This window comes from Vibrio sp. bablab_jr001 (genome assembly GCF_016464285.1).
Lineage (GTDB): Bacteria > Pseudomonadota > Gammaproteobacteria > Enterobacterales > Vibrionaceae > Vibrio > Vibrio fluvialis.
Genome location: NZ_JACDWZ010000082.1, coordinates 1 through 115,343 on the forward strand (window position 1 = coordinate 1; position 115,343 = coordinate 115,343).

General features: G+C 50.8%; 99 protein-coding genes. 54 read left to right on the plus strand and 45 right to left on the minus strand.

Translation table 11 applies throughout. The features are described 5' to 3' along the window. The 5 genes from tssI to JIG40_RS12835 form a co-directional block, all read left to right on the plus strand. Nucleotides 1-1,000, plus strand: a 1,000-nt coding sequence (tssI, locus tag JIG40_RS12815; RefSeq protein ID WP_199465433.1) for a type VI secretion system tip protein TssI/VgrG, incomplete at its 5' end; no start/stop codon positions are given. Next, complete coding sequence (locus JIG40_RS12820; RefSeq protein WP_061056030.1) at nucleotides 997-1,527, plus strand: DUF4123 domain-containing protein; 531 nt, start codon at nucleotides 997-999, stop codon at nucleotides 1,525-1,527. The genes tssI and JIG40_RS12820, both read left to right, overlap by 4 nt. Then, nucleotides 1,524-5,108: a LysM domain-containing protein gene (locus JIG40_RS12825; RefSeq protein WP_199465434.1), complete on the plus strand. Its 3,585-nt coding sequence runs from the start codon at nucleotides 1,524-1,526 to the stop codon at nucleotides 5,106-5,108. The genes JIG40_RS12820 and JIG40_RS12825 overlap by 4 nt, the downstream gene beginning before the upstream one ends. Nucleotides 5,109-5,110: 2 nt before the next feature. Next, nucleotides 5,111-6,112, plus strand: coding sequence for a sel1 repeat family protein (locus JIG40_RS12830; RefSeq protein ID WP_142610970.1), 1,002 nt, complete (start codon nucleotides 5,111-5,113; stop codon nucleotides 6,110-6,112). A 99-nt stretch (nucleotides 6,113-6,211) separates the two neighbouring features. Then, nucleotides 6,212-6,598: an MAPEG family protein gene (locus JIG40_RS12835; protein WP_024373929.1), complete on the plus strand. Its 387-nt coding sequence runs from the start codon at nucleotides 6,212-6,214 to the stop codon at nucleotides 6,596-6,598. On the opposite strand, the gene JIG40_RS12840 is transcribed toward JIG40_RS12835, so the two are convergent. Next, nucleotides 6,599-7,195, minus strand: a complete 597-nt coding sequence (locus JIG40_RS12840; protein WP_222761821.1) for an START domain-containing protein — start codon at nucleotides 7,193-7,195, stop codon at nucleotides 6,599-6,601. It abuts the gene before it with no gap. 251 nt (nucleotides 7,196-7,446) lie between these two features. After that, nucleotides 7,447-8,403, minus strand: coding sequence for an AEC family transporter (locus JIG40_RS12845; RefSeq protein WP_020329593.1), 957 nt, complete (start codon nucleotides 8,401-8,403; stop codon nucleotides 7,447-7,449). Between the two features lie 126 nt (nucleotides 8,404-8,529). Here JIG40_RS12845 and JIG40_RS12850 point away from each other — a divergent pair, with 126 nt between their 5' ends. The 3 genes from JIG40_RS12850 (at nucleotide 8,530) to JIG40_RS12860 (ending at nucleotide 11,670) form a co-directional block, all read left to right on the plus strand. Further along, on the plus strand, nucleotides 8,530-9,123 hold the full coding sequence (locus JIG40_RS12850) for a TetR/AcrR family transcriptional regulator (RefSeq protein WP_020329594.1): 594 nt from the start codon (nucleotides 8,530-8,532) through the stop codon (nucleotides 9,121-9,123). Between the two features lie 103 nt (nucleotides 9,124-9,226). Further along, nucleotides 9,227-10,084 (plus strand): alpha/beta fold hydrolase, encoded by an 858-nt coding sequence (locus JIG40_RS12855; RefSeq protein ID WP_199465435.1) that lies wholly within the window; start codon nucleotides 9,227-9,229, stop codon nucleotides 10,082-10,084. Nucleotides 10,085-10,281: 197 nt separating this feature from the next. Next, nucleotides 10,282-11,670 carry a DASS family sodium-coupled anion symporter gene (locus JIG40_RS12860; RefSeq protein ID WP_020329596.1) on the plus strand — a complete coding sequence of 463 codons (1,389 nt, stop codon included), beginning with the start codon at nucleotides 10,282-10,284 and terminating at the stop codon, nucleotides 11,668-11,670. Between the two features lie 38 nt (nucleotides 11,671-11,708). On the opposite strand, the gene JIG40_RS12865 is transcribed toward JIG40_RS12860, so the two are convergent. Beyond that, nucleotides 11,709-12,248, minus strand: a complete 540-nt coding sequence (locus JIG40_RS12865) for a GNAT family protein (protein WP_199465436.1) — start codon at nucleotides 12,246-12,248, stop codon at nucleotides 11,709-11,711. A gap of 230 nt (nucleotides 12,249-12,478) precedes the next feature. Here JIG40_RS12865 and JIG40_RS12870 point away from each other — a divergent pair, with 230 nt between their 5' ends. Beyond that, nucleotides 12,479-13,756: an HD domain-containing phosphohydrolase gene (locus JIG40_RS12870; RefSeq protein ID WP_199465437.1), complete on the plus strand. Its 1,278-nt coding sequence runs from the start codon at nucleotides 12,479-12,481 to the stop codon at nucleotides 13,754-13,756. Nucleotides 13,757-13,813: 57 nt separating this feature from the next. On the opposite strand, the gene JIG40_RS12875 is transcribed toward JIG40_RS12870, so the two are convergent. After that, on the minus strand, nucleotides 13,814-14,437 hold the full coding sequence (locus tag JIG40_RS12875) for a DUF2057 family protein (RefSeq protein ID WP_020329599.1): 624 nt from the start codon (nucleotides 14,435-14,437) through the stop codon (nucleotides 13,814-13,816). A gap of 451 nt (nucleotides 14,438-14,888) precedes the next feature. On the opposite strand from JIG40_RS12875, the gene JIG40_RS12880 reads away from it, so the two are divergent. The 8 genes from JIG40_RS12880 (at nucleotide 14,889) to JIG40_RS12915 (ending at nucleotide 25,360) form a co-directional block, all read left to right on the plus strand. Continuing rightward, the gene (locus JIG40_RS12880; RefSeq protein ID WP_199465438.1) at nucleotides 14,889-16,286 is read left to right on the plus strand and encodes a tryptophanase; all 1,398 of its coding nucleotides are present in this window, start codon (nucleotides 14,889-14,891) and stop codon (nucleotides 16,284-16,286) included. A 318-nt stretch (nucleotides 16,287-16,604) separates the two neighbouring features. Beyond that, a complete protein-coding gene (locus JIG40_RS12885; RefSeq protein ID WP_199465439.1) occupies nucleotides 16,605-19,154 on the plus strand; it encodes a glycosyl hydrolase family 18 protein in 2,550 nt (849 codons plus the stop codon). Between the two features lie 134 nt (nucleotides 19,155-19,288). Further along, nucleotides 19,289-19,660 carry a GntR family transcriptional regulator gene (locus JIG40_RS12890; protein WP_020329602.1) on the plus strand — a complete coding sequence of 124 codons (372 nt, stop codon included), beginning with the start codon at nucleotides 19,289-19,291 and terminating at the stop codon, nucleotides 19,658-19,660. Beyond that, nucleotides 19,657-20,520: an ABC transporter ATP-binding protein gene (locus JIG40_RS12895; RefSeq protein WP_199465440.1), complete on the plus strand. Its 864-nt coding sequence runs from the start codon at nucleotides 19,657-19,659 to the stop codon at nucleotides 20,518-20,520. The genes JIG40_RS12890 and JIG40_RS12895 overlap by 4 nt, the downstream gene beginning before the upstream one ends. Beyond that, nucleotides 20,520-21,374: a hypothetical protein gene (locus JIG40_RS12900; protein ID WP_020329604.1), complete on the plus strand. Its 855-nt coding sequence runs from the start codon at nucleotides 20,520-20,522 to the stop codon at nucleotides 21,372-21,374. Before JIG40_RS12895 ends, JIG40_RS12900 begins: the two co-directional genes overlap by 1 nt. 268 nt (nucleotides 21,375-21,642) lie before the next feature. Next, the gene (locus tag JIG40_RS12905) at nucleotides 21,643-23,529 is read left to right on the plus strand and encodes a methyl-accepting chemotaxis protein (RefSeq protein ID WP_199465441.1); all 1,887 of its coding nucleotides are present in this window, start codon (nucleotides 21,643-21,645) and stop codon (nucleotides 23,527-23,529) included. A gap of 253 nt (nucleotides 23,530-23,782) precedes the next feature. Beyond that, a complete protein-coding gene (locus JIG40_RS12910; RefSeq protein WP_020329606.1) occupies nucleotides 23,783-24,517 on the plus strand; it encodes an IclR family transcriptional regulator in 735 nt (244 codons plus the stop codon). 6 nt (nucleotides 24,518-24,523) lie between these two features. Further along, nucleotides 24,524-25,360, plus strand: coding sequence for an arginase family protein (locus JIG40_RS12915; RefSeq protein ID WP_199465442.1), 837 nt, complete (start codon nucleotides 24,524-24,526; stop codon nucleotides 25,358-25,360). A 46-nt stretch (nucleotides 25,361-25,406) separates the two neighbouring features. Here JIG40_RS12915 and fdhF read toward each other — a convergent pair whose 3' ends face one another. Continuing rightward, on the minus strand, nucleotides 25,407-29,537 hold the full coding sequence (fdhF, locus tag JIG40_RS12920; protein WP_199465443.1) for a formate dehydrogenase subunit alpha: 4,131 nt from the start codon (nucleotides 29,535-29,537) through the stop codon (nucleotides 25,407-25,409). A gap of 306 nt (nucleotides 29,538-29,843) precedes the next feature. Between fdhF and JIG40_RS12925 the strand changes: the two genes are divergently transcribed. Next, a complete protein-coding gene (locus JIG40_RS12925; RefSeq protein WP_199465444.1) occupies nucleotides 29,844-31,721 on the plus strand; it encodes a PhoX family phosphatase in 1,878 nt (625 codons plus the stop codon). A gap of 181 nt (nucleotides 31,722-31,902) precedes the next feature. Further along, the gene (locus JIG40_RS12930) at nucleotides 31,903-32,649 is read left to right on the plus strand and encodes a phosphatase PAP2 family protein (protein WP_199465445.1); all 747 of its coding nucleotides are present in this window, start codon (nucleotides 31,903-31,905) and stop codon (nucleotides 32,647-32,649) included. Between the two features lie 54 nt (nucleotides 32,650-32,703). On the opposite strand, the gene JIG40_RS12935 is transcribed toward JIG40_RS12930, so the two are convergent. The 3 genes from JIG40_RS12935 to JIG40_RS12945 all read right to left on the minus strand — a co-directional run bounded on the left by JIG40_RS12935 (nucleotide 32,704) and on the right by JIG40_RS12945 (nucleotide 35,709). Then, nucleotides 32,704-33,408 carry a hypothetical protein gene (locus tag JIG40_RS12935; protein ID WP_024375322.1) on the minus strand — a complete coding sequence of 235 codons (705 nt, stop codon included), beginning with the start codon at nucleotides 33,406-33,408 and terminating at the stop codon, nucleotides 32,704-32,706. Between the two features lie 96 nt (nucleotides 33,409-33,504). Beyond that, the gene (locus tag JIG40_RS12940; protein WP_199465446.1) at nucleotides 33,505-35,358 is read right to left on the minus strand and encodes an ABC transporter ATP-binding protein; all 1,854 of its coding nucleotides are present in this window, start codon (nucleotides 35,356-35,358) and stop codon (nucleotides 33,505-33,507) included. A 90-nt stretch (nucleotides 35,359-35,448) separates the two neighbouring features. Next, entirely contained in the window at nucleotides 35,449-35,709 is a 261-nt protein-coding gene (locus tag JIG40_RS12945) for a hypothetical protein (RefSeq protein WP_020329613.1), read from the minus strand. A 174-nt stretch (nucleotides 35,710-35,883) separates the two neighbouring features. Here JIG40_RS12945 and JIG40_RS12950 point away from each other — a divergent pair, with 174 nt between their 5' ends. Beyond that, nucleotides 35,884-36,852: an arginine deiminase-related protein gene (locus tag JIG40_RS12950; RefSeq protein ID WP_199465447.1), complete on the plus strand. Its 969-nt coding sequence runs from the start codon at nucleotides 35,884-35,886 to the stop codon at nucleotides 36,850-36,852. 51 nt (nucleotides 36,853-36,903) lie between these two features. Here the strand turns inward: JIG40_RS12950 and glgX are convergent, their stop codons facing one another. Then, nucleotides 36,904-38,898, minus strand: coding sequence for a glycogen debranching protein GlgX (glgX, locus tag JIG40_RS12955; RefSeq protein WP_199465448.1), 1,995 nt, complete (start codon nucleotides 38,896-38,898; stop codon nucleotides 36,904-36,906). 464 nt (nucleotides 38,899-39,362) lie between these two features. Between glgX and lamB the strand changes: the two genes are divergently transcribed. From lamB to JIG40_RS12970, 3 genes are all read left to right on the plus strand, one after another. Further along, a complete protein-coding gene (gene lamB / locus JIG40_RS12960; protein ID WP_047461663.1) occupies nucleotides 39,363-40,553 on the plus strand; it encodes a maltoporin LamB in 1,191 nt (396 codons plus the stop codon). 113 nt (nucleotides 40,554-40,666) lie between these two features. Continuing rightward, entirely contained in the window at nucleotides 40,667-41,509 is an 843-nt protein-coding gene (locus tag JIG40_RS12965) for a MalM family protein (protein ID WP_020329617.1), read from the plus strand. Between the two features lie 192 nt (nucleotides 41,510-41,701). Then, nucleotides 41,702-42,871 carry a tetratricopeptide repeat protein gene (locus tag JIG40_RS12970; protein WP_199465449.1) on the plus strand — a complete coding sequence of 390 codons (1,170 nt, stop codon included), beginning with the start codon at nucleotides 41,702-41,704 and terminating at the stop codon, nucleotides 42,869-42,871. 59 nt (nucleotides 42,872-42,930) lie between these two features. Here the strand turns inward: JIG40_RS12970 and sstT are convergent, their stop codons facing one another. The 6 genes from sstT to JIG40_RS13000 form a co-directional block, all read right to left on the minus strand. Then, a complete protein-coding gene (sstT, locus tag JIG40_RS12975; RefSeq protein WP_020329619.1) occupies nucleotides 42,931-44,148 on the minus strand; it encodes a serine/threonine transporter SstT in 1,218 nt (405 codons plus the stop codon). Nucleotides 44,149-44,383: 235 nt separating this feature from the next. Next, nucleotides 44,384-45,427, minus strand: a complete 1,044-nt coding sequence (gene rsgA, locus JIG40_RS12980) for a ribosome small subunit-dependent GTPase A (RefSeq protein ID WP_199465450.1) — start codon at nucleotides 45,425-45,427, stop codon at nucleotides 44,384-44,386. A 302-nt stretch (nucleotides 45,428-45,729) separates the two neighbouring features. After that, on the minus strand, nucleotides 45,730-46,170 hold the full coding sequence (locus JIG40_RS12985; protein ID WP_024375488.1) for a copper chaperone PCu(A)C: 441 nt from the start codon (nucleotides 46,168-46,170) through the stop codon (nucleotides 45,730-45,732). Nucleotides 46,171-46,174: 4 nt separating this feature from the next. Continuing rightward, nucleotides 46,175-46,771, minus strand: a complete 597-nt coding sequence (locus JIG40_RS12990) for an SCO family protein (RefSeq protein ID WP_199465451.1) — start codon at nucleotides 46,769-46,771, stop codon at nucleotides 46,175-46,177. Continuing rightward, the gene (locus tag JIG40_RS12995) at nucleotides 46,768-47,196 is read right to left on the minus strand and encodes a hypothetical protein (protein ID WP_158145918.1); all 429 of its coding nucleotides are present in this window, start codon (nucleotides 47,194-47,196) and stop codon (nucleotides 46,768-46,770) included. Before JIG40_RS12995 ends, JIG40_RS12990 begins: the two co-directional genes overlap by 4 nt. 208 nt (nucleotides 47,197-47,404) lie before the next feature. Continuing rightward, nucleotides 47,405-48,325, minus strand: coding sequence for a DUF368 domain-containing protein (locus tag JIG40_RS13000; RefSeq protein WP_024375491.1), 921 nt, complete (start codon nucleotides 48,323-48,325; stop codon nucleotides 47,405-47,407). Between the two features lie 584 nt (nucleotides 48,326-48,909). On the opposite strand from JIG40_RS13000, the gene gltS reads away from it, so the two are divergent. After that, nucleotides 48,910-50,136, plus strand: coding sequence for a sodium/glutamate symporter (gene gltS, locus JIG40_RS13005; protein ID WP_020329625.1), 1,227 nt, complete (start codon nucleotides 48,910-48,912; stop codon nucleotides 50,134-50,136). Nucleotides 50,137-50,188: 52 nt separating this feature from the next. Here the strand turns inward: gltS and JIG40_RS13010 are convergent, their stop codons facing one another. Next, nucleotides 50,189-50,836 carry a flagellar brake protein gene (locus tag JIG40_RS13010; RefSeq protein ID WP_020430156.1) on the minus strand — a complete coding sequence of 216 codons (648 nt, stop codon included), beginning with the start codon at nucleotides 50,834-50,836 and terminating at the stop codon, nucleotides 50,189-50,191. 235 nt (nucleotides 50,837-51,071) lie between these two features. Between JIG40_RS13010 and JIG40_RS13015 the strand changes: the two genes are divergently transcribed. Beyond that, nucleotides 51,072-51,356 carry a GNAT family N-acetyltransferase gene (locus tag JIG40_RS13015; RefSeq protein ID WP_154182861.1) on the plus strand — a complete coding sequence of 95 codons (285 nt, stop codon included), beginning with the start codon at nucleotides 51,072-51,074 and terminating at the stop codon, nucleotides 51,354-51,356. Here JIG40_RS13015 and JIG40_RS13020 read toward each other — a convergent pair. The 3 genes from JIG40_RS13020 to JIG40_RS13030 form a co-directional block, all read right to left on the minus strand. Next, a complete protein-coding gene (locus tag JIG40_RS13020; protein WP_020329628.1) occupies nucleotides 51,344-51,529 on the minus strand; it encodes a hypothetical protein in 186 nt (61 codons plus the stop codon). The genes JIG40_RS13015 and JIG40_RS13020 overlap by 13 nt on opposite strands. Before the next feature lie 69 nt (nucleotides 51,530-51,598). Continuing rightward, entirely contained in the window at nucleotides 51,599-52,090 is a 492-nt protein-coding gene (locus tag JIG40_RS13025; RefSeq protein WP_020329629.1) for a GNAT family N-acetyltransferase, read from the minus strand. 83 nt (nucleotides 52,091-52,173) lie between these two features. Next, a complete protein-coding gene (locus JIG40_RS13030; protein WP_199465452.1) occupies nucleotides 52,174-53,136 on the minus strand; it encodes an endonuclease/exonuclease/phosphatase family protein in 963 nt (320 codons plus the stop codon). Nucleotides 53,137-53,279: 143 nt separating this feature from the next. Between JIG40_RS13030 and JIG40_RS13035 the strand changes: the two genes are divergently transcribed. After that, nucleotides 53,280-54,455 (plus strand): MFS transporter, encoded by a 1,176-nt coding sequence (locus JIG40_RS13035; RefSeq protein ID WP_020329631.1) that lies wholly within the window; start codon nucleotides 53,280-53,282, stop codon nucleotides 54,453-54,455. 57 nt (nucleotides 54,456-54,512) lie between these two features. Here JIG40_RS13035 and JIG40_RS13040 read toward each other — a convergent pair whose 3' ends face one another. The 6 genes from JIG40_RS13040 to deoD all read right to left on the minus strand — a co-directional run bounded on the left by JIG40_RS13040 (nucleotide 54,513) and on the right by deoD (nucleotide 61,681). Beyond that, on the minus strand, nucleotides 54,513-55,643 hold the full coding sequence (locus tag JIG40_RS13040) for an HlyD family secretion protein (RefSeq protein ID WP_199465453.1): 1,131 nt from the start codon (nucleotides 55,641-55,643) through the stop codon (nucleotides 54,513-54,515). Further along, nucleotides 55,643-56,020 (minus strand): DUF3302 domain-containing protein, encoded by a 378-nt coding sequence (locus tag JIG40_RS13045; protein ID WP_020329633.1) that lies wholly within the window; start codon nucleotides 56,018-56,020, stop codon nucleotides 55,643-55,645. The genes JIG40_RS13040 and JIG40_RS13045 overlap by 1 nt, the downstream gene beginning before the upstream one ends. A 203-nt stretch (nucleotides 56,021-56,223) precedes the next feature. Continuing rightward, nucleotides 56,224-57,804, minus strand: coding sequence for a GGDEF domain-containing protein (locus JIG40_RS13050; RefSeq protein ID WP_199465454.1), 1,581 nt, complete (start codon nucleotides 57,802-57,804; stop codon nucleotides 56,224-56,226). After that, a complete protein-coding gene (locus tag JIG40_RS13055) occupies nucleotides 57,785-59,272 on the minus strand; it encodes a hypothetical protein (protein ID WP_024375442.1) in 1,488 nt (495 codons plus the stop codon). Before JIG40_RS13055 ends, JIG40_RS13050 begins: the two co-directional genes overlap by 20 nt. A 161-nt stretch (nucleotides 59,273-59,433) precedes the next feature. Next, a complete protein-coding gene (locus JIG40_RS13060; protein WP_158152429.1) occupies nucleotides 59,434-60,903 on the minus strand; it encodes a lactate dehydrogenase in 1,470 nt (489 codons plus the stop codon). Nucleotides 60,904-60,970: 67 nt separating this feature from the next. Then, entirely contained in the window at nucleotides 60,971-61,681 is a 711-nt protein-coding gene (gene deoD, locus JIG40_RS13065) for a purine-nucleoside phosphorylase (protein ID WP_020329637.1), read from the minus strand. 316 nt (nucleotides 61,682-61,997) lie between these two features. Between deoD and JIG40_RS13070 the strand changes: the two genes are divergently transcribed. From JIG40_RS13070 to JIG40_RS13085, 4 genes are read left to right on the plus strand one after another with little or no spacing between them, the layout of a single operon-like run. Next, nucleotides 61,998-62,951 (plus strand): DUF523 and DUF1722 domain-containing protein, encoded by a 954-nt coding sequence (locus JIG40_RS13070; protein WP_020329638.1) that lies wholly within the window; start codon nucleotides 61,998-62,000, stop codon nucleotides 62,949-62,951. Next, nucleotides 62,941-63,741 carry a MerR family transcriptional regulator gene (locus JIG40_RS13075; RefSeq protein ID WP_199465455.1) on the plus strand — a complete coding sequence of 267 codons (801 nt, stop codon included), beginning with the start codon at nucleotides 62,941-62,943 and terminating at the stop codon, nucleotides 63,739-63,741. The genes JIG40_RS13070 and JIG40_RS13075 overlap by 11 nt, the downstream gene beginning before the upstream one ends. A 9-nt stretch (nucleotides 63,742-63,750) precedes the next feature. Then, complete coding sequence (gene phrB, locus JIG40_RS13080; RefSeq protein WP_020329640.1) at nucleotides 63,751-65,178, plus strand: deoxyribodipyrimidine photo-lyase; 1,428 nt, start codon at nucleotides 63,751-63,753, stop codon at nucleotides 65,176-65,178. Next, complete coding sequence (locus tag JIG40_RS13085) at nucleotides 65,168-66,094, plus strand: L,D-transpeptidase family protein (protein WP_020329641.1); 927 nt, start codon at nucleotides 65,168-65,170, stop codon at nucleotides 66,092-66,094. The genes phrB and JIG40_RS13085 overlap by 11 nt, the downstream gene beginning before the upstream one ends. 67 nt (nucleotides 66,095-66,161) lie before the next feature. Here the strand turns inward: JIG40_RS13085 and JIG40_RS13090 are convergent, their stop codons facing one another. After that, nucleotides 66,162-66,431, minus strand: a complete 270-nt coding sequence (locus tag JIG40_RS13090; protein ID WP_154182849.1) for an Lpp/OprI family alanine-zipper lipoprotein — start codon at nucleotides 66,429-66,431, stop codon at nucleotides 66,162-66,164. A 314-nt stretch (nucleotides 66,432-66,745) separates the two neighbouring features. On the opposite strand from JIG40_RS13090, the gene JIG40_RS13095 reads away from it, so the two are divergent. Further along, nucleotides 66,746-68,086 (plus strand): DEAD/DEAH box helicase, encoded by a 1,341-nt coding sequence (locus tag JIG40_RS13095; protein WP_075989852.1) that lies wholly within the window; start codon nucleotides 66,746-66,748, stop codon nucleotides 68,084-68,086. Nucleotides 68,087-68,148: 62 nt separating this feature from the next. On the opposite strand, the gene JIG40_RS13100 is transcribed toward JIG40_RS13095, so the two are convergent. Beyond that, nucleotides 68,149-69,792 (minus strand): methyl-accepting chemotaxis protein, encoded by a 1,644-nt coding sequence (locus JIG40_RS13100; RefSeq protein ID WP_020329644.1) that lies wholly within the window; start codon nucleotides 69,790-69,792, stop codon nucleotides 68,149-68,151. A 379-nt stretch (nucleotides 69,793-70,171) separates the two neighbouring features. On the opposite strand from JIG40_RS13100, the gene JIG40_RS13105 reads away from it, so the two are divergent. From JIG40_RS13105 to pstB, 4 genes are all read left to right on the plus strand, one after another. Next, nucleotides 70,172-70,993, plus strand: a complete 822-nt coding sequence (locus JIG40_RS13105; RefSeq protein ID WP_020329646.1) for a phosphate ABC transporter substrate-binding protein — start codon at nucleotides 70,172-70,174, stop codon at nucleotides 70,991-70,993. A gap of 89 nt (nucleotides 70,994-71,082) precedes the next feature. After that, nucleotides 71,083-72,015 (plus strand): phosphate ABC transporter permease subunit PstC, encoded by a 933-nt coding sequence (pstC, locus tag JIG40_RS13110; RefSeq protein WP_024375556.1) that lies wholly within the window; start codon nucleotides 71,083-71,085, stop codon nucleotides 72,013-72,015. Nucleotides 72,016-72,020: 5 nt separating this feature from the next. Next, on the plus strand, nucleotides 72,021-72,884 hold the full coding sequence (gene pstA, locus JIG40_RS13115; RefSeq protein ID WP_020329648.1) for a phosphate ABC transporter permease PstA: 864 nt from the start codon (nucleotides 72,021-72,023) through the stop codon (nucleotides 72,882-72,884). A 36-nt stretch (nucleotides 72,885-72,920) separates the two neighbouring features. Beyond that, entirely contained in the window at nucleotides 72,921-73,670 is a 750-nt protein-coding gene (pstB, locus tag JIG40_RS13120; RefSeq protein WP_020329649.1) for a phosphate ABC transporter ATP-binding protein PstB, read from the plus strand. 50 nt (nucleotides 73,671-73,720) lie between these two features. Here pstB and JIG40_RS13125 read toward each other — a convergent pair whose 3' ends face one another. From JIG40_RS13125 to JIG40_RS13140, 4 genes are all read right to left on the minus strand, one after another. Then, a complete protein-coding gene (locus JIG40_RS13125; protein ID WP_038156739.1) occupies nucleotides 73,721-74,818 on the minus strand; it encodes a GGDEF domain-containing protein in 1,098 nt (365 codons plus the stop codon). Further along, nucleotides 74,815-75,282 carry a hypothetical protein gene (locus JIG40_RS13130; RefSeq protein WP_020329651.1) on the minus strand — a complete coding sequence of 156 codons (468 nt, stop codon included), beginning with the start codon at nucleotides 75,280-75,282 and terminating at the stop codon, nucleotides 74,815-74,817. The genes JIG40_RS13125 and JIG40_RS13130 overlap by 4 nt, the downstream gene beginning before the upstream one ends. Before the next feature lie 188 nt (nucleotides 75,283-75,470). Further along, a complete protein-coding gene (locus JIG40_RS13135) occupies nucleotides 75,471-76,850 on the minus strand; it encodes a YjiH family protein (RefSeq protein WP_024375561.1) in 1,380 nt (459 codons plus the stop codon). A gap of 377 nt (nucleotides 76,851-77,227) precedes the next feature. After that, on the minus strand, nucleotides 77,228-78,904 hold the full coding sequence (locus tag JIG40_RS13140; protein WP_020329653.1) for a SulP family inorganic anion transporter: 1,677 nt from the start codon (nucleotides 78,902-78,904) through the stop codon (nucleotides 77,228-77,230). Between the two features lie 319 nt (nucleotides 78,905-79,223). Here JIG40_RS13140 and JIG40_RS13145 point away from each other — a divergent pair, with 319 nt between their 5' ends. The 3 genes from JIG40_RS13145 (at nucleotide 79,224) to JIG40_RS13155 (ending at nucleotide 81,791) form a co-directional block, all read left to right on the plus strand. Beyond that, nucleotides 79,224-79,847: a hypothetical protein gene (locus JIG40_RS13145; protein ID WP_199465456.1), complete on the plus strand. Its 624-nt coding sequence runs from the start codon at nucleotides 79,224-79,226 to the stop codon at nucleotides 79,845-79,847. A gap of 154 nt (nucleotides 79,848-80,001) precedes the next feature. Then, nucleotides 80,002-80,301: an isoamylase early set domain-containing protein gene (locus tag JIG40_RS13150; RefSeq protein WP_020329655.1), complete on the plus strand. Its 300-nt coding sequence runs from the start codon at nucleotides 80,002-80,004 to the stop codon at nucleotides 80,299-80,301. Between the two features lie 176 nt (nucleotides 80,302-80,477). After that, a complete protein-coding gene (locus tag JIG40_RS13155) occupies nucleotides 80,478-81,791 on the plus strand; it encodes a peptidoglycan DD-metalloendopeptidase family protein (RefSeq protein WP_024375495.1) in 1,314 nt (437 codons plus the stop codon). Between the two features lie 30 nt (nucleotides 81,792-81,821). Here JIG40_RS13155 and JIG40_RS13160 read toward each other — a convergent pair whose 3' ends face one another. Beyond that, nucleotides 81,822-83,654, minus strand: coding sequence for an EAL domain-containing protein (locus JIG40_RS13160; protein ID WP_199465457.1), 1,833 nt, complete (start codon nucleotides 83,652-83,654; stop codon nucleotides 81,822-81,824). 212 nt (nucleotides 83,655-83,866) lie between these two features. Then, nucleotides 83,867-84,760 (minus strand): LysR family transcriptional regulator, encoded by an 894-nt coding sequence (locus JIG40_RS13165; RefSeq protein WP_020329658.1) that lies wholly within the window; start codon nucleotides 84,758-84,760, stop codon nucleotides 83,867-83,869. An 87-nt stretch (nucleotides 84,761-84,847) separates the two neighbouring features. On the opposite strand from JIG40_RS13165, the gene JIG40_RS13170 reads away from it, so the two are divergent. From JIG40_RS13170 to JIG40_RS22960, 3 genes are all read left to right on the plus strand, one after another. After that, nucleotides 84,848-86,053, plus strand: a complete 1,206-nt coding sequence (locus JIG40_RS13170) for a multidrug effflux MFS transporter (RefSeq protein WP_024375497.1) — start codon at nucleotides 84,848-84,850, stop codon at nucleotides 86,051-86,053. A 90-nt stretch (nucleotides 86,054-86,143) separates the two neighbouring features. Continuing rightward, nucleotides 86,144-86,494 (plus strand): hypothetical protein, encoded by a 351-nt coding sequence (locus tag JIG40_RS13175; RefSeq protein ID WP_020329660.1) that lies wholly within the window; start codon nucleotides 86,144-86,146, stop codon nucleotides 86,492-86,494. Between the two features lie 109 nt (nucleotides 86,495-86,603). Further along, a complete protein-coding gene (locus JIG40_RS22960; protein ID WP_020329661.1) occupies nucleotides 86,604-86,738 on the plus strand; it encodes a hypothetical protein in 135 nt (44 codons plus the stop codon). 67 nt (nucleotides 86,739-86,805) lie between these two features. Here the strand turns inward: JIG40_RS22960 and JIG40_RS13180 are convergent, their stop codons facing one another. The 4 genes from JIG40_RS13180 to hisC form a co-directional block, all read right to left on the minus strand. Then, nucleotides 86,806-87,420 (minus strand): glutaredoxin, encoded by a 615-nt coding sequence (locus tag JIG40_RS13180; RefSeq protein WP_020329662.1) that lies wholly within the window; start codon nucleotides 87,418-87,420, stop codon nucleotides 86,806-86,808. Nucleotides 87,421-87,462: 42 nt separating this feature from the next. Continuing rightward, a complete protein-coding gene (locus tag JIG40_RS13185; protein ID WP_158143571.1) occupies nucleotides 87,463-88,359 on the minus strand; it encodes a DMT family transporter in 897 nt (298 codons plus the stop codon). A 508-nt stretch (nucleotides 88,360-88,867) separates the two neighbouring features. Continuing rightward, nucleotides 88,868-89,641 (minus strand): ABC transporter substrate-binding protein, encoded by a 774-nt coding sequence (locus JIG40_RS13190; protein ID WP_024375022.1) that lies wholly within the window; start codon nucleotides 89,639-89,641, stop codon nucleotides 88,868-88,870. 23 nt (nucleotides 89,642-89,664) lie between these two features. Beyond that, nucleotides 89,665-90,738 (minus strand): histidinol-phosphate transaminase, encoded by a 1,074-nt coding sequence (gene hisC / locus JIG40_RS13195; RefSeq protein WP_199465458.1) that lies wholly within the window; start codon nucleotides 90,736-90,738, stop codon nucleotides 89,665-89,667. 183 nt (nucleotides 90,739-90,921) lie between these two features. Here hisC and JIG40_RS13200 point away from each other — a divergent pair, with 183 nt between their 5' ends. The 3 genes from JIG40_RS13200 (at nucleotide 90,922) to JIG40_RS13210 (ending at nucleotide 93,072) form a co-directional block, all read left to right on the plus strand. Further along, nucleotides 90,922-91,809 carry a LysR substrate-binding domain-containing protein gene (locus tag JIG40_RS13200; RefSeq protein WP_024375024.1) on the plus strand — a complete coding sequence of 296 codons (888 nt, stop codon included), beginning with the start codon at nucleotides 90,922-90,924 and terminating at the stop codon, nucleotides 91,807-91,809. An 88-nt stretch (nucleotides 91,810-91,897) separates the two neighbouring features. After that, on the plus strand, nucleotides 91,898-92,677 hold the full coding sequence (locus JIG40_RS13205) for a nitroreductase family protein (RefSeq protein WP_199465459.1): 780 nt from the start codon (nucleotides 91,898-91,900) through the stop codon (nucleotides 92,675-92,677). Between the two features lie 95 nt (nucleotides 92,678-92,772). Then, the gene (locus JIG40_RS13210) at nucleotides 92,773-93,072 is read left to right on the plus strand and encodes a DUF134 domain-containing protein (RefSeq protein WP_047461499.1); all 300 of its coding nucleotides are present in this window, start codon (nucleotides 92,773-92,775) and stop codon (nucleotides 93,070-93,072) included. Between the two features lie 53 nt (nucleotides 93,073-93,125). Here the strand turns inward: JIG40_RS13210 and JIG40_RS13215 are convergent, their stop codons facing one another. Together JIG40_RS13215 and JIG40_RS13220 are read right to left on the minus strand one after the other, a co-directional pair. Continuing rightward, nucleotides 93,126-93,725, minus strand: a complete 600-nt coding sequence (locus JIG40_RS13215; RefSeq protein WP_199465460.1) for an outer membrane beta-barrel protein — start codon at nucleotides 93,723-93,725, stop codon at nucleotides 93,126-93,128. 122 nt (nucleotides 93,726-93,847) lie between these two features. Further along, on the minus strand, nucleotides 93,848-94,744 hold the full coding sequence (locus JIG40_RS13220) for a LysR family transcriptional regulator (protein ID WP_075989843.1): 897 nt from the start codon (nucleotides 94,742-94,744) through the stop codon (nucleotides 93,848-93,850). Between the two features lie 134 nt (nucleotides 94,745-94,878). Between JIG40_RS13220 and JIG40_RS13225 the strand changes: the two genes are divergently transcribed. Both JIG40_RS13225 and JIG40_RS13230 read left to right on the plus strand, forming a co-directional pair. Beyond that, the gene (locus JIG40_RS13225; RefSeq protein ID WP_154182833.1) at nucleotides 94,879-95,688 is read left to right on the plus strand and encodes a class III extradiol ring-cleavage dioxygenase; all 810 of its coding nucleotides are present in this window, start codon (nucleotides 94,879-94,881) and stop codon (nucleotides 95,686-95,688) included. Nucleotides 95,689-95,836: 148 nt separating this feature from the next. Next, the gene (locus JIG40_RS13230; protein WP_199465461.1) at nucleotides 95,837-97,462 is read left to right on the plus strand and encodes a methyl-accepting chemotaxis protein; all 1,626 of its coding nucleotides are present in this window, start codon (nucleotides 95,837-95,839) and stop codon (nucleotides 97,460-97,462) included. An 89-nt stretch (nucleotides 97,463-97,551) separates the two neighbouring features. On the opposite strand, the gene JIG40_RS13235 is transcribed toward JIG40_RS13230, so the two are convergent. The 4 genes from JIG40_RS13235 to JIG40_RS13250 all read right to left on the minus strand — a co-directional run bounded on the left by JIG40_RS13235 (nucleotide 97,552) and on the right by JIG40_RS13250 (nucleotide 101,690). Further along, on the minus strand, nucleotides 97,552-98,175 hold the full coding sequence (locus JIG40_RS13235) for a triacylglycerol lipase (RefSeq protein ID WP_199465462.1): 624 nt from the start codon (nucleotides 98,173-98,175) through the stop codon (nucleotides 97,552-97,554). A 98-nt stretch (nucleotides 98,176-98,273) separates the two neighbouring features. Beyond that, complete coding sequence (locus JIG40_RS13240) at nucleotides 98,274-100,307, minus strand: VIT and VWA domain-containing protein (RefSeq protein ID WP_199465491.1); 2,034 nt, start codon at nucleotides 100,305-100,307, stop codon at nucleotides 98,274-98,276. A 162-nt stretch (nucleotides 100,308-100,469) separates the two neighbouring features. Beyond that, nucleotides 100,470-101,213, minus strand: coding sequence for a helix-turn-helix transcriptional regulator (locus JIG40_RS13245; protein ID WP_020329676.1), 744 nt, complete (start codon nucleotides 101,211-101,213; stop codon nucleotides 100,470-100,472). A 165-nt stretch (nucleotides 101,214-101,378) separates the two neighbouring features. Continuing rightward, a complete protein-coding gene (locus JIG40_RS13250) occupies nucleotides 101,379-101,690 on the minus strand; it encodes a hypothetical protein (RefSeq protein ID WP_032082112.1) in 312 nt (103 codons plus the stop codon). Between the two features lie 252 nt (nucleotides 101,691-101,942). On the opposite strand from JIG40_RS13250, the gene JIG40_RS13255 reads away from it, so the two are divergent. The 6 genes from JIG40_RS13255 to JIG40_RS13280 all read left to right on the plus strand — a co-directional run bounded on the left by JIG40_RS13255 (nucleotide 101,943) and on the right by JIG40_RS13280 (nucleotide 109,139). After that, nucleotides 101,943-104,042, plus strand: coding sequence for a TonB-dependent receptor (locus JIG40_RS13255; protein WP_061055994.1), 2,100 nt, complete (start codon nucleotides 101,943-101,945; stop codon nucleotides 104,040-104,042). A 184-nt stretch (nucleotides 104,043-104,226) separates the two neighbouring features. Continuing rightward, complete coding sequence (locus JIG40_RS13260; RefSeq protein WP_199465463.1) at nucleotides 104,227-105,126, plus strand: Fe(3+) dicitrate ABC transporter substrate-binding protein; 900 nt, start codon at nucleotides 104,227-104,229, stop codon at nucleotides 105,124-105,126. After that, the gene (locus JIG40_RS13265; protein WP_199465464.1) at nucleotides 105,126-106,127 is read left to right on the plus strand and encodes an iron chelate uptake ABC transporter family permease subunit; all 1,002 of its coding nucleotides are present in this window, start codon (nucleotides 105,126-105,128) and stop codon (nucleotides 106,125-106,127) included. The genes JIG40_RS13260 and JIG40_RS13265 overlap by 1 nt, the downstream gene beginning before the upstream one ends. Beyond that, nucleotides 106,124-107,086, plus strand: a complete 963-nt coding sequence (fecD, locus tag JIG40_RS13270; RefSeq protein WP_199465465.1) for a Fe(3+) dicitrate ABC transporter permease subunit FecD — start codon at nucleotides 106,124-106,126, stop codon at nucleotides 107,084-107,086. The genes JIG40_RS13265 and fecD overlap by 4 nt, the downstream gene beginning before the upstream one ends. Nucleotides 107,087-107,089: 3 nt before the next feature. Continuing rightward, nucleotides 107,090-107,857, plus strand: coding sequence for a Fe(3+) dicitrate ABC transporter ATP-binding protein FecE (fecE, locus tag JIG40_RS13275; RefSeq protein ID WP_020329683.1), 768 nt, complete (start codon nucleotides 107,090-107,092; stop codon nucleotides 107,855-107,857). 196 nt (nucleotides 107,858-108,053) lie between these two features. Beyond that, nucleotides 108,054-109,139, plus strand: coding sequence for a phosphotransferase (locus JIG40_RS13280; RefSeq protein WP_199465466.1), 1,086 nt, complete (start codon nucleotides 108,054-108,056; stop codon nucleotides 109,137-109,139). A 63-nt stretch (nucleotides 109,140-109,202) separates the two neighbouring features. On the opposite strand, the gene JIG40_RS13285 is transcribed toward JIG40_RS13280, so the two are convergent. Beyond that, nucleotides 109,203-110,132, minus strand: a complete 930-nt coding sequence (locus JIG40_RS13285; protein ID WP_199465467.1) for a LysR family transcriptional regulator — start codon at nucleotides 110,130-110,132, stop codon at nucleotides 109,203-109,205. A 118-nt stretch (nucleotides 110,133-110,250) separates the two neighbouring features. On the opposite strand from JIG40_RS13285, the gene JIG40_RS13290 reads away from it, so the two are divergent. Then, entirely contained in the window at nucleotides 110,251-111,009 is a 759-nt protein-coding gene (locus JIG40_RS13290; RefSeq protein WP_199465468.1) for an SDR family oxidoreductase, read from the plus strand. Between the two features lie 72 nt (nucleotides 111,010-111,081). Here the strand turns inward: JIG40_RS13290 and JIG40_RS13295 are convergent, their stop codons facing one another. After that, nucleotides 111,082-112,338 (minus strand): SGNH/GDSL hydrolase family protein, encoded by a 1,257-nt coding sequence (locus JIG40_RS13295; protein ID WP_199465469.1) that lies wholly within the window; start codon nucleotides 112,336-112,338, stop codon nucleotides 111,082-111,084. Nucleotides 112,339-113,073: 735 nt separating this feature from the next. Between JIG40_RS13295 and JIG40_RS13300 the strand changes: the two genes are divergently transcribed. Next, nucleotides 113,074-115,296, plus strand: coding sequence for a leukocidin family pore-forming toxin (locus JIG40_RS13300; RefSeq protein WP_199465470.1), 2,223 nt, complete (start codon nucleotides 113,074-113,076; stop codon nucleotides 115,294-115,296). Nucleotides 115,297-115,343: the final 47 nt, after the last annotated feature.

The following is a 115,343-nucleotide window of genomic DNA, read 5'->3' on the forward strand; positions in this document are numbered from 1 at the left end:
GCAAGCCAAACCTCAGGTTGATGGCCCGATGATTGCCACAGTCGTTGGCCCAGAAGGCGAAGAGATCTTCTGCGATGAACACGGCCGTGTAAAACTGCATTTTCCGTGGGATCGCTACTCCAACGGTGATGAGCACAGCTCCTGCTGGGTGCGCGTCTCGCAAGGTTGGGCGGGCAGCCAATACGGCATGATTGCCATTCCGCGCATCGGCCATGAAGTGATAGTGTCGTTTCTCAATGGTGACCCGGACCAGCCGATTGTCACCGGCCGTACCTATCACGCCACCAACACCGCGCCGTATACGTTGCCAGACAACAAAACTAAAACCGTGCTGCGCACCGAAACCCATCAGGGGCAGGGCTATAACGAACTCAGTTTTGAAGACCAAGCAGGCAGTGAGCAAATTTACCTGCACGCACAGAAAGACTTTGACGGCCTGATTGAAAACGACCACACCCGTGTGATTAAGCACGACAAACACCTCACGGTGGAGAACGATCGTTTTACTCAGATCAAAAACAATCAACATCTGACGGTGGGCGGCGAAAGCCGCACCAAAATCGCGTTAGATCAAAGCATTGAAATCGGTGGATCGCTGCATCAGAAAGTGGCCGATAAGACCATTTTTGACTCTGGTAACGAAGTACACCTCAAAGCAGGCAATAAGTTGGTCCTCGATGCGGGCAGTGAACTCACCATCAAAGCCGCAGGCAGCTTTATCAAAGTCGATGCTGGCGGCGTGCATGTGGTCGGTTCTGCAATCAACCTCAACTCTGGTGGCAGCGCAGGCAGCGGCTCGGGTTATGGTGGGCAAGCGGCTGAACTGCCTAGTGGCGTTGAAGCTCAAGCGGTGCCAGAGGAAATGCTATGTGCTCCAATGTCAGCGACGATGTCGAGTCTACTACCTGCTGTCGCTACATTGGACTTACCTGTAATAGAGCTTTGTCAAAAAAGAGCAGATGGAAGTTGTCCAAAGGCGAATTGCGAGTGTACTCAATGAATAGCGAAGAAAAGAACTATCTGCTTGTCGTCGATACACTTCGCGTGACTGACGCTAAAAAAATATGTGCTCAGGAAGAAAAAGAGTGGGAACCATTGTATTTAGGAACTGATTGGCAGCCGCAAATTTCGAATAGCCCTATATGGATCAAAGTAAACCCTCTGGATGAATTATGGCAGCGTTGGGAAAATGACCTAAATTGGGCAACTAGTGCAATTATCTTTGTTTATCAGAATGATAAAAACATTGAAGATGTGGTCAAGTCATTACAAAAAAATATTACAGCAAGAAGTGAGGATGGGCGTCTATTCCTCTACCGCTTTTATTCCCCCTATACATTATCTGTTGTCGCTAAATATGGAGATGAAGATGTTATCAATGCGACTTTAGGATTAACGGAAAGCGCATGTTTCTCCCCCTCTTTAAGTGATGAATATGTTTCTTCGATTGTCAGAAATACACATCGCGATCTGGGACAAAAACAACTTTCACTTCCTAGTGCACTTATTGAGGAATTATTACAATGAGCACACATCTTATCCAACCCGGCGATACGCTCTCTGTATTAGCCAAACGTTACAATACCGATGTTGCTACTTTACAGCGGTTGAATGCCCAGCAGATCAAAGATATTGATCTGATCTACAACGGTAATACTTTGGTTTTACCCGAAGTCTACGATGTGGCTAGTGGTGAGCGGGAGGCTAAGCAAATTTTATCGAATGAGCGGCTTACCCTCTCTGAATGCAGTGTTCCGCAATTTGTTGATGCTTTATATGTCCCCGAGCATCCAAACACCAGAAAACAGATGCTGATCCTGCTCACAGAGGAGGCAAAAAAGTATGTGCTTGAGGATAACAAGCGTTGTAAAGCTGCTTTACAAGGCGATAAAGAAACCGTTCTTAAACAGCTCACCAAACTGGGCGTGATGGATCAATTCAATAGCATCGCCCATGAAGCTTTTTTAAAGCATATTGATGAACAGAAAGCCAAGGATTATCGAGAAGCTTTGTTGGAACACATGGCCTTATCCCACTGTTACCAAAATAATGTCCTGCAATTTCCTTCAGAAAATGAGCGTATAGGGCTCAGTCGCATCATTGCACGCCAGCAACAGATTGAAAAACAATATGAAGAGACGTTGCGTGATATTGAACAACGCTCTCAAGGCTCAAGTTGGTTCATTGATGGTGAATACGCTACGTTAACTAAAGATGCGATTGCTGGTGCCGAAACTCACCGAGTTTCACAACTCAAAAAATTACAGAAGTCTCTGATAAAGCAGCTCGAAAAAAGCATTCAACGCTTTGAAAAAGAGGCGATGGATTTTGCTGCCAAAACAAGTCTTGAAGAGCAAGGTAAACATTACCAATTTTCTGATAAGCATGCCTATTACTCCTCAAACGTTGAGCTTAAAATTTATAACGCATTAGAAACTATCAAAAAAGAACGTAAAAAAATTGGGTTATGTGACGATATCGACCGTGCAGATTTAACCATTTCTACCGCGATACCCTCATTAAAAACCGCGTATGAAAGTTATCAGTATTGGCAAGGCACTGCGCATAAGGTTTTAAATCGTCTAAGGAATCAAACGCTAAGATGGGAACCTAGGGCCTTTTTCACTATTACCAAGAGTGATAACCGACTGCAGAATCCTGATTTTTATGCTGCGGTGTACCACCTGAATCAGACGGGAACAGTACTCAAAGAGCAGTGCTTAACGGAAGATGAGCTATTTAAAGGATGGGAGCGAGTAGAGCAAGTACGGATTGCGATCAAAGAACAACGTGCCAGTATTACTGATTTAAACAACCTTCTGGGGAGTATTAACAAACAGAGCCCGATTGCCAGTTCCATGGGATACTACTGTGTTTATGTGCTAAATTTGCTGTTACTGCAAGAAGTCGCGCTGCGAGTACAAGATTTTGCTGAACGGTTGGGCGAGAATGCGCAGTATGCTCAATACGTTAAAAGTTTATTGCGTTACGCGGAAGCGGCGCAGCAACGTTGTGAAAATCTTTTAACACTGGCCACTCAGAAGGCCAAAGCTCCCCATTGGGATTACCTGAAAAGAGACATTACCTTTATCGGTGATGTTCCAGTTTGGGATGATTCATCTCGCACGGTGTTAATTCATGAAACACAGTGGCAACCTCAAAACCTCAATAACCAGATTTTTGCCAATAGTGGTATTAATCAGCGAACCGTAGTGGAATGCGCCCTCTCTTCTGATCCAACGACGGCGCTTTATATCTTGTCTGATAGCCCAGTGCTTTCTGCTGATGTGGCTGAAAATAAAAAATGTACCTCGGTGATTTCGTTAAATCTGGCCACATCAGCTGCACGGGAGAAAGGCAAAATCACGGCAGGGCTCAAAAAGGCACTGGGCAGTGAATCGGTATTGAAAAGCCTCAAATTTGAGCAAACCGCAACTTGGGCTAACGTTGAAGACATTGTGTTTCCTTGGCAAACAAAACGTTTTGAAAATGAAATGTTTGGCATTAATACTGCTTACGAAACCAGCGGCGGCGTCCAGTTTGCTCGTTATGTTCATAGCGCTGAGGTGAAAGTTGATCATGAACTGATCAAAGCAGACTCCTCTACTCTGGTGAAAATCGATCTGAATGCCGGTTTTTCATTGGCCAGTGCTGAACGCGTCTTCACGATACGATTCCCTAATGCAGGAGCTTTGCCATTAGATATTCCCTATCGTGTCAGAGAGAGTAGCGAACAGCAAACCCAAAACATAGGCACAGCAGTATTGATGATTGAAGGCAAAGCTTATGGTGTATTAGGAGCAAGCCTTAAGTTGGGGACTCAACTGCATATTGGCAATATTGAAGAAACTCGCGAGGGGTTTGGAAAACGTCAAGTAAAGCCACTTGGCATCAAGGGGACGGTACCAAGTCGCGCCGATTACAGCTCTTACGCTGTATCATCCTTGGGGACTCGCGGCAGCAATGACAACGCGATTGGCGCAGGCATTAAAGCGGAAGCCTCTGCCTTTGCGGGGCTCGAAGCCGGCGGTATGTTGAGCTGCAAATACGATTGGACAAAAGATCAAAAATCGCCACCGCAAAACCTGTTTAAAGTCAGTCAAGATTTTAAAATGAGCCTAGGCATTGGCTATGAAGGTGTGCTGCAATGCACCTTCCAAAATGGCCGCTTTATTTTTATCACTGCGCTGGGAGCCAGTACTGGGCTGGGGATTGGCGGTAAGTTTGCCACCGAACTTAACCCAGCGGCTGCGAACGATTTTTTCGCCGCTTTACTCGCGGTGATGCAAAATTCAGGCTTCCAACGTTTTGAATTTTTCGATGAATCGGGTGAGGTTAATACCTTTGCCGCGTTTAACACAATATTGACTGTGGCGGCGGCTTTTGGCCTTACGGTTGGGCAAGTGATGATGTTACCCTTTAACATCATCACCAATATGGAAAAGCAAGCCAGCGATAAAGATAACGCTTATTTTGTGGCGAACTTTTTACTCTCGAAGGAGCATCAGCGAGAAAACCAACAGTGGATTGCCAATATGCCCGCAGAAACGTTAGCTAAGCTATTGTCGGTATTGGTCCATTATAATGATATTCCAGTATTTACCCTTTTTAAGGATACTTCGCTTGAGCGAGATAAAGCCGCCACCCGCAATGAAAATCAGCGTAAGGCGATCAACCAAATATTACTCTGGTTAGGAGGCGAAAAAGCCAATCAAAGTGGTATGCGCCGTTTTGAAAATGCGCTGCAGCGCATGGGGTTGGCTGATCCGACTCAATTAGATAAAACAGAGCAGTGGTCGCGTTACGCAAAAAATATCTTGATTTTACGTGATTTCTTTATCAAAGCCTTTTCTCAACCGTATGAAAATCCAAATGACCAAGATAAAGCCACATACATGAGATCACTAAATACTGATTATGCAGAGTTTAAAGATTACATGTTCTGGCTGACACAAAATAATTTAATTTTAGAAAAAAACACCTTGAGCTCAGAGCGCCGTGCCCGTTTAAGTACCGAATACACCGCACTGCCTGCCAGTGATAAGGCGCAGCTTGAACACTTAAAAGCTAGGGGCTACCGACTTGTTAACTGGTTACCAGAGAAATAAACATGAAAAAAATTATCGTTATTTGTTTAATGTTACTCCACAGCGCCGTTTGGGCGAATGCCCCTATCGAGCAGGGTATTCGTCTGTTCAATCAAAAAGAGTACCAACAAGCGCAGCAAATCTTTCAGCAGCAATCCGATGCGGGCAGTGCTTATGCAACGTTTTGGTTGGGAGTGACCCAGTACAAGAACCGCCAGCACTTTGAGGCGGGAGATACTTTTTTAAAAGCGGCGGAGATGGGCGACCCATGGGCGATGGGAGTTCTGGGGGATGTGAATCTTTATGCTAACAACCCTTGTAAGTTCCTTGGTTGGCCCTGTGATGAGAAATGGCTAACGAAAGCCAAGCAGGGATGGAAAGTACTGGCAGAAAATGGTAATGGCAAAGCTGAATTTGCTCATAGCTCTACAACCCGAGATTGGTGGGAATATATTCCATTTTATCGTCAGAGCCGATATCAAGAAATTGCCATTAGAGGAACTCGTAATGGGGGCTATCGATTCTTAGATCACAATATCTATTGGGATTCATTTGAAGACAAGCTACCGTATTTCAAGTTTGCCGCCAATCAAGGTTATGCACCAGCAATGGTTTCTCTTTATTACACTCAATTATACGATGGTAATGTTGAGGGGGCACTTAAGTGGATTAATGAGGCTATTCAACTTGGTTATCCTGCCGCAGCTCGAAGCTTATATTACGCTTATTCTCTAGGTGAAAAAGATGGTTCTGGAAAATTAATTATTCAAAAGAACGCTAAAAAAGCCTATTTTTATAACCGCGTTTCAGGAGCCTTAGGTGGCGAACAACAAGAAGACACTAGAATTACGCACAAGATGCGAGTCAAAGATGGTCGCCCTATGACAACTGAAAATGGTGAACCGGTGTTTGAAATTCTCGTTACTGAGCAAGAGCAAGCGGAAATGGATAAACAAGTGGCTGAATTTGTGAAAGACATTAAGCCTAATCTATTTTTGGATGAAACCTCGATTGATTTATTCTAATGCTTAAGCGCCCTTGCTTGAGTTCGGGTATTAGGGCGCTTTTTTCTTTCCTCTCTTTTCATCTACACTTATCTCCTCAATTGAGACTAAGGAAATCTTATGGTTACAGCGTTGTATGCCGTCATTTTGGCTGGTTTATTGATAGGGTTGGCGGTGCAGGTGATCAAGCAGCGTCGGCGCCATCAGGTGAAGTATATGGATGGGGGAGTGAATGCGTTGACTTTGGCGCGCAGTGCGCAGGGCAATGCCGCGGAGTACATTCCGATCACGTTGATTTTGATGGGCTTCGCAGAGTTCAACGGCGCGAATGTATGGTGGCTGCATGCGACTGGCATCGCTTTCATTCTCGGTCGTTTGCTGCATGCCAAAGCCATCTTAAACGATCAACTTAAAGGCCGCATAACCGGAATGAAACTGACTTTTAGCGTCATGATTATACTAATGGTGCTGAATCTGATTTATCTGCCGTACGGCAAACTGTTCTAATCACTCCTTTACATGAGGGTGCAGTTTATTCTGATAGTCAGGTAACTGCGCTCTCAATCCTTCAAAAGTATTGAAAGCACTCGACACCGACAATTTGTTCGCCAGCCAATTCGGTAACATGCCGCCCGGATCGGCAAAGGCGGTATAGTCGATATGCGTCATCCCATTGGTTAGCTTTTCTAGTGTCCAGGTGGCTTTCACGGCCTTGATTCGCACAAAACCTTCCTGCTCAGGATACTGATCTGACGCATCCTTGATGGTCAGTACCAACGCGCCTGCAAACTGCTTGAACTGCGAATAAGTCACCATATCCCTGTCTCTGGCTGGCCAAGGGGCCGCAAAGCGTGTGTAGACGATGTTTTCGTTGTCCGATATCTGTTTGAGCACACGGCTGGAGTCCACATTATCAATCCAGTTCGGAACATTGCTGCTGTCTTCCAGGAGTGTCATAAAGGCTGCGTACGTGGTGTTTACAAACATCTGCGCGCGAATCTCGACTAAACCGTCACGATGCTTGCGAGTTTGGATAGTGATGCCATCCTGGTTTTTAGCCATTTCCCAAGGAACTGGTTGAGCCGTTTCGGCCCAAGAGATCATCGGAAGTAGCAGTAAAAGAGCGCTCAGCCAATGTGCCAACATAAGGTTCCTTGTTTTGCGAAAGAGTATGAATTTCAGTCGGGTACGTCCAGCACCCTGACTAAGCGTAGAGCGAAATGAGGGCTTCCTGCAACTGCGCAGTTAATGCTAACGCCAAACAAGGACCTTGGTCATAACAAAAGCAGAGAAGTTCTCTTTAGATTGCGTTCTCCGCCGTACAGGGTGGTATGGGCGGAGAACAAAATCGTGCGTCAGATGAGCTGGAAGCTGGAGAGAATAAAGATGCCCAACGTGCACGAGAGCAGGGAAAATACGGTGGTCAACGCGATGATGTTGGCGGCCAACGTTGCATTCCCGCCCATCGCCCGAGCCATGACGTAACTTGCGGCTGCGGTTGGTGACGCACTCATCAGGAAAATCAGGCCTAAATCCATACCACGGAAACCATAGAGCAGTGCGGCGCCTGTGATCATCACGGGCGAGAGCACCAGTTTATAGGCGGTAGAGAACCAGGCTGAACTTTTGTCATCTTTGAGTGAACGCATATCGAGTGAACCACCAGTGCACAATAGCGCCAGTGGCAGAGTCATGTTGGCGAAGTAATGTCCGGCCTGAGTGACAATGTTGGGGATAGGCACGGCCAGAAAGTAGCACACCACACCGAGCATAATTGAAATGATCAACGGGTTTTTGGTCAGCGTTTTAACGATGAGTTTGCTCGCTTGCACCCCTGTGGTTTCACCTTTGGGTGTCAGAGCGATGACGGCTTGAATGTTATACAGCACCGTTGTCGAGGCAACATAAATAGCAGCCAGAGCCACACCCGCATCTGAATAAGTATTGGCGACATACGCGAGGCCAATAATAGCGGTATTGGCTCGAAAGCCACCTTGAATGATCACCCCTTGGTCGCGCGGGTCTCGAAAGGCGCGCTTGGTGGTAAAGGTGGTGAAGAGGAAAAACGAAAAGTTGGCCACCAAACCGAAGATGATCAGCGCGGCACTGGAAGAAAAGTCGTGCTTTGAACCCACAATACTGAGAAACAACATCGCAGGCAAAGTGACCTGAAATACCATACGGGATGCAACTTCAATAAAGTTTTCGTTGATCAGATTCATGCGTTTAAACATCACCCCCAAAACCAGCATGAGGCAAATGGGGCCAGTGATCGACGCCGAAAACTGCAGTTGCTCTAATATCCCTTCCATATCAATCCTTTGACCGTGGTCGCAATTTCACCATTCTTTCACAGATTTCTAAGAGCGAGAAATCAAATTTGCAAAATAGAACGAACGTGCTAAAAATAGAGCGTAATGCAATTATGGTGGCCAATAATGAGTAAAGGAAGAATCACTCGAGAGAATATATTGCAGACGGCATTTGAGCTGGCGAGCGCCAATGGCTTAGAGAGTCTGACGATCGGTGAGTTGGCGAAAGAATGCGGTATGTCCAAAAGCGGCCTGTTTGCACACTTCAATTCCAAAGAGAATCTGCAAATTGCCGTGTTGGAGTTTGCCAACCAGACGTTTATTAGTCGAGTGATCTCACCAGCCCGCGAACTTGATGACGGTGATATCGAGAGAAAACTGCGTCGGATTCTGGACAACTGGCTGGGCTGGAACCAATCGTTTCAGGGCAGTTGCATGTTTCTGGATGCGTGGAAAGAAGCGGTGCACACCGATTGTGCAATTCAGCAGACGCTGAAAGCGTCGATTTCGAGCTGGATTCATTATTTGCAGATTCAAATCCACAAAGGCATAGAGCAGGGACAATTTGTCGCTCATTTGAATGCTCAGCAAGCGAGCTATGAATTGTATGGGCTCTATCTGAGTGCGCATCTGTTTTATTCACTATATGGACAAGAACAGAGTTATCAACACTTTTGGCAGGGCGTGGATGCGCTGCTGGCGCGCTGGAAAAAGGCGTGAAGAATTTGGTTAACTCGCTTTACGTTTAGCGAGTTGGCTTGAACACAAAAAATTTTACCAATAAAAAGCACGAACGTTCGTTTTTGTGCTGAAGGATCGAATCATGAGTGAGAAGATTTATTTCAATACGTCCGGCAAGTTCAGCCTGCGCCGCAGCCTAGTTAACTGGACAACCCGTTTGCACCATACTCTGGCTCCGGCGCATGCTCGTAAAACGGCACGCAAGGTACTGCTAACTCCAGCGCGAATGACGGCGAAGAATCACCCGCCAAAAGGCATGATCAAAAGTCAGGTGGAGTCTGCGGAAGGTAAACTGAGCACTTACCGCTTAGGAGAAGGTCCGGTGTGGATCCTGACTCACGGTTGGTCCGGGTCGTCGAGCCAGTTTTTCCCGCTGATGGAGCATATTGCGGCGCAAGGTTTTACGGCGCTGGCTTACGATCATCCGGCGCACGGTGAAAGTGAAGGGGCATTTGGTCATGTGCCGGCATTTGTGCGTGGCCTGGAAGCGATTCTCGACAGTGAACCTGAGTTTGTCGGACTGATTGGCCACAGTATGGGGAATGTCACTGCGTTGGAATGTCGTCATGCCAAACTGGAACGTTGTCCGATGGTGCTTATTGCTCCTGTTCTGGATTATCTGGATAACTTATTTGGTACGGTAGCCCGTTCAGGATACTCCATGCGTCTGTTTGAAGAGGTCGTCAACGAAGTACAGGACGAGTATCGCTATCCTATTCATTCTATCCAGCCCTACCAGAGCCTTAAACAGCGTAAAGCGCCAACCATCATTGTCCATGATGAAAAAGACCGATTTGCTCGCTACGCTGAATCTGATAAGGCGGCGCAGGAAATAGAAAGTGTCACCTTGATTACTACTAAAAATCAAGGACATGGACGAATTATGAAAGGGAATGAAGTTAAAGTGGCATTTGAACAAATTGTTAAAAGTATTGATTAGCTCAATCGTTTGAATTGAAGCACGTATTTTTCCAAATTGTTAAAATTTATGGTGTTGGGATTTCTATTTATTTCAATGTGTTAAATTGTAAGTGATAGTTTTGATAGGCTTAACAATTTCGCAATAATTATTATCTCCTCGTTTGAATCTGTGTGATGATCGCGAGTGCCGATTGGCCTCCTTAAGGAAGAATAATAATGAATAGAAATGATAGTGTCCCTTTACCCCACAATACCCGAGAATGGTTTTTTAACCGCAACAGCCTGATCATCCTTGCCGATGTCGCGCTGTTTTTTATCCTTTTTAATACCCTGCCATTTGAGCCAAATGTCGTTTTAGGTATCAGCATGCTCGCGTTTATCGCTGTGCTGTGGTTGACCGAAGCACTGCACGTGACGGTAACCGCAATACTGGTGCCTATCATGGCCGTTTTGTTTGGCGTGTTTGATACGCAGGCCGCGCTCAATAATTTTGCTAACTCGATTATTTTCCTGTTCCTGGGAGGCTTCGCGCTTGCTGCCGCGATGCACCGTCAGGGGCTGGATAAAGTGATCGCTGACAAAGTCCTGATCATGGCTCGCGGCAAAATGAGTGTCGCGGTGTTCATGCTGTTTGGCGTCACTGCGGGTTTGTCTATGTGGATCAGCAACACAGCGACCGCGGCGATGATGCTGCCACTCGTGCTTGGTGTACTGAGCAAAGTCGATGACGACCGTGGTCACAGCACTTACGTTTTCGTGCTACTTGGCATTGCATACAGCGCCAGTATTGGTGGTATTGCGACCGTTGTGGGTAGCCCGCCAAACGCCATTGCAGCGGCAGAAGTGGGTCTGTCGTTTACGGATTGGATGAAGTTTGGTCTGCCTACCACAATCATCATGCTGCCGATGGCGATTCTGGTGTTGTATCTGGTTCTGAAACCAGACCTGAGCGGCCACTTTGAGCTCAACCGTCAGCCAGTTCTGTGGGACAAAGGTAAAGTGGTCACACTGGCGATTTTTGGTCTGACCGTGTTTCTGTGGATCTTCAGTAAACCCGTCAACGCAATGTTGGGCGGCTTTAAGAGTTTCGATACCATTATTGCGCTGGGCGCGATTGTCATGGTGAGCTTTGCGCGCGTGGTGCACTGGAAAGATATCGAGAAAACGGCGGACTGGGGCGTGCTGCTACTGTTCGGCGGCGGTATTTGTTTGAGTAACGTACTGAAACAGACGGGTACCAGTGTGTTTCTGGCCAATGAACTGAGTGCGATGATTGCCGACCTGGGCCTGCTGTTCATCGTGCTGGTGATTGCCGCATTCGTTGTTTTCCTGACGGAGTTTGCCAGTAACACCGCCAGTGCTGCGCTGCTCATTCCGGTCTTTGCCAGCGTGGCAGAAGCGTTTGGCGTATCGCCAGTACTGCTTTCTGTGTTGATTGCCGTTGCGGCTTCCTGTGCGTTCATGCTGCCAGTGGCGACTCCGCCGAATGCGATTGTGTTTGCAACGGGCCATATCAAGCAGAGCGAAATGATGCGTGTGGGGATGTTCCTCAACATTGCCTGTATTGCGTTGCTATCTGCTATTGCGATGTTCTTCTGGCAATAAGAAAAAGGCGGAGCTGGGCTCCGCTTTTTTTATGGATGCTATTCGGCGTTGGTGCGCGTCAGTCCAAACACCACATGATCAACGACGCGCCCGTTCAGATTCTCTGCCCGGGTAATTATCCCTTCCTGATTAAATCCAAGGCGCTTGGCAACTGCCTGACTCGCCAGATTACCGCTGGCGACAGCCAGTTCAACTTTCTCCAGTTGATAGGCGTTAAATGCAAGGTCAATCAAACGAGAAACGGCCCGGGTGACAATGCCTTTCCCCTGGTGTTCTTGTGACAGCCAATAACCAATACGGGCTTTCTGTAAATCGCGGTTGATCTCTTGCAGGCTGCAGTTTCCAACCAATTCCCCACGATAAAACATCGCGCAGACGACGACTTTGCCGTCGGCATAGTCGTGCAGCATATTCTGGATAAAAAGCTGGAAATCCTGCTCTGAGCGACAATAAGGCGGCCACGCCAACCATTGTGACAAATACGCCTGCTGTTTTGCGACTATTTGGGCATACAAAGGGGCAAACGATTCTTCAATGAGTGCCAGCTGTACGTCGTCATCGACCATTAGGGTAAACATTCTAACCACCTGATTTTGTCTGTTATTTGTCCGGCATGTTGCCGCGCAGAGTAGCATTTTGCGTGCGATGCTCAAAGTTTATTCGTACGTTATATTGAAATGAAACTTGTAGCACATGGTTTTCGTCACGTTATGTAGAAAAACCTCAAAAAAAATCAGGAATAAACTGCCTGTTTGTATTAATCTCGAGAAACATAATTATTCAAAAATTTTTAGTGTCAGTTAACAATATGGAATTGCATGCTGAAGACGTCAGCGTCGACTTGCGTCGGGTATTATTGGGCATCGCCCAAGCATTGGATGCGGTGGGGTTCGATGAACTTCATCATAGCCATCGGGTAGGTTATATGGCTTATCGGTGCGCTCGGTTAATGGGCTGGGATGAAGAACAAGCGCAATTGGCTTTTTCTACAGGCCTGGTGCATGACTGCGGCTCCACTCAGTCCTCGGCTTCAATGCCGTTGATCTTTCCCCTTCAAAGCGGCAGTTTTGCCCGTCATTGTGAAAAAGGCTACAAGCTGCTGCTGGAATGCGCGCCGCTTTCGTGTTTTGCCACACCGGTTCTTTATCACCATACGCCGTGGAGTGAGTTGCAACATTTACCTATCGCAGAAGCCGACAAGGAGCTGGCAACGCTCATCTGTCTGGTAAACCGTGTTGATCACCTCTATCGCCATCAACCCAAGGATAAGTTTGGTAACTTAAACGCCGAGGCCAAATTGTCCATCGCGCATCAACTGCAGCAGCATTCCGGTACGGTGTTTGAAGCGAACATGGTGCAACATATGACGGAGCTGGTGGATAACGATGATTTCTGGTTCTCGATGAACCCACGCCATATCGAGGCCAAGATGATGCATCTCGATTCGGTGCCTTTCTTTTCCAGCAATATCGGTCTGGATGAAACCATCGCCATTGCAGAGCTGTTTGCCAAAGTGGTCGACGCCAAAAGTACGTTTACTTTTCAACATTCGCTCAAAGTTGCGCAGCTCTCGAAGTACCTTGCTAAACAGCTCGCCTATTCACCCAAAATGCAGAAAATGCTTTATCTTGCTGGTCTGGTGCACGATATCGGCAAGTTGTGTACGCCGGATGTGGTGTTACACAAGCCCGGCAAGCTGACGGCGGAGGAGTACACCTGCATCAAACGTCATGCAACGGATACTCGCTTCATTCTGCAAGGCATAATTACTTCACCGCTGATTAACGAATGGGCATCAAATCACCACGAGCGTCTCGATGGCTCGGGTTATCCGCTGGGCAAAATCGCGCAAGAATTGGATCGGCCGAGCCGTATTGTTGCTCTTTCGGATGTGTTTCAGGCGCTGACGCAGTCGCGCCCTTATCGGGAAGGCATTACCTTGCAGCAGGCGCTACAGATTGTCGGGGAAATGGTTGACGCCAACCAGCTGGACCGGGAGATTTTTGATTGTCTGACTCAGCACGCCGATTACTGTTATCAGTTGTCGGTGGATGATGACATCGTGATGCAATCACAAGTGATGTAACCAACGATTCGGGCTCCTATTGGGAGCCCGAATCGTATCGAATAATGCGTGACCAGCTTATTGCTGATTCACATACTGTTTGAAGCGGGCTTTGGTTTGCGCGTCGGCTTTACCGTACCAGAAATGCAGCATCTCTTCGGCGGTGGTGTCGCTGGTGCTGCCGTTTGCTGATGTCGGTTTGACATACTGAGTGGTGATCGCTGCCGGGCCGCCAGTCATGTTGTATTCCAGCGTTTCTTGCTTGTAATCGCGGCCAATCTGCATGCCTTCTTTGATCAGGCGATCCTGCTTCATCTCAATGGCGGTACCTTGTTGATCTCGTAAAGTCCATTCCATCGATTTGATGCTGCGCTCGGCATCCGCAGCATTGCGAAACTCCGGCATGTCGAATGAAATGGATTGATCCGCGGCATTGAACTTGGCAATGACTACGTCGCTTTCTACACCAACACGGTCATTACCTTGAGTGAAATAAGGGTGGTAGCGAAACACGATTTGTTGCTGACCATCTTCCATTTCAACCTTTTTCGATGATGCAAAAAAGCCACCGGAAGTATTCGGTTTGCCACCATTGACGACCAAAAGATCAATAGTATCAGGCACGTCCAAAGTAACGGTCGCTGCAGCAGAAGCACTGAAAACAATAGCCAAAAAACATGATAAAGGTTTGATTACATTCATTAGTTTTATCCTTTTAACCGCTTGCGCGTAGTGTCATGAGAGGGTGCCGATTGTGGCTGAGAATTGCAAGTTTTCATGGTTACGGAGTCGTGAATTTCATCAAAACTTAACACGTCATTTCACTTACTGTGATGATGAAGATGTGAGCAGTCCAGCAAAGTATGAAAGAGACGCAAGCCAAACGCTAAACCGCTGCACTATAGTGATTTCATGACTCAGCAACCGGAGATGACGCAATGGACTTCAACGCAACGCACGACATTAAGTTAGTGTTGTCGTCTTGGTATAACCTCGATTACTGCTTGTCTCTGCTCAGCAAAACCTCCTCTCTCGCTTAAATTCCTCGCCCATCGAACGGGCTTTTTTCTTCTGCCGCTGTGACGGCATCCCAATCAATTGAACTTTGTCTGCGCGTTTATCTGCGCGGGCGAAGCGATAAAGGTATTTAAGCATGAAACGTATTCCTGAACCGTTCCGCATTAAGATGGTGGAACCGATTAAAATGACGACTCTGGCCGATCGCGAGCACGCACTACAAGAAGCGGGCTTCAACCCTTTTTTGCTGCGCAGTGAAGATGTTTATATCGATCTGCTGACCGACTCCGGTACTGGCGCCATGAGTGATAACCAGTGGGCGGGGTTGATGCTTGGTGACGAGTCCTACGCGGGCAGTCGCAACTATTACAACCTGTGTGCGGCGGTTGAACACTTCTTCGGTTACAACCTGACCGTTCCGGCGCATCAGGGACGCGGCGCTGAGCAAATTCTGTTTCCAGCCCTGATTGAACGCATGCGCCAGGTGCGCGGCGGCACCACGCCGGTCTTTATCTCCAACTACCACTTCGATACCACCGCTGGCCACATTGAGCTGAATGGCGGCAAAGCAGTCAACGTGGTGACGCAGGAAGCGTTTGATACCACCACGCCGTATGACTGGAAAGGTAACTTCGACCTCGACAAGCTGCAAACCACCATCGATCAGTATGGCGCCCACAACATCTGCGCCATCATCACCACGATCACGTGTAACAGCTCGGGCGGGCAGCCAGTGTCAATGGCGAACATGCGTGCGGTGTATGAGATCGCCGCTCATCACGATATTCCGGTGGTGATCGATTCGGCGCGCTATTGTGAGAACGCCTATTTCATTAAGCAACGTGAAGCGGGTTATGCGGATAAGCCGATCCTCGACATTATCCGCGAGATGTATCAGTACGGCGATATGCTGACGATGTCAGCCAAAAAAGACCCGATGGTGAATATTGGCGGGCTCTGCTGCATTCGCGACCATGAGGAGCTGTTCCAGGCGGTGCGTACACGTTGTGTGCCGATGGAAGGGTTTGTGACTTACGGTGGGATGGCCGGACGCGATATGGAAGCGCTGGCTCGTGGTCTGTACGAAGCGGCGAACGAGGATTTTCTGCATTATCGTATCAGTCAGGTCGCGTATCTGGGCGAACGCCTGCGTGAGGCAGGTATTCCGATTCAGTACCCAACGGGTGGTCATGCGGTCTTTGTTGATGCGGCGAAGATCCTGCCTCACATTCCGGCTGAGCAGTTCCCGGCGCAAGTGCTGTGTAACGAGCTCTACCTCGAAGCGGGCATTCGCGCGGTTGAGATTGGTTCGCTGTTGCTGGGGCGCGATCCGCAAACGGGTGAACAAAAGCCCGCTGAGCTCGAGCTGATGCGTCTGACCATTCCGCGCCGTGTCTACACCAACGATCACATGGACTACATTGCTGATGCGATTATTGAGCTCACCAAGCGAGCCTCAAGCTTTAAAGGGCTTGAATTTGCCTATGAGCCGCCAGTTTTGCGTCATTTTACCGCGAAATTTCGCCCGTTATAATTGATAGTTCTTACACTAATGCCCTCTTTTTAGAGGGCTTTTTTGTTTTTGGTATCTTGTAAAGAACTTCATTAGCTCAAAAAAATAATTTTGCCTTCCTGACTTTGTAAAGATTCTGAATTCTTGGCTTAGAGTAGAATTTGCTATGTAACACGGTGAATTTTCGCCACAAAATGCTCGTTGTGACTCGAAAAGCGTTTTAATTTTTTTTCAAAAAAATAAAGTCTCCCAAATACTGAAGCCGATGTTCTTCAAAGCCTTACTGAAGAGCAGCCAACTCATGTTGAGTACAATCTGCAAGGAACGAGAGAAATAGATATGAATCGTATTACTCTGTGCGCCGCAAGTATTGCGCTGGCTCTGTCTGGAACGGTCTTAGCGGCTCCGGCGGCACCAAGTATTGATGTCTACGGGTCGAACAATCTGCAATTTTCAAAAATTGAGCTCGCGATGGAAACCACCGCTGGCTACAACCAGATGGTGAAATACCACGACGAAGCACCAATCTCCATTACGTTTAACCAGTGGAGTGGTGAAACGGGCAACACTTACAAAATTTATTTCGACGGTCAGGAAGTGGCTTCCGGCCCGATTTCTGGCAGTCAGACGACGGCTAACTTCACTTACAGCAAAGGTGGTTTGTATACGCTGGAAGTGGCCGCATGTGACGACACTGGTTGTAGCAAAAGTGCACCCGCTGAGCTGACCCTCGCAGATACCGATGGTTCGCATCTCAAACCACTGACTATGAATGTGGATCCGAACAACAAAACTTACACCACCGATGCGAATACTGTGGTGGGGACCTATTTTGTTGAATGGGGCATTTATGGCCGTAACTACACCGTGGATAACCTTCCAGCGCAAAACTTAACGCACATTCTGTATGGATTTATCCCGATCTGTGGTCCGAACGAGTCGGTAAAATCAGTCGGTGGCAACAGCTACAATGCACTGATGACCGCATGTCAGGGCGTGCCGGATTATGAGGTAGTGATTCATGACCCTTGGGCTGCATATCAGAAAAGCTTCCCGCAGGCCGGTCATGAGTACAGCTCTCCGATCAAGGGCAACTACGCCATGATGATGGCACTGAAGCAGCGCTATCCGGATCTCAAGATCATTCCTTCTGTCGGTGGCTGGACGCTTTCTGACCCATTCTTTGATTTCACCACCAAAGCCAATCGTGACACGTTCGTTGCATCGGTGAAGCGTTTCCTCAAAACCTGGAAATTCTTTGATGGTGTAGACATTGACTGGGAATTTCCGGGCGGTGACGGCGCGGCGCCAAACCTTGGTGATCCAGTGAACGATGGCCCGGCTTACGTTGCTCTGATGCAAGAGCTGCGTGCCATGTTGAATGATCTGGAAGCGGAAACAGGTCGCACTTACGAGCTGACTTCTGCCATTGGTGTCGGCTACGACAAGATCGAAGACGTGAACTACGCCGATGCGGTGCAGTACATGGACTACATCTTTGCGATGACATATGACTTCTACGGCGGTTGGAATAACGTACTCGGTCACCAGACCGCGCTGAACTGTGGCACGTTCATGCGTCCGGGACAGTGTGATGGCACGGGCGTTGATGAAAATGGCGAACCCTACAAAGGCCCGGCCTATACCGCTGACCGTGGTATTCAGCTTTTGCTGGCTCAAGGTGTCCCAGCCAACAAACTGGTACTGGGTACGGCGATGTACGGCCGTGGCTGGGATGGTGTGATGCCGTCAAGTCTGACGGATCCAACCGATCCGATGACGGGGGTTGGCAATGGCAAACTGACCGGTTCGACGGCGCAAGGCGTATGGGAAGCGGGTGTCATTGACTACAAAGGCATTAAAGCCAACATGTTGGGCGCGGATAATACAGGTATCAATGGTTTTGAGTACGGCTACGATGCTCAGGCGGAAGCGCCTTGGGTATGGAACCGCACCTCTGGTCAGTTGATTACCTTTGATGATGACCGTTCAGTGAAAGCCAAAGGTGCGTATGCACGCAGCCTGGGCTTGGCTGGTCTGTTCTCGTGGGAAATCGATGCTGACAACGGCGACATTCTGAATGCGATGCATGAAGGGTTAGCTGGCGGAACTACTCCGCCTGCGAATCGTGCACCAACGGCCAATGCAGGCGCTGCTCAGACGGTGACAGGTCCGGTAAGCGTGACTCTGGATGGCAGCGCGTCGAAAGACAGCGACGGCACGATTGCCAGCTACCTGTGGGAGCAAACATCAGGTGCAGCGGTAACGCTGAGCAATGCCAATGCCGCTCAGGCAAGCTTTACTGCGCCGGAAGTGACCAGCGAACAAGCGCTGACCTTTAAGTTGACTGTGACGGATAACGAAGGTGCAAGTGCATCGGCCAATGTGACTGTGACTGTGAAACCGGCGGGCGGCAATGAGAACAACGCACCAGTGGCTGCGGTAAGCGCTCCGGCGCAGGTGAACGCAGGTGAAACGGTGGTGGTTGATGCTTCCGCTTCGAGTGATGCGGATCTCGACACTCTGACGTTCAACTGGAATATACCAGCAGGTCTGAACGCGACGGTAACCGGCAGCACAGTCACTTTCGTGGCGCCTGAGTACTCGCAAGATACCACGTTGAGCTTCACGGTGAGCGTGAGTGATGGCCAGGCGAGCGCTTCGGCCAGCACCAATGTCGTTGTTCTCAAAACCTCAAGCGGTGGTGAAACCTGTGACAACCTGTGGGATGCAAGCCAAACTTATGCATCACCGGGTACCATTGTTGCGTGGCAAGGACAACTGTGGTCAAACAAGTGGTACGTAAACCCTAACGAAGCATCACCTGATCAATCGGGTGAGTGGGGAGTGTGGCAACTGGTCGGCCCGGCAGACTGTTCAACCAACTGATTAAGTATGTCATTTGTTCTAAAGGCTTCGCTTCGGCGGGGCCTTTTTCTTTTCTGTGCGAAAAAGAGAGTTGCGAAAATTCGTTTTCAAGTTTAGTGTTATATACATGTATAACACCATATCGGTAATGTGCAGTGACAGAATGGCAGGACAACCAACCGATTTTTCGCCAACTGGCGGACAAGATCACCGAGCAGATTCTACAAGGTATCTGGCCTGAAGGTGAGCCGCTTCCATCGGTGAGAACCGTATCGGCCGACCTGAAAATCAATCATCTGACGGTGATGAAAGGTTATCAGTTGCTGGTGGATGAAGGCTTGGTAGAAAAGCGTCGTGGACAAGGCATGTATGTAGCCAGTGGCGCACTGAATCAATTGAAAACCCAGCAGCGACAACAATTTCTCGAGCAGCAGATTCCGCAAATAGCCGCGACGCTGACTCAGATAGACATGTCGCTGGAAGATTTTATGCAGCAGTTAAAACAATATATTGAGGACGAGCAATGAATCCGTATGTTGAAGTAAAACATGTGTCGAAGCAGTACTCGGCTTCACAAGGTGAAAGCGCCTTGCAAGATGTCAGTTTCACACTGAAATCGGGTCAGGTGCTGGGTTTGCTCGGCCATAATGGCGCGGGGAAATCGACCTTAATCAAAGCGTTGCTTGGCGCTCACCATTACCAAGGCGACATTCAGATTTTTGGTCTGGAACCGATCCATCAACGGGCAAAAGTGATGGAACATCTGGCCTACATCTCGGATGTGAATGTGCTGCCAGAATGGATGACCGTCAAACAGCTTCTTAAATACACGTCGGGGGTACATCCGGGATTTTCGCTAGACAAAGCGCACTCGGTGCTGGCCAAAACCGATATTCGTTTACACAGTAAGATCAAGGCGTTGTCTAAAGGGATGAAAGTTCAGTTGCATCTGGCTCTGGTGATTGCCACGGACACCAAAGTGCTGATTCTGGACGAACCGACGCTGGGGCTGGACCTGATTTATCGCGATACGTTTTATCGTCATCTGCTGGAATGGTTCCACGATGGCGAACGTGCGCTGATCATTGCCAGTCATGAAGTGTCGGAAATTGAACACCTATTGACGGATGTACTGATTCTGAAACAGGGCAAAGTGGTGTTGCAGGAGAGCATGGAACAGGTGGAGCAGGGGTACTTTGTGTTGGAAACGCCAACATCCATGACGCAGCAGATTGCGGCGCTCAACCCATTGTCGTCTCAGGTCGGACTTGGCACCACGAAGTGGCTGCTGAAAGCACAGTATCGCAATGCTGTCGAAGGGCTAGGCCATATTTACAGTGTAAAACTGGCAGAGCTGTTTTTGGCGCTGCAGAAGGAGAACGCATAATGCATGCTTCCGTCTACATGTTAGAAAAAGAGTGGATCGAACACAAAGCGGTGAGCCGCATTCCATTGTTCGTGCTGGTGTGTGTGCTGGTACTGTTTGCCGGTATTTTGAGCAATGGCAACGTTCAAAGTAATCTCTCGTTTGAAATGAGTTACAGCGGATTTGACAACATGGATCTGCAGTTTGTCGATGAATTCAGTTCGCTGATCGTCGTGCTGGCCGGCGCGCTGTCGATCATGTTGAGCACGTTGTACATTCCTAAAACGTTGCGTAAAGAGCGCCAGGAAGGCAGTTCAATGTTCTGGCGTAGTATGCCTGTCAGCAATCTGATGACGCACGGCGTGAAACTGACCTTTGGTTTGTTGGTGATACCGGTGATCTGTTCAGTGCTGGTTATCGCTTCGGATTTGATGTTCTGGCTGGTGAATCTGGCCACTGATGATGCCATTCCACTGCTGATGCACCAACGCTCACTGCTGTTTGTGCTGACTCACTGGCTGAACTATCTCGGACTGATGCTGTTGGTGGCGCTGGCGTTACTGCCGCTGGCCTGTATCACGCTGCTGATTTCACAGTTGGTGAATTCTCCTATTCTGGTGATGTTTATCGCTGTGTACGCACTGAAATGGCTCAGTCTGGGGCTGTTTGGCAGCGATGCGATCGGCGATTTCTTTCACCAGACACTGGCGTTGCCACTGAATATCCTGACCGATTCCAGTCTGTCACAGGTTGTCGCGCAGATCAGTGTGGCTAACGCGTTGATTTACATCGCGCTGGGCGTGGTAAGTTTTATTCTGAGCCTTAAATGTTATCAGACTGACGAAGTGTCCTGGCGCACTTTATTGCAGCGCTAAAACGCAGAGTAAAGATTCAGGAGGCTTCGGCCTCCTTTTTTCGCCCGTTTTTAATCAGCGATCTTTTGTCCTTCACAATTTGCACATGCAACCGAGCGCAAAGCACGGACAGAAATGGAATTAGCACTACACTTGTGACATGTACCAGCTGGTAAAAGTGATTTTCGTCGGGCAGTTCGCATTTATTTTGAGGCTAGAAATTATAATGCAGACGCCCTGAGGGCGGCTTCATCGTGAAGCAAAATTATAAAGACAATCAGGACAGGGTATGTTCAAAAATCTATCGTTAAAAAATAAGCTGGCCATTTCTGCCAGTGCTGCCATTGTGATCGGGGGAGTGCTGGTTGAAGCGCTATCATTCAATGCGTCTCTGGGACGTCTGGATATCGAGGTTGAACAACGCCTGCAAAGCGTGACCGCCTCTTACAATCAATATGTATCGGATTGGCTCGTGTCGAAACAGCGCGCGCTGACTTCTCTGACCTCGGAAGCCAAGCAGGACGCAATCGTCACGCACCTGAAACAGGTGAAGCACGCTGCGGCATTCGACAACGTGTTCCTTGCATACCCGGATGGCTCGCAGCAAAACGCCAACGGCGCGGTGTTGCCCCCGGACAACAACGATCCACGTAAGTGGGGCTGGTACATTAACGCTAAAGCCAATCCGGCCAAAGTGTTTATGGATAACCCAACCGTTGCCGCGGCTACCGGAGCTAATGTGGTTTCGCTCGGTAAAGCCGTGGACTTGTACGGCCAGCAGTTAGTGCTGGGGGCCGATGTGGAAATTACCGACATTCTCAATAACATGAAACAGGTGGTGCTGCCGGGCTCCGGTTACATGTTTATCGTCAACGACAAAGGGAATATCTTTACCCATTCCAACACCAAATTGCTCAATAAAAGTGTCTCTGAGTTGGGCATCAATTTCTCAGATATTAAGAATGCTCAGCGCTCAGGCAGTGACAGTCGTATCGAGATTGATGGTGACAAATATGTGCTGTTTGCCCGAGCGATTGAAGGTACTGCGCTGAGCACCGTGATTGTCATCAACTACCAGTCCCTGATTTCACCGCTGTTTGATGCGTTGTGGGGCCAACTGCTGGTCACCGCCCTGGTGGTGGTGCTGTGTACCATTCTGTTCAACCTGCTGTGTAATGTGTTGTTCCGTCCGCTGAAAAACGTTTCTGATGCACTGGAGCAGATCGCCAACGGTAGCGGCGATTTAACGCAGCGTATTGTGGTGGAAAACAACGACGAAGTCGGCAAACTGGCCGATAGTTTCAACACGTTTGTCGCCAGTTTGCAGCAGTTGATTGGCCACATTCGACATCAGTCAGAGCAGTTAAGTAATCAGGCGGAACATGGTGCGCAACGTGCGAACTTGTCGGCTTCCGAACTTGGCATGCAGCAGCAAGAGATTACCATGGTGGCCACGGCGGTAACTGAAATGGCATCCGCGACACAGGAAATCGCTTCACATGCAGAGCAAACGGCTCATGCCGCTCAGGACTCCTCAACCAGCACGAATAATGGCCGCACATTGGTTCTCAATACCAAAGCGTCAATCAACAATCTGGCGAATGAAGTGAGCCAGGCCAGCGATGTCATTTCTGTTCTGAACCAACACGCACAAGATATCTCTACGGTGCTGGCGACGATTCAGGGGATTGCGGAACAGACTAACCTGCTGGCGCTCAATGCGGCGATTGAAGCTGCGCGTGCCGGTGAGCAAGGCCGAGGTTTTGCGGTGGTGGCCGATGAAGTCCGTGTGTTGTCACAGCGCACGCATACCTCGACGGAAGAGATCAAAGCGACCATTGATACGCTGCAGGAAACCACCAAACGAGCAGTGGCATTGATGTCGAGCAGCTCCACATTGGCGGCAAACTCGGTGGAAGATGCCGATAAAGCGACGCATGCGCTGGAAGAAATTAACGCGGCGGTGGCGCTGATCAGCGATATGGCGACGCAAATTGCGACTGCGGCGGAAGAGCAAACCCATGTGACCAGCGAAATCACGCAAAACATCACTGCTATCAAAGATGTGACTGAGCAGTTGGTCGAAGGCGCGGATGACAGTTTGAATCAGTCTAATGAGCTGAAACAACAGGCGTCTGAGCTGAGCGCCAAAGTAGCCACGTTCAAACTCGCCTAACTGGGTGTGAGTCTGAAAAAAGCGATGCTTCGGCGTCGCTTTTTTGTTGGGATTTTCTGCATGTTATGCCGATAAAACCACCGCTTTCTGCATAACTCTTCAACGCTTTTTTCGCCAAAAAAATTCGTTCAATTTAGCCAATTTAAGTTGTTTTCTCACTTGGTGAGAATGCAATCCTTTAATTCGAATTAAATTCTCGATATATAAGAATTCAAGTTTGAGCTGAAACACGATAAAGGCTAAAAAAGCAGTCATGAGCGAAATAAAACAATCTGCGAATCAAGTTAACGAGAAATCACTGCAACTGCTGATGCAGGTCGCGGTGAATGACGAGCCGGTTTCGGCCAAAACATTAAGTGAGCAATTGCAGGTGCCACTGAGCAGTTTGTACCGACATCTCAAACTGCTGAAAGAGTGGAACCTGATTGAAGAGAGCCCGCATGACAAAACCTTGATCATCGGTTCTGCGGCCCTTCTTCTGATGCGCAGTTACGAAACCAGCCAGCACAACCTTGATGCGGTCGATGCGGTGTTAAGCCGATTGCAAAAGCAGACTGGTGAAATGGCGGCGTACATGGTGCCAGTCGGTTACCGCGCACTGTGTGTCAGCCAGAAAGAAAGTATGCAGGCGCTTCGATGCAGCTTCGTCCAGGGTCAAAGTCAACCCCTGCTTCGTGGCGCCTCATCCAAAGTTATGTTGGCGTATATGCCTGCGCAGCGTTGTGAAAAGATTCTGCGTTATTTCGGTGAAGATCACCGAATGGAAAAATGGCAAACCGAGCTGGAAAAAATACGCCGACACGGATATGCCGTGAGTACGTCTGAAATTGACCCCGGAGTGTCGGGGATCAGTGCTCCGGTGATGAAAGGGAGTAAGTTGATCGGTGCAATTTCGGTGATGGCTCCTGCCCATCGTGTCGAAACTCACAAACAACGGATCATTTTACATGTGTTGCAGGCCGCGCGAGCGTTGCCACCAGAAAGGTAATTCATCATGTTAAGTTTATTTAAACGCTACCGTCTGAACCGTACTGCGGTTCCACACATCTCTGCTTTTACGTTCATGACCGTGTGTGAACGTGTAAAACCGATGTCACGCGTAGAGTTTGAATTTGCTCAACAAAGTTTAGAATTCGCTTCCGACTGGCTGTATCAACAACAGTCCAATCCGAACTACGCCGATGCCGGGCATCTGGTGTTAGCGGATGCGTCGGATGTTCGTTATCAGGATATTCTGAGCCGTCATCTGGCTCTGAGTTCTGTGCCGGTTGTGCTGGCGAACTGCCATGAGCTTCTGCTCAACGTACTGCCTGTACTGGCGTTGGATAATGAGGAAATTGGCATTATTCATATCGGTCATGATTTCGAACTGAAACAGACCTTAGATCCACAAGTGGGCTCCGTTTACCATTTCGCCTTGTCGCGTTTTTCCAATGCGCGTTTGTTCTGCTTAGGGATCGATGCAGAGCGAGTGCCGAGCCAAATTTGGGAATACGCGGAAGATTTAGGGTGTGATTGGTTAACCGAGGAAGAGTGCAGTTTCCGTAATCGTAGTCAGCTTAAAAGCCAATTGAGCCACTACATTGAACACTGCGATCAACTGGTGCTCTCTGTGGATCTAGCCTCTTTAGTCCAAGGCAATGGCCTGGACGAACATAAAATTCTCGACAATCAGCTGGTGCTGCGCGCTATCCGCCAAGCGGTGATGTCCGGCAAAATGAAAATGATTCAGCTCGTCGGTGCCAAAGACAAACTGATCTACTCCAAACAGACCAAGGAGATTGTCGACGAGTTGTGTAGCCTGTCTGCCGAAGTCACTCAAACTTACTAAAGATTGAGTGCAGTAAAAGCCACCCGATTGGGTGGCTTTTACTTTTCTAAGACCTGAACGGTATCAATGTGGTGATCGGGGCTATTTTCTCCAGCCGCACTGCGGACACTTTAAACTCCGGAATTTTAGCGGTCGGATCGCGCGCCTCTGACGTCAGGCGGTTGGCGGGGGATTCCGCAAAGTGGAATGGCACGAACACCACACCCGCTTGCATGCGCTTGGTGACAAACGCAGGCGCTTCGATTTCACCGCGTCGTGAGCAGAGGCGAACCCGCTCGCTATTGTGGATCCCGAGCCGCTCTGCATCTTGCACACTGATCATGATGCGCGGTCCCGCGCGCTGATCCAGACCTTGGGTCTTGCGTGTCATGGTGCCGGTATGGAACTGCTCCAGCAGACGGCCGGTGGTCAAAATGAGCGGATAATCGTCATCCGGCAACTCTGCGGCGTATTCAAACGGGACTGCCACCATCTCGCCGCGACCGCGTTTAAAGCTGGTTTGGTGCAGAATACGCGTGCCATTCGGCGCTTGCTCATTGCACGGCCATTGCAGGCTACCTTCGCTGATACGCTGCCAATCCATACCGGCATATTGCGGCGTGACTGAGCAAATCTCCTGTTGGATCTGCTCAACATGTTGATAATGCCAGTTGCCGCCGAGCGCATTAGCAATATCTGTGGTGATGCGCCAGTCTTCGCGCGCCTCTCCCGGTGGCTTAATCGCGGGTGACAGTGCCTGCACGCGGCGTTCGGTGTTCGTGAAGTGGCCCTGCTTTTCTGCAAATGAGCAGGACGGCAGCACCACGTCCGCCAGCGCTGCGGTTTCCGACAGAAAAATGTCCTGCACCACGAGAAAATCGAGCGTGTTGAGTGCGTCGATGACGTGCGCCTGATGAGGATCGCTCAGCACCGGGTTTTCGCCCATCACATACAAACCGCGCAGTTGCTGGGTGGCCGCGGCATCAATCATCTCGGTCAGGGTTAACCCGGGCGTGTTGGGCAGATGATCGCACTGCCAAGCTTGCGCAAATTTGGCCTGCACCAGCGGGTTAGTGACTTTTTGATAGCCGGGGTAGTCGCCGGGCAGGGCGCCCATGTCACAGGCGCCTTGCACATTCGACTGACCACGCAGCGGGTTGATGCCGCCACCTTCCACGCCGATGTTGCCACACAGCATTTGCAGGTTGGCAATCGAACGCACATTGTCGTGTCCGGTGGTGTGCTGAGTGATGCCCATCGCGTAATAGACGGCGGTGACGCGCGCGGTACCAATCATCTCGGCGATTTTGACCACATCGGCCGCTTTCACGCCTGTGACCAGCTCAACTTTCTCGGGCAGGTAGCGGTCGGACATCACCTCCATAATCAGCTCATCAAAACCATCGACCCGTTGGCGGAGATAAGTTTCGTCATACCAGGCGTGAATGATGATCTGTTGCATGATGCCGTTGAGCAACATCACATCGGTACCGGGGCGCTGTGCCACATACAGTGTCGCGTGATCGGCCATCTCGATGCGTTTCGGGTCGGCGACAATCAGCCGCGCGCCGTGCTGAATGGCCTGCTTGAGATGCGACGCGATGATCGGGTGGGCGGCCGTGGTATCGGAGCCGATGATAAAAATGACATCGGAGTAGGCAATGCTGGCGATGTCGTTGGTCATGGCTCCGCTGCCAAGGGACGCCTCCAATCCTGTGACCGTGGAGGCATGGCACAACCGCGCACAATGATCGACGTTGTTGGTCCCCAACTCGCGGCGCATCAGTTTCTGAAACAGGTAGTTATCCTGATTGGTCGTCTTAGCCGAGGAGAAACCGCCCAGCGCATCACTGCCATGTACTTGTTTAATATGTTGAAAACGTTCGGCGATCAGGGCTATCGCTTCGTCCCAACGGGCGGGTTGCAATTCGCCATTGCGCCGGATTAACGGCTGAGTAAGGCGCTGTGGACTGTGAATGAAATCGAAACCAAAGCGGCCTTTGACGCACAACATGCCTTGATTGACGGGCGAGTCTTTATCGCCCTCGACGTAACGCACGCGGTTGGCTTTCTCGTCTACATACATCACTACCTTGCAGCCAACCCCGCAGTAGGTACAAACGGTTTTGACCGGCTTGAGCATTTCGACCCGAGCATGGGATTTGTCGCGTTTATCGACCAGAGCACCCGTCGGACACACCTGCACACACGCCCCGCACTGCACGCAGTTGGAGTCTCCCATCAGCTTGCCATCATGAAACATCGGCCGGCTTTGTGAGGCGGAAAAATGCAGTGCCCCGTGTACGGTTTCTTCCTGACATGTCTGCACACAGGCACCGCAGCTGATGCAGCGGTTGGCATCAAACACGATGAATTCGCTGCTCTTATCGACAGCAAAGCGCTGCTTATCGTCGCAATCCAGAGCAGATGCGCTGAGTTGATGTTCGGTGGCGTAGTCGCGTAAGCGGCAATCAGTATTCACCTGACAACCACACTCCAAACAGCGGTCAGCTTCCAGACGGGCCGCCAGTTCGCCGGGATCGATTTCCACTTCCGAGAAGTTTTTGCGTCGATACAAGCTGGGCAGATGGGGAAAGCTGATGCGCCGCCCCTTGGCTTCGAGACGATATTCACTGCGTTTGACGAGGCTGAGCGTGTCCGCTTTGCGGCTGGTAAAACGTGTGGCGGTTGGAGGACGCGGACCGAGCAGCAAGCGCTCTGTGATGGCATCGGCCGCGCGTTTGCCGTCGGCGATGGCTTCAATCGCGGTCGCCGGGCCGCGGCGAAAGTCGCCGATAGCGTAAATATTGTCAAAGTGATGCAGCGTGTACTCATCGACCTCGGCGGTGTGTTTGCGGGACAAGGGCACGGCATCAAGCTCCGCGCCAAACAGGCTGAGATCGGGAGTTTGCGATAAGGCTGAAATCACAGTATCAAACGACTGTTCACGAAACTCTCCGGTTGGTAAGGGCTGGCGACGTCCCGACTCATCCGGCTCGCCTTGCGTCATGGTTTCCAATCGAACCGCACGTACACGGCCTTGTGCATCGGCAAGGTTCTCGACCGGGCGGGTGAGAAAACAGAACTGCACACCTTCGTGTGCGGCGGCCTCAATTTCGTACTCTTCGGCTGGCATTTCATCGACAGTGCGACGGTAGATGAGCGTGACGTTTGCCCCAAGGCGCAGCGCCGTGCGGGCACAATCTATCGCGGTATTTCCGCCGCCGATCACCGCGACCTGCTTGCCAGTAGTGAGTGTGCGTTCGGTTGCCGCATCTTTGAGGTAGTCCACCCCGAGATAGCACCCCGACAGGTCACTGCCGGGATAGTGAGCGCTAACTGCCAAACCAGCACCGATGGCGACACATACCGCGTCATACTCTTGCTGGAGCTGTTTAAGAGTGAAATCCTGGCCCGTTTTCTGATTACACAGGATCTGAATGCCAGTCTGACATAGCAGGTCGATTTCCTGATCCAGTATCTGTTTGGGCAGGCGATATTCCGGAATGCCATATTGCAGCCAGCCGCCGGGTTTAGGCATGGCTTCAAATATCGTCACGGAAAAACCCGCCAGACGCAGATAGTAACCACACGCTAACCCGCCGGGTCCTGCACCTATTATCGCAATGTGTTTGCCATTACCGAGAGGAACGATGGGACGAAATGGCTGGGCTGCTCTGTCGACGTCTGCGGCGTGGCGTTTGAGCTGACGAATCGCCACGGGTTCATCCACCAGAGTGCGGCGACATTCGGTTTCGCAAAAAGCCGGACAAACACGGCCAATCGATGCGGGCAGCGGCAGGTGGCGTTTGATCACTTCCACTGCTTTGTGGTGATCGCCCTGCGCGATGTGATGGAGGTAGCTTTGAATATCAACGTGCGCCGGGCAGGCAATTTGGCACGGAGCCTCACAATCGGCATTGTGGTCGGAGAGCAGTCGCTTCAGCGCGGATTGGCGCGCCTGATACAGTGTGTCGCTGTGGGTATGAATCACCATTTGTGGCTGTAGCATGCGCTCACAGGCTCGCACGATACCGAGCTGTTCAACCTCGACCACACACAAATCGCAATGTTGCTTGTCAGCTTGGTGGCTGGTGGCACATAAATGTGGAACGTCGATGCGGATCGACTGAAGAAATTCAAACAGGCTTTGCCCGCTCTGATACGGATAGGCAACGCCATTGACGACCACTTGCATAGATACCTCTCTGGCACGGGTTAGGTGCAACTCGACTGGCTTTGTTATGCGAATGGCAAGTGTGAAGAATACCGCTGCGTGCTTTACCTTCGCAAAGTCTGCATAAAAATTGTGGTTATTAAGGAAGTATAAATAATGCTGGCCAGCATTCCAGCGACTGATCTCCCAAATCACTGAAACAATTGTCATCATTCAGCAACACAATCTTCACTTATCAGTCATTTAATGGCGCTAAGCTCCTGAGCCATCATCAATTTGCATTGATGCAACACACAATAAAAATTACGAAAGTAAAGGAGCAAGCTCATGTGGAACCGTGATGAGAAAGATTCACAGTTTAGCGAAATGATTGAAGCGCGTTTATCGCGTCGCCGCTTCCTGGCGGGTAGTGCCGCAGTCAGTGCTGGCGCATTTCTTACTTTAAACCCGGTCGCGAAAGCGGTCGCAGCGAAACCGCAATCTTCTCTGCTGAACTTTGAGCCGGTTCCTGCGTCAACGGCAGACATGGTTGTAGTACCAAAAGGCTATAAAGCCACACCACTGATGTCTTGGGGCGACCCGATTTTCGCTGACGCACCTGCATTTGACCAAAGCGGTAAACAAGATTCACGTGCGCAGGAGCGTCAGTTTGGTGATAACACCGACGGCATGAGCTTCTTCCCTATCAGTGACGATCGCGCGGTAATGGCGATCAACAACGAATACACCAACTACGAATACCTGTTCGACCACAAAGGTGATGCGATGACGGCTGACGACGTGCGTAAAGCACAGGCGGCGGTCGGTGTGACTGTGGTTGAAATTGTGCGCAAGAACGGCAAGTGGATGATTGATCGTGAAGGTCAGCGTAACCGCCGTATTACTGCCAATACGCCAATGGAAATCACAGGTCCTGCCGCAGGCAGCGAATGGCTGAAAACGAAGGCCGATCCAAAAGGTACACTGGCGCTGGGCACCTTCAACAACTGTTCAAACGGTCAGACGCCTTGGGGCACGTATCTGACCTGTGAAGAGAACTTTGATGATTTCTTCGGTGCGAACGAAGAGGGTTCTGTTACGGCGGACCAGAAGCGTTACGGTATCGAAGCGAAACCAAGTGATTACAAATGGCATCAGCACGATGAGCGTTTTGATGTGACGAAGAACCCGAATGAGCCAAACCGTTTTGGCTGGATCGTGGAAATCGACCCGCACAATCCGGATTCAACGCCAATGAAACGTACCGCACTGGGCCGTTTCAAACATGAAAACGCAGCGTTTACGCTCAACAGCGACGGCTATGCGGTTGTGTATCTGGGTGACGACGAGCGTGGTGAGCACCTGTACCGCTTCGTATCGAAAAACCGTTACCAGAAAGGCAACGATGCCGCTAACCGTAAGCTGCTGGAAGAGGGCACGCTGTATGTGGCGAAATTCGACATGCAGGACAAAGAGCTGAAAGGTCAGGGGCGCTGGATTGAACTGACATTCGGTAAGAACGGCCTGACGCCGGAAAATGGCTTCAAAAACCAGGCTGAAGTTCTGATTTTTGCGCGTCGCGCAGCCACTCACGTGGGAGCGACAACCATGGACCGTCCGGAATGGGTTGCTATCCACCCAGACAACAAACACGTGTTCTGTACGCTGACCAACAACAAGAACCGCGGCGTGAAAGAAGGCCAGCCAGTGGGTGGTCCGAACCCACGTGCGAAGAACAACTACGGCCAAATTCTGCGCTGGATGCCAGTGCATGGTGATCACACGGCTGAGATGTTTGCCTGGGATCTGTACCTGATTGCGGGTAACCCAACGTTGCATCACGGCGACCTGTACGCGGGCAGCGATAACATCAATGCCAACAATATGTTCAACAGCCCGGACGGTCTTGGCTTCGACAATGCCGGTCGTCTGTGGATTCTGACCGATGGTAACTACTCAAACAAAGGCGATTTCGCGGGTCAGGGCAACAACCAGATGCTGTGCGGCGACCCGATTACGGGTGAAGTGCAGCGCTTCCTGACAGGTCCTGTGGCGTGTGAAATCACTGGTCTGGCGTTCTCACCGGATCACAAAACCATGTTTGTGGGTGTGCAGCATCCGGGCGAAGAAGGTGCGCCTTCGCACTTCCCGGCGGGTGGCAGTACTAAGCCACGCTCTACGGTCATGATGATCACTCGCGAAGATGGCGGCGTGATCGGCGCATAATCTACCTTAACTCTCAGTCTTAACCTGTTCATCCCGGAAAGTTTCAAGCCACTTTCCGGGATGTTTTTTTAGGTATAAACCGCCGATTTTCAAACGGATTTGAAACCAAATTGACAGATGTTTGATAGATTTTTCCTTTGATTGGATTACACTGAGCCGCTCTGCGACGAGGTGAATGCCAATGCTTTTAAAACAACGACTCCATGATCAGAAATCCGGCTTAACGTTGCTGGTGTTATTTGTGTTGATTCTGGCGCCCATTTCGGCGGCGTGCATGAGGCTGGATTTCCTGCAACTGACCAATGAGAAGCTCGCTCAGGCGTTGTCTCTGCTGACCAATAGTGCCGGTAAAGAGGGCGTTGTCTTCACGTTAATCTTACTGCTGCTCTGGACGGGCTGGGGCGTGCGTGCCAGCAAAACGGAGTGGCTGAACAAAGCCATTCAACTCGGTGTTTTACTGGTGTTGGCGATGGGGCTGAAAACAGGCATCAAAGCGCTGACTGAAAGCCCACGTCCGTACACCGAAGCCATGACTCAGGCGCTGGTGCTGCCCTCGGCGGAGCATTTTTATAAGCTGGACACTGAACAAAAACTGGCTGTAATGAATGAGATAGCGGCCAGAGTGTCGCCAACCCGCCTGGCAAACTGGAAGAAGGAAATGGACTACTCATTTCCATCGGGCCATACCGTATTTGCCACTCTGTGCTTAGTGTTTTTCGGCGGTATTTTGCTTGAGCAACAGCGCCGTATCAGCGCGGCTGTGCTGCTGATGTGGAGCTGCAGTATCGGATTTTCTCGTCTGTGGCTGGGCATGCATCGTCCGGCGGACTTGCTTGGCGCGGCGTTGCTGGTCGGGCTGCTTTATATTCTGGTGCCGAGACGTTACGCTTTTAGCACTAAGCTGCTTAGCAGGGTTCAATCCCGCTAGAATGACGATAAAAAAATGGGCCTTTGCGGCCCATTTTTTTATGTCTCAAAGTTATCAGGCAATGAATGCGGAAATCACACCGATCAGGCCACCAAAGACGCCGCCCCAAACCACCAGCCAGCCCAGATGCTCTTTGATCATCTTCTGCACCATCTCTTTGACCAGTTTCGGCGTCAGTTCACTCAAACGCTGGTCGATGATGTTCTCGATGTTGCCCTGAATTTCGCTCATCATGGCCGGAGATTCCAACTGCTCTTTCAGGGCCGATTTGACGTTTTCGCTCTGGCTCATTTCAACCATCGCTTCCTGCATTTTTTCCACAAATGGCTGTTTGAGTGGTTGCAGTGCTTCGCTGCCGCCAAACATCGCCAGCATGCCGCCAAATGAAGAGTTGCTGATCACCTCAACTAATGAGTCAAAGGTCGGATTGAAGTCCACTTTGGCAATCACAGGTTCGAGGTTGAGGGTTTTATCGCCGGCCATTTCCTGATTGAGGAATCGGTCGATGTTCGCCTCGGTGAAAAACTGTTCCATCATCAGGGTTTTGATGGCCGCTTTGAAGGCTTCAAAGCGCGCCGGAATAACGCCTGAGCCGTACAGTCCCGGCACTTTTTCAAACAACATGTGAATGGCCAGCCAGTTGGTGATGGCGCCAGAGAAGGCAAACAGGCCTGCGTAATAGGCAAAGGTGTTGTCCAGCGTATAGCCGGCACCCAGCAACGCCAGGGCCGCTAAGTTGGTGATAAGACTCTTGTTCATAGCAAAAATAGATGATGTTGATTAATGACAATGAGCGGAATTTTAAGAGAAATTACGCCAAGGGAAAAGAGCCGGAGCAACGCTCCGGCTTGAGGATCAGGCAACATTTGCCTCGTTATCATCGTCACAGCCGATGAAACCACCGGTCTGGTGTGCCCACAGGTGCGCGTAGATACCGTTGTGATCGATCAGTTGCTGGTGGGTGCCTTGTTCGACGATTTGGCCTTTATCCAGCACAATGAGGCGATCCATGGCCGCGATAGTCGACAAGCGGTGTGCAATCGCAATCACCGTCTTGCCCTGCATCAACTCATTCAGGCTTTCCTGAATCGCTGCTTCGACTTCTGAGTCGAGCGCGGATGTGGCTTCATCCAACACCAGCAAAGGTGCGTCCTTCAGCAGTACGCGCGAAATCGCGATGCGCTGACGCTGGCCGCCGGAGAGTTTCACGCCGCGTTCACCCACCTGAGCGTCATAACCCACATTACCGAACGGATCAGTAAGATTTTCGATAAACTCATGGGCGTGTGCCTGTTGGGTTGCGCGCAGCAAATCGTCTTCTGATGCGGTTGGATTGCTGTAGAGAATATTGTCGCGAATCGAACGATGCAGCAGTGAGGTATCCTGCGTCACCATACCAATTTCACTGCGCAGCGAGTCCTGAGTCACTGCGGAGATATCCTGCCCATCGATACGGATGCTCCCGCTTTCTACATCGTGAAAGCGCAGCAGCAGGTTAACCAGCGTCGATTTACCGGCGCCCGAGCGGCCAACCACACCAACTTTCTCACCTGGTTTGATGGTTAGGTTGAGATGATCAATCACGCCTTTGTTTTCACCGTAATGGAAACTGACATCGTCGAACTCGATGCCACCTTGTGACACTTGCAGTGCTTTGGCGTTCGGCTTGTCCTGAATGGCGATCGGTTTAGACAGCATGTGCATACCATCGACCACCGTGCCCATGTTTTCAAACAGGCCACCCACTTCCCACATGATCCACTTCGACATCCCGTTGATGCGCAGCGCCAGACTGATGGCAATCGCAATCGCGCCAACGGTGATCGCGCTGGTCATCCACAGATAAATCGACATCGCTGCAATGGTGAACACCAAAATGTAGTTAGAGATTTCCACCCAGATATTAAACCCGGTCACCAGGCGCATTTGGCGGTAGACCGTATCGAGAAAACCTTCCATGCCCTCTTCCGCGTATTCGGTCTCACGGCGGCTGTGAGAGAACAGTTTAACCGTGGCGATGTTGGTGTAGCTGTCTACGATGCGTCCGGTCATCAGTGAGCGGGCATCGGCCTGCTCGGCCGATACCTTTTTCAGCTTGGGCACGAAGCGAATCTGAATCATGATGTAGGCCACCAGCCAAAGCAGCATCGGTATCATCAGTCGCCAGTCGGCTTGTGCCAACATGACCACCATGGCAGTGAAATACACCGCGACGTAGACAAACACATCGAGGGTTTTCATTACGGTTTCGCGTACCGACAGCGCGGTTTGCATCACTTTGGTGGCAATACGGCCAGCAAACTCATCCTGATAAAACGATAAACTCTGCTTGAGCAAATAGCGGTGCGCCAGCCAGCGGATTGACATCGGGTAGTTGCCGAGCATGGTTTGGTGGATAAGCAGCGAGTAAATCGAGACCAGAATCGGCATCCCGACCAACAGTAGCAGCGACAAGCCAATGAGTGTGTGGCGGTTCTCCTCCAGAAACGTCTCCGGATTGCTGGTTGACAGCCAGTCGACCAGCTGTCCCATAAAGCCAAACAGAGAGACTTCAATGATCGCGATGGTGGTGCTGAGCAGCGCCATCACCATCAGCGGCTTTTCGTAACCTTTTGTGTAATGACGGCAGAATGCCCACAGCGTATTTGGCGGACGCTGTGGCTCGTCCTGAGGGAAAGCCTGAGTAAAGCTTTCAAACTTTTTATACATGAAGAGTCCTTATCTGTGTCCCGTTCTTTGTACGAGTTATCGCCCAGCGATGTGCAGTCGCCAGAGCCGGGGATTGTGTACTCTCCAGCCTCATGGTTGAGTGATGGTGAAGAGCACGTCGCCCATCTCTGGTTTCATTACGACGTCTGGATTGTTATGTGTGAGTTGCAGCGAGCGGGCAAATAGCCAAACAAATATGCAACAGATTGTTCGGCCAAGTTCGGCCAGTATAACCTGAATTGATGAAAAGATGCGCATCAGGAATAACGGCGGGCGGCAGAACAGGAATATCCACTGCCCGCTTTGCTGTGCATCGATGGTGCTGGTGAATATTTCCAGAAAATGCGGCATAAAGTGCGCATATTCTGGCCTTGTTGTGAATGTGGTCAGTAAATATTTCTGCCAATTTTATAAATGTCAGTGAAAACAAAAATTCTGCGGCGCAACTATTCTCAAAATCAGTGATTTTTTGTTTAACAATATGCTTACAATTTGCCTATTCGAGTTAAGGAAACGAATCGTCAAATGTTAATGGAACAACAGCGAATTGAAGCCGAATGGCTCCGCTCTCACAGTGCAAATTGTGTGGTGATGGTGCCGCCGAAAGAGTTTAAATACAACGCCGAAACCGCCAAAGATAATGAGTTTCAGCATCAAATCGCACTCAGCGATGAACAGGTTCGGGCTCAGGCGATGCAAGAATACACCGACATGGTGGCGAACCTGCGTCGCGAAGGGGTTCAGGTCGTGGAGTTTGATTATCCACTGTCGGATGTCGAGACTCCGGATGCGGTGTTTCCCAACAACTGGTTCAGTACCACGGCGGATGGTAGATTCTTTACTTTTCCGATGGCGTGCGCAAACCGCCAGCAGGAAGTTAGGCCACAAGCGTTAATAGCGGCGCTGCAACAAGCGGGTCGCCAGGTGCGCCTGCGTGACAGTCTGGTTGAATATCAGGAGCAGCGTGCGTTTCTGGAAAGCACCGGCGTGATGGTCATGGATCATGTCAATGAAACGATTTATGCCGCGTTGTCACAACGTTGTGACCGCGAAGTGCTGGAAGATTATGCACAGCGCATCGGTTATTCACGCGTTGTGTCGTTTCAAACCGTTCTGCCTTCCGGCCAGCCGATTTATCACACTAACGTGATGATGGCGGTGGGGGAGAGCTTCTGTGTGATCTGCGACGAAGTGATCCCTGAGTTTGAACGTCGCTTTGTGGTGAAATCGCTGGCGAAAGACAAGCAAGTGATCTCGATTACGCTTGAGCAGATGAACCGCTTTTGTGGCAACATTCTTCAATTGGAAAATGCGTCAGGCGACAAGCTGATTGCGATGTCTCAGTCAGCGTATGACGCGTTTACGCCCAGCCAGCGTTTGCAGCTGTCCGGTCATGGCAAACTGCTGCCATTCAATGTGAAAACCATCGAAGATATCGGGGGCGGTAGTGTGCGCTGTATGTTGGGCGAAGTGTTTCTGCCTGCGCTCAAATAGCATCACTTGTCCTGACAATAAAAAACACCGCTGATGCGGTGTTTTTTATGCTTACGCTGTCCCTTTCAGATTGCGTGTCCGGCCTTTCTTCTTGGGCTGATAATGCATGATGGTCATCGAAACCGGCAACTGCAGCACTTCGCCTTCCGCATGCCCTGGTTGCACGTTACGCATATTGGTATCGCAAATGATGCGCCACTCCTGCCCCCGATCATTCGGCAGTTTAAAACGCGCTGGTGCATTGGTTTGGTTGATCAGATAGAGTAACTCCTGACCATCTTCACCGATGCCGATGTGTAGCGCGACTGAGCACAGACGGTTCCAGTCATCGTGTTCCATCAGACTGCCATCCACTCGGCGCCAGAAAATGCGGTTAAAGTTGCGTTCTTCACCGCTGAAAGCGCGAATAAACGGCACCATATAGGTTTGGCGCGCGGACACCATTTCCGATAACCAGTTTTTAAAATAGGTTTTGCGCTCAGACAAGCTCCAGTCTAACCAACTGATTTCGTTGTCCTGACAGTAAGCATTGTTGTTACCTTGCTGAGTATGTGAAAGCACATCCGCGGTGAGAATGTGCGGGATGCCGAATGCAAACAACAAGCTGGCCATGAAGTTGCGCTTTTGCCGTTCACGGATGGTGCGAACCACCATATTGTCCGTTTCACCTTCAACCCCGTAGTTGTCTGAACGGTTATCACCGTGCCCGTCGCGGTTCTGCTCACCGTTCGCTTCGTTGTGCTTGAGCTTGTACGACACCAGATCCTGCAAGGTAAACCCGTCATGATAGGTGATGTAGTTCACCGTCAGTTTGTATGGCCAGTTCGCCGCGCTGTAGAGATCGCGTGAACCCATCAGCCGGGTGGCAAATTCTTTCAGATATCCCTGATCGCCCCGCCAGAAGCTGCGGGTGATGTCGCGCAGTTTGTCGTTGGTTTCATTCCAGCCGAAGGGGAAATTCCCCACTTGATAGCCGTTCGGACCGATGTCCCAGGGCTCTGCAATCAGTTTGACCTGACGCAGAATCGGATCTTGTGCCACCGCTTTGAAAAAGGCGGCATCGCGGCTGAAATCGTCGCCATTACGGCCCAGTGTCGCGGCCAAATCAAAACGGAAGCCGTCGATATGATATTCGCTGACCCAGTAGCGTAATGTGTCCATCACCAGCGTAAGCGAGGGCTGATAGGAGAGGTCAAGCGTGTTGCCACAGCCGGTAAAGTTGGCAAAGTGCGGACCGTGCTGCAGGTAGTAGTGCGGATCCAGCGCCTTGAGGTTGAAAATTGGCCCATCTTCACCACCTTCGGCTGTGTGGTTATACACCACATCAAGAATGACTTCGATGCCCTGCTTATGCAGTTCACGAATGGTGGTTTTGAGTTCAGTCACGGCATCGTGCCGGGCATAGCGGGAATCCGGCGCCATGAACACATAAGGGTTGTAACCCCAGTAATTCACTTTACCCATTTCAAGCAGGTGTGGCTCATGCATGCAGGCGGCAATCGGCAACAGTTGCAGCGTATTGATGTTCTGCTCGCGGTAAAAGGTCAGCATCGGCTCGCTGATGAGGCCAAGATAGGTGCCTTGCAGCCCTTTCTCTACCTCCGGATTCTGTTTGGTCACGCCTTTGACGTGCGTTTCAAACAGCACCATTTCTTCGCGTGGTCGTTCGGGCTTCGGGGTATCCTGCCAGTCAAACTGGGTATCGATGACGACGCATTTGGCCAAATCAAAACTGCTGGCAGGCTTGAACGGAACTTCGTAGGTGAGGCTCTTGTCCAACGCCTTAGCATACGGGTCGGATAAGCACAGCAAGTCATCGCCGTGCTGGACGATGAAACCGTATTTTTGCCCTGCTTTTATGCCTTCGACATAAGTGTGCTGTATACTGGCGTATTCGCTTTCCAGCGGGTGAGTTTCATAGCTGCCGTCAGCGTGAAATAACGCCAACAGCAAATCCTTATTTGCCGGGGCATAAACCGCAAAATTGCATCCATTTGGATCAAGAGTTGCACCTAAAGGGTACGGGCGAGAGCAGGTCGTTTTCATCGTAAGCAGTCGTTTTTGTTATTGAGTTAGCAGTAACCACCGTTTTAAGTAAAAGGCTTTGCTGGTATTAGGTCAAGAGCCCTGTCACAAAATTTTCCATGTAATTTTCTTTCATTTTTATGACGTTATTTCGTTGAAATAGTGATCAATAATGCATTTTGTATTCCATGTCTCCGAAAGTGAGCAAGCTCCTCCCCCCAGATTACGTGATCAATGCTATAAAAACACCATGCGGTAAAAAATCTACGCCTTTCTCATCCCCCCTAAATATATCGGGGGCGGAGGAAGCCACCCCTATGCGCCTTTAGTAATCTTTTCATCAGTTGAAACGACTGGGGATTCGTCCCATCTTGCCTCTCTTTTTCGATGTGACCTCTTTTCTGCCTTTAGAGGGACCAGCAAAGGTGAGCTGAGAGATTAGAAGTAAAAATTTAAATAAGAAAAGACCCTAAATGGAGTTAACAATGAAAAAAGTAAGTGTAATTGCTGCCGCAGTTGCTGCTACTCTTGCAGCGGGCTCTGCATTCGCAGTGGACTTCAACGGTTACTTCCGCGCTGGTACTGGTATCAGTGGCAATGGTGAAGGTGACTACAAATTCATGGTAAACCGAATCGGTCGTCTAGGTAACGAAAACGACAACTACTACGAGTTCGGTTTTTCTCAAGAGCTGAAAACTGGCGAGCAAACCTGGAAAGTAGATTCCATGCTGGCGAAAGGTGACGACGGTAAATCTGGTTGGGAATCTGACAACGCAGTAAACGTCGCTCAGTTCAACGTTCAAGCTAAAGGCCTGTTCGCTTCAGACCCAGACGCGGTAATGTGGGCGGGTAAACGCTACTACCAACGTAAAGATATCCACATCACTGACTTTTACTTCCTGAACACTTCTGGTACTGGTGGTGGTATCGAAAACGTTTCTCTGGGCAACCAAAAGCTGTCTGTGGCGCTGATGCAAGATGGCGAAACGGATGCTTCAGCGGGCTACATCTTTGATGCGCGTCTGGCGAACATCCCACTGTGGAATAACGCTTCTCTGGAACTGGCTGTTGCGTACAACTTCGCAACAGAAAAAGATTCTCAGAATGAAGCCGCAGATGACGGCGTGATGACCAGTGCGATTCTGCACCAGGGTCTGAGCAACGGCTTCAACCAAACTGTATTCCAGGTTGGTACAGCGGGTTACGGTAACCAAGTAGCGAACTTCGGTTCTGGTGCATGGTATTCTCGTGGTACTTCTGAGTACAACGATGCAGTGGGTTACCGCCTAATCAACTGGGGTGTGGTTAAATTTGGCGAGAAATGGGAAATGGGTCACCAGGTTTCATTCCACCACGGTGAAGACATCTCTAACGGCGAAGGCACATCTGACATCTTTACTGCTGTAGTTCGTCCAATGTACAAATGGAATGACACCATGCGTACTATCGGTGAAGCTGGCTACTCTTACGGTGAAGAGAAGATCTCTGGAACCACAACTAAGACTGGCGGTAGCAAGTTTACTGTAGCTCAGGCATGGGCAATGGGTGACAGCTTCTGGTCTCGTCCTGAACTGCGCGTATACGGTTCATACATCACTGATGACGAAGGCACCACGTTCGGCGACAAAGGCGATTCAGACTTTGTTGTAGGTGTTCAAGTCGAAGCTTGGTGGTAATCTGCCACTAAGTCCTAGAAAAATTTAAGTCCATATTCAAATAGCCGACTTAGGTCGGCTATTTTTTTAAGGGTTTATGAGAGCCTTTAAAAAAATAAAAACAGGAGAAGAGTATGTATCTTCGAGCATTACTTTTGGGCGGATGTATCGCGCTGACAGGCTGCCAGTCAGCAACGGTGGTTGAACAACCACAATCAACCTCTGCGCAAGCATTCAGTGTAATCTCCCAGCTTCAAGCGACCAAAGTTAAATTCCCTAGTACCACCAAAATTTCGATCACTCCGTCGACTCAGTATCTGCGCAATGAACAGATTTCGAGCCCGGTTGCGGTATTCGAAATCCCGGCTAACCGCGGCCAGATGTCGCTGACGATCACCAGTGAAATTAAAGATTCGGTGTTTTTCCCACATGTGATGATCACCGACCAACAAGGCAAAGTCGTGGAAAGCTACGACGACTCAGTGTTTGAATACCGCAAGCCGCGCCTGAACTTGGGCAACCGTCTGGTTGCGGATCTGGATTTCTACCCGCCTCAGGGGTATCAGAATCTGTATGTGGTCGTCTACACCAAGGAGTCGGATCTCAAAGACGTGACTTACGTGGCGCATCCGGGACGTATTGACGCCGAAGCGCGTGGCAACTACATGCCAGAGCTGAAAGACATTGCGGTCCCACACAGTCTGACAGGAACGCTGGAACTGGATGTTGCGGGCCCGGGTCTGCTCGGTTTCACCCGCGTAGAATCGCCAGCCAACGCAACTTCCAGCGATCAGGCGAAGGCGCAGATCGTGGTGCAGCCTGATACTCAGGCGTACTACTTCTCGACCATCGAAAAGGCGGTGGAAGCGAACGATATCCCTAAAGCGCTGAGCCTGCTGGATGAAGCGAAAGCACTGGGTATTGAAGGTGCGCAAGAAGTGTTTGTCAAAGCGGTGAACCGCAAATCGGCGCAATAAACTCGATGAGTGCGCGGCCTGAAACGCGCGACTGACCACAATTCTCATTGCTATTTACTTTGCTAGTACCGCACTTCGTCTGGAGTGCGGTACTATTGTTTTTATCGGAACACACTGTAACGCCACGCTGGAATTAAGTTTTTGCTTCTCGCGCCGATACAGTACCAAAGACTGAGTTAAGAACATTATTAGATGAATACCATTGGGATTGCGATTGGCGCGACGGGCCTGTCACTGATATTGATATTTGTGTGGATGATTTCGCTGTCTATTCGCAAAAAGCGTCTGGAAGCGGAAAAGAAAGCCCGTGAGGAAGCCTATCGTAAAGCGCTGGAACGTCAGCGTGACGAGGAGCGCAAAGAACGTCTGTATAAGGCCGAATCTGGTCATGTTCCTACCATGTTGTATCTGGCGAAAGAAGCGGAACGCTCCAACTTGCGCGAAGCGCTGTTCTGGTATGAAAAGGCCGCACACAACGAAAACATCACCGGTATGTACGGTATTGTCCGCATTTGCCAGCGCATCCGTGATGACTACATCCTCAAAGAAAAAGCCAAGTTCTGGCAAAACTACATTCGTGGTCAGGAAGGTGATCTGGGCGCTAAATATGAAACCGGCCGAGCGCTGGTGCATGGCCGTGGCGTCGAAGTGGATGTGTCAAAAGGCATTGCCATGATTCAGGATGCGGCTGAAGATCAGTACATTGATGCGATTCTGTTTATGGGCGACTGGTGTGTGTCAAAAGACAACATTGCCCCTGCGCCGGGTGATTCCACCTACTGGTATTCCAAAGCAGCCAAGCTCAACAGCCTGGAAGGGATGATGAAACTCGGTATCAATTACATCAAAGGTATCGGCATTGCAGCAGACTTTCAGAAAGGGGTCTATTGGTTAGAGCGTGCCAGTGAAAAAGGGCACGCCGAAGCCATGTATCATGCTGGTCAAGCCTGGATTGATCGCGGCGCAAACGGCAATGCCATCGCTTATATCTGGCTGTTTCTGTCCGCCTTTTTTGGTTATGAGCTGGCGAAGTCGCTGCGCGATCAGGTGGGTGGCCGTATTGGTGTGGATTCGGTGGTTGGCCTGCAATCGCTGTCCAAACCACTGCAGAAGAAAATCAGCTCAGGTACGGTTAGCAAACATTCTATCATTCGTGCTCTGAACAAACTGTATAAACGCGGGATTCCGGTGCCGAAGAAAGGCGAAGCGATGGATGATGAGGGCATTGCGGACAATGTAAGTGACACGCTGCTTGATGAACTAGATGGTTCGCTGTTTGATGAAGCCTCCGCAGTGGAGACTCCCGCAGAAGAGAAGCCTTCAGCGCTGAACTTCTCTCAGACGTCGATGGATAAATTCTGAGAATCGCGACCATAAAAAAGCCCCGACTGGTCGGGGCTTTTTACTATCTGAGTAACAGATTATGCAGAAGGTTTGTGTTCTGACTGGCAAACGGCTGCCGTGAACACTACGTCTGTTGAGCTGTTCAGCGCAGTTTCTGCTGAGTCCTGAATCACGCCAATGATAAAGCCTACCGCAACAACCTGCATCGCCACATCGTTTGAGATACCGAACAGGCCACAAGCCAGTGGGATCAGCAGCAGTGACCCACCTGCAACGCCTGATGCGCCACAAGCCGAGACCGCAGCCACCACACTCAGTAGCAGCGCCGTCATCAGGTCAACTTCAATACCCATGGTGTGTACCGCAGCCAGAGTCAGTACTGTGATGGTAATTGCTGCACCAGCCATGTTGATGGTTGCGCCTAGTGGAATCGATACTGAGTAAGTATCTTCATCCAGTTTCAGCTTTTCACACAGTGCCATGTTCACAGGAATGTTGGCTGCACTTGAACGGGTAAAGAACGCGGTGACACCACTTTCACGCAGACATTGGAATACCAGCGGGTATGGGTTAGTGCGGGTTTTTACGTACACAATCAGCGGGTTTACCACCAGTGCGATGATCGCCATTGCGCCCAGCAGTACTGCCAGCAGCTGTGCATAGCCAGCCAGCGCGCCAAAACCAGTCGTTGCAAAGGTAGACGCCACCAGACCGAAGATACCAAATGGGGCCAGACGGATGATGAAGCGCACGATTTGCGACACGCCGTGGCTCAGATCTTCGAAAACCGCTTTGGTGGTTGCCGATGCATGGTGCAGTGCCAGACCCAGGCCGACAGCCCAAGCCAGAATGCCGATGTAGTTGGCTGACATCAGTGCGTTGACTGGGTTATCCACCAATTTGAACAGCAGTGTTTGCAGAACTTCCGTAATGCCTTGAGGAGGCGTTGCACCTTCCGCGCCAGCAACCAGTGTCAATGTGGTTGGGAACATGAAGCTCAGAACCACTGCTGTCAGTGCGGCGGTAAAAGTGCCGAAAAGGTATAGCACGACGATAGGACGCATGTAGGTGTGTTGGTTTTTCTTTTGGTTGGCGATAGATGCGGCAACCAGAATAAAGACCAGAATGGGTGCTACGGCTTTCAGAGCACCGACGAAAAGGCTTCCGAGTAGCCCTGCACTTTGCGCAGTATCCGGAGCGGCAACGGCCAGCACGACACCAAAAATGATACCTGCCAGAATTTGCAGCACGAGGTTACCACGAGCAAAACGGGCAAAAATGTTGTTGCTTTGCATAGTTATCCCTGCGATGAATATATGGTTTGATTTGTAGTTATTTCAGTGGATACCACTGAAGGTAGCCAATATTAACGTCACGGGATAATGTGTCTAGGATTAATTGATAGTTAGAACAAAAAATTACCAATTATGTTGAAATGCAACACATTTTAGGTTGTTTGTTAAGTATTTGTAGATATTTAGTTGAAAGCAGAGGGTGAAATTTCACCCTCTGTTGTGTGGTCATCAGGCTTTATGGTTGTTTGATGACGTTCTGTGCATTACGTACCATTTTGCTGAAGCGCCGATGTCTGGCGTGGCGTTCGGCGATGGTTTCACTGTTATATAGCTGTTCTGAAAGTAATTTTTGGTAGTTCTTCAATCGTCTCGCATCCAGCTCCCCGCTTTCTACGGCGCGATTCACCGCGCAACCTGGCTCCGATTGATGGCGACAATCACTGAAGCGACATTGCTGCGCCAGCGACTCCACATCAGCAAACGTTTGTGCAACACCGTGTTCACAATCGGCGATTTGCAGTTCACGCATTCCCGGTGTGTCGAGCAATAAAGCGCCGCTTGGCATCGGCAACAGGAAGCGAGCCGTCGTAGTATGACGTCCCTTACTGTCTTGCTCGCGAATGCCTCCGGTCTCTTGAACCTGCTCACCCATCAGTGTGTTGACCAACGTCGATTTCCCGACGCCGGACGAGCCCATCACCGCGATAGTGCGGCCTATTTTGCACCAGGAGTGCAGCACCTGACAGCTTTCATTATTGAGCGCGTTGATGGTTTCAACACTCAATAAGGGGCTGAGATCTTGCACCTGACGGCGTTTGTCTTCCGCATCATCGCACAGATCGGCTTTGGACAACACGATGACAGGTTCGACCTGAGCTTCTCGCGCCAGCGCCAGATAACGTTCGATGCGGCTGAGATTGAAGTCCTGATTGAGAGACGAAACGATGAAGACAGTATCGACGTTTGCCGCAATCAACTGCTCATAGGCGCGATTGCCTGCTGCTTTGCGGCTGAACAGAGATTGTCTATCCAATAGGCGCACAAACTGCTGGCTGTGATCGATAACAATCCAGTCTCCGACAGTCATCGCGGGTAATTTGGCGTGAATGTCGAGATGAAATTCTCCCTGTTCGCTCCAACAGACGTAGCCACTGCGATGGTGCGCAGCAACTCGGGCCAGAGCTTTGTGCTCCATGTCTTCTAAGCTAAGCTGTTGTTGAAATACAGGTCGCCACCCTAACTGTGGCAGTGAGAGAGAGTGTGTATCTGTTAAACTCATTGGTTTACCCCAGACATGCGTAATCACGCTGTCTTGAACGCATTAAAATATGGCTAGGGTCTAAATTGTGTGATGTGACCCCCGGTTGAGAACACCGGGCAATTCTAGGGAAGGAAAGGTGAAATTTTGGGTTATGCTTTCTTCACTGAATTTGCGCGGTGGTGAGTAAGTACAATCATAAAATCCTCCTGAGATTAGTTTTTTTGTTAATGCGGTTTCATAATAGCAGAAGAGGTGGATTTGCCCACCTCTTTTTGCCGGAACGAGTCACATTCGCCACTCGATATGTACAAACTGGGTGATCAGTGTTGCATGCCTTTCATGACCTTTTTCACTGGCGCTGTAAACGAGACTTGCTCGCCATCTTTAAACGTCAGTTGAACATCGATCTGTTTGCCTTCCTGAAAAGGCATTTTGAGATCAAACAGCATGATGTGGAAACTGCCAGGTTTCAGCTCCAGAGTGCCGTTGGCCGGAATAGTGAACGCCTCGACCTGACGCATCTTCATCACGTCACCCTCTTTGATAACGTCGTGCAGTTCAACTTTGCCTGCCGCTGGAGTGGAAGCTGCCACGATAAAGCGATCGTGGTCGCTGTTGTTCACCAGTTCAGCAAACACCGCGCTGGTCGGGGCATTGGGTGGCGTTGCGCGAGCATACGGATGATGGGCCATGATGTCCGTTTGGGCATAACTGAATGGACTGAGCATCAATCCTGCTAACCACAGAGCCTTCAATTTCATTTCACTATCCTTCTGATGAATTTATTGTTTTTTTAATCGCATCCACGATCGGTGCGGGGTTTTGGGTATGCGGTACTTTGGTGATCAAGGTACCGTCTGGCTTAAGAAAATAGAAATAGGAGCTATGGTCCAAGGTGTATTTCAGTTCTGAATTCGGTAATTCCGTTTTTCTGAAAATCACCCCGTAGCGGTGGGCCAGCGCAGTTGTTACGTCCAGCGGTGCGGACATACCTTCAATCATCGGATGAAAATAGTGGGCGTATGTGGCTGATGCCTCTGCGTTGTCGCGCTCAGGATCCAATGAAACAAACATCGGGCGCAGGTGGCTCAGCGTTTTTTCATCCAGTTCATTTAACGCCCCTGCCAGCATGGCGAGTGAGGTCGGGCAGACATCCGGGCAGCGGGTAAAACCAAAATAGATAATGCGAATGCGATTGTCTTTGGGATCGAAAATATTCACCGCTTTATTGTCGGATCCGAACAGAGTGACCGTCTGTGGGGCCTGTGAGGCAGAGAGTTGGTTTTGTGAATCCCAATACGTTTTCGCTCCAAATCCCAAGGCAAACGCCACCACCAAAATCAACGACCAATTCTTACTCATCTTTGCATCCTTATTGCGGGATAAACTGTTTTATTCCCATCCGTCAATGTTCCGACCCACGTCATGCTGTCGGTGGTGCAAACCGGCAACATCAAATCTGCGGCGTAATGCCCGTTGGCTGAGCGTTTCAGAACAAACTTCGCCTGTCCCATGTCCATCTCTAATCCTTCCAGCGTCAGCAGCAGTGTCTCGGCTTTGCTGTCTGGCCATTCAACATCAAGTGGAGTGGCAACCAATGGATGAGCCGTATCTTGTGCCAGCGTCATACTGACACCATCCTGCTCACACGCTTGGCTGGACAGGTGGCAGTAACTCTTCAGGGCTCTGGCTGGCGCTGGGTTCTGAAAATAGTGGACAATATCATTGGCGAAGAACCCCGCCAGTAAAGCGATAACCACAACAACAAATCGAACGACTCTGCGCATATTCCTTCCTGATAGCCTATCCGTTGCGTGAAATAAGGTAGCACTGCGACATTTCATGAGATGAGCAGGGGCTGCAGGCCGGCAACGGAGAAAGGGGAATGGTAGCATAGGTCACTTTAACTGACTGGAAAGGAAGGAGAAAACTGTGCTGGCAGTCAAGCAAACAAAAAAGGCGGCCAAAGCCACCTTTTGTTTGCGTTTTAGCGCGTTACACGTCGTGTGTCTGAGCGAATTTTTCTAACCCCAATACCAGCAGTATTGCACACAGCATCAGTACGATGGCGATACCAAGTTGTGCCGGTTGTGAGGTGATAGCCTCGAAATCAAGCGGGCTGAGGTTGTGTTGCAGCAGCGGAACCTGTTCTCCATGTGAGTTGGTACGCCAACTGACGGTCTCTTTCCATGGCCAGATCTTCGGCAGGGTACCCAGCATCAGTCCGGTCAGGAAGGAAAGCGTAATATCGCGGTAGTGCTTGAGCAACCAGGACAATACGTGCGAGAAACTCAGCAAACCAATCACACAGCCAAGCAGGAACAAGCTGAGAATGTCGACCTGAAGCGATTTCACCGCGCCCAGAACGGGTGTGTACATACCGATCAGCAGCAGAATGAAACTGCCCGAAATGCCAGGCAGAATCATGGCGCAGATGGCAATACCGCCCGCGATCAGCACATTGAGGCTGGTGAACTCCATTTCGAGTGGTTTCAAGACAGTGATGGAATAGGCAAAGGCCACTCCGACCAGAAGCAGCGCCCAGCGCGATAAGCTTTTCTGCTCTATCTGTTTGAGTACGTGATAAACCGAGACCAGTATCAGGCCAAAGAAGAACGACCAGATAGGAATCGGGTGGGTCACGAGCAACCAGGAAATCAGTTTTGCCAGCGTCAGAATGCTGGTGAAAATGCCGCCGAACAAAGCGATAAGAAACCAGCCGTTAATATGACGAAACGCTGCGGCAAACCCTTCTCGTTTCCACAAACGTAATAAGCTAGGGTTTACCCGACGGATACTTTCGAGCAGGGTATCGTAGACGCCGGTGATAAAAGCAATGGTACCGCCAGATACACCAGGGACGACATCCGCCGCGCCCATCGCCATGCCTTTCAAAAACGTACTAAAGTAATTCATTGAGAACCTTATTCGAACCAACTGAAGTGTGCAGTATAACCAAAAAATCCAGCCAAATCCGATCGATAAATGTGGATCCGTAAAAGTTTCATTCGCACCTTTATAAGCAATTACATGATTATGCAGTATGATCATTTTTTGCAAATTGCAATTATCAATTTGCAAAAAATAAGTCAGGGTTTTCTCAGGAACTGTGTTATTCAGCCCAAAAAAAGGACTTTTAAAGATGGCACGCTTAATGCATAATTCATTTCGACCCTTCTTAAAGCCGAGGGTCACCTAGCCAACTGACGTTGTTAGTGAATAGATTTTTGTTCACATCATACATAAGCCAATCGCGGTTTTGCGATTGGCTCTTTTTTTTCTGGTTAGGTATGATAGCACCACTCCACATCCTCAGTTCACTGACGAATACGGCTCAGTGAACCAGTTCTCACTTAAACATTGATACAGAGACGTGACGTTTTGTCACAACTAAGAGGTTTTCTATAACGACACCGGTATGGTCGTTTATTTGAGCGCCGCTGCTCGGCGGGGTCGCTCGTAACTCATTAAGGAAGATGAGTGTGAATATAAGAGGTTATATGAATCACATTATCTCCGTGGGTGCGCTGGAATCTTTCCTGATTGCCATCAGCGTGCTGTTTATCGGGCATTTCATCAATGCCAAGTTGCCAGTCCTGACAAAATTCAACATTCCTGAACCCATTGTGGGCGGTCTGCTGGTCGCTATTCTGATCACGATTTTGCATTTCAATGGGATTGATCTGGAATTCTCTCTGCCTTTACAAAACACCTTTATGCTGATGTTTTTCAGTACTGTGGGCTTGGCGGCAAACTACACTCAACTGGTCAAAGGTGGCGCCAAAGTCTTCCTGTTTCTTGCTGTCGCTTCCTTCTTTATCATCATTCAGAATGGCGTAGGCGTGACGCTCGCAACGGCGTTAGGGCTGGATCCCCTGATGGGGCTGATTGCGGGTTCAATTACGTTATCCGGTGGTCACGGCACGGGAGCTGCCTGGTCGCAGACCTTCAGCGAAACCTATGGCTTAAGCAATTCGCTGGAAATCGCGATGGCTTCGGCGACGTTTGGTTTGATCGTGGGTGGTTTGATTGGTAGCCCGGTGGCGAAAAAACTGATCGATAAGCACAACTTTGAATCTGAATATGGCCGAGGTACGCAAGCGCACAGCCGTTTCCCGGAGCTGGTGACCTACAACGAGTACGAAGAAGACAAAGTGACCTCTAAAAAGGTGATTGAAGTGTTGTTCGTCCTGCTGATTTGTGTGACAGGCGCGCAGTATCTGGAACGTTGGGTCGAAGCATTGAATATCCGTTGGTTGATGATTCCGGACTTTGTTTACGCACTGTTCATCGGTGTGTTTATTACCAACGTGCTGCAAGTGACCAAAGCTCATAAACTGGATACTGAAACGGTCGATATTCTTGGTACCGTGTCGTTGTCACTGTTTCTGGCCATGGCTTTGATGAGCCTTAAACTGTGGAACATTTTCGACTTGGCCATCCCTTTCCTGGTGATATTGGCCGTTCAATCGGCGGTGCTGGGGATATTTGCTTACTTCGTGACATTTAAGGTGATGGGCGCCAACTATGATGCGGCCGTGATCTCGGGCGGTCACTGTGGATTTGGCCTCGGTGCCACGCCTACGGCAGTCATGAATATGGGCTCGCTGGTCAACAGGTACGGACCTTCACCTCAAGCCTTTATGGTTGTTCCGATTGTCGGCGCATTCTTTATCGACATCGTGAATCTGATTATCCTGCAAGGCTACATCTCTTTTCTGGGATAAAGAAAAAGGCTCTGCAATGCAGAGCCTTTTTTAATGCTAAGGGCGATAAACCCTATTCAATATTAAGCGTCAGTTTGGTGCCATTGAACTTGAGCTGGCTCAGCAGATTCTTGGCGTTAGTACGGCCTTGCTCATTGAACTCAAGTCCGTACCGTGCGTAGTGCATGGAGCGCTGTAAGTTACAGATACGTCCGACCAACGGGGCAAACACTTTGGATCCACGCTTGTCGGCAAAGATTTCAATCGAAACCAGATCCCCGACTTGGTAGGAGCGGCCCAGTGGCGCGGTGATAAAACGGCAGCCGCTTTTCGACAGATCCCGCACTTCACATTCTGATTTACGTTCACTTTGATGCACCTTGCCCGACAGGTTCACTTCATAACGCGGTTCTTTGCGCAGCTGAGTGACTTGCATGGTGTTGGGAATCGAGAGCATCGCCAGCGCGACTGGCTCGTGCAGGATATGCAGCAACTGGCTGCGAAAATGCAGCATCGCGCCTTCACCACGCGGTGAAATCGCACGAACGTTAATCCAGAAGCCTTCCTGAAAGAAGTAGGCGAGATCATCACTGGAAATTTCAGGAATTTCTATCAGCAGGTAAGTGTCGGAATGGGTACCAATAAAAGGGGTCTTACAGATGAATTTGGTACCGACTGGCGTTGTGATGCTCAACGTCAGCTCACTGCCGTGTTCGACCATAGCCAGAGCATCGGTGCTATTAAGCGTGGAAACGGTTTTATGCCGTGAGTTCGATTTGGAACTTCCGGTCTCCGGTTGGGTAGCTACTGACTGTGAACGCATTGATCTCTCCGTATAACGTACTGCTTTATTTTTATTTTTCCTGCAGATTTAACGATTTTATGATTTGATACCGGGAGATTCAATTCAGTTCTGCCACAATTTATTTGAGTTAATTATCAAATTTGGAGCTTAGATGGAACATAAAGTGACACATGATGCACAAAACCACTGTTTTAAAGTGCATTTAGAAGGTGAGGAGTACGCGGTGGTGAAGTATCAGCAAGAAGACGACGTGCTGTATATTACCTCAACACGCGTGCCGGATAGCCTGCAAGGCAAAGGGTACGGAAAGGTGATGATGGAGGCAGTGTTACCGCTTATTGAGCAGCAAGGCCAGACGATTGTGCCAGTATGCAGCTATGTGGATCACTATCTGACCCGCAATGCTCAATGGCAGCATCTGCGTCACCGCGCTTGATTGCTGTTTGAATCGCTGTGCTCATCGGTTGCACTATCACTCGGATCTGGGGCGGATTTTTGCAGCTTTTCCGGGTGAGCGTGCAGCTCATCGATCAACTCGCGGTCACGCTGGGCAAAATAAATATTCTCAGCGGCCTGACCGCGTAAACGCATCATTTCGACAAAGTCCATGGGTTTGCCACTCCTTACGTTCACTGCTGTAAGTATAGTGACAAACCCCGGGAAGTGTCGTTGCCTCAATCAGGCTTTGATGCGCGCCATGTAATAGGTGCTGATAAACTCGCCTTCACGAAATACCGAGCATTTTGCTTCGCCTTCAATTTCAAACCCGAACTTCTTGTAACATGCGATAGCCGCTGCGTTATCACTGTTCACTTCGATTTGAATGCGTTTGATGTTAAGCCAGTTGTCGGCCAGATTGAGCACGGTTTCAATCAGTTGACTGCCAATGCCGTGACCGTGAAATTCGTCATGCACGCCAATACCAAAACTGGCGCAGTGGGCGGTGCGTTCACGTTGCGAAACCTGCATACCGATATTACCCACGACGCGGCCATCCACCTCAGCCACAAAACTGAATACGCCAGCGGGGATGGTTTCCAGTCGTTTCTGCCACATGGCTACTGATGGATGGGGTAATTGCAGCGTTTCTCGCTGTGCTTTCGGTTGAGAATAAATATCGCATAGTGCGCGTGCATCACTGACTTCTGTTGGCCGAATATGAATTTCCATGCTTTCCTTCTTTTTATCTGTTGTTTTTTAACCAATCTAACGAGTTACGCAAGAAATGAAAAGCACTTGGATGCATATAAATTTCAAATGCCGGATGATTTGGCGCACTGCAAGGTGATGGCGACCAGTGCGTGATCGCTGGCATACCGATCGGTCTCAAAGTGCGGATTGATCAGATGCTGATCTTCCACGTGAAAGTCACACACTAAAGCGACCGGATAATCGGCTTCACGGCTGAAATCGCTCGACAGCAAAATGTAGTCGAGTACCTGGCCGGAAGCGCCAGTGTAATGGGTCGGTTTACGTAGCTCGTCACGCGAGTGGCTAAACAGTTCCCAGCTGTCAAAAAGATGATACGGCATAAGCGGTGCGAAGCTATCTGGCTGGCGGAAACGATGGGTGGAACGCAAAGCGGAAAATTCAATGCTGCTCAGTACCTGATTGAAATCCCCCATCAACACCACCGGATGACGGCTTTGTTGCTTACGCTGTACGATCGCTTTGTGCAGTAGGTGTGCTTCTTGTCCGCGCTGTATTGTCGACTGCCAACGGCCGTACAATTCTTGCTGCCAGGCATTCATCAAGTCGTCACTTTGCGGCTCATTGAGCATCGGGCGCTGAGATTTGAAATGCACCACATACACATCGATATGACCCAGAGCCGGATGATGCACCGTTGCGCGAAGCGGTTTGCGGTGAAACTGAAAGTCCGGCTGTACGGCGTCCACCGCGACAACGTCGCTGAGTGGATAACGTGAGGCAATGCCAACAACCGGAGACGAGTAAATGTAGTCATCGCTGACCTGCGGCGTGTCAATGACTTCGAAGTATGGATAGCCCAGATCATGCATCTGCTCACGCAAGGCGTCGGCACTGAAAATCTCCTGGAAGCCAATCACATCAGCATTCAGCTCAATCAGTTTATGATTCAGCCAACGCTGTTTTTGCTGCCACTGTGTAGCCTCATAGATGTTGTTGAACTCATAGAAGGCATTAGGCGGAGCGAGATAGTTCAATAAGTTGGCGGTGGCAAAACGAACCTGCATACGAAACCTCGGAATTCAGCGTTATCACCTTATGGTGCCGTTGCGACGACACGCTGGAAAAGAAGGATGTGTTACAAAAGGTTACACCGGAGATAAGTTTGGGTAAACTGGCAATCCGATTGATAAGGATGATAATAATTCTCATGGAAGCGAAGACTTGGCGTACGCCACAAAACTTTCTGCTGATCATATCCATTATTGTGCCCATTGCGTTTTCCAGCTGGATGGCACTGCTCAACAATTTCGTGATCGAGAAAGCCAACTTTAACGGTGCCGATATCGGCCTGCTGCAAAGCGTGCGGGAGATCCCCGGCTTTTTGTCTTTTACGGCGGTGTTTGTGCTGCTGTTCATTCGTGAGCAACGTTTTTTGGTCTTGTCGCTGGGAATGCTGACAATTGGTACGGCGATTACTGGCCTGTTCCCGACACTGACCGGATTGTTGCTGACGACATTGTTGATGTCGACCGGCTTTCACTATTTCGAGACGCTGAAGCAGTCGCTGTCGCTGCAGTGGTTGAAGAAAGATGAAGCGCCGGAGATGCTCGGCAAGTTGATTTCAGTCGGTGCATTGGCGTCGCTGCTGACCTACGGCGCACTGTGGGTGATGTTGGAACAACTGCAACTGAGTTTTAAATGGGTGTATGGCATTACTGGTGGTGTGGCGTTTGCGCTGGTGGTCGTGATTGCTTTTGCGTTTCCGGAGTTTAAATCGGAAACCCCGCAAAATAAAAAGTTGGTGCTGCGCAAGCGATACTGGCTCTATTACGCGCTGACTTTCATGAGCGGCGCGCGCCGTCAGATTTTCACCGTGTTTGCGGGCTTTTTGATGGTGGAAAAATTTGGCTATACGGCTGCTGATATCACGTTGTTATTCCTGATCAACTACGTATTCAACTTCCTGTTTGCCAAACGTATCGGTCGTTTTATCGGTGTGGTCGGGGAGCGGAAAGCGCTGTTGTTTGAGTACACGGGACTGATTCTGGTGTTCGTCGGATATGGTCTGGTTACCGATGCGCACTGGGCCGCTGGGCTGTATGTGGTTGATCATCTGTTTTTTGCGCTGGCGTTGGCGGTGAAAACCTATTTTCAGAAGATCGCCGATCCGGCTGACATGGCATCTACCGCCGGTGTGGCTTTTACCATCAACCACATTGCCGCCGTCGTGATTCCGGTCAGCTTCGGGTTGTTGTGGCTGGTATCGCCGGCAGCGGTATTCTTTATTGGCGCCGGCATGGCGGGTGTTTCTTTTGTGCTGTCGCTGAACATTCCGCGTCAGCCGGAAGAGGGTAACGAAGTGCGTGTGCTGCGCTGGAGCTGACGTTCTCACGGATAAGAAAAAACCGCCGAAGTTCGGCGGTTTTTTTGTCAGTCCGGATTAATGATCCAGATAGAGGTAGTTTTGCCAGCTCTTCATACGAATCAACACTTTACGCATGATGGATACATGCTCAAAGGTATCGGAGTATACCGCCACTTCGGCATTGGTACCCAGTGGCAGGTTGAACTCACTCATGTTATCAGTGATGCGCAGTTTCACCAACACGCGGCCCTGAGTATTCAGCGCCTGAGTGCCAAGCAGTGAACCTCGTGCCTGAATCTGGCCTTCTGCAATCGCGGGAATGACTTCAACCACTTCACCTTTAAACACTCTGCCGGGCAGTGCGCGGAACAGAAATTCTGCTTCAAAACCCGGATGCAGGCGTTGCAGAGAGTTCTGGCGGAATGCACCTACGTAGTATTTCTCTTCGGTATGCACAAAGGTCATCACCGGAGCCAGAGGCAGCGGAACCGCCATCATACCCGGGCGCAGGGCCAGTTGGGTGACGTAGCCATCGGTCGGCGCGCGAACGACGGTCTCATCGAGATTAAACTGAGCTTGTGTCAATTCTGCACGGATACGCGCAACCGTGGTGTTCTCACCGTCGATCTGAGATTCAAATGCCAGTTTCGCTTCATTTTCCAAAGCCTGAGCGACTTCCAGTGCAGCCTGAGCGGATTTGTAAGCCTGACGAGTGGTATCGACCTGTTGCGCGGTAAATGCGCCGCGCTTGTAGCCTTTCTCGTAACGAGCGGCTTCGCGTTTGGCTTTATCGCGTTCAGCTTCGGCTTTTACTGTCGATGCCGTCGCTTGCTTGTATGCAGACTCCAGTCTCAGCACATCTTGCTCCGCTTCCGCCAGCGCCGCTTGCTTCTGAACGACTGCGGCTTCAAACGGCACTGGGTCGAGTTTGAACAGAATATCACCTTTATGCAGCGGTGTGTTCGGTTCGACATCGACTTCGATAACTTTACCACGCACGCTCGAAACGATAGGTGTGGTGTTATACACCTGCCCACCAATTGAGGTAAACGGATGGTTGTAGTTCATCAATAGGATCAGCGTACCGATCAGCACCACGCCGCCAAGCACCGCGGTCGGCACCGTCCATTTGTTGAGCGGAATTTTAAAGATTTTGAAAATCGCGATACAGATAGCGGTGTAGGTCAGAATGAGTAGTAAATCCATTAGTTGTGCTCCTCATTCTTTTCCGACGGTTGCGCGCTGGTTTTAGGCTGTTTGAGAGCCGCTACTTCGGCCTTGAGTGCCGCGATTTCGTCGATCAGTTCATCGACGCGGTGATGAATATCGTGTTGTTCTTCTTGTAGTTTGGCAAAACCCCAGCCGCGATCCGGGCGCCACAGCGTTGCCCAAATCCAGAGAAATGGCCACAGGACATGAAGCGTGAAAAGGCTGACCCAGCCCGCAACGTGAATCGCATCCTGATGCGGATGGTTGCGCTCTTTGGATATTTCATAAGGGATGTCGTGGATGACGATAATGCCGTAAAAAATAACCAAGGCAACGAAGATTAATACCCCGAGGGCAAAATAATCTAAAAACATGAAAGAGTCCTTGTAACCAAGTAAGAAAAGTGGGCGTAATCATGAGAGATAACACCTATTTATATTAAACAAGTTTTAGTGATTTAATCTGAATAAAATGACCAAATAACGTAAATAATGACGCTAATTTGGGCCATGCTTCACATCCAAGAGTGGGAATGCAAGTGGCGGCACTGCAACCTCGTGTCGCCAGAGTGGTGAGACTATTCTGTGCAGACTTGGTTCCGGCCATTTGCTTTGGCCCGGTAAAGTGCTTTGTCTGCGCGGTAAAACGTGCGTTGCGTATTCTCACCGTCACGATGCAAAGTAATGCCGATACTGACGGTCAGGCCGCGCTCGCCGAGAATCTCCGGCCAGTTAAACTGGTAGATGCGCTCGCGAAACGCTTCCGCATGTTTAGTGGCTTCTTCCAGTGTTGCGTTTTCCAGAATGACCAGAAACTCTTCACCACCAAAGCGGATGCAAGAGGTGCCTTGGAAATCGAAGTAGTTCGCGATTTCATTCGAGACATTGACGATGGCTTTGTCTCCCACCAAATGGCTCAGCTCATCATTGATGGATTTAAAATGGTCAATATCGACAACCAGAAATGCAAATGAAGCTTCGTTAAGCAGCAGGTCTTTGAGTTTTACTTCCAGCCAGCGTCGGTTGTGCAGCCGGGTCATCGGGTCGGTAAATACGTCCTGTTGCAGCTGTGCTACGGTGTTTTTCTGATTTTCCGTGGTCTCTTTGAGTTCGCGGTTTTCCAGCTCTGAGAGGATCAGTTTTAACTGTAATTCAAAGCGCGACAGACGACGCAGCTGAGTGGCGCCCAGCTCTCCAATCGGAATGTGTTTCATCAAATCGGATTCGATTTGAAAGCCCTTTTTCTCGTAGGTCAGCGCTTTTTGATACAAGCCCTGACGCTCGCATACATGACTGAACGCTTCATACAGGCGCTTTTCCAGAATCGGCGCAACCAACTTAGGCAGACGCTTCTCTGTTGACTCCAGAAGGAAAGTGGAGAAATGAGGCTTTTCCATCTCTACAAGGCAATATACTTTTTCAATCCGGATCATGTTCGACAGCCAAGTCGAATGCACGTTGCCCAAGGTGTACTGCACATTACTCAGCGTCGAGATGGCCTGCGCCAACTTGCCTTGCTCACGATACAGTTTTGCCTGATAAAGCAGAATTTGACCGCTCAGCGTTTTGTCGCTGACCAGAATACTCAGCTCTTCACACTCCTTGATCAGATCGTTGGCGGCCGTAAAACGGCGCAAGTACAGGTAGCACGCCAACATATAGAGTTTGTAGCGCAGACGTAGCGAGCGGCTGGAAATAGCGTGGTCGATGCTGTCGATTTTTTGGTAGTAACGTAGCGCTCGGTTATGGTCGCCATAGGCATCACACAGGTTGCCCATACCTAAAATCGCCAGTACATAGTCATCAATGAAACCATGTTCTACCGCGAGATTGGAGGCAGAAACATATTCGTTGAGAGCGGCGTTGTAATCGCCGTGCTCGACCAGACGATCACTTAAACTGTTTTTCAGCGATAGGATAAGCTCAATATGCTGACTACCTGACAACAACTTCAGTGCCGCACTGAGCTCGTCGATACTTTCTTGAAGGCGATTCATTTCGGCGTGGTATTCCGCGCTGAACGTCAGGCTGAGCGCCTTTTCTTCCGGCGTGGTCGCAATATGCTGGCGCACATGATTCCAGAAATTGATCGCCTCATCCCCTGAGACAGCAGTCGCATCCAGCCCGGCATCTTGAATCTTATTGAGTAGGACTTCCATACGACTCTTCCTGTAATGACATCTCTTCGAGCTGTTCGAGGGTAAACGGGAAACTGAGAATGCTGTGCAGCGTGACATTGGGCATCTCGCCGCTCAACTCTTTGCGCTGCCAAGGATAAATTTCGATCATGTTCAGCAAAGTCTGGTAAACCTGCTCTGCTGCCTCATCCTTCTCAGCCAGTAGTAAGCCAAGACGCTGGCTGCTGATCCGCGAGAGCAAATCGTTGTGCGCACACAACGAGTGAACCAGTTCTGTGCACACATCGAGAAAATGTGGGTCGCGGTGTTGAATCACAATCACCGAATGGCTGGAGTGTTGCAATTCGGCTTTGAACTCCATCATCTGTTCCCACCAATAGGTTTCGGACACCACGTTGGACAGATGTTTTTCCGGATCGTACTCGTGTTGGCTGCGCACCCGGTTAATCAGTTTGCGCGCCCGCTGCTCCATCTGTCGTTTCGAGGCGCGAGCTTTGTCGCGACCGACCAGAATCGTCTGCTCTCGCAGCATAGTGATGGAAAACTTGCGATATTTGCGAAAAGCTTCCAGTGCACTTTTAAAATCCCCGCTCTCTTCAGCCACTCTGGATTGCTGAAAGCAGATTTGAGACAGCAATTCACCGTTGTCAAACTTCTCTGCGGATACTTCAGCTGCATGCAGCAGCTCACTCGCTTTGTCGAGATTTTTGCGCAGCAGCTCCAGTCGCGCGCGGCTGATGTAAGAGTGCGCTTTCATCCACACTAGATCGTGTTTGACCGCCAGTTCGTGGGCGCGCTGGGTGGCGTCTTCAGCATCTGCCAAGCGTTCGAGACCCAGCAGCGCCAAGCCACGAAAATCCCACACTTCCGCTTGCCACGTGCGATCCGAATGGCCGCGTAGCACTTCTTCGGCACCATCCAGCACGGTGAGCATGTCGACGTATTGCTCCAGCAAGTACAGGTCCCAAGCCCACAGAATGCGCGCTTTGCCTTCCAGCCAGTGAATGCGGGTGTTGTTGGCGACTTTAACGGCGAGCTCGTGGGTTGATGCCGCAAGCTTGTATTCATTAGTAATGCGCCACACATTGCCCAGACCAATCAGACACTCGATGAGAATTTCGTTTTCATCGACCAAGGCGGCCTGTTCCAGGGCATTAATCCAGAATTGCTGAGCAGTATAGTATTTGGCTTGCCCCCAGAAATGCAGTGCATGCACGTGGAGAATTTCGGGCAAGTAGTCGTCAGTGTCGAGGCTGTTTTGGTAGGTGAATGCTTGTTTGATGGTTTTGAGGCCGCGGCGATAATCCATATTGCACCATAGGCAGCGCGACATGATGATCAGAGACTGCAGAATACCGTCTGAAAACCCGAGTTGCGTTGCTCGGCTCAGACATTGTTCCGCCACCGCCAGGACTTGCTGCGGTTCAGATTCTATGCGATGCCTGAGCTGGTCGATTTCGAGTTCGAGAAGGTACTGGCTTTTATCCAAACTGCATAATCCTTGGCGTTACGGTCCAAACGACAGACTCATTATATTGAGCTGCTAATTTTTCGCATCCATTACTGCAATAAATTGAGTTTATTTACAATTCGTCTAAGCATTTATTGACCTTAGTTCACATTTTAATGCTAGACAAATCGCCAAAACGTTTAGGATAAAAGTTCTTTCAGCGTCAGTGGGTGCTGAGTGACGCCCAGATTCTGAGCGGCGGTAAATCCTTGTTTATCTTGATAACAAAGGTTGTGCCAGGCGCGGAAAATATCCAGCAGCGGTTGTAGGCCACCCGGACGCAGTTTGCGTCGTGGTTCGTTGATGAACGACTCAAACAGCAACTGGAAACGTTGTTGGTAAAACTCTATCTGGCGAATGGAAGCCGATTGCAGCCACTGCTGCGGATCGGCGTTGCTTCCGGCGAGATAACAGATCCCCTTGTCGCCTTGATTCTGGCTGGCAATCGCCCAGCGGTCGCGCCACCATCCCATCAGCACAATGTCGATTTTGTTGAAATTCAGCTCCGAATTCCAGCCGCTGTCCTCTTCCACGTACATCAGATCCACGGTGTTGTTGCGGATACGCGGCAGACAAACGCTGAGCGCCGCAGAACGTAGTACCGGATCCTGAGGCATGAAAATCGAAACCCGTTTTTCGCTCTCACACATATCCAGTACATGCAGATAGTGGGCGTAGGAGGTATACGGTGGACGAATCAGCGCCCCTTTGGACGGATAATGGAACGAGGTGAGGTTGCCCATAGGGTCTTCCACATTACCTCGTGCCAGAATGGTTTGGTATTTCTGATCGATGCGCTTACGCAGTACAGGTGATAGCGGTGGAACGGGCAGATTGGCTTCGGCGGAGTGCTCACGCGAAACAAATCGCGCAGGGTAGTCGTAAGGATTGTGATCGGCACTCCCGGCTGGTTCTTCCTGCGCAGAGTAGTTCACGTGCTGACAAAGAATGTAGCCAGTGCGCGCATCGCCAGTTGCAATCCACAATACGCCGTTGTTGCTGCGAGGCTGGAGGGGCATATAACGGGAGGCAAACTGGAATGAATCCGCATGGTTCACCCAGCGGGCATCAATCATCGCCAGTTTACGTCGGCAGCGGCTGGCAATGTGATCCACGTGATCATAGAAGGTTTTCGGATTGATGCTGAGCTTGCGACAGATCTCGCGCACGGAGTAGCCCATAAAGAGCAGACCGAGCAAGGTCTCTTGAAAACTGAGCTTTTTATTGGCGCCGGACCATTTATCAACGAAAGTCGACTGGCACTGCTTACAGCGGTAGCGTTGACGATCGCCACTGTAACCAAAGGCATGGTAGAGATGTTTGTGCGTATGAACCGACAAGCCGAAGTTCGCGCAGTCGTTATTCCGACACGCAGGCAATCCCTCGCTGTGTAACTGACGCAGACGATGCAGTTCGTTTAACACTTCGCGGTTGTTAAGTAAGGGGGGGAAAGCTCCACATTCACGACAAACCATCGTTGGACGCTTGGGGTTCGCACGCTGCAAAACATAACGTTCTGCATCACTCAAGCCAAAGTTGTCACACGCCAATGTTTTACAAAAGTTGAGCTGTAAACCATCAGCATCCGCCGGTAATTGGTCGTTAGACACGATCGCCCCCTCGGGGTAATTCTGGCAACCGGGTCGGTGACCCGGCTGCGGATGTTGAGTCGTCAAATTAGATATTGATGGCGGTTTCCAGCGCCACTTGCATCATATCGTGGAATGATTTTTGACGATCTTCTGAGCTCAGTTTTTCGCCACGCAGAATGTGGTCAGAAACCGTCAGAATGGTCAGTGCACGTGCGCCAAGATCTGCGGCAACACCGTAGATGCCAGCGGCTTCCATATCCACACCCAGGATGCCCAGGTTCTTCATTTTTTCGAAGATTTCAGGTTCTGGTGTGTAGAACAGATCGGCGGAGAACACGTTGCCCACTTTTACGGGTACGTTGTGCGCGCGAGCTTGGTTAACGGCGGTTTCCAGCAGGTCGTAATCGGCAATCGCTGCGAAATCGTGGCCGCTGAAACGGATACGGTTTACTTTGGAATCGGTCGAAGCACCCATGCCGATCACAACGTCCATCAGTTTAACGTCGTCACGTACAGCACCACAGCTACCGATACGGATGATGTTTTTCACGCCGTATTCTGCAATCAGCTCGTGTACGTAGATGCTGCAAGATGGGATACCCATACCGTGGCCCATCACAGACACTTTTTTGCCTTTGTATGTGCCGGTGTAACCAAACATATTGCGAACGTCACATACCTGCTTTACGTCTTCCAGGTAAGTTTCAGCAATGAATTTAGCGCGTAGCGGGTCACCTGGCATCAGCACAGTATCAGCGAAATCACCAGGTTGTGCGTTAATGTGTGGGGTTGCCATCGTTTCTCTCCAAAGTAGGTCAGTCAAATGGGTTACCGAGATAAATTACGGTTTCTGTTGACTGATGAATCATCTGTTGCGGCAATACTAGCCAGTTACCCCAAGGATCCTTGAGAAGTTTGTCACAAAATGAGTCTAGTCGTGCTGGGTTGTGGTTATTGATAACTAAATGTGTTGAAAGTGGTAAGGCAATCGATTCGGGAAAACGTTTAGTTGGCCGCTGAAAATTGTTTGTACAAAAAATTAGTTTGTACAAGATTAATGGCTCGTGCTATATGTTATACAAAGTTTTCATTTGTATAAGTTGGAGGCGAGTATGGAATCAACAGCCATTCGTGTCGGAGTCAGCGCTTGTATTGTCGGTGAGAAAGTTCGCTTTGATGCCGGGCACAAACGGAGTCAGTTTGTGACAGAGGAGCTGGCACCGTACTTTGAGTTTGTCTCTGTGTGTCCGGAAGTGGAGATGGGGCTACCTGTGCCTCGTCCGACGATTCGCCTTGTTTCGAATGAAGAGCGCATTGCATTGGTGGAAACCAAAGACGCAAGCCGCGATCACACTGATACGCTGCTGGCGTTTTCCGAGGCAAAAGTCGCGCAGCTACAGCAGTTCAACCTGCGCGGCTATATCGTTTGCGCCAAGTCACCGACATGCGGAATGGAAAAAGTCAAAGTGTACAAAGAGCATGGCGCGGAAAAAGAGGGAGTCGGCTTATACACCCAAAAACTGCGCACGGCGATGCCTTGGTTACCCGTTGAAGAAGATGGGCGCTTGCATGATCCTGTGCTGCGCGAAAATTTCATTACTCGTGTGTTCTGTCTCGACGACTTCTACCGTACGCTGGGCGATGAACCGACGGCGCGCAAAGTGGTGGAGTTTCATACCCGCTACAAATTATCCTTGATGGCGCATCATCCGCTTTCTTATCAATCGCTCGGGCGTTTAGTCGCCAATGTCAGTCGCTACTCTGTGGAAGAGTTCATTACCGAGTATCGCTTGGGGCTGATGCAGGCGCTGACTTATCGCGCCAGCCGCAGAAATCACACCAATGTGCTGATGCATCTGCAAGGTTATTTCAAGCGTTCACTGAGCCGGGAACAAAAATCCGAACTGGCACAACTGATTCACGATTACCGACGTGGTACCTTGCCACTGCTGGCGCCGCTGACCTTAATCAAACACTATTTATCCATGTATCCCGATGCGTATCTGAGTAAGCAGCGCTATCTGGATCCTCATCCTCAGGAGTTGAAATTACGTTATGGCTTGTGAAGAGAAGTTGTATGCCATTCGCGAAGTGTCAGAAATCACCGGAGTGAAGCCGGTTACACTGCGCGCCTGGCAGCGACGTTACAACTTGGTTCAGCCGCAGCGCACGGCCAAAGGGCATCGCCTTTATACCGACCACGACATTCAGACCATTCGCCAGATCCAAAGCTGGCTGCTTAAAGGGGTGTCGATTGGTAAAGTGAGCCAACTGCTGCAAGGCAATGCGGCTGAGGTGGGCAACGAACCTGAACTGCACGCTGAATTGGAAGAGTGCGAAGCACTGCTCAGTGCGCTGGCACAACTCAACCGCGGCAAAGCCGAGAATGTAATTGGCACGGTGATGAAGGAGTACCCGCTCGACATCGTTGAACGTCAGTTTGTACTGCCAGTGATTGACGCATTAGAAAAAGTCAAAGGACCGCTGCGTTCGCTGCAGAAAGGGCTGCTCAACGGCATCATGCTAAGCAAACTCTCGACCATTCTTGAATCGGAAAATAAAGCGGCGCACAAGGGCAAATGTCTGGTTGTGAGTTTTGACCCATCTGGCAGCCTGCTGGCCTGGCTGTGGGCTGTCACGTGGGCTGAGCAGGGCTATAACGTTACATTGTTAGACGGCGTCGAAGACATGACGGGGCTGGCTGAACATGAATCATTGGCAGCCTACAACGCGGTGGCGCTGTTCTCACATCGCGGCTTAGCGGAAAACCAATGGCAGGCCAAGCAACGTTTGGCAGCGCAGTTTGGAGACCAGCTATTTTTGTCCGATGTACTGCAAACGCTGGCCAACGATTAGGAGCAGACAATGAAACTGGTGTGGTTACGCCGCGATCTGCGTGCGGTGGATAACGCGGCTCTCAATGAGGCACTGATCAGCGGCGAACCTGTGTGTGCGCTGTTTGTGGCTACGCCTCAGCAGTGGCAACAGCACGATCTGGCACCCATTCAGGCTGACTTGATTTATCGTCGCCTGTTTGCCCTGCAGGAAGAGTTGTCTGCGCTTAATGTGCCGTTGCTCTATCGTGAAGTGGCGACCTTTGCCGATTCGGTTGATGCGGTGCAGCAAGTGGCTGTGGCATCAGGTGCCAACCAAGTACTGGCAAACCGCGACTATGAGCTCAACGAGCAAAAGCGTGATGCGTTGGCAGCGGAACGTCTGCAGCAGCATGGCATCGACTGGCAGTCGTTTAATGACAAGTGCGTGATGGCGCCGGGCAGTGTGCTGAATAAACAGGGGGAATATTTCAAAGTGTTCACTCCGTTTAAACGCGCCTGGCTTACCCAGTTCACTCCGCCGGTTATTCGTGCCAGCCGCGCAGCGCCAGAGCACGCGCTGCCTGATGATCTGCAAGCTCTGGTCTGGAATGCCGCGCAGCCGTTTACACACCCTCGCATCAGCAGCGAATTGTGGCCAGTGGATTTTGACACTCTGCGCCGCCGCTTGCGCGCCTTTTGTCAGGAACAGCTGGACGACTATAAACAGCAGCGCGATTTTCCGGCCAAAGCGGGGACCAGTGCATTATCTCCGTATCTGGCGATCGGCGCGTTGTCACCACGGCAGTGTATTGCGCGCGTTTATGCTGAAACTGAGATGGGCGTTTTGTCGGAAGGTGCCCAAACCTGGCTGAGTGAGCTCATCTGGCGTGAGTTCTATCAACACTTGTTGGTGTTTGAACCAAAGCTGTCAAAGAGCAAAGACTTCCTTGAGTGGGGAGCGCGGCTTGAATGGTGGCAGGATGAGGCCAAATTCTCACGCTGGTGCGAAGGTAAAACCGGTTATCCGATTGTTGATGCAGCGATGCGCCAACTCAATCAAACAGGGTGGATGCATAACCGCCTGCGCATGATCGTGGCGAGTTTCCTCACCAAAGATCTGCATATCGACTGGCGCTGGGGTGAACGTTACTTTATGCAGCAACTGGTTGATGGCGACTATGCTGCCAACAATGGTGGCTGGCAGTGGTGTGCATCAACCGGTTGTGACGGTCAGCCCTATTTTCGTATTTTCAACCCGATTACTCAGGGCGAGAAATTCGATCCAAGCGGCAGCTTCATTCGTCAGTGGGTTCCGGAATTAGCCAATGTGCCTGAAGCGCACATTCATGCTCCGTGGAAATGGTCCGGTGTTAACTCTCTGTTATATCCGCAGCCGATAGTTGATCACAAAGCTGAAAGAGAAGTAACCTTACGCTTGTATAAAGAAGCGAAGGATAATGTAGAGCATGTTGCGTAAGTTATTGGTGATTGGGGCCCTTGCCGCCAGTTTTGCCTCCAATGTGTGGGCAGCCACTTATGACTTCCCGATGGAAGGCAGCAGCATGGTCGGCAATACGCAGTATCATGTGATTGAGAAAGGCGAAACGCTGTCTGACATCGCCAAACGTTACGATGTCGGCTTTCTGGCGTTGATGGCTGCCAATAAAGGCGTCGACCCGTTTTTACCTCAGGAAGGGTTTGTGCTGACGATCCCGTCACAAATAATCCTGCCGAAAGTGCCGTATGAAGGCATCGTTGTTAATCTGGCCGAGCTGCGGTTGTACTACTTTGAACCGCAAATCCATAAAGTGCATATTTTCCCTGTTGGGATTGGCCGTATTGGTCGTGACACGCCAGAGATGGAAACCATCATCAGCCAGAAACGGCCAAGCCCGACCTGGACGCCACCGCAATCGATTCGCAAAGAGTATCTCGCCAAAGGTATCGAACTGCCGGCTGTAGTGCCTGCGGGGCCTGATAACCCATTGGGTGAATACGCGTTGCGTTTGGGGTATGGCAATGGGGAATACCTGATTCACGGAACCAACAAAGATTTCGGTATCGGGATGCGTGTGAGCTCCGGCTGTATTCGTATGGATCCGAAAGACATTGAATGGCTGTTCCAACAGGTACAGCGCGGCGAAAAAGTGCGTATCATTGATGAACCGGTTAAAGTGGCGCTGGAGCCGGATCGCAGCGTATTTGTCGAAGCGCATGAGCCTCTGACCCGCAGCGATGGCAGTAAAAAAGATCTCGCGCTGCCGATTGAACTGAGCTGGTGGATGCAGGAGTTTAATAAATCGGATGCCAAAGCCCGAGCGGTGATTCTGGCCCAGAATGGGGTGCCCGTTGAAGTGGTCAGCCCGGATTTCTCGGCCACAGAAACAGACTGACTGGTTACGGTTTCTGAGCAAATAAAAAGAGTCTGCATTCGCAGACTCTTTTTTATTTCAACAAGATTTACTTGGTGTACGACTGAGCGATGTTGTCGATGCGCTCGTTTGCACGTGCTGCTTCTTCTTGAGCGGCCATTGCTGCATCAGAAGTTGCATTTAGCTTAGACATTACCGCGTTGTGGTCATTTTTCATCGCCGCAACTTGATCACTAAGTTGACTGACTTGATTGCTAAGTTCATCCAGTTTCATTGTGGTTGCTTCGTCTGGACCTGATGCACAGCCTGCCAGTAGAAGTACAGATGACGCTGCAGCTGCGATTAACATTTTGTTCATATTGAACTCCTTGTTTACATTTATCAAATTACGCCCTATACCTTTTTGTCCATATAGTGACGATTTAAAGTGTAGACACTATTTTAATCTTCGCCTACTTAAGCAAAGTCAAAATAATCCAAAATTTTATCCAGTAATCAATTAATTGAAGTTTACTCTCAAAGCTGAGAGCAGATCTGTCGTTACCAGATGTACATTCAACGCCGGGTAGCGATTATTTTGTGTGATCTCTATCTATTTGTGCACTATTCGCGCTATCATACTGCGTTTTTTATTTTGACCTTAGCCTTGCGGTATAAGGCGCTACAACAATATTGGAGAATCCTTTGCAGTTCAAAGAATTAGGTTTAGATAATCGCTTACTGAAGACTCTGGCACATTTTGATTTTAAGAAAGCGACCGAAATCCAGCAGCAGGCCATTCCTGTTGCCATGGCCGGAAAAGATCTTCTGGCTTCTTCAAAAACGGGTTCGGGTAAAACGCTAGCCTTTCTGCTGCCAATGCTTCACAAAGCATTGAAGACCAAAGCGTTGTCAGCTCGTGATCCGCGAGGTGTTATTCTGGTTCCGACCCGTGAACTGGCGAAACAGGTGTATGGTGAGCTGCGCTCGATGCTGGCTGGCCTGAGCTACACCGCGACCCTCATTACGGGTGGTGAGAACTTTAACGATCAGGTAAAAGCACTGCGTCGTGGCCCGAAATTCATCGTGGCAACACCGGGACGTCTGGCTGACCATCTGGAGCATCGTTCTCTGTTCCTGGAAGGTCTGGAAACTCTGATTCTGGACGAAGCAGACCGCATGCTGGATCTTGGTTTTGCGCCGCAATTGCGCCACATTCACAACGCCGCGAAACACCGTCGTCGTCAGACACTGATGTTCTCCGCGACGCTGGATCACGCACAAGTCAACGATATCGCGTATGAGATGCTCAACGATGCCAAGCACATCGCGGTCGGTGGTGCGAATGAGCAACACAAAGACATCACGCAACGTTTCTACCTGTGTGACCATTTGGATCATAAAGAAGCGCTACTGGAGCGTGTGCTGGATGATGCGGATTACCGTCAGGTGATCATCTTCACCGCTACCCGTGACGATACCGAACGTTTGACCAACAAACTGAACGAGAAAAAACTCAAAGCGGTGGCGCTGAGCGGTAACCTGAACCAGATGCAGCGTAATACCATCATGAGCCAGTTTGAGCGTGCGGTGTTTAAGATTCTGGTGACGACCGATGTGGCATCACGTGGTCTGGATATCGCCAACGTGACGCACGTGATTAACTTCGACATGCCAAAACACACCGAAGAGTATGTCCACCGTGTGGGCCGTACCGGTCGTGCGGGTAACAAAGGTGACGCCGTTTCTCTGGTTGGCCCGAAAGACTGGGACAGCTTTAAACGTGTGGAAGCCTACCTGAAGCAAGACATTAAATTTGATGTGCTGGACGGTTTGGAAGGCAAGTTCAAAGGTCTGAAAGTACGTCAGCCGGTGAACAAGGCTAAAGCGCAAAGTAGTAAAGCGAAACCGCAGGCGAAGAAGGTTGCGAAGAAACCGGTTAAACGCGATAAAGGTTTCTACGACCACGTGGCCGTGGGTGATTCCGTCTTCATTCCGAAGAAGAAAGTGGCGCCGAAAGTCGACGACGAGTAATACGGATAAAGAAAAGCCGCCAGTTGGCGGCTTTTTTGTGTCTGCTAAATGGAGGCAACGTTTTACACGCGGAAGTAGTTTAGCTGCTGCTTCTGCTGCTCTGCCAACTGTGACAGCTCCTGAGCGGCTGCGGCAGATTGAGTAATGCCGGTGACGTTCTGGCTCACCAGTTCATAGATGTTACCCAGATTGCGGTTGATGTCAGAGGTCACCTGATTCTGCTCTTCCGAAGCCGAGGCAACTTGCGTATTCACCGCGCTCAACTCGGCAATCGACTGGTTGATTTCCATCAGCGCCCCGCTGACCTTGCCCGCCAACGCTTGGTTATCCTGCAGCATTTTCAGGCTGGAGGTCATGCTGTCGTTCGCTACACCGGATTTGTCCTGCAGCTCTTCAATGATAGCCTGGATCTCTTTGGTTGAATCCTGCGTACGCGCTGCCAGCATGCGTACTTCGTCGGCGACCACCGCAAATCCGCGGCCACTTTCGCCTGCGCGAGCCGCTTCAATGGCGGCGTTCAGGGCCAGCAGGTTGGTCTGCTCGGAAATGCCCTGAATCACTTCAATGACTTTCCCGATGCGTTCCGATTGCTCTTTCAGGCTGGTGACCACATGGGCTGCATCGCTCAGTTTATCGGTCATCAAGGCGTTGGCGCGGTTGCTTTGCTCAAACATCGTCAGGCTGTTTTGTGCGAGTTGGTTGGCGTGCTGGGCTGCACTGTCGGCGCGTGTCGCGTTATCCGTGACGGTGCCTGCGGCAATTTCCAGCTGGTTAACTGCGGAAGCAACTTGTTCGACTTCCTGCTTTTCCTGATCTGAATTGACGCTCGACTGAGTCATCACTGCCGCCAGTTCGGTCGAGGCTGACGCGACATCCACACTGATGCGAATCAGGGCATCCACGGTTTTGCGCAGTTGAGAAACGGTGGCGTTTACATCACGCGCCAGTTCGGTAATCTCGTTGTTTCCCTCTTCCTCAGCCTGAATTTGCAGGTTACCGTGAGCGACTTCACGCACGGTCTGCTGCAATTTACGGATTGGCGTGACGATGATGCCCGCCAGTAGCCAACTGCTGGCCGCTGCCAAAAGTAACACGACAATCAGCCCCATCAACGACATATCCATCACGCTGTGGTTGTGCGCTTCATTAGCGTGAATATCGTCCAGAGCGATATTGTTCAGTTTGTCGGACAGCGCCTGAATCGCTTTCACCATGTCACGGCCGGCGTCACGGTAGACATCGGTGGCGCGCTCGTATTCGGCTTCAAACGAGGCCGAGGTTTGCTGCTGATTGTGCTTGGTGTTTAACAGCGGAATCATGGTGTTGACTGAGTAATCGACGTAGCGCTCCATCGCGCGGCGCAGTTCGGCAATCTCTGCTGTCATGCCGGGTACGCGAGCCAGTGAATCGAGATGTTTCAGGTTTTCGCTCTGACGTTGCTGTAGAACAGAAGGTAGTACTTTGACCTCTTCTGGCTGGAACAGACTATAGATAGCGCTGATGCGCATGGCGTAGGTGTTGTCGATGATCTCGGTAAGTTCATCTTTGTGGTTGATTAGGGTTTCCGTGGATTGTGACATCTGGCGGAACGCGTCTTTGAGTGTGGATGTGCTGTAGCTGATCCCTGAAATCAGCAATAGCATGGTGATAAACACCGGTACTACAACCTGCAGTTTGATGGACAAACCGCTCAGCAACTGGCGCATGGTGATCCTCTTCTGAAATAAATTGGGAATAATTATCTTTTTTATAAGTAGGTTGAAGATAATATCCGCTAACTGTCAGATTTCAATCGGATTTTTATCTGACTTATTCTTTTCAGTTCTAGCGGTATGACTTGAAATAAAATCAATGCTTTTCATGTAGTTGAAAAGGGTGATTTATCACTATGACGCTGGTGATCTTGAGTTAGTTCAACAACTTGAAGAAAAAAATCTACGAACCAGAGAATTTTCTCCTGCTGCAAATATTTCAACCTGTCATCGACTTTTCAATTAACTGAAACACAACTGTCATATTCGAGGCCTAAAGTGACCCTCGTTCAAGTGAAACACAACGGCAATAAAGCCACTTAAGGAAATTGTGATGAAAAAGACAGTAATCGGTGCAATCGCTCTTCTAGGCGCTCTGGCAGTTAACCCAGTTTCAGCAAAAGAAACCATCTCTGCAGTGGGTTCTAGCAGTGTTACTCCACTGATGGAAGTTTTCTCTGAAACATACATGAAGAAAAATTCGGAAGTGTTTATTGAAGTTCAAGGTCCTGGTTCTTCTGCAGGTATCAAAGCGGCGAAAAACGGCAGCGCAGATATCGGCATGTCTTCTCGTGGTCTGAAAGACTCTGAGAAAGAATCGAACTTGGTTGAAGAAGTTATCGCTCGTGACGGCATCGCAGTTGTTGTACACCCAAGCAACAAAGTTAAGGGTCTGACAGCTGAACAAGTCTCAGAAATCTACAAAGGCGAAATCACTAACTGGAAACAAGTCGGTGGTGAAGACAAGCCAATCGTTGCGATCACTCGCGACACTGCATCAGGTACTCGTGGTGCATTTGAAGAAATCATGGAACTGAAAAAGAAAATTTCTGGTAAAGAAGTATCAGCAATCTCTCAACGCGCTCAAGTTGCTAACGGTAACGGCGGTCTGAAAACTATGGTTGCTTCTAACCCATACTCAATCGGCTACATCTCTCTGGGTACTGTAGACGGTTCAGTTCACGCTCTGTCAGTAGATGGCACTGATGCAACTGTAGACAACGTGAAGAACGGCTCTTACAAAGTAGCACGTCCGTTCCTGGTTCTTTACAAGAAAGGCAAACCATCGGCTGAAACTCAGAAGTTCCTGGATTGGATGCTGTCTGAAGAAGCGCAAAAGATCGTTGCTTCTCACCACTACATCTCTGTGAACTAAGAAACAAAATTTAATAAGTTTGCTCAGCCCGCTTGATTAGGGCTGAGCGTTTTCAATCCACCTCGACTCGTTCGACAAGTGAGATGAACATGACCATCGCGACCAATAGTGACAAGCTTATGAACGGTGCAAAGACGCAAGTATCAAAGCGCGGTTTACGCGCTAAAAAGCGTATCGACTGGAAAGAGCGTCTCTTTCACGGTTTGTTTTTAACCAGTGCAGTAATCGGTATTGTTTCCTTAGCCGTTATTGCCTATTTCATCATTCGGGAAAGTATTCCGGCATTCCAAGAAGCGGGTGTTGTGGGTATTGTCCTCGGCCAGGATTGGCTGCCACCGGCATTGTACGGTGTGGCGACGATGATCGTCGCTTCTGTCGTTTCGACCTTTGGTGCGGTTATCGTAGGCGTGCCGATTGGCGTGCTCACTGCCATTTTCATTGCTGAAATTGCGCCAAAACGCGTTGCCGATGTGATTCGCCCTGCGGTGGAACTGTTGGCGGGTATTCCTTCAGTGGTCTATGGCTTCTTTGGCCTGGTCATCATTGTGCCACTGATTCAAAACATCTTTCAGGTTCCGGCGGGTAACACCATTCTCGCAGGGATCATCGTACTGGGTGTGATGATTCTGCCGACGGTGATTACCGTATCGGAAACCTCGATTCGCGCGGTACCAAAAACCTACAAAGAAGGTTCACTGGCGCTCGGCGCTTCAAACATTTACACCATTTTCAAATTGCTCGTTCCTGCGGCTCGCTCCGGTATTATGACGGGTGTGATTCTGGGTATTGGTCGTGCATTGGGCGAAACCATGGCCATCATCATGGTGATGGGGAACGCGCCAGCGATGCCTCAGGGCATTCTGGACTCAGCGCGTACGCTGACCGCGAACATCGCGATCGAAATGTCGTACGCCAGCGGTGTGCACGCAAATGCGTTGTACGCGACCGGTGTGGTGCTTCTGGTGTTCATCATGATGTTGAACGCGGCACTGCTGTACCTGAACCGTGAGAAAGCGAGGTAATCACCATGGATCGCGCAAAACTAAAACAAGTTCGTGAATTTAAAGACAACGTGCTGCGTAGCTTCATCTGGCTGGCGGCAGCGCTGACGGTCGGTTTCCTGTTCTGGATCATCTGGTACATCCTGTCGAATGGCCTGCAGCACGTAGACTGGCATTTCATTTCGGATAACTACACACGTACTGGCGATGAGCACGGTATCTTCCCGATGATCATCTCGACCATCTACATGGTTATCGCATCGATTGCGGTGGCAGCGCCACTCGGCATCATGACCGCGATTTACCTGACCGAATATGCCAAAGTCGGCAGCCGACTGGTGAAAGTGATTCGCTTCTGTACTGAATCGCTGGCGGGTATTCCGTCGATCATCTTTGGTCTGTTTGGTATGACATTCTTCGTGGCGATTCTGGGCTTTGGCTTCTCGATTCTGTCGGGCGCGCTGACCCTGAGTATTCTGATTCTGCCGGTGATTATCCGTACCACAGAAGAAGCGCTGATGGCTGTGCCACAAACTTACCGCGAAGGCTCTTACGGCCTTGGCGCATCAAAAATCTACACTATCTGGCGTCTGATTTTGCCAAGCGCAATGCCAGGTATTATGACTTCAGTCATTCTCAGTATCGGTCGTGTGATCGGTGAATCGGCTCCGGTCTTTTTGACCGCGGGTATGGTAGCGCGTATTCCTGACTCCCTGATGGATTCAGGCCGTACGCTTACCGTGCACCTGTACAAGCTGACCACTGAGCTGTTCACTATCGAAGAGTGGAATCAGGCATACGGTACGGCTACCGTCCTGATCGTCGTCGTGTTGCTCATCAACATGATTACCAAATTGATCGCCAAGCGATTCAATACGGCGACTTACTAAACCAACACGACTGACAGATTTTACGAGATTAAGACAATGAACAAATTTAGCATTGAAAACCTGAACCTGTTTTACGGTGAAAACCAAGCCCTGAAATCCATCAACCTGCCGATTCCTACGCGTCAGGTGACGGCGCTGATCGGCCCGTCTGGCTGTGGTAAATCGACGTTGTTGCGCTGCTTGAACCGCATGAACGATTTGATTGAAGGCGTAAAAATTACCGGCAAACTGACCATGGATGGGGAAGATGTGTATGGCAACGTGGACGTTGCAGACCTGCGCATCAAAGTTGGCATGGTATTCCAAAAGCCGAACCCATTCCCGATGAGTATCTATGAGAACGTGGCTTACGGCCTGCGCGCTCAGGGCGTGAAAGACAAGAAACACATTGATGAAGTGGTTGAGCGTTCACTGCGCAGTGCCGCGCTGTGGGACGAGGTGAAAGATCGCCTGAAGTCACACGCGTTCGGTTTGTCGGGTGGTCAGCAGCAACGTCTGTGTATCGCGCGCACCATCGCGATGGAACCGGATGTCATCCTGATGGATGAACCGACGTCTGCACTTGACCCGATTGCGACCCACAAAATTGAAGAGCTGATGGAAGAGCTGAAGAAGAACTACACGATCGTTATCGTGACGCACTCCATGCAACAGGCTCGCCGAATTTCAGACCGCACTGCTTTCTTCCTGATGGGAGAACTGGTGGAGCACAATGATACCCAGATCATTTTCAACGAACCGAAAGACGACCGTACACGTGGTTACGTAAATGGTGACTTCGGTTAAGCGAGAAGGACCTCATTATAACTATAAAGCGATGGTAACTTTGCCCCTCTCTATGAGGGGCTTTTTTGTTGGAACTTCATCTGGTACATGTTCTTGTCGGCGATGTGCACCAGTTGGTTAATGTCGATGGCGTCGTAAGGGTAGCGGCTGACGCCGATACTGGTGCTGAGCGGGTAGGGAGCGTTACTCGGCAGCACAAAAGCCGCTTCAAAGCACTCTGCAATCAGCGTCTGGATTCCCGCCAGATCATCGGGGTCGACGCTGTCGAGAATGATGGCAAACTCGTCGCCGCCCATACGAAATACCCAGTAATCGAACGTCGGAATATGCGCCAAACGATGCGCGACCTGACGTAACACGGAATCCCCTGCCTGATGGCCAAGTGTGTCGTTGATGGCTTTAAAGCCGTTCAGGTCAAGCAGCAACAACGAGAACGACTGTTGCGCGGTATAGCGCTTAAGAGCATCAAACATCGCCAGACGGTTAGAAAGTCCGGTTAATGGATCAGTCAGCGCCAGCAGTTTGTGAAAACGCGCTTCGGCGTGCAGTATGTAACTCACCAAGCCTATGCACGAAAACAGCACAAACATCAGCACAAACTGAATTTGCGTCAGGGTGTATGCCTGCTGCTTCTGGTGTAGATAAATCGGGCTCTGAATCTTAAAGTTTTCGTTGATGTAGCTGATGATGCGCTGATAGAGATCCTGCGACTTATTCAGAAAACGTTCCATGGATGGCTTGTCGTGAGCCGCCATCAGCAATGGTTCGAGCAGTTTGAAGTCTTCAAATGCACTTTTAAAAAACGGATAAGTCCCTTCCAGCCCCATAAAGCCCTCGGCTTCACGGCTATTCAGAATTACATCAAAGCGGCTCCAGGTCAGCTCGTATTTGAGCCACACATGCTCCATTTTCTTCTTGGAGTTGAGTGCGTAAGGCGTCTCGGCCATCATTTCCGTGAACTCTTTGGTCAGCTGAAACAGAAACCACGTGGCCTGATTCTGACGGTCAGTATAGGAGCGCGCCAACTCGCGCGTGCTGTTGAGCGTGTAGAGGTTGGCCACCACGAGCACAGCAGAGACGAGGATCAGTAATGTCTTGGCACGATGCACCAGGGGATGGAGCATCTTGTTTTGTATCGGCTTAATCATCGCGTGTGAATCTGTATCTCTTTAATCTGCCAGACCATTAATGTGTAGTGCATAGGTTCATCAATTTCAGGGTGCGTGGTCAGGTCATACACCAGCCAGAAGGGGCCTTTATCACGCACTCGCATGGGCTTACCATCCATAAAATACGCCACGATGGGCTGATATTGGCGCAAGTCTGCCATCTCAATCTTGGCAACATAATCATTCAACGCAATCAAAGAGACGGACGTGGCGTGACTAATCTTGAGGTAATCGAGTAAATCAGTGATGGTAAACCCGGTGTAGGTGTGGGGTTCGGGCAGCCAGGGCAGCTTAGTGGTAAACGCGTTTACCGGCAGCACAGTTTGCAACTGATCAAGGCTCAGCGTCTGTGATGCTTGTTCCCCTACTTTTATGGTCAAATCTGCAGCAACGGCGTGCAGGCTAAACAGCAGCAACCAGATAATAGACAAGCGTCTCACCATAAGGATGTTCCTCTGCAGGTGATGAATTATTCATTATTGTTGTGTTTCTTTGTGCAGTATAAGGCGAGAGTTTGAGCAATGAAACGAATTATTGATTAAATGATTAGTTTAAGTGGCTGGTTAGGATGACTTAGATATAAAAAAGGCTCCCAGTCAGGAGCCTTTCATTGATAGCGGTAATAACTGATTTAGAAAATCAGGTGCGCAACACCCACAATCACAGGCAGTGTGATCAGAGTACGCAGAATGAAAATGATGAACAGTTCCAGAATGTTAACCGGAATACGGCTACCCAGCATCAGTGCACCCACTTCAGACATGTAAATCAGCTGAGTAACAGACATCGCAGCGATAACAAAGCGTGTCATTTCGTTGTCGATAGATGCTGCCAGAATGGCTGGAATAAACATATCCGCAAAGCCGACAACCATAGTTTGTGACGCTTGTACTGCTTCTGGTACGCCCAACAGTTCCAGGTAAGGAACGAACGGCTGACCCAATACAGAGAATACTGGAGTGTATTCCGCGATAACCAGCGCCATGGTACCCAGGCCCATAACCACAGGCAGCACGCCGAACACCATGTCTACCGCATTACGTACGCCTTCACCGAATACCGCTTTCAGGCAGTTTACTTTGCTCGCCTTGTTTAGCGCCAGTTCCATACCCCAAGAGAATGAGGTGTGACCTTCTGGTACCGCATCTTGATCCGGGTTTGGTTTGCTACCGTCGATGTAGGTGTCTTTTTTCAAGCTCAGTGGTGGCAGGCGAGGAATGATGATCGCTGCAACAAAGCCCGCCAGACAGATGGCTGCGTAGAACGGCAGGAACAGGTGTTCCAGCTCAACCTGAGCAATAACAACCAAGCTGAACGTGATAGATACTGCAGAGAATGTGGTTCCCACGACAGCCGCTTCACGTTGCGTGTAAAATTTTTCTTCGTACTGCTTACTGGTCAGCAGGATACCCACGCTGCCATCACCCAGCCATGATGCCACACAGTCGATTGCGCTGCGGCCCGGCAGGTTAAACAGCGGACGCATTACTTTGCTCAGCAGCGCACCCATCAGCTCCAGCAGACCGAAGTTCAGCAGCAGTGGCAGCAGCAGACCAGCAAAAATGAAAACAGAGAACAGGGTTGGTAGCAGGCCTTCCAGGACCAGACCACCCGTGTTTTCTTCCCAAATCGCTTTAGGGCCGATTTGGAAGAAAGTCATGATCACTGCTGCACCACCGATCACACGTACACACAGCCAAACCCAGCTTGGGTTGAACAGACTGTTCAGGAACGCGCTTTGGGTAATGAATGCCGGTTTGAAAACTTTAGTCAAAACGGAGGCAACCGACATAAAAGCGATGATGGTTGTAACGATAGCAACCAGACTGTCACCAAACAGAGCCTGAATGGATTTAGCCAGAATGGCGACTGGAATAGTCAGCGAACCGTCGTAACTGATCGGTGCCATAAACAGGAATACCCCGATCAGTGAAGGGATCAGGAACATCCAAAGGTTGCCGGAAGAGCGGGTCTCTACCGGTGATTCTAAGGTTTGAGCGTTATCTTGCATTACTTCTCTCGTGTTACCACTAGTCAATTAAATCCAAATCCCTGGCATATTAATTCACTAAACATCCGTATTTACTCATGCGTGCAAGAATATCCATTTTTTAATGCGTCTGCAATACTATTCATTAAAAAGGGCTAAATATTCATTCCATTGCACTGCGAGATGTGCAAATCATAGTGATTTGTTTTGCCATTGTTACACTGGTTAATTATTTGTTTAAAACGCTTTGTGTATTTTGTGTGATCCTGGGCACAGACTTAAAGGGTTTTATGAAGCAAGGGGACAGGAGAGGTCGATTTATCGACAAGAAGGACAGAAAAAAGCCCTTAAGTTGTGAACTTAAGGGCTGCGATTATCTATGGATATTTAGTGAAAAGTTATGAGGTCTGGGGCGTTGCCGCGTGGCGGCTCTCTACCTCGGCCAGGCTGTCACTTAATGCAGCATCAAACTCTTCGTAGAAATGGTATTCACCGACCAGTTGCACAATGCCTGCTCGGCGCAGTTTCTGGGTAACACGAGGATTTGCGCCGGAAATCAGCACCTTAACATTCTTCTTATGGAAGCTTTCGATGATCTCTTCCAGAGCTTGCAGGCCAGTGATATCCATAAATGGTACCCATTTCAAACGGATGATCAGGATTTCAGGTGTTTCCTGAATACTGCTCATCACGCGTTCAAAGGTTTCTGCGGCCGCAAAGAAGAAAGGGCCTTCCAGCGCATAAACGGCAATTTCACGGGGTAACTGTGAAATATTGTGGCTTTGCAGCTCACGACCAAGCTCGTGTGAGGTGTTGGCTTTTACTTCGACACTCGATGCCATGCGTTTTACAAAGTGCAGTGTGGCGATGATGACCCCGATATTGACCGCTACCACAAGGTCAGCAAATACGGTCAAACCAAAGGTGAGCAGCAGGATCACGACGTCAGCTTTTGGTGCGCGTTTTACCAGCTTAATAAAGTGGGGCGCTTCACTCATGTTCCACGCCACCACGAACAAGATAGCGCTCAGGGTCGCTAGCGGAATGTTGACGGCCAGTGGCGCTAATGCCAGTAGAATGATGATGAGCGTCGCCGCATGCACGATACCGGCAATCGGGCTGGTACCGCCGTTACGAATGTTGGTGGCGGTGCGAGCAATGGCGCCCGTAGCGGCGATGCCACCAAACAGTGGCGCGACGATGTTGGCCAGGCCCTGACCAACCAGCTCTTGATTGGAATTGTGCTTGGTACCCGCCATACCATCGGCGACGACGGCAGACAGCAGGGATTCAATCGCGCCCAACATGGCAATCGCGAAGGCAGGGCCAATCAACTGAATCATCTGTGAGAAAGTCACCTCAGGAATCGACAGCTCTGGTAAACCTTGTGGAATCCCGCCAAAGGCAGAACCGATGGTGCGAACGCCGTCAAAACCAATAATAAATTGCAGTGAAGTTACGACGACCAGCGCGAGCAGCGGCCCGGGAATTTTATTCAGTTTGGGAATTTTCGGCCCGCCAATCACTAAGGCCAGTGAAAACAGCGCCAGCAGAGTGGTAGTGAGATCAAACTGCGGAAAAGCATGGAAAATGGCGATAAGCTTCTGGTGAAAATGTTCACCGTGAATGGCCGGCAGACCAAAAAACTCCTGCCACTGGCCGACCCAAATGATCACGCCGATACCACTGGTAAAGCCGACAATCACCGGATCAGGAATGTAGCGGATGATGCTGCCCAGTTTGGCAACACCGAGGATCAGCAGAATTACCCCGGCCATCATGGTCGCGATTTGCAGCCCGGCGACACCATATTGCGCGACGATACCTGCCAGAATGACAATGAAGGCGCCAGTCGGGCCGGCAATCTGAACGCGTGAGCCGCCAAACAGCGACACAATGATACCGGCGATAATGGCGGTGTAGATTCCCTGCTCTGGTTTGACGCCCGATGCAATAGCAAATGCCATCGCCAGCGGTAGCGCAACCACCCCAACTATCAATCCTGCACTGATGTTTGTGACCCACTGTTTGGGCTTAAGTAAGCCCGCCTTATAGGATTCATAGATGGCAAACATAAACGATCACCTTATTAAAAATAGGGAAATGAAAACGTGGTGGATTCTACGCTCATTTTTGTCCCTGTAAAGTGGGAGCCATATCACTAATTTGGTGACTGAAACATGGCAATTCATCAAGGGTAATTATCTTAAATATCAGTTGATTAACCTGGTTTCATCGAATCGATAACCGATACGTTACCCTTGTTATGATTTGTTTATCAGAATCTGGTGCGGAAAAATCTGGGGTGGTACACATTCTGCCAAACCTGAGGCTGCATCTGGTTCGGATTCGGGTATAGTGCGGGCCATTTAGAGTTGTTGTAACGGAAAGAACATGAAAAAACGCTGGCTACCCATTCCTCTGATTTTACTCACTCCGATCGTGTTGCTGGTACTGGTGATTGCTGCCGGGGTATACCGTTTCTCGCTGTCAGATGAAGAGATCCTGGCGAAATTTCCGGTTCAGTCAGCGCAAGCCGATGCGATTGTTGAGCAGCTGTTTGGGTTAAAAGTGACGACTCCTCTGACCATCCCGGTGCCAGAAGCCGCCAGTTTTGCGCTGATCGACCGCTGGGACGATCAACACCGCTGGGTGATGGGCAATTACGATTCCGGTAGCGAGCGCGGACAAGTGTTGCTGGACACTCACACTTTGTTGGCGCTGCAAGGGCAGGAGAAGCGTTATGGCTACGCTGGCATCATTCGCGTATCGAATCAGGGCTCCGGTGTCATGAACTATCTGGCGTTGTTCCAGTATGATGAACTGCGCTTGCGTATGGTGATGGTCGACAGCCAGTGGTTGGGAGATCGCGTGGAGATACAATCCGTTACGCAAAACAACGCTCAGCTTAACGTTTCTCTGCTCACACGCGGCGAGAATGAGGCGTTTGCAAATCCACCCACAAAATTTGTGTCTATAATGTTTTTGATATCGCAGAAATATCAGTTAATTCGATAATAATTTTGCACTTGCTGGAGCGGCTTGGACGCGTCGGAATGGCTGTTTGTCATTGACACGCTGTTAATCAGAATGTGGTTCTTTATTGAGCATGTGCACCAGGTTTTCTATAATCTGCCGAGCTGAATGATTCATACGAAAACGGAGTTTTACCATGATTAATAAGCGTTTCTTTAAAACCAAAGATGAAGTAGAAGTGACATTTGAACTGGAGGTGCCCCAAGAGGCATCCAAGGTTGAAATTGTCGCCGATTTTTTAGATTGGCAACCGGAAGCCATGACGAAAGTCGCCAAATCCGGCACCTTCAAATTCAAAACCCGCCTGCCAAAAGATGGTGAATTTCAGTTCCGCTATTTGCTGGATGCTGAGCAATGGGTCAATGATGCCCACGCTGATCAGTACATTCCCAATGGGTTTGGTGAAGACAATTGTCTGGTTAAGACCTATCAGTGAGCGTAAGCATGGAAAAGCACTAAATCTCCATATAAGTGCTTGCTTATGCAGCAAATCTGATAAAAACAAAGGCACTTTGGTGCCTTTTTTAATGGTTCTTTGACACTTCACAGGTGACAATTTGGTAAGAAAGTCTTACTCTTTGGGCTCTTTTAACATTATCCACAGGTTAGATTGTGCTACCCAAGTCTCTATATTTGCGATTTTCTGAGCTTTCAAAACGTAAGAAAGTCTCAGTTGTAGGTGTATCCCTACTGGTAGTGGCAGCTATCTCATCCTCAATCAGCAATCCGTCTTACCCACGAAAAATCGAATTGTCGATTCCTGAATCGCAAATCGTGGAGTCGATTCTGTCGGAAACGGCCGAACCACGACGCTCGTATCCGGATTATGAGTATGAGATTAAATCTGGCGATAATCTGAGCACAATCTTCAATCAGTTGGGCTTTAGCTACCAAGAGCTGATGAAGATAATGGAAACCGATTTAAACTATCTCGCGTTAGATACCCTAAAACCGGGCAACATTCTTCGTTTTTGGCGAGGTCAGGATGGACACTCTCTGGCCAAAATGGAGTTGGAATTCAGCCTGGTAGAACGCGCGGTGTATGCTCGAACTGACGATGGCAGTTTTGAGTTCAAGGATGTAAAAATCCCGGGTAAGTGGAAAGAGTATCCGCTGATTGGTGAGATTCAGGGCAGTTTCTCTCAGTCTGCGAACCAACTCGGGTTAGGAAGCTCAGATATCGATCAGATCGTTTCGCTGCTGAAAGATAAAATTAATTTCGTGCGCGATATTCGTGCCGGCGATCGTTTTGAAGTGGTGCTGTCGCGTCAGTTCGTCGGTGAAAAGATGACCGGCAACAGTGAAATTCAGGCGATTAAGATTTTCAGTCGTAGCAACGAAGTCACGGCTTACTTGTACAAAGATGGCCAGTATTACGACAAAAATGGTGAAAGCCTGCAACGTGCCTTCCAGCGTTATCCAACCACGCAGAAGTGGCGTATGTCTTCGGGCTTTGACCCTAACCGTCATCACCCTGTGACTGGACGCATTGCGCCACACAACGGGACGGATTTTGCTGCGCCGATTGGTACTCCGGTCGTGTCGACGGGTGATGGTGTGGTTGTGATGACCCGTAACCACCCTTATGCGGGGAATTACGTGGTGATTCAGCACGGCAGTACTTACATGACTCGCTATCTGCACCTGAGCAAGATTCTGGTGCGTAAAGGTCAGAAAGTATCACGTGGTCAGCGCATCGGTTTGTCCGGCGCAACAGGTCGCGTGACCGGGCCGCATATTCACTATGAGTTGATTGTGCGCGGTCGTCCGGTCGATGCGATGAAAGCCAACATTCCGATGGCCAATTCGGTGCCGAAGAAAGAGATGGCCAGTTTTGTCTCTCGCCGCAACGAACTGGATAAAATGCTGGCTCATCAGGAGAGTTTGCTGGCGTCAAACAGCTCACCTGACAATCCGGAAAGTTAAACGAAAAGGCCCTGCTGAGCAGGGCCTTTTTTATGCCTGTTTGGGGCTCTGCAGTGAACGCCATTGCTGAACAATTTTGGTCGGGACTTCCGGTTTGGCAAAATAGTAGCCCTGAATTTGATCGCACCCCATCACATACAGTTTGTTGAGCGCCTCCTGATCTTCCACCCCTTCTGCAATCAGGTCGACATTGAGCTGCTTCGCCAATTGTACAATCAACCACACTACACGCTCAGCCGTTTCATTACACAGCATGTTACGAATGAATGTTGCGTCTATCTTGATGCAATCGATCGGGTAGCTGTGAATGTAGTTCAGACTCGAATAGCCGGTACCGAAGTCATCCAGTGCCACCGTAAAGCCCAGTTCGCGCAGTTTATCGAGGATGTATTTCACTTCATTGGTCTGCGACAGCAACACAGTTTCGGTCAGCTCAATGGTGAATTCACGCGGTTCAAAATGGTAGCGTGTGATGGTTGCCATCAAGTGGTTGAGGTAACGGGTAGAGTTCGCCAGTTCATGTGCAGAGCAGTTGAGACCGAGCTTCACTTTGTAGCCAAACTGGCGTTCAAGTTCCGCTTTTGCCTGGCAGGCCAACTCAACAATCTTTTCACCCAGTTCAATGATCAAACCGGATTGCTCCGCCGCTTCGATAAACTCCATCGGCGAGACAAAACCTAAGGTCGCACTATTCCAGCGCGAGAGCACTTCAAAGTAATTCCACTCTTTCTGGCAGCGGCGCACGATAGGCTGCACCACAACATAGATTTCAGAATCAGCCACCGAGAGCTTATCCAGCTCGCTGCGTAGTGCGTTGATGACCTGAGTGCGGCGATGATACTGGCTGCTCAGGTGGGTATCGTAGCAACGAATGTGACTGTTGTTGCTCTGCTTACAATCTTTGAGCGCCAGACTGGCATTGAGGATCAACTGATCCGCGGAAATGGGGTCGTGCGATTTCTTGGCAATACCGATACTCAGGCTGACCTTGATGCGGTGTGACGGGTCAAAGTAGCCCTGATCCAGTTTGTCGAGAATGCTGCGACAGATGCTGAGTGGGTCGTTGGAAAACGTAATGAAAGCAAACTCGTCACCTGCGATACGAAAGGTCAGATTCTCATCGCGTACACATTGCAAAATAGCATTGGCAACAAACTTGATGATTTGGTCGCCAATGTAGTGACCATATAAATCATTGATTGATTTAAAGTTATCGATGTCGAGATAGGCCAGAGTGAACGGCTCACTACTGGTTTCTACCAGACGTTCCAACTTGTCGGACAGATAGTTGCGGTTCATCAGATTGGTGAGGTTATCGTGGGAAACCTCGTAGCTGAGCTGATTGACCAGGCTTTCTGAACGTTCGGAGAGCCATTTGTTTCTCAGGCTGTGAACAATGATCCGCGCCAGAATGCGGTGATATTCCACCACCACACTTTCATCACGCACCGGAGTGGTGAAGGTGGAGATCAATATTCCTAGCACTTCACCGCTTTTACTGCGCAGAGGGATACCGAGATAGGCTTCGATGCCATGATCATGCAGAAAGTCATCGTAGGGGAACGTTTTGCTAACTTGGGAAGAAAACAGGCAGTATTCCTGCTTTGATTTGGACACTTGCTCGCAAGGCGTGCCCTTCATTTGATAGCACACATTGTCAACCAGTTGTTGTTCAGCTGCGTACGAAATACTGTGAGCTTTGTAGTGTGACTTATCCAGTTCGATGATACAGGTACAAAATGAGCCCAAATGGGTGTGCAGGGTATACGTTACCCTGTCTAACAAAGCCTTACCATCCAACAGTATCAGCTCAGAAATCGTATCCAGACTAACTGCATCTCTAGCCAGTGATGTTGTAGTCATAATTCAGTACTCACGTTGTTTAATAATGTAGAGAACTAAGTTATTGATCTCTTGATATGCGCTTAGACACTATGGTTGAGATTGACACTTTTTTCCACCAGAATGGCGTACGACTTTAGATGTATATTCTAGAAAAATAATGTTGATCAAGAGGTTAACTTGCAGGTTAACATTGGTACTTTTTTGTTCATTCTCATGTGAAATGAGCGTGGTTACATTTCTCCATCCTGCGATTGAGCCAGTTTCTCTTTGAGGAAATTCAGGAACAGATGCGTGCGCGTGTGCTGGTAATCGAGTTTCGGGTAGTAGGCAAACACCGTCGCCTGATCGATAGTGACGTCCGGCAGAATTCGCACCAGAGTTCCTTGTCTGAGATCTTCTTTCAACATCACATGGTTAGACACCACGATTCCCATGCCGCATTTCCCGGCGTAGAACAGTGCTTCCGGGTTCGTGGTGGCGAAGTTACCAGACAGCGTCAGGCGCTTATTGTTGTTGGTTTTGACCTCGCGGCTGGTTTGCTCACCCCAACACAACACATTGTGGCGAGTCAGATCGTGCAAACTGGTCGGCGTGCCGTGGCGCTGCAGGTATTGTGGCGAGGCATAGAAGCCAGCTTTGTGCACAAACAGCGGAGTGGCTTTGAAACTGAGTGAATTGAGCTGGTCGATTTCACGGCTGATGAACAGGTCGAGATGCAGTTCAGGCAACTGGCCTGGTGTGGTGGTGGTGAGCTGAATTCGAATGTCCGGATAACGCTGGAGAAACTCATCGACATACTGCATCAGGAATTTCGAACCTACCGCAAGTGTCGCACCGATCTTGAGCAGCCCGGCTGGATTCTGGTTAAGTGAACGCGTCTCGTCGACCACAGACTGCCAGCTTTCCAGTTGCGCTTTGGCTCTTTCATAAAACAGAACGCCCGCTTCTGTTTGGGTGACGGAGCGAGTTGTGCGTTTCAATAACTGCACACCGATGCGCTCTTCCAGCCAGTGAATTCGCTTGCTGACCGCCGAGCTGGTGGTATTGAGCTTTCGTGCTGCGCCGTTGAAGCTGCCTTCTTCGACTACTCGAATGTATGTTTTTGCACTTTGTAGCCAGTCCATTCCTTCTCCTGTTTGTTCCACTTTGGAACTAATTCATTTCCTGAAAGCGACATTATCAAGCATAGGTTACCAATATACACTGCGCGTATGAACAGAGAAGCACAAGATTCCTTTAAAAAAACGCCAATGCTGTTAGCGATGATGATCATCGCCACCGGCCAGGTCGGTGTTGCCATTTATCTGCCGTCGCTCCCCATGATCAGCCAGGATTTGCAGGTTGATCAGGCCAGTGTCCAGATGCTGGTCACCTTATTCCTGCTGGGTTTTGGTGGTTCACAACTCTTTTACGGCGCATTGTCTGATGCGGTAGGGAGACGTCCGACTTTTATTCTGGGTCAGGGCATTTACCTGCTGGGCACCATATTATGCGTTGCGTTTTCCGACAGCTTCAGTTCGCTGGAAATGGGGCGCCTGCTTCAGGGCTTAGGTGCGGGGAGTGCGTCCGTGTTGGGGCGCAGTGTGCTGCGAGACAGTTACGATGGCCACCATCTGACCAAAGCGATGTCATACATCGCCATTACCGCGTCGATCATGCCGATCGTTGCCCCGGTTGTGGGCGGCTGGATGACCTATCATTTCAGCTGGCAGGCGGTGTTCATTTTTGTCATGGTGTACATCAGTGCCATTTTTACCCTGGGTTACTTTATTCTGCCGGAAACCCTGCCCTATGCGAAAAAGCGCTTTGAACCGTCCAAAGTGGCGAAGAATTACTGGGCGCTGCTGCGCAACTGGCAAGTGCTGAGCAGTGCGAGCTATAACTGGATCAGCTATCTCTCCAGTCTGGTTACGTTGTCTGTGTTGCCATTTCTGCTGCAAAAGCAGCTGGGCATGACGGCCGCAGAATACGGTAGCATTATGATTATTCCGTCAGCAGGTTTGCTGGTGGGAAGCGTACTGGTGAATATTTTTCATCGCCGTTTTTCCAGCCGTCAGTTGCTAGGTACGGCGATCGGCATCATGATTTTTGCGGGCGTCTGGCTGCTTATTACGCCGTTTAATGTGTTCAATTTGGTGTGGGCGTTTACCTGGTTAACGGTCGCGCAAGGCATTTCCTTCCCGCTCTCTACCACGCTGTTACTGGCACCGCATAAGACTCAGGCCGGGTCGGTGTCGGCGCTGTCGGGTTCCATTCAGATGTTGATTGCCGGGCTGCTGGGTGGCTTTTTGGTTGAACACTGCGTGACGCAGCAGTCGTCGCTCGGCTGGTTCTATCTGGCAACCAGCTCCAGCATGCTATTCGTACTGATGCTGTCGGTTTCCCAACCAGAAACCTCGACTCAGCCGTCTACCTGATCCCTTCTGCACTGATGATCATGACGTTACGCTAGTGCAGTCGGTGCAGGTTGTGGGTATAATCCGCCGCTGCTACTAAGAGGAATGATCATGCAACAGAACGAATTTGAAGCGTTAGTAAAACAGCTGTGTGCACAAGCGAGCCTACCCCAAGCGTTGGATATTCTGCGCGCCAGTGAAGATGCTGATGTCGCGGAAGCCGCTCAGTCGCTGACCGGACAGTTTGCTCTCGCCGATGTGGAAGGGGAGCAGCGTATTTATCATGTCACTGTGCAAGAAGACGAGCAGGGTGTTGAGCAAGAGTACGTTGAGCACATCATGAACGAAGGTGACGATGTGGTGAAATTTGTCGCGTGGTTCTTCGATATGATGTTCGACGTGAAAGTGAAAGACACCTATCAGGCTGCGGGCAAAACTTACAAACAGCCAAAACGTAGCTAATCTGAAAATAAATTACGTAAAAATGTGACGCATGTCTTGTTATATCCGATTTTGGTGTTATATTAACTACAAAAGGTAGTTAAAAAACAACCAAATGTAGGAGAGAGTCATGGGTAACGATTTAGGTGCTGCGTACGTCGGTCAAATCATCGCGAAACAGATGATGCATGAAGCGTTTTATGGCAAGGCCCAGCCTAAGAAAAAATCTTTCATCAAAACCATGTGGAAGAAAATGACGAAGTAATTCGCCTCAAAGAATTAAAAAAGGCCTCAAGAATGTTCTTGGGGCCTTTTGCTTTTCTGAAACTAAATTACAGAACTTTGCCAGTTAATTCGACAACATTGCCTTGCTTGGCCTTGTGAGGGTTGGCTGCCAACCAGGTCTCCAATGCATCACACCCCCCGATGTATTGGCCATCCAGCCATATCTGCGGCACGGTTACCGGTGTTTTCTCGCCGATGATGGCTTTCACTTCTGGGATCATGCGATACAGGGCTGCGCTGTCTTTGATGACATCCCGGTAGTCGTAATCGATACCCGCCGACTGCAGTAAGTTTTTCGCTTTGGTGCAGTAGGGGCAACTCGCTTTGCCAAAGACAATATTGCCGGTGAGCGTGTCTCTGGGTGTCCATGCCTGAATCACGGACTGCACAAGCATGCCACGGTTAAGTGCTTCACCCTGACTGACCACTTTGCCCTCTACGATAACAATCGGTGCGTGCCAAGCTCCGTAACGCAAAGGCTCCCACCAATGGCTCAGCCAATCTTTGACTTCCAGCTCAATCGGAATACCCGCCAGTTCGTTGCTGAAGGTATCATTGAGTATGTCTTTGGTGAGCGTACATTCGCCACAGGGAATGTTGACCTTAAACGGCCCAAACTGCCCGGCCCAGCGGTATAGGGTGACTTTAATCGGCGTTGCCATCATTGTTCCTCGGAATCACTTTCTTACAGCATAGGAAAGGTTTTACGCCGCTTTTATTTCACGTGCCGTCTTTTTTGTTTCCCAATGGGTAATAAACGCGACCGATGCGATGATGATCGCCGCGCCGAGCCACAAACGCCCCGGTGGAACCCAGCCAAACACCATCCAACCTGCCAAGACGTTCAAGGGCAGTTTGGCGTGGTCGAACGGCTGAACAAAAGAAGCGTCAGCCAGTGAATAGGCTTTAACAATGGCCCATTGCGCCAGCGCTGTCATGACACCTGCAGCGAGCAGTAGCAGCCAAATTTGTGTGCTTTGCGGTGTCTGCCATTCCGGAATGGCGAGTAGCAGGTTGAATGGCGTGATCAGTAGCAGCAGGTAAACCACCATGGTGGACGGTGAATCTTGTGCCGAAAGGTGTTTGACCATCAACGAGTAGCTGGCCCAGAACAGCGCAGCTCCAACGGGTAATAGCGCCGCCCAACTGAAATCGTCAGCCCACGGTTCAAGAATGATCATCGCACCGATGAATCCGGCCAGCGTGGCACACCAGCGAGCCGTTCCGACCCGCTCTTTGAGAATCAGACCGGAACCGAGTGTCGCAAACAGCGGAGATGTCATCAGCAATGCGATACCTTGCCAGATAGGCACAGGATACGCGAGAGCCCAAAGCCACAACTGAATCCCAATCACGGCCAGCAGGACACGCAGGACGTGCCATTTAAAATGGGCGGTGCGCAGTGAACGGCGAATACCGAGCGAGCGCAAATAAGGCAGAATCACAACGATAGCGACCGCGTACTGAATAAACGCGACTGTGGTGGAGGCCAGGCCAAAATGAATACTGGCAATTTGTGTCACGCTGTTGACCAGCGCAAACGCAAGGCCAGCGGTCAGCATCCAGAATGCACCCTTTGCAGGGGAATGACGGTTCGACATAAAGTTATCAAAATGTGGGAAAGAGTGACGGCATCATACGCGCGAATGGTTATGAAACCAATGACTCATCTTTGTTGAGATAATTCGAAAAAATTGACGATGCTCAAATCATGCGCAATAGAAAGCGACTAGTATCTTTGCCCAGACGCTGTTGCAACGGCGCAAAAAAAAAGACCTCCCAGAGGGAGGTCAAAGAACATGAAGTGACCAGTGATTTCTGCCATATCACTGAAAAGAAGCACAAACGCTGCCTGCATTTGTAATTTATATAATGCAGGCAGCGTGCCAACTTTTTCAGTTTAATAAAATCAATGAGTTATATCTACTCTCCGTTTCCGCACAATTATTTTTCTATCTTTAAGATGCTTCGACTTGGGGCAGTCTGCTGTGATCTGGTGCATAAAATAAAAAAAGCCACGCGGCATGGCGTGGCTAAGACTTGGAGTTAAGCTCAATGCGGCTCGGGTGAAGGTTCAACCGACCTTCACCCTGCGACATGGATGCGGACTTACAGGTTTTCACCGTAGATATCAAAGCTGAAATATTTCGCTGCGATTTTGTCGTAAGTACCATTGGCTCGAATGGTTTCAATCGCCTGATTGAATTTGGCGGCCAGTTCCTGATCCTGTTTACGCAGTGCCAGTGCGGTGCCTTCACCAATGTAGGCTTTATCGGTCACCGCTTCACCCTTGAATTCGAAATCTTGGCCATCGGCTTTATCCAGGAAAGCGAGTGAGAGCTGATCCGCGTTACCAAACGTGGCGTCCAGACGACCGTTTTGCATGTCGATGTACACTTCATCCTGACCGGTATAGCGTTTGATCTCAGCCACTGAACCAAATTTGTCGGTCACGTAGCGGTCGTGAATGGTGCCTTGCTGCACGCCAATCACTTTGCCGGTCAGGCCTGCTTTATCTAACGTGAAGGTCGCGTCCTTACGGGTCACGAAACGCGCTGGCGTTTGGTAGTATTTGTTGGTGAACAGCACTTTCTTTTTACGATCGTCGGTGATGCGCATTGAAGCCATGATCACGTCAGATTTACGGGCCAACAGGCTAGGGATCAGTGCATCCCAGCTCTGAGCGACCCAGGTACAATCGAGTTTGGCTTCTTTACATAACGCATCGGCGATTTCGATATCAAAGCCAACCGGTTCACCAGCGCTGTTTTTGTAGTTGAACGGTGGATAGGTAAAGTCGGACGCCAGACGGACTTCTTTAGCAGAAACCGCAGCGCAGAACAGAGTGGCGACACACGCCATACCAACAGCAAATTTTTTCATGGTCAAATTCCTTTTCTGTACATCTATGATTGCGACGGGTAACGACGGAGCACTTCTACCACTTCTTGCATGCTCGTTAGGCTACCGATAGTGATACGCACGCAGTCTCTCAGCGCAGGATCATGACTTTGATTACGAGTCACAATACCGTGCTTAAGCAGATACGCAAACAGATCTTCACCTGTGCGCGCGCGCAGTAACACGAAATTGGTGGAGGAAGGGTAAATCTTGGCGATGAAGTCCAGAGTGTGAAGTTCACCGATAAACCATTCGCGGGTATCAATCAGTTGCTGAGTCACCCGGCGAACCTTATCCAACCCTTGTTCAGACAAAGCTTGCAGCACGATGGTCGCGCTGGAATCCGGCATCGGATAAGGCGGGATCAGTTTGGCAACGTACTCCATCACGCTGGCATCGGCGATGATAAAACCGCAGCGCACCGCCGCCAGACCAAAGGCTTTGGACAGGGTACGAATCACAACCAGATTCGGATAAGTGGCAATCAGTGAAGCCACGCTCTGATTGAGTTCAAATTCAATGTAGGCTTCGTCGACCACCACTAAAGCGTCATGGCGGGTACCTTCAAGCACTTTGATGATCGCCTCGCGGGCCAGCGGGTTACCGGTCGGGTTGTTCGGTGAACAGAGGAAGACCAGATTGGCGTCTTTGGCGGCGGCAATCACCCCTTGAGTATCAAGTGAAAAATCATCACCCAGCAGCGGCACATGCAAAGTATCAATGGCCAGAGCGTCTGCACAGAATTCGTACATTGCATAGGTTGGTGAGCAGACGACGATTTTGTCTTTGCCTGGCTGACAGAAGGTGCGGATCAGCAGATCAATCGCTTCATCCGCGCCGCGCACGGCCATAACGGGCGTGTCGACCTGGCAATAACGTTGGTAAGCACTGGCGACGTCGTGGGGCAGAAAATCCGGATAGCGGTTGTAACTCTGCTCGTGAGCTCCGTAGTGAATCGCGCTTTCGAGTTCGTTGGCGTTAAGCCACACGCGACCGGAACCACCGATACGGCGTGCAGATTGATAAGGTATTAATTTTTTTATGGCCTCTGGTGCCAGTGTCGATGCAATGGAAGACATATGTGACCTCGTTCTGCTGTTATTTAGTCGCAGTAAATGATTTTTTATGCTGATAATTGCACTTGGTGTGCGTTTATTTTCAATTTCATCAGCAGTGGATTTATTCAAACAAAAAGAGTTTGTAAAAAGAATCGAAATAAACACATACTAGCCATGATAAAAAATCATAGCTTGTGGGCCACTATGCATCTTCCATCGACCAAAACACTGCAGGCGTTTCTTGCCACCGCAGAACATCTCAATTTTACCCGCGCTGCTGACGCGCTGAACCTGACGCAGGGGGCGATCAGCCGCCAGATTCTGGCGTTAGAAGATCTGTTGGGTGTTAAGTTGTTTTTCCGTCATGCGCGCGGATTGTCGCTGACTCAACAAGGGGTGAAGTTTGTGCCGCATGCCGAAGATGTGCTGCGCCGTCTGCGCATGGCCATCGATGATGTTTCCAGCACGCCGTCGACCATTAAACTCAACGCACCGAGCTGTGTCACCTCTTGGTTGCTGCCGCGGCTGATGGCGTTTCAGGATGCACATCCGGATATCGACGTCGAACTGACCTCAACCATCAAACACCATCCTGACCCTAACTTTGACCTGTTCGATGCGGTGATCAGCTATGGCAAAACGCCTAAGCTGCCATCGGTGATGAGTCATCTGTTGTTTGAAGAGCGCCTGACGCCGATTTGCCGACCTGAGCTGCTGCAGACTTATGGTGGAGAACTGTCAGTGAAACAACTGACTCAATTTACCTGGCTGCATGCCAATACCGAGCAGAGTGACTGGAAGCTGTGGCTGACCCATCACGGTGAACGCGGGTTGGCCAGCAAACTCAATCAGCATTTTTCTACCCTGGATCAGGCGATGAATGCGGCGCAGCAAGGTTTTGGCATTGCTGTCGGCGACGTCACGCTGGCGGAGCAGGACTTGGCGATGAAGCGGCTGATGATGCCTTTTGACGACACGGTGCTCTCCGGCCACAGCTACTATTTCCTGTTCCCGAAACAGAGCGATAACCCGATGCTGGACAGATTGCAGAACTGGCTGGTCTCCGGCTATAAAGCGCAAACCAACCTGTAATTCATGGAACTGTGAGCACGCAGCTTGTGCCAGTGCGAGCCGGGGTGGATACTGGCCGCTTATTGTTTGAATTATCAAGGTACTACACATGGATGTTTTACAGGCTCTGCATGCCCACCGTTCTATTCGCCGTTATCACCCGGATGCCATCGCTCCAGAGCTGCTGGAGGAGATTCTTCAAGCCGGTATTCGCGCGTCTTCTTCTGGCAACATGCAGTCTTATTCCATCATCGTCACTCAGGATAAAGCGCTGTGCGACGCCTTGTATACTCCGCACATGGAACAGAACATGGTGGTGGACGCGCCAGTATTGCTGACCTTCTGCGCGGACTTTCGCCGCATGCGCAAATGGCTCGAACTGAGTGATGCGCCACTGAATTTCGACAACTTCATGAGTTTTATGATTGGAGCGATTGATGCGACGCTGGTGTCGCAAAACGTCGCACTGGCCGCAGAAGCGAAAGGGTTGGGGCTGTGTTATATGGGTTCGACGCTGGCCAATTGCGATAAAATTGGCGAAATTCTCAAATTGCCGCAAGGTGTGGTGCCTGTGGTCGGTTACTCGCTGGGTTATCCGGCAGAGCAGCCGGACGTGCGTGATCGCTTGCCGCTCAGTGGTTTGGTGCATCATGAGGTGTATCACGATCACAGTGACGAAGAGATTGAAGCCATCTACCGCGAACGCGAGCAGGCCGGGTGGGCGCGCTATATGTCCTATCCTGAACTGCGCGCCATGATTGAGCAGTCGGATGTGAACAATCTGGCCCAGATTTACACTCAACTGAAATACACCCGTGAGTCCCATTTAGAGTTTTCGCAAACCGTGCTGAACTATCTGCATCAACAGGGTTTTATGAATCACGAATAGTGCCAGCGGCGGCGTACACCTGCGCCGCCGTTGCGTTTCCGGCAGATTTCGCCACAATAAGGCAACTTTACCTCAACGGCATGCAAGGAACCTTCATGGCCCGGCCTAAAATCCCTCGACAAATTTGTGGTACACCCGCGCAAAGCTGCTTTAAACCCAATGGTATTCCGATGTCGCAACTGGACAAAATCACGTTGCAGGCTGATGAATTTGAGGCGCTGCGTCTGGTGGACTATCAAGGCATGCAGCAGCAGGTAGCGGCGGTGGAAATGGGCGTGTCCCGCCAGACGCTGGCGAATTTAGTCAAAGCTGCGCGGCGCAAAGTGTCCGATTGCCTGCTGCACGGTAAAGCGTTGGTGATGGCGGACAGTCGTGCGGAGAGTGACGCTGAATAGCCATGCCGAGTTTGCAATGCTCGGCATGACTGAGAAGAGGTTGTTTGTCGGCGCTAAAAGTTGAACACCATATTGAGGTTGATGTTGGACTCATCCACATCCACCTTGTAGCCACTATCCTCAAACTTGTCGTTATAGGTCTTCAGCCATTCCAGCTGAATTTCTGCCTGCGGAACCAACATAAACGACGCGCCCAAACCATACGCCATATCAGTGCTGCTCGCACTGTAATCCAGCACCGTTACTTTTTGGTTGCCAAACCCCATCAGAGCGTACGTTTCGAAGAACGGCGTCAGCGGCAGAATAAACTTGGTAAATGCGCCGTAGTAATAATCAACCGACACACGTTGCCCCTGATAATCGCCTTCAGACGCATTGCCATAGCCACGCAGCTCAAAAGCCACGTTGGGCGTGACACGCAGACCTAACATTACGCCTGCCAGACTGTTGTTATCGACATTAAAGGAAAGGCGGCTGCCGCTACTGTTTTCAATCGTGGCATCGACATTGGCGAAGTTAAAGCTCATGCCGACATAGGGATGCCCATACATCATATTCGGCGAACCCATTGGCGCCATACCGTAAGCCAGGGCGATATTAGGCAGGAGCAGAGCGGTGCCAGCGGCGAATTTTACGATGTCAGACTTTCTCATAAGAGGCGTTCATTGCTAGAAGTGTTGTCCAGTTATAATCCCTGAACTCGCTGATTTCAAATAATTCCAACCAATTGCACTGCAACGGTTGGAGCGAAGTAACTCTGCTGTCCGTGACACAGCTAGCGGTCCCAGTAAGGGACATCACCAAAGTAGCTGGAGAGAAAATCGATAAAGTGACGCACCTTCGAGGCGAGAAACTCACGATGGCTGTACAGCGCATACAGCCCCAGCGGCTCTAATGAAAATGATGACAACACCTCTAGCTCCCCGCGTTTGATCGCTGCGCCAGTAAGGAACGTGGGCTGAATGGCGTAGCCGCGACCCAGAATGGCAGCATTGACGATCACATCGCCGTTGTTACTGGAAAAATCACTGGCAAAGTCATGAATGGAGACGTGTTTGGGCCAGTCGCGAAACCAAGCGCGCGGATCGGAATAGGTAAAACGCAAATAGTTGAGTTTGCTCAGCGCTTCAAACTGGGTTGGTTTGCCATGCCGCTGCCAGTAGTGCGGCGCGGCGCAGATCGACAAATGAATCGGGGTAATTTTTTTGGCGACCAGTGCCGAATCTTTCAGGTGACCGATGCGCAGCGCAATGTCGACCCCTTCATCGAGCAAATCCACTTTCCGGTCCGTGAGCAGCAATTCAACCTTTACGTCGGGATAGCTGTCCTGAAACAGGGCGACAGGTTTGGATAAATGGTGCACACCAAACGACATCGGTGCGCTGACGCGCAGCGTACCCGACACCTGACTCTGCAAGTTCGACAGCGCATTTTCCATGTCGTCGATATCTTGCAACACCTGCTGGCAGCGCTCGAAATAGGCCTGACCCGCCTCGGTGAGGTTGACCCGACGCGTGGTACGATTGAGCAGCCGTACTTTCAGTGTTTCTTCAAGCTGCGCGACGTATTTGCTCACCAGTTGCGGCGACAAATCCAGCCGTTCGGCGGCTTTGACAAAGTTGCCTTCGCTCACCACGGTCGTAAAGGCACGCATGGCGCTGATCTTATCCATAATTAGCAACGCTCTGTTGATAATGACGCAATGATAACGGGTTTTATCATAGTTTAGTGGATAGGTATATTGTCTGCATAGCGATAAGCCAGTGACGACACTGGCGATTGAAACAGCTTTCTGGAGATATTGCCATGATGAACCAAACACAACGCATGCCTGCCCTGTTCTTATCCCACGGTTCGCCGATGATGGCGATAGAACATTCAGAAACGACCGAGTTCTTTCAACAACTGGGGGCGAAATTGCCGAAACCGAAAGCGATCGTGATCTTTTCCGCGCACTTTGACCGCCGCGGTCCGGTGGTGATCACCAGTGGGCATACGTTGGGCACGATTCACGACTTTTACGGCTTTCCGCAACCGTTATACGACATCGAATACCCGGCCCAAGGTGCTCCGGAATTGGCGTTAAAAGCGGAGAAAATGCTCAAAGATGCGGGTATTACGGTTAAGTTAGATAAAGATCAAGGACTGGATCACGGCGCTTGGATCCCGATGCTGTATCTGTATCCGAATATTGATGTGCCGATCATTCAGGTGTCGATCAACAGCGCGATGGACGCGGTCGCGCACTTTGAAATTGGCCGCTGGTTACGTCCTTTGCGTGAAGAAGGCGTGTTGTTTGTCGGTTCGGGTGGCATCAGCCATAACCTGCGGGAGATCTTCTCGCCGATGCCGGATCCCAATCGCGTCAGCAAGGTGAACCAGTTCACCAACTGGGTCAGCGAGCAACTGGCGCGGGGTAATGTCGATGCTTTGCTGGATTATCTCGATCAGGGGCCGCACGCTCGTTTCAATCACCCGACGCCGGATCATTATCTGCCACTGCCAAGTGTGCTGGGTACCAGCTATGAGGACGAAATTGGGCAAGTGCTGCACCGCGCCATCGACCTGGAAATCCTCGCCTTGGATGCCTACGGTTTTGGTATGGCCGCTGCGTAATTAGGCCATTGTTTATAACGCCCGCGACTTAAAATCGCGGGCGTTATTGTTTTTATCTATTAATCAAATAGGGAAAAGCAGCCTGCCTTGCTACCTTGCGTTGGGTAAAGTGGCGCATGGACTCACCAACCGGACGGGCTATCTTTTCATGCGTTCACTTTCTATCACTCGCCTCGTGCGCGCCAATGCCATATTGGCTATGGCCGCGATTATTGCACTGAGCTTTTATCTGATTGTTACCTTAACCCGTGTGCAACAGCAATTCGGGATGGTGGTCGATCGTAATGTTCAACTGCTGACCACCATTTCCGATATGCGTTATTACACGGTGACTTACCGACGTTTTGCCTTGGATTACGGTCTCACCACCGACAGTCAGGAGCATCAGGCGATTCAACGTACAATCGAATTCAACGATGAGGCGGTTGCCAACACGTTGCAGCGGATGAAATCGCTGGCAGATAGCGCTGAGATTCAGTCTGCGGTATTTGATTTTGAGCACCGCATTGAAGAATATCGCGCGATGCAGCGCCATTATCTGACCCTGATTGATGCAGGGCAGATTGATGCGGCGCGTCGCGAGATGCTCGGACCGATGCTCGCGCCGTTCAACACCATTGTTGAGCGTCTGACCGAGTTTCAGCATAACTTACAGCAGGAAGCGATTCGTCTGAAAGATGACAAGCAGGCGGAGATCGAACGTGCCATTCAGTGGACGGTCGCATCCGCCGTGGTGGTGGTATTGCTGCTGCTCGCGAGTGGTTATCTTACGGCTCGCCGTGTACTGCTGCCACTCAATCGTCTCAAAGCACATATGTCGGTTGTGGGGCAGGGGAATCTGCAGACGCCACTGGCCGTCAAAGAGTTTAAGCAAGATGAGTTTGGTCAGGCGGCACAAGCCTTTATGCAGATGCAGAACAATCTGACCCAGTTGATCCTGACGGTGAAAGAGAGTGTGCACTCCTTGGATCTTGCCTCTGAAGAACTGGCCGCCAAAGTGGCGCGCACACAGCAAAGTGTCGACGCGCAGAAGCTGGAAATCGGTCAGATTGTGGGGGCCTCCCGTGAGCTGGTGGACAACACCCAGCACATCGATGCGGTGACCGAACAAGCGTCGCAGAAAAGCGCACAGGCCAAACAACAAGCGCAAATTGGCGAGCAGAGCATCGTCAGTTCGATTGCGCGCACTCAGACTATGTCGCAACTGATTGGCGATACCGGGCAGGTCATCGATGCGCTGTATCAGCGCAGCTCCGACATCGGCTTGATTTCGGATGTCATCAGCAACATCACCAAACAGACCAACCTGCTGGCGCTCAATGCCGCGATTGAGGCAGCACGCGCCGGAGAGGCAGGGCGCGGTTTTGCGGTGGTGGCGGATCAGGTCCGAGAGTTGGCGCAGCAAACCCAAAGCAGCATTGATGAAATTGGCGGCATCATCAACAACCTGCAAACACAGGCGTCCAGTGCCCAAGGGATGATGGCGCAATGCCAGTCTCAAATTGGCGAGAATCTGCAGCAGGTCGAAGAGGCGGGCGAGGCGTATCACCACATTGTGCATGCGTCAGAAGCCATTGCAGAAATGGACAGCCGGATTGCCGCATTAGCACAGTCTCAGCAAGAGTTGTCGAGCCATGTTCGCGACAGCATTGATGCCATTGCCGATTCGTCGCAGGAGATTGAATCCACAGCGAGCGACACGACGCAGACTTATCATGCGCTACAAACACAAACTGAACATTTAAAACAGTATATCGGTGCTTTTAGCGTCTAATTCTCGACTTTTATCCACTTATTCACCTGGTTCCCGAGTAAGCGTTCCCTGTTTCCATGCGCGCTTACTCGGGCTTTTTCGTTTTGGGCTCAGGTGGCCTGATGTTCGAACTGATCATGGCGAATGAAATGGTCAATTTGGCGGGCAACATAAGTGCTATAAATCATGCTGGTATGCGTGGTGCGCGTTTCCAGATGATCCGTCATGCCGGCGATTTTGGTTTCATCGACCGTCACTGTGCCATCCGACATCAGCTGGTTGCCCATTAATACCCGGCGCATGCCAAAGGCAACGGTGCCAGCAATGCTGCCCAGTTTCTGTTCAAACTGCCATTCGTCCTCATGAGTTTCCAGACCGAATTGAGTGGAATTCCCCAGTATCGCGCCGAAACCCATTTGCTGAATTTTTCCCACGATCGACGCGCCTTTGAGCGGTGAGCCGATGGTCACCACATGGGAGATTTGCGCTGCACTCGGGTGGCGTGATGCCAGATAGTGTTTGATCATTAAACCGCCGAGGCTGTGGCCGACCAACACATTCGGCTGGTCTGCAGCCAACGCTTCGTCAATGGTACGAAACACCTTTTCGTCTTTGATCGCCACGGTGTTGTAGCTCAGTACTTCGGTATCGTAGCCCAGTTTGCTCAAACGTTGCCCCAGTGGCTGCATTACAAAACCGTGCATATACAGACCGTGGAGGATGATAATTTTCATGGAACTCCTGAACGATTGGAGTGAGTGCTCTAACTGCTAATCTACTCATCTGAGGCCAAAATGCAAAGATGGCTCATTGCGAGCCATCTGGTTTCTATTTAGGAACGGCGTGAACGGTATCGCCAAACCGCGCAACCGAGCAGCAGGCTAACCAACCACAAGTTGAGGCTGCCGCCACCACTGCCGCGACTGTGACTTGGTGATGGACTGTTGAACATCGGCTGGCTGTTGTCGACGCGGGTTGGGCGCAGCGCGATTTGCTGCTGGCGCTGTTCACGCGCTTGTTGTTCGCGTTCGACCCGTTGCTGATTGTTGCGGCTGAACCCCATGCCTTCCAGCACACCCTCTTCGGTCACAATCAGCGAGGTGTAATCGGTCAGCAAGCCGTATTCCAACGCCAGTGACTCAATCGCCTGTTCGCTGTCGGCATCTTTGCTTTCCAGATAATCCATCTGGTTTTCAAGATCACGAATGGCGGAAAAGGCCCACAGACGTTCCAGCTCCGGATTCCTATCTGCCTGCGCTGGCAGCGTGACGGTGGTGTGATAGCGGCGCGTTTCACCGTCAACTTTCATCTTCAGCGTGACTTTGGCTTCACCGGGTTGGAAATAGTGGCCAAACACCGCCAGTCGTTCGCCGCGATACAGGCTGGTGAACTGCTGCGGCGTCAGGTCGGCCACCTTGACGCCATCGATATCGAGTTCAATGTCACGATACGCCTGATGGGTGAGCTTGCTGCCGATGTTCATCAGGTGTCCCATCAGATCGTCTGCGTTGGAAACTGCTGCAGAAAATCCGCTGGAGACCTGAGTCATCGGTTCAAGCAGCGGCAGGTTGGCGCTGTTGCCGAGAATAAAGGTGTAGAGACGCACATCGAAGCGGCGAATCAGATCAAGAAACTCTTTTTTCGCCGTCAACCCTACGTTTGCCACGCCGTCGGTGACCAGCACCAACCCGGTGGCGCGGTCTCTATCGAGCTGGCGCAGGCCAGTGTCCAGACCCTCATAGAGATTGGTACCTTGATCGGGTTGAATGTTGGCCAGTTGATCCATCACACGTTGAATATTGTCTGGTGAGGCACTGAGATAGCCGTTGGTCAGCTCATACGCATTGCTGTTAAACAGCACGATACGGAAGCGGTCACCGGCGGGTAGTTTGTTCAGCCCCATGCGCACTCCTTCAACCAGCGTGGCGAACTTGCCGCGCATCGATCCTGATTTGTCCAGCACGAAGACCCAATCGCGTCCCTGTGTGACGGCCGCCAAATCATCGCCGGGGGTAAACGTTAGTTTAAAGGTCCCGCGCTCACTGCGAGTCGGATCGCGATAGCTCACCATGTCGACTCGGCCGGGTAAACCATCCTGAAGACGCCAGTAGAACACTACGTCCTGATTGAGTTTAAAGCCAGTGGTAACAGCGGTCGTACTGCCATTGGATTCGTCGCCAGAGACCAGTTGTGTTGTCTGCGATGTCAGTGATGCCTGCCATTGCGATGTATCCCGCTGAGTCAGCGTGGCTTGTGGATGCGCGGGCAGGCGAACGCGGTCAACCGGATAGGACGATTTGAGATCCAGATTGAAAGAGAAAGCCTGCTCAACCACATCGTTGCGCTGCCAGAAAGACTGCGCTTGCTCATCGACGCCACCCTCTTCCATCGGATAGACGTAGCGACCGACGCCGTGGTCAAGCAGAGCATCCTGTAAGTAGACCAGTCGAATTTTCACACTTTGTTGCGGCAGGACAGGAAACACGCGAATTTCGAAATGACGATACTCGTCTTTTTCCGTCAGCGCGGTGCTGCGCCCTTGAGATTTTTGATCCTCGTAAATGGCGCGCGCTTTTTCTTTGGCCACCGCTTCGGCAATGACCGGTTTGCCATTAATCCAGTAGATAAATTCACCGACCACGGCGTGACGCGGCACCGGAAAAGTATACAGCGCTTCAAGCTGATGATCGTTGGGGTTAAAAAACTCCTGTTCGATTTGAGTGGTGGCGTAACTGTCTTCAATCACGACGTTGACATGGTGCGTCAGGATTTTCAGATCCTGCTCCTGACTGTTGATCGGTTTGAGTAGTCCGCTGGCGAAGCTGGTGGTGCTGAACAGCAGAGTCAGCAGCGCCAGAAACAGCATCGACAACAGAGTGGAAATTGGTTTTGTGGCTCGCAAAGTCGCCTCCTTTGCATTGCGTGGTCCAACCACGCTCCTGAGGCCGACAGCATGCAGCAACCCACAAAATGCGCTAAGCGCGATGTGTCAGGTCGCGCATTAGGTAACTCAAAGGGGCGTAAAAGATTACTTAGTGGTGGATTCGAATTCGGAAAACAGCGGAAAGGTCCAGCGGCGAATGGCAACAATCATCGATGTACCGTGGCGGTCTTCAAACGCCAGCGGTTGGTCATCGTGGCAGGTGGCGTAGAACTCATTCACCAGTTTCTGAATGCGTTGCTGAAGTTTCTGGTTACTTGGCAGTGACATTAGCCCGGTCGCCATCACCAGTTTTTCATCGTTGCCGGAGAAGTAGCTGCGAAAAAACGCTTCCTGTACCTGTTGCTGAAAGAAGCGTTGAATCGGCCCGCCGGCAATCCAGGCAAACGTGGGCGAAATGCGCAGCTTAATGCGATTACCCGGTAGTAAATCGATGATTTTGAGTCGATCAAGCAGTGCCAGTTTCTGAATCAGTTGCGGCTCTGAAAACTGGTATTGCTGCAACATGTCGTCGAACCGGTATCCATTGACCACACATACGGCGACCAGCAGCAGCGCTTTATCGCTGACCAACTGCTTTTCCTGTTCAAAAGTGAGGGCGCTCAACAACGTTTGCTTATCGGCAACCAGACGAAACAGCTCGGTGAGTTCCATGCCCATCAACTGACAGATGGTTGCCAGCCGTTCCAAACTGATGTGGCTGCCCTCGGCGAGCAGGCGTTTTACCGAGCCTTCGCTCAGATTCAGAGCGTACGCAATATCCTGATATTGGATGCCATGGAGTTTCAGTTGTTTTTTGAGTTCAGTAATAACGTGCTGGCATTCAGACATGCAAAATGATCTACGGCAGTGAAAACGATGCGTTCAGTATGGCACAGAGAGAGGTGGTGGTGACGGGGAACAAAAGAAAACGCGACAGAGTGAAATCACAAGCTGTCGCGTTAGAACACAATTTTATTCAAATCCATTGAATGTTAGTTCCTGATTTTTGGCGAATTAACCATTGTCACGGCTTACGAAGCCAGTTTTCACGATAGAGTTACCCGCTGCATCAGTTGCAACGAATTTCACAGTGCGAGAGCTGTTGTCGTTGTTTTTGATGGTCACGGTACCGTCTTGTGCAGTTACGTATTTTTGACCTTGAATTTCAACAGGATAGTTTGCTAGTGCCTGACCGTCTTGAGTCAAAGATACGGTTGCCAGGTTGTCGCGAGTCATCACGTTCATTTGTAGGTCAGAAGCCATGGCGCCAGCGGCAAATGTAGTTGAAAGTACTGTGGCTGCCAGAATTGAAGCGAACTTAGTCATAATTTTTTCCTCATTGGGTAGTTGTTTATTTCGCACCTCAGTGCTTGGGATAAATATTAGATCTAAGTCACATTGTGATCGATAGCAAAGATTGACTGATCATGTTCAAAAAAATTGAATAAATAATGATCAGTTTTATTTTTGGGATAGTTTCCATAGATAGTGCGAATGATGACAAACTATTTGTAATGAGAATAAAACTCAGTTAGATTCCGGTGCCTTGTTCTAACACAACATACATAAGAAATAACAATGAAGGCCCGAGCCAACACTCATCCACTCTTTTTGGCTGTGCTTGCCGGTTTATCCGCGCAGGCTTTTGCAGCCGATGACACTTCGCAAAACAACACGGCGCCCGCCAGCAACGATACCGTGACCGTTTACGGCCGCGCACTGTCGCTCTACCGCGCGCAAGAAACGAGCTTAGCCACCAAAACTCCCACGGCGATTGACGATACACCGCAGTCGATTCAGGTGCTGCCGCAACAATTGATTGAAGACCAAGGCGCGCGTCAGGTGACCGACTTGTATCGCTCGATCAGTGGCGTGAGCCAGTATTCCTACTCCGGCGTGACGTTTCGCGGTTTTCGCCAAGATCAGATTCTTTATGATGGCGTGCGCGGCGACCCGTTCAACGGTTTCGCCATTCCGCAGCTGTTCAACATTGAGCAGGTGGAAGTGCTGAAAGGCCCGTCTTCTGCGGTGATGGGCAGCGGGGAACCGGGCGGCGTGATCAACTATGTGACCAAAAAGCCGACCTACGACACCAAACGCCGCGTGTCAGTGACGGGTGGAAATCAGGATTTTGTCAGCGGCAGTGTGGAGCTGTCGGGGCCAGTAACCGACGACAAAAGTCAGCGCTACCGCGTCGCGATTTATCAGGACCACGAAAACCCGTCACGCAACAACACCGATGTGCGCAACCGAATCATCGATTTGGGCTACGCGTGGGACATGACGGATAACACTACGGTGACGGCGCAGTTTACCGACATCATTCAGCATTACGGCGGCGCACGCCTGCGTGGTATTCCTACCGATGATGACGGCAACTTCTTGGCTGACATCGACTGGAACGCTAACGAAGCTTCTGACTTTCAGGACTTAGAAGCGCAGGTGTACCAGATGCGCGTTGACCACAGTTTCAACGACTGGTTGAGCGGTGATGTGACGCTGCGTTACTACGAAAACACAGAAACGCAGAAGTATCACGAACCCAACGGCTTAGTGGATACCGATGGCGACGGCGTAGTGGATTGGAGCAAGCGTCAATATCGCGATCAGGTTCGTCATAATAAAGCGGGGTCGGTGACGGCAAACTTGGTGGCGGAATTGGGCGATCATACCGTGCTCATCGGTGGTGATTATTACCGTCTCGACGAAGATTATGTTTATTACCGCGCCAATGTGGACGGCATCAGTCTGACTGATCCGGAATATGGCGCGGATACGTCCAGCTACAACCTGACGCTTGCCAAGCAAACCGATTCGCGTTCGCAGCGTTATGGCGCGTATGTGCAGGATCAGTGGGCGGTAACCGAGCGCTGGAACGTGCTGTCGGGCCTGCGCATCGACGGTTACAAGGACACAATCAACGACATCAAAGCGGGCAGCGAGAGCGATTATACCGGTTCTGGCATGTCTTACCGCTTGGGGTCTACGTATCGCATCAACGATCAATGGCATCCGTATGCCGTCGTGGCGACGGGTTTTGTGCCGCAGGATGTGTCTGACCAAGCGGAGTCGAACGGTGGCCCGTTTGATCCGGAAGAGAGCCTGATGTACGAAACGGGTGTGCGCACCTACTGGCTGGATAATGCGCTGAACGTCAATGTGGCGCTGTACCACATCATCAAAGAGAACATTCTGCAAACGGATCCGGACGATGACACGCGCTCAGTAGCCTACGGCAAAGTGCGCAGCCAAGGCGTCGAAGTCGACATGCTGGCGGATTTAACCGACAACTGGAGCGCCAATCTGAGCTACGCCTACAACGACACGCGCGTGAAAGAAGCGTACGACGGCATCAGCGGCACGGTCGGTACTCGATTTGCCAACGCGCCGCATCACCAGCTGGGCGTGTGGACGCGCTATGACATCACCGCCATCGACTCGTCCGTTGGCTTTGGTGCCGATCACGTCAGTGAACAGTACAACCAGAGCGGCCAGACGGTGAAAGCCTTCACCGTGTTTGATGCGTCATGGCAGACCCGCTGGCAGCAGTGGCAGTTCCAGCTCAACGTGAAGAACCTGTTTGATAAGAAGTACGCGGTGAGTGGATTCATCGACCGAACCGGTTCCTTCCCGGGTGAGCAGCGTCGTCTCTACCTCACGGCGAGCTACGATTTTTAAGTGTGACGATCAGGTCCGGTATCCGCTGGACCTGTTTCGTTTTGAGCGTGGCTCAGTCCGTTTAGTGATGGAATGTGAATAATTCTCAATAAAATTTGCATTCATTTTGTGAGCTAAATCATTACAATCACCGATGGCGATGCGGCCGATGAATGTTAACTCCCAATCAAATAGGTAAAGAACAATGAAATGGTGTCGATGGATTGCGCGCAGCGTTGTGCTCGTCAGTGGCTGTCTGAGTTTGATGGCCTCTGCCGTAACCGTGACGGACAGTCACGGAGAATTCACCTTGAATCAGGTGCCTCAGCGCATTGTTGCGCTGGAATTTTCTTTTGTGGATGCGCTGGCCGCGGTGGATGTCAGTCCGGTGGGTATTGCGGATGACAACGACCCAAGTCGATTGCTGCCTGCGGTGAGTGCAAAACTCGGCCAGTGGCAGTCGGTCGGCACACGCTCTCAACCGAGTCTGGAAGTGATTGCGTCTCTGAAACCGGATCTGATCATCGCGGATGTTGATCGTCACTCCGCAGTGTATCGCGATTTGTCGAAAATTGCGCCGACGCTCTTACTGCCTTCGCGTCGCGAAACTTATGAAGATAACCTGAAATCGGCGGCGATCATCGGCAAAGTGATCGGTAAAGAGGCCGAAATGCAGCAGCGTTTAGCGCAGCACCATCAGTTGATGGACCACTACGCGGCGCAGTTGTCTGGCCTGAACAATCAGACCGTGCAATTTGGTGTTGCGCGTGAAAATGACTTTTATGCGCACTCGGCCGAATCGTACGCAGGTGGCGTGATTCATGCGCTGGGACTGGCTGCACCAACTGGGCTGAAAAATGAAAATGCATCACGCCAAATCAGTTTAGAGCAATTGTTGGCACTCAACCCGAACTATCTGGTGGTCGGCGATTACACCGAAAAGAGCATTGTCAGCCGTTGGCAGAAACAGCCGCTTTGGAATGTGCTTAGTGCGGTGCGAGCCAAGCAGGTGCTGCATGTGGATGGCAACATGTGGGCGCGCTGCCGCGGCATTCTGGCCGCGGAATACATGGCGGCGGATCTGGTGAAGTTGGTTCAATCCTGATGAGGTTGACGCCATCGATTCAACGAACGGGCGTGGTGATCACGCTCGTTGTGTTTATGTTTCTCGTCGCCTGGTGCGCACTGTTTGCTTACTCGGCGGTGCCAGTGTCTGCGGCGGATGCGCTGACGGCACTGTGGGCGCCGAATGAGCAGGTCATTGCGCATGTGATTGTGCGCGATATTCGCCTGCCGCGGGTGCTCGATGCCGCTTTGGTTGGCGCCAGTCTGGCAGCGGCCGGAACGTTGATGCAGGGGCTGACTCGTAACCCGCTGGCGTCACCCAGTTTGTTTGGGGTGAATGCAGGTGCGGCGCTCGGCATGGCGCTAGTGACCACGGTGTTTGCCGCTTCATCGCCACTCAGCAGCCCGCTGGCTGCGATGATTGGCGGGCTGAGCGCGTGGTGCTTGGTGATGATGCTCGGCGGCGCGTGGAAAATGGGCTCTGAACGCGGGCAACTGGTGCTGGCGGGGATTGCCATCTCCGCGTTGTGTAGTGCCTTGACCAAAACCAGCGTGATTCTGGTGGAAGATCAGGCCGCCAGTGTGATGGCATGGCTGGCTGGCTCGTTTGCCCATGTGGAGTGGCGCACTTGGCACATGAGTTGGCCGCCACTGTCGCTGGCGCTGGTGCTCAGTATGTTGCTGGCTCCGAAAGTGAATGTACTGGCGATGGGTGATGAGCGGGTGAAAAGTCTGGGCGTGAACCTAACGCTGCTGCGCGTGCTGGTGGGGCTGGCGGTGCTGGTGCTGGTTGGCATCAGTGTCAGTACGGTCGGCGCGATTGCATTTGTGGGGCTGATTGTGCCGCACATGGCTCGCCTTCTGGTCGGTTACGATCACCGAATTTTGCTGCCGGTGGTGATGCTGCTGGGCGCCATGCTCACGCTCGGCGCCGATATCATCAGCCGTGCGGTGGTGTTCCCTACTGAAACACCCGCAGGGGCAGTGTTGGCGCTGATTGGCGCGCCGTGCTTCCTCTATCTGGTGAGGAAAAAGCAATGAATCCGATCCGTAAAACGCAACTGATTCTGTTGTGCCTGCTGGTGCTGGCAGCTTTAGCCAATCTGAGTTTGGGCGCGGTCAATCTCAGCACGGCGCAGGTGTGGGATGGCCTGTTTCAAGGCAGCGAACACTATTTCACCATTCACGACTATCGCCTGCCCCGCGTGTGGATTGCACTGCTTGTGGGGGCGATGCTCGCCACCGCGGGCGTGTTGATTCAGGGCGTGATTCGCAACCCGCTCGCCTCGCCGGACATTCTTGGCGTTAGCCATGGCGCAGGGCTTGCAGCGGTCGCGCTGATGACGCTGTGGCCGACCCTCTCCGTCTATTGGTTACCGGCAGCGGCGCTGGCAGGCGGGTTGGCCTCGGCGGTGGTGCTGGCGCTGGTGTGCGGTGGCCAAACCGCGCCGGTCAAACTGGCGATTACCGGTGTAGCGCTGGCGGCGTTGTACGGCAGTGCGATTGACTTTTTGATCCTCACGCAGCCGCTGGAAATCAACAATGCGTTGCTGTGGCTGACCGGCAGTTTGTGGGGGCGCGGCTGGTCGCAACTGACGCTGCTCTGGCCGTGGTGGGTGCTGCTTCCTGTGGTGCTGTGGCTCAGCCATGCGCTGAATCTGCTCACGCTGGGCGATGAACGCGCGACAAGCCTCGGAATTTCGGTCGCTTGGGTCCGCGCGGGCGCACTGCTGGTGGCGGTCATCTGGACTTCAGCGGCGGTTGCGGTGTGTGGGCCGCTCAGTTTTCTCGGCTTGGTCGCACCGCATCTGGCGCGGCAACTGGTGGGCGGCCGCCACCAACAGCTGCTGCCGACGGCGATGCTGGTCGGCGCTCTATTGCTGCTGGTGGCCGATCTGATCGCGCGTATCATCCATCCGCCGCTGGAACTGCCCGCAGGGATCCTGACTGCGATCATCGGCGCGCCGTACTTTTTATATCTGTTAATGAGAATGAGATAAGCCATGCGTTTAACCACTGAAAATCTGATTGTCGGCTACGGCAAAGGGCCGATCGTGAACGGTGTGGATGTCGTCATTCCGGAAGGCAAAATTACTGCGTTGCTCGGCCCCAACGGCTGTGGCAAATCCACGTTGCTGAAAACCTTGTCACGCATTCTCCATGCCGAAAGCGGACAGGTGTTGTGGCAGGGCAAACCGATCGAGCAGGTTCCGTCGCGTTTGTTGGCGCAGCAACTGGCGCTGTTGCCGCAATCGCAGGAGCCGCCGGAAGGGGTGAGTGTGCGCGAGGCGGTGGCGTATGGTCGCAGCCCGTACACCGGATTTTGGGGCCAACTGTCCAGCGAGGACAAGCGTATTGTCGAGCAGGCGATGCGGGCGACAGGCGTGGCGGAATTTGCCGACCGCGCGGTGTCGGATTTGTCCGGCGGTCAGCGTCAGCGCGTGTGGCTGGCCCTGACTTTAGCGCAAGATACCGATTTTGTGCTGCTCGATGAACCGACGACTTACCTTGACATTAACCATCAGGTCGAACTGATGAAGCTGATGCGCCTGCTCAATCAGCAGGGCAAAACCATTGTCACCGTGCTGCACGACATCAATCAGGCGTGCCGCTATTGCGACCACCTGATTGTGATGCAGCGAGGGCGCATTGTTGGCGAAGGGGCACCCGGCGACGTGATGACGCCGCAACTGCTCGCCAGCGTGTTTGAACTGGATGCGGAAATTCACCGCGATCCGATTGCTGGCACGCCAATGTGCATTGTCCGCTGATCTCTGCGCGCATTCCCCAGCGGTTTCCCGCTTGAGGTTGAGGCCTTGAACCTCGCCCAAGCGGGAACATTTTTCTTGTCTACGCCCCGATGAGCGCTCTCCCTCTTTGCTTCTGCGCCCAAGGTTTCAGCCGGGGGTAGGATGCTTTTTTCACCCGATCGCGCTGCAATGGCAGCATGACATCAACGAGGTGAACATGAACGCAAGACAACAAGCCCAACAACACTTTGATCAAAGTGACGCACCGCTGATCGTCGGTGACCTGAGCCACTGCCCGTTGCCGCCGGAGCAACTGGCGACATTAAACGCCGATTCGCCATACGTGGTTGAGGTGATTGGTTCTGGCCTGACTGCGGAGGTGTTTCACCTGCGGGTTAACGGGCGGGATTACAACCTGAAAAAACGCCGCCACACGGCCAAAGTTGCCAATCTGGACGGGCAATATTCGTTTCTCAACGAAGTGCAGCGCAGGCGAGATTTTGAGGCACTGAAAGCAAATCCGGCCACCGCGCCGCGCTTTGCCCATATTGTGCCCACGCTCTATGCGGATTATCGGTTGGGCATTCTGCTCTCGCCGTGGATTGACGGACAACACATCCAAACGCTGACGCCGGATTTGATGGAGCAACTGTTGGTGACGCTGGAGGCATGCGAAGCACAAGGTCTGATGGAGTGGGATCTGTGCGGCGGGAATATGCTGGTGGACAATGACGGTCAGCTGTGGCTGTTTGACTTTGGCTACATGTACCCGTTTGATCCGCTGCGCGAGTTCAACAGCAACGGCACACAAGACCCGATGTTTCATGCGGTGGAACGTTTTGAAACCCGCTTCTTCTTTGGCTGGTTGCTGTCAAACGCACTGACAGAGAACCAGCAACTGACTCTGTTCCGCCAACTGAAACAACGGGCTGTGGCGAGTTATCAGCGCAAAGTGGATTGGCTACACACCCAGCAGGCGACTTCACAAGTGCTGGCGCATTACCGCCAAATCATTGAGCGTTGGCAAACGGCGCTGAGCAGTGAACACGCGTTAGCTCATCTGTTTCAACTGGAGGCGTTCCGCTCTCATGTACTCGATATTGAAGACGATCTGCACGGTCAGTCGTGCACGCCTCTGACCCTGAAACGCATCGATTACGTGCTGGATGTGATTGTGAACGATTACCCCAATATCGCGCAACATGGCGGGCTGTTTTATGCCAATCACGGCAAATCAGCCACGCAACTGACGAATGATTATCAACGCAAGCGCGAGCTGGTGCAGCAGTATCAGCTTCGTTAGCCCAGCAATTCGTCAACTTGGCGATGGGTTGGTTCAGAGCGCCGTTTGCGCCGCGCAGCCCGTTTACTCTTCATGAACGGGCTCATCATGAACGGACTGCAATTTGTGCTGAATCAGTGCCGTCATCCAGTCCATCAAAACGCGGACCCGCTTGGCCAGATGTCGGCGGTGCGGATAGAGCAGGTACACGGGCAGCGGCTGACAGGTATAATTTGCCAGCACTTCAACCAATTGACCGCTGGCGACCAGCTTACGCACGCCCGATTCCGGTGTTTGAATCAGCCCGATACCCGCCAAACACGCGGCGGTGTAAGACTCGGCATTGTTGACCGTCAGCGCGCCCGCCATGTCGATGGTGCGCAACTGCTCGCCGTTCCAATATTCCCAACCGTCCGGCTGACCGCCGAGATTTTGCGCGTAGTGCACCAGTTGATGGCGCGATAAGTCGTCCTGCGTCTGCGGCTCGCCATGGCGCGCCAGATAGTCGGGGCTGGCATAGGTACGTACCGCCATGTCACACACCTTACGTGCGATCAGCGCTGAATCACTCAACAACCCTGCACGAACAACAAAGTCAAACCCTTCCCGCACCACATCGACGCGGCGATCGGTGCTGCTCAGCTCCAGTTGAACGCCCGGATGTTGCTGCAGAAATTCGGCCAGATGCGGCACGACCACGCCTTTTGCCATTCCCGTTGGCATGTCGACCCGAATGCGCCCGCTGAGCTGCTGCTCTGTTTGGACGAATAAGGTATCGAGTTCTTCAAATTCAGCCAGCAGATCGAGGCAACGCTCATAGTAGGTGCGCCCGTCAGGCGTTAACGACACTTTGCGTGTAGTGCGTTGCAAAAGGCGCGCGCCTGCCTGCGTTTCAAGCAGTTGGATGTGATTCGATACGCTGGCTTTCGGCAGCCCTAGCTCTTCGGCGGCGCGGCTGAAGCTGGCAAGCTCCGCAACGCGCACAAAGGTGTGCATGGCAGTCAGGCGATCCATGGATGGCTCCAATTATTCATAAATAATGAACAGTGTAATCAATTTGTCGCTGTTTATCTGATTTATGTTGGCTAATAAGCTGTGTTGACTGTAACCCAACACCAAAAAGGAAACTCCAATGGATTCTCGTATTGCTTTGATCACCGGTGCCAGCCGTGGGCTGGGCCAAAATGGCGCACTGAAACTGGCCAAACAGGGCGTGGATATTATTCTCACCTACCACAGTCAGGCCGAGCAGGCGCAGCAAGTGGTGGCCGCGATTGAAGCGCTCGGCAGCAAAGCGGTGGCGATTCAGCTCGACACCGGCAACATCAGCGAATTTGAGCCGTTTGTGGCCGAAGTGAAGCAGGTTTTAGCCACACACTGGCAGCGTGACGATTTCGATTTTCTGGTCAACAATGCCGGCATTGGTATGGATGCCAGCCTGACCGACGCCAGCGAAGCGCTGTTTGATCGCCTGTGCAATATTCATTTCAAAGGTGTGTTTTTCTTGACGCAGGCGCTGGCCCCTTTAGTGCGCGACGGTGGTCGCATCCTCAACGTCTCCACCGGCCTGACCCGTTTTGCCATGCCGGGCAAAGGGGTGTATGCCGCGATGAAAGGAGCGATTGAAGTCTATACCCGTTATCTGGCCAAAGAGCTGGGCAGCCGGGGGATTCGCGTTAACGTTCTCGCGCCGGGGGCGATTGAAACCGATTTTGGCGGTGGCGCGGTGCGTGATGTGGAAGCGATCAATGCACTGGTGTCGGCCAATACCGCGTTGGGTCGCGCGGGGTTACCGGATGACATCGGCGGCGTGATGGCGTCATTGTTGGTTGGCGACACCGGATGGATTCAAGGCCAGCGCATCGAAGCGTCCGGCGGCATGTTTCTGTAATCGCTTATTTGTTGATGAGATTAAAAAAGCCCCGAGCGATACGCTTGGGGCTTTCTAATTACAGCACAGTGATTAACGTGGGAACTGCGCAACACCGGTAGCCAGAATGTGGTCGGCGATGTAGCGATGCGTTGCCGTGGTTGGGTGAGTCACATCCCAGAACACAAAGCGGTCTGAACCGGATGAGGCACACTCGGCTGCCAGAGCATGCGTGTAGAGATAATCCGCCGCAGAGCTGCGCTGAATATCAAGACATGGCGCGCTGGCATTATCAAAGCCGTGCGCGGCCGGGTCGGCGATCATCTGATCAAACAGCGTGTAGGCGTCAAACAGCGAAACGTTGATGCCCTGCATCTGGAAGTAACGTGCCTGCTCACGAATGAACGCGTTCATGCCAATCACTTTGGCGCGCACCTCGTCGATGTGTTCCTGCGTTGAATATTGGAACTGCGGCGCGCGCGTGGCATCCGGCAGAGTCAACAGCACCAGATTTTTCGCCCCGGCTTCCACCAGACGAATCAGCGCTGAGCTGTAATCTGCTTTGACGTCTGCCAGTGAACGGTCGTAGTTCATAAAATCATTCAGACCGAATTCGAGTGTAAACAGCGTGTTCTCCGCACGGTAATTCGGCGCCATCTCCATGTAGGTCAGGTACGAACTGACCTGTTCATTCACGCCAGTCAGCGCCCAGTATTGATTGCGCCCCGCCGCGCCGCCCACGGCCCAGTTGTAGAGGGGCAGCCCCAAACCTTGCGCCAGATACTCGGTCCAGACAAACCCGTTTGAGAAGTGGCCGACAAACCAGGAGTTCGGGTTCGGGAAGCGCCATTGCGAGGCGTTAAAAATGTTGCCCGTGTCCGACAGGCTGTCACCAAAGGCGATCACCTTATTGATTTTGCTTGGCGCGTTGGCAACATCGTTGCTCCAGATGGTGTGGTTGTAGGAGAAACGGGTATCGGCCGCGGCATAGGTGATGTCGGCAGTATCGTGGGTTAACCCCAACGTCTCTGCACAGCGTTGCATGATGGTATCGGGCTGAGTATCGGTATAGAACATGTTTTTGTAACTCACCGATGACCACCAATAGCCATCAATGGTGAAATCACTGCCGTCCGCGTTCTTCGCCCACTCCCAGGTGGTGTAAGGATCATTATGCGTCGCAGCCGGACGATACCAGCAGCGAACATAGGTGTACGTCTGACTGCCCAGCGTCTGCGCGGAATCCGCTTCGGACGGCGCGATGAGTGGCGCTGGATTGACGTCGTTTGCCAAGACTGCTGGAGACACGGCGCTCAGGCTCGCGATCAGCAGGGAGAGTTTTAATGTCATAGTGTCTCTTCTTATTGTTTACGTTGTTTTCCCGACTCCGTTTTGGACGCACTCGCCCGTGCAGCGAAAAAGGGAAGTTAGCCACTGACTTTCTGGTCGGAGGTGTACGGTGCGGAATATATTCATACCGCCAATGCAATTGAAAGCATAAACCGTTGAGCTTGGAAGTAAGATCATGTCTGAATGTGAATTCAGTCACCGGAATTCATTTATTCGGATAGAAACTCAACGTTTATTTTTATGGGAAAGATATGGATGAGGAAATATTAACAATAATGAAAGTAAGCTGAGTAATTTAATTATTTCTAAATTAGCCGAATAAAAATAAGAAAATGATAAAACAATAATAACTAAATTAAATTTTGATTAAATATTTATTTTCATTGTTAGCATGTTAAACAAATCTGTTTAAATCGCCTACAAAGCGTGATCTTGTGCGATGCTTTTTGTTAATAAGCTTTATTTGTCGTGCACTTCCTTATATTGATCACCTTAGCGTCACCAGATTTACCCCATCTTTGTAGACCTGAACAGCCTTTCTGCGGTTGTGGCGCTAACGTTTACTCACTCGACGAGTAAGTTTACTAACCAATTGAATAATAAAATCTAGCCCTCTGTTCTGAGCGGCTTGGAGCGGTTTCCTATTGTCTGTCGACAAGGGGAAAGCCTGTAAATAATAAACCATTCCACCTGACGTTATTTCGTTAAGTAGAATGAAAATAATAAAGGGCACCTATGCTAAAACTAAATTCTTATGCAGCAACAACGTTGGCGTTATGTTCACTCTCTGCGAGTGGTAATGTATTTGCCGATATTCACGACCCTGTAGGCGCAGCGGTATCTATTTTAAGTCAGGTTTCTGATTCGAGTCAGGTCAATTATTATAACGCACAATATTGGCAGGCAAACGATACCGATATGCCAACTCTGGCGCAATTACGTCAATTCGTTGTGCAAGAGAAACAACGTATTTTGATGGATTTCAGCCAGATCGAAAATAGCGAAGAGCGCGCAGTGATGCAGGCGCTGTTTCGTCAGCAATATGGTATGAGCTTTTCGAGCCTGTTCGTCTTAGTGACCGAACATAAAGGGGAACTGCTGTTTACGCCGTTTGATGCGGCGGATGACGTTAACCCCGCTTTGCTGGAAGCGCCGGCCGCCAAGCGAGTGCGCCGCTCGCTGTCGGACACTCAGCGCGTCAGTGGTGGTGAAGCCAATACACTGCCGCATGTGGCGTTCTACATTAACGTCAACCGCGCGATCAGCGACGAAGAGTGTACCTTTGATAATTCCTGGTTATGGAAGAGTGACAAAGGGCGCCGCTCATTCTGTCACGACGCCAACATCTCCCTGATTTATCGCGTCAATCTGGAACGTTCGCTGCAATATGGCATTGTCGGCTCTGCCACACCGGATGCGAAAATTGTCCGCATCAGTTTGGATGATGACAGCACTGGGGCGGGCATTCATCTCAACGATCAGCTGAGTTACCGCCAGTTCGGTGCCGATTACGTGACGTTGGATGCCTATTTCCGCGAATGGTCGACCGATGCGATTGCGCAGGATTATCGCTTCGCCTTCAATGCCTCCAACAACAAAGCGCAGGTCCTCAAAACGTTTCCGGCCAGCAACGTCAACGCCAATTTTGAGCGCAAAGAAGTGTCCGGGTTTGAGCTGGGCGTGTCAGGTGGCGTGGAAGCCGACAGCAAAGGGCCGAAAGGCAAGCTGGAAGCGCGCGCGAGTTACTCGCAGAGCCGTTGGCTGACGTTTAATACTCAGGATTACCGTATTGAACGTTCCACTAAAAATGCGCAGAACATCAGCTTTAGCTGGGCGCGTCAGCAGTATGCCACCGCGGAATCGCTGCTTAACCGCTCCACCGATGCGTTGTGGGTCAATACCTATCCGGTCGATGTGAACCGCATCAATCCGATCGGCTACGCCAGCTTCGTGCCGAAAATGGACGTGATTTACAAAGCGTCACCAAGCGAGAGCGGTTCGACCGAGTTTGTGATTGATTCTTCGGTCAATATTCGCCCAATCTATAACGGTGCGTACAAACACTACTATGTTGTCGGCGCGCATCAGTCGTATCACGGTTTTGAAGACACGCCGCGTCGCCGCGTAACCAAATCCGCCAGTTTTACCGTGGACTGGGATCATCCGGTATTTACCGGTGGTCGCCCGGTGAATCTGCAATTGGCCAGCTTTAATGATCGCTGCGTCACGGTGCAAGCTGACGGCACGTTGACGGCCAGCACGTGTGACAACCAAACCGCGAGTCAGTCGTTCATCTACGATCAACTGGGCCGTTATGTGAGTGCGCTCGATACCAAGCGCTGTCTGGACGGCAATGCGTTGGATGCGCTGCAAGCGTGTAATCAGAGCCTGAGTCAACGCTGGGAGTGGAAAGAGGACAGTGACGAGCTGACTAACGTCTACAGTGGCGAAACGCTGGGGCACGATACGGCAACGGGCGCACTGGGCTTGTATGCCTCCGCCAGTGAAAGCGTCAGCCTGCGCACCATCACCGCGTACACCGATGTGTTTAACCAGCAACAAACTTCGCCGGTATTGGGGCTGGCGGTGGGTCAGCTCAACTCACAACCGTTGAGTGCTGAGGGAACCCTGTTTGTGCGCTCGGGGGCGGCGATCGATGCACTCGGCACCGCAGAAGGGCTGATGGTCGGTGGCAGCGGCGGATCGCTGAGCCAGATTGACCTGCGTCAGGTGCAATCGGTGGTCGCTACTTCGGGCGATTTTAACTACGGCGGACAGCAACTGCTGGCACTGACGTTTACGTACCTTGATGGCAGCGTGCATACCGTCGGGTCAAAACAGTATGGCACCAATCTGCATGATGATCGTTTTGATTTACCGGCGGGCCAGTCGGTCACGGCGGTTAAAATCTGGGCCGACAACTGGTTGGTCAAAGGGCTGCAACTGGAGCTGAATTAAGTGAGAGCTGAACTCAGTCGATTCTGAATGAACAATCCCCGCCATTT

Coding starts and splice junctions, on each gene's coding strand:
- JIG40_RS12820 (WP_061056030.1), top strand. CDS start 997: ATGAATAGCGAAGAAAAGAACTATCTGCTTGTCGTCGATACACTTCGC.
- JIG40_RS12825 (WP_199465434.1), top strand. CDS start 1,524: ATGAGCACACATCTTATCCAACCCGGCGATACGCTCTCTGTATTAGCC.
- JIG40_RS12830 (WP_142610970.1), top strand. CDS start 5,111: ATGAAAAAAATTATCGTTATTTGTTTAATGTTACTCCACAGCGCCGTT.
- JIG40_RS12835 (WP_024373929.1), top strand. CDS start 6,212: ATGGTTACAGCGTTGTATGCCGTCATTTTGGCTGGTTTATTGATAGGG.
- JIG40_RS12840 (WP_222761821.1), bottom strand. CDS start 7,195: ATGATCTCTTGGGCCGAAACGGCTCAACCAGTTCCTTGGGAAATGGCT.
- JIG40_RS12845 (WP_020329593.1), bottom strand. CDS start 8,403: ATGGAAGGGATATTAGAGCAACTGCAGTTTTCGGCGTCGATCACTGGC.
- JIG40_RS12850 (WP_020329594.1), top strand. CDS start 8,530: ATGAGTAAAGGAAGAATCACTCGAGAGAATATATTGCAGACGGCATTT.
- JIG40_RS12855 (WP_199465435.1), top strand. CDS start 9,227: ATGAGTGAGAAGATTTATTTCAATACGTCCGGCAAGTTCAGCCTGCGC.
- JIG40_RS12860 (WP_020329596.1), top strand. CDS start 10,282: ATGAATAGAAATGATAGTGTCCCTTTACCCCACAATACCCGAGAATGG.
- JIG40_RS12865 (WP_199465436.1), bottom strand. CDS start 12,248: ATGTTTACCCTAATGGTCGATGACGACGTACAGCTGGCACTCATTGAA.
- JIG40_RS12870 (WP_199465437.1), top strand. CDS start 12,479: ATGGAATTGCATGCTGAAGACGTCAGCGTCGACTTGCGTCGGGTATTA.
- JIG40_RS12875 (WP_020329599.1), bottom strand. CDS start 14,437: ATGAATGTAATCAAACCTTTATCATGTTTTTTGGCTATTGTTTTCAGT.
- JIG40_RS12880 (WP_199465438.1), top strand. CDS start 14,889: ATGAAACGTATTCCTGAACCGTTCCGCATTAAGATGGTGGAACCGATT.
- JIG40_RS12885 (WP_199465439.1), top strand. CDS start 16,605: ATGAATCGTATTACTCTGTGCGCCGCAAGTATTGCGCTGGCTCTGTCT.
- JIG40_RS12895 (WP_199465440.1), top strand. CDS start 19,657: ATGAATCCGTATGTTGAAGTAAAACATGTGTCGAAGCAGTACTCGGCT.
- JIG40_RS12900 (WP_020329604.1), top strand. CDS start 20,520: ATGCATGCTTCCGTCTACATGTTAGAAAAAGAGTGGATCGAACACAAA.
- JIG40_RS12905 (WP_199465441.1), top strand. CDS start 21,643: ATGTTCAAAAATCTATCGTTAAAAAATAAGCTGGCCATTTCTGCCAGT.
- JIG40_RS12910 (WP_020329606.1), top strand. CDS start 23,783: ATGAGCGAAATAAAACAATCTGCGAATCAAGTTAACGAGAAATCACTG.
- JIG40_RS12915 (WP_199465442.1), top strand. CDS start 24,524: ATGTTAAGTTTATTTAAACGCTACCGTCTGAACCGTACTGCGGTTCCA.
- fdhF (WP_199465443.1), bottom strand. CDS start 29,537: ATGCAAGTGGTCGTCAATGGCGTTGCCTATCCGTATCAGAGCGGGCAA.
- JIG40_RS12925 (WP_199465444.1), top strand. CDS start 29,844: ATGTGGAACCGTGATGAGAAAGATTCACAGTTTAGCGAAATGATTGAA.
- JIG40_RS12930 (WP_199465445.1), top strand. CDS start 31,903: ATGCTTTTAAAACAACGACTCCATGATCAGAAATCCGGCTTAACGTTG.
- JIG40_RS12935 (WP_024375322.1), bottom strand. CDS start 33,408: ATGAACAAGAGTCTTATCACCAACTTAGCGGCCCTGGCGTTGCTGGGT.
- JIG40_RS12940 (WP_199465446.1), bottom strand. CDS start 35,358: ATGTATAAAAAGTTTGAAAGCTTTACTCAGGCTTTCCCTCAGGACGAG.
- JIG40_RS12945 (WP_020329613.1), bottom strand. CDS start 35,709: ATGCCGCATTTTCTGGAAATATTCACCAGCACCATCGATGCACAGCAA.
- JIG40_RS12950 (WP_199465447.1), top strand. CDS start 35,884: ATGTTAATGGAACAACAGCGAATTGAAGCCGAATGGCTCCGCTCTCAC.
- glgX (WP_199465448.1), bottom strand. CDS start 38,898: ATGAAAACGACCTGCTCTCGCCCGTACCCTTTAGGTGCAACTCTTGAT.
- lamB (WP_047461663.1), top strand. CDS start 39,363: ATGAAAAAAGTAAGTGTAATTGCTGCCGCAGTTGCTGCTACTCTTGCA.
- JIG40_RS12965 (WP_020329617.1), top strand. CDS start 40,667: ATGTATCTTCGAGCATTACTTTTGGGCGGATGTATCGCGCTGACAGGC.
- JIG40_RS12970 (WP_199465449.1), top strand. CDS start 41,702: ATGAATACCATTGGGATTGCGATTGGCGCGACGGGCCTGTCACTGATA.
- sstT (WP_020329619.1), bottom strand. CDS start 44,148: ATGCAAAGCAACAACATTTTTGCCCGTTTTGCTCGTGGTAACCTCGTG.
- rsgA (WP_199465450.1), bottom strand. CDS start 45,427: ATGAGTTTAACAGATACACACTCTCTCTCACTGCCACAGTTAGGGTGG.
- JIG40_RS12985 (WP_024375488.1), bottom strand. CDS start 46,170: ATGAAATTGAAGGCTCTGTGGTTAGCAGGATTGATGCTCAGTCCATTC.
- JIG40_RS12990 (WP_199465451.1), bottom strand. CDS start 46,771: ATGAGTAAGAATTGGTCGTTGATTTTGGTGGTGGCGTTTGCCTTGGGA.
- JIG40_RS12995 (WP_158145918.1), bottom strand. CDS start 47,196: ATGCGCAGAGTCGTTCGATTTGTTGTTGTGGTTATCGCTTTACTGGCG.
- JIG40_RS13000 (WP_024375491.1), bottom strand. CDS start 48,325: ATGAATTACTTTAGTACGTTTTTGAAAGGCATGGCGATGGGCGCGGCG.
- gltS (WP_020329625.1), top strand. CDS start 48,910: ATGAATCACATTATCTCCGTGGGTGCGCTGGAATCTTTCCTGATTGCC.
- JIG40_RS13010 (WP_020430156.1), bottom strand. CDS start 50,836: ATGGTCGAACACGGCAGTGAGCTGACGTTGAGCATCACAACGCCAGTC.
- JIG40_RS13015 (WP_154182861.1), top strand. CDS start 51,072: ATGGAACATAAAGTGACACATGATGCACAAAACCACTGTTTTAAAGTG.
- JIG40_RS13020 (WP_020329628.1), bottom strand. CDS start 51,529: ATGGACTTTGTCGAAATGATGCGTTTACGCGGTCAGGCCGCTGAGAAT.
- JIG40_RS13025 (WP_020329629.1), bottom strand. CDS start 52,090: ATGGAAATTCATATTCGGCCAACAGAAGTCAGTGATGCACGCGCACTA.
- JIG40_RS13030 (WP_199465452.1), bottom strand. CDS start 53,136: ATGCAGGTTCGTTTTGCCACCGCCAACTTATTGAACTATCTCGCTCCG.
- JIG40_RS13035 (WP_020329631.1), top strand. CDS start 53,280: ATGGAAGCGAAGACTTGGCGTACGCCACAAAACTTTCTGCTGATCATA.
- JIG40_RS13040 (WP_199465453.1), bottom strand. CDS start 55,643: ATGGATTTACTACTCATTCTGACCTACACCGCTATCTGTATCGCGATT.
- JIG40_RS13045 (WP_020329633.1), bottom strand. CDS start 56,020: ATGTTTTTAGATTATTTTGCCCTCGGGGTATTAATCTTCGTTGCCTTG.
- JIG40_RS13050 (WP_199465454.1), bottom strand. CDS start 57,804: ATGGAAGTCCTACTCAATAAGATTCAAGATGCCGGGCTGGATGCGACT.
- deoD (WP_020329637.1), bottom strand. CDS start 61,681: ATGGCAACCCCACACATTAACGCACAACCTGGTGATTTCGCTGATACT.
- JIG40_RS13070 (WP_020329638.1), top strand. CDS start 61,998: ATGGAATCAACAGCCATTCGTGTCGGAGTCAGCGCTTGTATTGTCGGT.
- JIG40_RS13075 (WP_199465455.1), top strand. CDS start 62,941: ATGGCTTGTGAAGAGAAGTTGTATGCCATTCGCGAAGTGTCAGAAATC.
- phrB (WP_020329640.1), top strand. CDS start 63,751: ATGAAACTGGTGTGGTTACGCCGCGATCTGCGTGCGGTGGATAACGCG.
- JIG40_RS13085 (WP_020329641.1), top strand. CDS start 65,168: ATGTTGCGTAAGTTATTGGTGATTGGGGCCCTTGCCGCCAGTTTTGCC.
- JIG40_RS13090 (WP_154182849.1), bottom strand. CDS start 66,431: ATGAACAAAATGTTAATCGCAGCTGCAGCGTCATCTGTACTTCTACTG.
- JIG40_RS13100 (WP_020329644.1), bottom strand. CDS start 69,792: ATGCGCCAGTTGCTGAGCGGTTTGTCCATCAAACTGCAGGTTGTAGTA.
- JIG40_RS13105 (WP_020329646.1), top strand. CDS start 70,172: ATGAAAAAGACAGTAATCGGTGCAATCGCTCTTCTAGGCGCTCTGGCA.
- pstC (WP_024375556.1), top strand. CDS start 71,083: ATGACCATCGCGACCAATAGTGACAAGCTTATGAACGGTGCAAAGACG.
- pstA (WP_020329648.1), top strand. CDS start 72,021: ATGGATCGCGCAAAACTAAAACAAGTTCGTGAATTTAAAGACAACGTG.
- pstB (WP_020329649.1), top strand. CDS start 72,921: ATGAACAAATTTAGCATTGAAAACCTGAACCTGTTTTACGGTGAAAAC.
- JIG40_RS13125 (WP_038156739.1), bottom strand. CDS start 74,818: ATGATTAAGCCGATACAAAACAAGATGCTCCATCCCCTGGTGCATCGT.
- JIG40_RS13130 (WP_020329651.1), bottom strand. CDS start 75,282: ATGGTGAGACGCTTGTCTATTATCTGGTTGCTGCTGTTTAGCCTGCAC.
- JIG40_RS13135 (WP_024375561.1), bottom strand. CDS start 76,850: ATGCAAGATAACGCTCAAACCTTAGAATCACCGGTAGAGACCCGCTCT.
- JIG40_RS13140 (WP_020329653.1), bottom strand. CDS start 78,904: ATGTTTGCCATCTATGAATCCTATAAGGCGGGCTTACTTAAGCCCAAA.
- JIG40_RS13145 (WP_199465456.1), top strand. CDS start 79,224: ATGAAAAAACGCTGGCTACCCATTCCTCTGATTTTACTCACTCCGATC.
- JIG40_RS13150 (WP_020329655.1), top strand. CDS start 80,002: ATGATTAATAAGCGTTTCTTTAAAACCAAAGATGAAGTAGAAGTGACA.
- JIG40_RS13160 (WP_199465457.1), bottom strand. CDS start 83,654: ATGACTACAACATCACTGGCTAGAGATGCAGTTAGTCTGGATACGATT.
- JIG40_RS13165 (WP_020329658.1), bottom strand. CDS start 84,760: ATGGACTGGCTACAAAGTGCAAAAACATACATTCGAGTAGTCGAAGAA.
- JIG40_RS13170 (WP_024375497.1), top strand. CDS start 84,848: ATGAACAGAGAAGCACAAGATTCCTTTAAAAAAACGCCAATGCTGTTA.
- JIG40_RS13175 (WP_020329660.1), top strand. CDS start 86,144: ATGCAACAGAACGAATTTGAAGCGTTAGTAAAACAGCTGTGTGCACAA.
- JIG40_RS22960 (WP_020329661.1), top strand. CDS start 86,604: ATGGGTAACGATTTAGGTGCTGCGTACGTCGGTCAAATCATCGCGAAA.
- JIG40_RS13180 (WP_020329662.1), bottom strand. CDS start 87,420: ATGGCAACGCCGATTAAAGTCACCCTATACCGCTGGGCCGGGCAGTTT.
- JIG40_RS13185 (WP_158143571.1), bottom strand. CDS start 88,359: ATGTCGAACCGTCATTCCCCTGCAAAGGGTGCATTCTGGATGCTGACC.
- JIG40_RS13190 (WP_024375022.1), bottom strand. CDS start 89,641: ATGAAAAAATTTGCTGTTGGTATGGCGTGTGTCGCCACTCTGTTCTGC.
- hisC (WP_199465458.1), bottom strand. CDS start 90,738: ATGTCTTCCATTGCATCGACACTGGCACCAGAGGCCATAAAAAAATTA.
- JIG40_RS13200 (WP_024375024.1), top strand. CDS start 90,922: ATGCATCTTCCATCGACCAAAACACTGCAGGCGTTTCTTGCCACCGCA.
- JIG40_RS13205 (WP_199465459.1), top strand. CDS start 91,898: ATGGATGTTTTACAGGCTCTGCATGCCCACCGTTCTATTCGCCGTTAT.
- JIG40_RS13210 (WP_047461499.1), top strand. CDS start 92,773: ATGGCCCGGCCTAAAATCCCTCGACAAATTTGTGGTACACCCGCGCAA.
- JIG40_RS13215 (WP_199465460.1), bottom strand. CDS start 93,725: ATGAGAAAGTCTGACATCGTAAAATTCGCCGCTGGCACCGCTCTGCTC.
- JIG40_RS13220 (WP_075989843.1), bottom strand. CDS start 94,744: ATGGATAAGATCAGCGCCATGCGTGCCTTTACGACCGTGGTGAGCGAA.
- JIG40_RS13225 (WP_154182833.1), top strand. CDS start 94,879: ATGATGAACCAAACACAACGCATGCCTGCCCTGTTCTTATCCCACGGT.
- JIG40_RS13230 (WP_199465461.1), top strand. CDS start 95,837: ATGCGTTCACTTTCTATCACTCGCCTCGTGCGCGCCAATGCCATATTG.
- JIG40_RS13235 (WP_199465462.1), bottom strand. CDS start 98,175: ATGAAAATTATCATCCTCCACGGTCTGTATATGCACGGTTTTGTAATG.
- JIG40_RS13240 (WP_199465491.1), bottom strand. CDS start 100,307: ATGCTGTTTCTGGCGCTGCTGACTCTGCTGTTCAGCACCACCAGCTTC.
- JIG40_RS13245 (WP_020329676.1), bottom strand. CDS start 101,213: ATGTCTGAATGCCAGCACGTTATTACTGAACTCAAAAAACAACTGAAA.
- JIG40_RS13250 (WP_032082112.1), bottom strand. CDS start 101,690: ATGACTAAGTTCGCTTCAATTCTGGCAGCCACAGTACTTTCAACTACA.
- JIG40_RS13255 (WP_061055994.1), top strand. CDS start 101,943: ATGAAGGCCCGAGCCAACACTCATCCACTCTTTTTGGCTGTGCTTGCC.
- JIG40_RS13260 (WP_199465463.1), top strand. CDS start 104,227: ATGAAATGGTGTCGATGGATTGCGCGCAGCGTTGTGCTCGTCAGTGGC.
- JIG40_RS13265 (WP_199465464.1), top strand. CDS start 105,126: ATGAGGTTGACGCCATCGATTCAACGAACGGGCGTGGTGATCACGCTC.
- fecD (WP_199465465.1), top strand. CDS start 106,124: ATGAATCCGATCCGTAAAACGCAACTGATTCTGTTGTGCCTGCTGGTG.
- fecE (WP_020329683.1), top strand. CDS start 107,090: ATGCGTTTAACCACTGAAAATCTGATTGTCGGCTACGGCAAAGGGCCG.
- JIG40_RS13280 (WP_199465466.1), top strand. CDS start 108,054: ATGAACGCAAGACAACAAGCCCAACAACACTTTGATCAAAGTGACGCA.
- JIG40_RS13285 (WP_199465467.1), bottom strand. CDS start 110,132: ATGGATCGCCTGACTGCCATGCACACCTTTGTGCGCGTTGCGGAGCTT.
- JIG40_RS13290 (WP_199465468.1), top strand. CDS start 110,251: ATGGATTCTCGTATTGCTTTGATCACCGGTGCCAGCCGTGGGCTGGGC.
- JIG40_RS13295 (WP_199465469.1), bottom strand. CDS start 112,338: ATGACATTAAAACTCTCCCTGCTGATCGCGAGCCTGAGCGCCGTGTCT.
- JIG40_RS13300 (WP_199465470.1), top strand. CDS start 113,074: ATGCTAAAACTAAATTCTTATGCAGCAACAACGTTGGCGTTATGTTCA.